This is a genomic window from Herbaspirillum robiniae (assembly GCF_002213415.1).
In the GTDB taxonomy this organism is placed as follows: domain Bacteria; phylum Pseudomonadota; class Gammaproteobacteria; order Burkholderiales; family Burkholderiaceae_D; genus Herbaspirillum; species Herbaspirillum robiniae.
Window position 1 is genome coordinate 1 of sequence record NZ_NJGU01000004.1, and the last position, 112,456, is coordinate 112,456.

Annotated in this window: 102 protein-coding genes, 1 tRNA gene and 1 pseudogene (1 of these 104 cut by a window edge); 70 read left to right on the forward strand and 34 right to left on the reverse strand. The window is 64.3% G+C overall.

Annotation, left to right across the window (positions count from 1 at the left end):
• The 7 genes and pseudogenes from CEJ42_RS24430 to CEJ42_RS06785 form a co-directional block, all read left to right on the forward strand.
• Positions 1-115: pseudogene (locus CEJ42_RS24430) on the forward strand (ketol-acid reductoisomerase); the annotation flags it as partial.
• 463 nt (positions 116-578) lie between these two features.
• Positions 579-1,349 carry an SIMPL domain-containing protein gene (locus tag CEJ42_RS06760; RefSeq protein WP_088750446.1) on the forward strand — a complete coding sequence of 257 codons (771 nt, stop codon included), beginning with the start codon at positions 579-581 and terminating at the stop codon, positions 1,347-1,349.
• A gap of 108 nt (positions 1,350-1,457) precedes the next feature.
• On the forward strand, positions 1,458-1,961 hold the full coding sequence (locus CEJ42_RS06765) for a vesicle formation protein (RefSeq protein WP_237772459.1): 504 nt from the start codon (positions 1,458-1,460) through the stop codon (positions 1,959-1,961).
• Positions 1,962-2,230: 269 nt separating this feature from the next.
• Positions 2,231-2,875, forward strand: coding sequence for a phosphatidylserine decarboxylase (locus tag CEJ42_RS06770; protein ID WP_088750447.1), 645 nt, complete (start codon positions 2,231-2,233; stop codon positions 2,873-2,875).
• A gap of 69 nt (positions 2,876-2,944) precedes the next feature.
• Positions 2,945-3,808 carry a CDP-diacylglycerol--serine O-phosphatidyltransferase gene (gene pssA / locus CEJ42_RS06775; protein ID WP_079214371.1) on the forward strand — a complete coding sequence of 288 codons (864 nt, stop codon included), beginning with the start codon at positions 2,945-2,947 and terminating at the stop codon, positions 3,806-3,808.
• Positions 3,809-4,016: 208 nt separating this feature from the next.
• Complete coding sequence (locus CEJ42_RS06780; protein WP_207760396.1) at positions 4,017-4,562, forward strand: hypothetical protein; 546 nt, start codon at positions 4,017-4,019, stop codon at positions 4,560-4,562.
• A 212-nt stretch (positions 4,563-4,774) separates the two neighbouring features.
• Positions 4,775-5,596 (forward strand): hypothetical protein, encoded by an 822-nt coding sequence (locus tag CEJ42_RS06785; RefSeq protein ID WP_088750449.1) that lies wholly within the window; start codon positions 4,775-4,777, stop codon positions 5,594-5,596.
• Between the two features lie 172 nt (positions 5,597-5,768).
• Here the strand turns inward: CEJ42_RS06785 and CEJ42_RS06790 are convergent, their stop codons facing one another.
• The 3 genes from CEJ42_RS06790 to CEJ42_RS06800 all read right to left on the reverse strand — a co-directional run bounded on the left by CEJ42_RS06790 (position 5,769) and on the right by CEJ42_RS06800 (position 8,551).
• Positions 5,769-6,476: an alpha/beta fold hydrolase gene (locus tag CEJ42_RS06790; RefSeq protein WP_088750450.1), complete on the reverse strand. Its 708-nt coding sequence runs from the start codon at positions 6,474-6,476 to the stop codon at positions 5,769-5,771.
• A 5-nt stretch (positions 6,477-6,481) separates the two neighbouring features.
• Positions 6,482-7,987: a sensor domain-containing diguanylate cyclase gene (locus CEJ42_RS06795; protein WP_079214375.1), complete on the reverse strand. Its 1,506-nt coding sequence runs from the start codon at positions 7,985-7,987 to the stop codon at positions 6,482-6,484.
• A 183-nt stretch (positions 7,988-8,170) separates the two neighbouring features.
• Positions 8,171-8,551 (reverse strand): hypothetical protein, encoded by a 381-nt coding sequence (locus tag CEJ42_RS06800; RefSeq protein ID WP_088750451.1) that lies wholly within the window; start codon positions 8,549-8,551, stop codon positions 8,171-8,173.
• A 174-nt stretch (positions 8,552-8,725) separates the two neighbouring features.
• On the opposite strand from CEJ42_RS06800, the gene CEJ42_RS06805 reads away from it, so the two are divergent.
• Entirely contained in the window at positions 8,726-10,255 is a 1,530-nt protein-coding gene (locus CEJ42_RS06805; protein ID WP_079214377.1) for an aminotransferase-like domain-containing protein, read from the forward strand.
• 290 nt (positions 10,256-10,545) lie between these two features.
• Positions 10,546-11,904 (forward strand): tetratricopeptide repeat protein, encoded by a 1,359-nt coding sequence (locus CEJ42_RS06810; RefSeq protein ID WP_079214378.1) that lies wholly within the window; start codon positions 10,546-10,548, stop codon positions 11,902-11,904.
• 46 nt (positions 11,905-11,950) lie between these two features.
• Here the strand turns inward: CEJ42_RS06810 and CEJ42_RS06815 are convergent, their stop codons facing one another.
• Both CEJ42_RS06815 and CEJ42_RS06820 read right to left on the reverse strand, forming a co-directional pair.
• Positions 11,951-12,871 (reverse strand): sugar kinase, encoded by a 921-nt coding sequence (locus CEJ42_RS06815; RefSeq protein WP_088750453.1) that lies wholly within the window; start codon positions 12,869-12,871, stop codon positions 11,951-11,953.
• 96 nt (positions 12,872-12,967) lie between these two features.
• Positions 12,968-14,260, reverse strand: a complete 1,293-nt coding sequence (locus tag CEJ42_RS06820; RefSeq protein ID WP_079214380.1) for an amino acid deaminase — start codon at positions 14,258-14,260, stop codon at positions 12,968-12,970.
• A gap of 251 nt (positions 14,261-14,511) precedes the next feature.
• On the opposite strand from CEJ42_RS06820, the gene CEJ42_RS06825 reads away from it, so the two are divergent.
• The 4 genes from CEJ42_RS06825 to CEJ42_RS06840 all read left to right on the forward strand — a co-directional run bounded on the left by CEJ42_RS06825 (position 14,512) and on the right by CEJ42_RS06840 (position 18,868).
• A complete protein-coding gene (locus CEJ42_RS06825) occupies positions 14,512-15,396 on the forward strand; it encodes a MurR/RpiR family transcriptional regulator (protein ID WP_079214381.1) in 885 nt (294 codons plus the stop codon).
• A gap of 1 nt (position 15,397) precedes the next feature.
• Complete coding sequence (locus tag CEJ42_RS06830) at positions 15,398-16,918, forward strand: N-acyl-D-amino-acid deacylase family protein (protein WP_088750454.1); 1,521 nt, start codon at positions 15,398-15,400, stop codon at positions 16,916-16,918.
• A gap of 93 nt (positions 16,919-17,011) precedes the next feature.
• Positions 17,012-17,395, forward strand: coding sequence for a RidA family protein (locus tag CEJ42_RS06835; protein WP_079214383.1), 384 nt, complete (start codon positions 17,012-17,014; stop codon positions 17,393-17,395).
• Positions 17,396-17,515: 120 nt separating this feature from the next.
• Positions 17,516-18,868 (forward strand): GntP family permease, encoded by a 1,353-nt coding sequence (locus CEJ42_RS06840; protein WP_079214384.1) that lies wholly within the window; start codon positions 17,516-17,518, stop codon positions 18,866-18,868.
• 78 nt (positions 18,869-18,946) lie between these two features.
• On the opposite strand, the gene CEJ42_RS06845 is transcribed toward CEJ42_RS06840, so the two are convergent.
• The gene (locus CEJ42_RS06845) at positions 18,947-19,471 is read right to left on the reverse strand and encodes a hypothetical protein (RefSeq protein ID WP_079214385.1); all 525 of its coding nucleotides are present in this window, start codon (positions 19,469-19,471) and stop codon (positions 18,947-18,949) included.
• Positions 19,472-19,702: 231 nt separating this feature from the next.
• Here CEJ42_RS06845 and rpsO point away from each other — a divergent pair, with 231 nt between their 5' ends.
• From rpsO to CEJ42_RS06860, 3 genes are all read left to right on the forward strand, one after another.
• On the forward strand, positions 19,703-19,972 hold the full coding sequence (gene rpsO / locus CEJ42_RS06850; RefSeq protein ID WP_079214386.1) for a 30S ribosomal protein S15: 270 nt from the start codon (positions 19,703-19,705) through the stop codon (positions 19,970-19,972).
• A 324-nt stretch (positions 19,973-20,296) separates the two neighbouring features.
• Positions 20,297-22,432 carry a polyribonucleotide nucleotidyltransferase gene (pnp, locus tag CEJ42_RS06855; RefSeq protein WP_088750455.1) on the forward strand — a complete coding sequence of 712 codons (2,136 nt, stop codon included), beginning with the start codon at positions 20,297-20,299 and terminating at the stop codon, positions 22,430-22,432.
• 384 nt (positions 22,433-22,816) lie between these two features.
• A complete protein-coding gene (locus tag CEJ42_RS06860) occupies positions 22,817-24,103 on the forward strand; it encodes an NAD(P)/FAD-dependent oxidoreductase (protein ID WP_079214388.1) in 1,287 nt (428 codons plus the stop codon).
• A gap of 96 nt (positions 24,104-24,199) precedes the next feature.
• On the opposite strand, the gene CEJ42_RS06865 is transcribed toward CEJ42_RS06860, so the two are convergent.
• The 6 genes from CEJ42_RS06865 to pxpB all read right to left on the reverse strand — a co-directional run bounded on the left by CEJ42_RS06865 (position 24,200) and on the right by pxpB (position 29,753).
• Positions 24,200-25,204 carry a DUF2891 domain-containing protein gene (locus tag CEJ42_RS06865; RefSeq protein WP_088750456.1) on the reverse strand — a complete coding sequence of 335 codons (1,005 nt, stop codon included), beginning with the start codon at positions 25,202-25,204 and terminating at the stop codon, positions 24,200-24,202.
• A gap of 81 nt (positions 25,205-25,285) precedes the next feature.
• Complete coding sequence (locus tag CEJ42_RS06870) at positions 25,286-26,272, reverse strand: DUF979 domain-containing protein (RefSeq protein ID WP_079214390.1); 987 nt, start codon at positions 26,270-26,272, stop codon at positions 25,286-25,288.
• Positions 26,269-26,997 carry a DUF969 domain-containing protein gene (locus CEJ42_RS06875; RefSeq protein ID WP_079214391.1) on the reverse strand — a complete coding sequence of 243 codons (729 nt, stop codon included), beginning with the start codon at positions 26,995-26,997 and terminating at the stop codon, positions 26,269-26,271. The genes CEJ42_RS06870 and CEJ42_RS06875 overlap by 4 nt, the downstream gene beginning before the upstream one ends.
• A gap of 312 nt (positions 26,998-27,309) precedes the next feature.
• The gene (gene pxpA, locus CEJ42_RS06880; RefSeq protein WP_079214392.1) at positions 27,310-28,050 is read right to left on the reverse strand and encodes a 5-oxoprolinase subunit PxpA; all 741 of its coding nucleotides are present in this window, start codon (positions 28,048-28,050) and stop codon (positions 27,310-27,312) included.
• Between the two features lie 9 nt (positions 28,051-28,059).
• The gene (locus CEJ42_RS06885) at positions 28,060-29,094 is read right to left on the reverse strand and encodes a 5-oxoprolinase subunit C family protein (protein WP_079214393.1); all 1,035 of its coding nucleotides are present in this window, start codon (positions 29,092-29,094) and stop codon (positions 28,060-28,062) included.
• Positions 29,091-29,753, reverse strand: a complete 663-nt coding sequence (gene pxpB, locus CEJ42_RS06890; protein ID WP_088750457.1) for a 5-oxoprolinase subunit PxpB — start codon at positions 29,751-29,753, stop codon at positions 29,091-29,093. Before pxpB ends, CEJ42_RS06885 begins: the two co-directional genes overlap by 4 nt.
• Positions 29,754-29,949: 196 nt before the next feature.
• Here pxpB and CEJ42_RS06895 point away from each other — a divergent pair, with 196 nt between their 5' ends.
• The 21 genes from CEJ42_RS06895 to CEJ42_RS06995 all read left to right on the forward strand — a co-directional run bounded on the left by CEJ42_RS06895 (position 29,950) and on the right by CEJ42_RS06995 (position 49,267).
• Entirely contained in the window at positions 29,950-30,501 is a 552-nt protein-coding gene (locus CEJ42_RS06895) for a winged helix DNA-binding protein (protein ID WP_088750458.1), read from the forward strand.
• A 21-nt stretch (positions 30,502-30,522) separates the two neighbouring features.
• Positions 30,523-31,500 carry an NAD(P)H-quinone oxidoreductase gene (locus CEJ42_RS06900; RefSeq protein ID WP_088750459.1) on the forward strand — a complete coding sequence of 326 codons (978 nt, stop codon included), beginning with the start codon at positions 30,523-30,525 and terminating at the stop codon, positions 31,498-31,500.
• A 118-nt stretch (positions 31,501-31,618) separates the two neighbouring features.
• The gene (gene tpiA, locus CEJ42_RS06905) at positions 31,619-32,368 is read left to right on the forward strand and encodes a triose-phosphate isomerase (protein ID WP_088750460.1); all 750 of its coding nucleotides are present in this window, start codon (positions 31,619-31,621) and stop codon (positions 32,366-32,368) included.
• A 77-nt stretch (positions 32,369-32,445) separates the two neighbouring features.
• On the forward strand, positions 32,446-32,823 hold the full coding sequence (gene secG / locus CEJ42_RS06910; protein ID WP_079214398.1) for a preprotein translocase subunit SecG: 378 nt from the start codon (positions 32,446-32,448) through the stop codon (positions 32,821-32,823).
• A 109-nt stretch (positions 32,824-32,932) separates the two neighbouring features.
• Positions 32,933-33,017 (forward strand) — tRNA-Leu (locus tag CEJ42_RS06915).
• A gap of 121 nt (positions 33,018-33,138) precedes the next feature.
• A complete protein-coding gene (locus tag CEJ42_RS06920) occupies positions 33,139-33,498 on the forward strand; it encodes an NADH-quinone oxidoreductase subunit A (RefSeq protein WP_079214399.1) in 360 nt (119 codons plus the stop codon).
• Positions 33,499-33,501: 3 nt separating this feature from the next.
• A complete protein-coding gene (locus CEJ42_RS06925; RefSeq protein WP_006712940.1) occupies positions 33,502-33,978 on the forward strand; it encodes a NuoB/complex I 20 kDa subunit family protein in 477 nt (158 codons plus the stop codon).
• A gap of 9 nt (positions 33,979-33,987) precedes the next feature.
• A complete protein-coding gene (locus tag CEJ42_RS06930; RefSeq protein WP_079214400.1) occupies positions 33,988-34,584 on the forward strand; it encodes an NADH-quinone oxidoreductase subunit C in 597 nt (198 codons plus the stop codon).
• Entirely contained in the window at positions 34,584-35,837 is a 1,254-nt protein-coding gene (locus CEJ42_RS06935) for an NADH-quinone oxidoreductase subunit D (protein ID WP_079214401.1), read from the forward strand. The genes CEJ42_RS06930 and CEJ42_RS06935 overlap by 1 nt, the downstream gene beginning before the upstream one ends.
• A 90-nt stretch (positions 35,838-35,927) precedes the next feature.
• Complete coding sequence (gene nuoE, locus CEJ42_RS06940) at positions 35,928-36,419, forward strand: NADH-quinone oxidoreductase subunit NuoE (RefSeq protein WP_079214402.1); 492 nt, start codon at positions 35,928-35,930, stop codon at positions 36,417-36,419.
• Positions 36,416-37,711 (forward strand): NADH-quinone oxidoreductase subunit NuoF, encoded by a 1,296-nt coding sequence (nuoF, locus tag CEJ42_RS06945; RefSeq protein ID WP_079214403.1) that lies wholly within the window; start codon positions 36,416-36,418, stop codon positions 37,709-37,711. The genes nuoE and nuoF overlap by 4 nt, the downstream gene beginning before the upstream one ends.
• A gap of 87 nt (positions 37,712-37,798) precedes the next feature.
• Positions 37,799-40,126: an NADH-quinone oxidoreductase subunit NuoG gene (nuoG, locus tag CEJ42_RS06950; protein ID WP_088750461.1), complete on the forward strand. Its 2,328-nt coding sequence runs from the start codon at positions 37,799-37,801 to the stop codon at positions 40,124-40,126.
• Positions 40,126-41,196, forward strand: coding sequence for an NADH-quinone oxidoreductase subunit NuoH (gene nuoH / locus CEJ42_RS06955; protein ID WP_079214405.1), 1,071 nt, complete (start codon positions 40,126-40,128; stop codon positions 41,194-41,196). Before nuoG ends, nuoH begins: the two co-directional genes overlap by 1 nt.
• Positions 41,197-41,217: 21 nt before the next feature.
• The gene (nuoI, locus tag CEJ42_RS06960; protein ID WP_079214406.1) at positions 41,218-41,706 is read left to right on the forward strand and encodes an NADH-quinone oxidoreductase subunit NuoI; all 489 of its coding nucleotides are present in this window, start codon (positions 41,218-41,220) and stop codon (positions 41,704-41,706) included.
• A gap of 138 nt (positions 41,707-41,844) precedes the next feature.
• Entirely contained in the window at positions 41,845-42,501 is a 657-nt protein-coding gene (locus CEJ42_RS06965) for an NADH-quinone oxidoreductase subunit J (RefSeq protein ID WP_079214407.1), read from the forward strand.
• Positions 42,502-42,519: 18 nt separating this feature from the next.
• Positions 42,520-42,828, forward strand: a complete 309-nt coding sequence (nuoK, locus tag CEJ42_RS06970; protein WP_006712949.1) for an NADH-quinone oxidoreductase subunit NuoK — start codon at positions 42,520-42,522, stop codon at positions 42,826-42,828.
• Between the two features lie 94 nt (positions 42,829-42,922).
• The gene (gene nuoL, locus CEJ42_RS06975) at positions 42,923-45,031 is read left to right on the forward strand and encodes an NADH-quinone oxidoreductase subunit L (RefSeq protein ID WP_088750462.1); all 2,109 of its coding nucleotides are present in this window, start codon (positions 42,923-42,925) and stop codon (positions 45,029-45,031) included.
• Between the two features lie 27 nt (positions 45,032-45,058).
• Complete coding sequence (locus CEJ42_RS06980) at positions 45,059-46,549, forward strand: NADH-quinone oxidoreductase subunit M (RefSeq protein WP_079214409.1); 1,491 nt, start codon at positions 45,059-45,061, stop codon at positions 46,547-46,549.
• 156 nt (positions 46,550-46,705) lie between these two features.
• Entirely contained in the window at positions 46,706-48,214 is a 1,509-nt protein-coding gene (nuoN, locus tag CEJ42_RS06985; protein ID WP_079214410.1) for an NADH-quinone oxidoreductase subunit NuoN, read from the forward strand.
• Positions 48,215-48,226: 12 nt separating this feature from the next.
• The gene (locus CEJ42_RS06990; RefSeq protein ID WP_079214411.1) at positions 48,227-48,541 is read left to right on the forward strand and encodes a DUF2818 family protein; all 315 of its coding nucleotides are present in this window, start codon (positions 48,227-48,229) and stop codon (positions 48,539-48,541) included.
• 159 nt (positions 48,542-48,700) lie between these two features.
• Positions 48,701-49,267 carry an NUDIX domain-containing protein gene (locus CEJ42_RS06995; protein ID WP_079214412.1) on the forward strand — a complete coding sequence of 189 codons (567 nt, stop codon included), beginning with the start codon at positions 48,701-48,703 and terminating at the stop codon, positions 49,265-49,267.
• Positions 49,268-49,336: 69 nt separating this feature from the next.
• On the opposite strand, the gene CEJ42_RS07000 is transcribed toward CEJ42_RS06995, so the two are convergent.
• Positions 49,337-51,013: an electron transfer flavoprotein-ubiquinone oxidoreductase gene (locus tag CEJ42_RS07000; RefSeq protein ID WP_088750463.1), complete on the reverse strand. Its 1,677-nt coding sequence runs from the start codon at positions 51,011-51,013 to the stop codon at positions 49,337-49,339.
• Between the two features lie 420 nt (positions 51,014-51,433).
• Between CEJ42_RS07000 and CEJ42_RS07005 the strand changes: the two genes are divergently transcribed.
• From CEJ42_RS07005 to CEJ42_RS07035, 7 genes are all read left to right on the forward strand, one after another.
• On the forward strand, positions 51,434-51,877 hold the full coding sequence (locus tag CEJ42_RS07005) for an acyl-CoA thioesterase (RefSeq protein ID WP_088750464.1): 444 nt from the start codon (positions 51,434-51,436) through the stop codon (positions 51,875-51,877).
• Between the two features lie 160 nt (positions 51,878-52,037).
• A complete protein-coding gene (locus tag CEJ42_RS07010) occupies positions 52,038-53,189 on the forward strand; it encodes an ABC transporter substrate-binding protein (RefSeq protein ID WP_079214415.1) in 1,152 nt (383 codons plus the stop codon).
• Positions 53,190-53,372: 183 nt separating this feature from the next.
• A complete protein-coding gene (locus CEJ42_RS07015; RefSeq protein WP_079214416.1) occupies positions 53,373-54,263 on the forward strand; it encodes a branched-chain amino acid ABC transporter permease in 891 nt (296 codons plus the stop codon).
• A gap of 4 nt (positions 54,264-54,267) precedes the next feature.
• Positions 54,268-56,235 (forward strand): branched-chain amino acid ABC transporter ATP-binding protein/permease, encoded by a 1,968-nt coding sequence (locus CEJ42_RS07020; RefSeq protein WP_079214417.1) that lies wholly within the window; start codon positions 54,268-54,270, stop codon positions 56,233-56,235.
• A gap of 2 nt (positions 56,236-56,237) precedes the next feature.
• Entirely contained in the window at positions 56,238-56,966 is a 729-nt protein-coding gene (locus tag CEJ42_RS07025) for an ABC transporter ATP-binding protein (RefSeq protein ID WP_079214418.1), read from the forward strand.
• Between the two features lie 412 nt (positions 56,967-57,378).
• A complete protein-coding gene (locus CEJ42_RS07030) occupies positions 57,379-59,061 on the forward strand; it encodes an AIPR family protein (protein WP_207760397.1) in 1,683 nt (560 codons plus the stop codon).
• 32 nt (positions 59,062-59,093) lie between these two features.
• Positions 59,094-59,909: an alpha/beta fold hydrolase gene (locus tag CEJ42_RS07035; protein WP_088750727.1), complete on the forward strand. Its 816-nt coding sequence runs from the start codon at positions 59,094-59,096 to the stop codon at positions 59,907-59,909.
• 66 nt (positions 59,910-59,975) lie between these two features.
• Here the strand turns inward: CEJ42_RS07035 and CEJ42_RS07040 are convergent, their stop codons facing one another.
• The 3 genes from CEJ42_RS07040 to CEJ42_RS07050 all read right to left on the reverse strand — a co-directional run bounded on the left by CEJ42_RS07040 (position 59,976) and on the right by CEJ42_RS07050 (position 64,541).
• Entirely contained in the window at positions 59,976-61,250 is a 1,275-nt protein-coding gene (locus CEJ42_RS07040; protein WP_088750465.1) for an MFS transporter, read from the reverse strand.
• Between the two features lie 693 nt (positions 61,251-61,943).
• Positions 61,944-63,131 (reverse strand): ABC transporter substrate-binding protein, encoded by a 1,188-nt coding sequence (locus CEJ42_RS07045; protein ID WP_088750729.1) that lies wholly within the window; start codon positions 63,129-63,131, stop codon positions 61,944-61,946.
• A 117-nt stretch (positions 63,132-63,248) separates the two neighbouring features.
• Positions 63,249-64,541 carry a hydroxymethylglutaryl-CoA reductase, degradative gene (locus tag CEJ42_RS07050; RefSeq protein WP_088750466.1) on the reverse strand — a complete coding sequence of 431 codons (1,293 nt, stop codon included), beginning with the start codon at positions 64,539-64,541 and terminating at the stop codon, positions 63,249-63,251.
• Between the two features lie 167 nt (positions 64,542-64,708).
• Here CEJ42_RS07050 and CEJ42_RS07055 point away from each other — a divergent pair, with 167 nt between their 5' ends.
• From CEJ42_RS07055 to CEJ42_RS07065, 3 genes are all read left to right on the forward strand, one after another.
• Complete coding sequence (locus CEJ42_RS07055; RefSeq protein WP_088750467.1) at positions 64,709-66,127, forward strand: aminotransferase-like domain-containing protein; 1,419 nt, start codon at positions 64,709-64,711, stop codon at positions 66,125-66,127.
• 206 nt (positions 66,128-66,333) lie between these two features.
• Complete coding sequence (locus tag CEJ42_RS07060) at positions 66,334-67,950, forward strand: methyl-accepting chemotaxis protein (RefSeq protein ID WP_079214426.1); 1,617 nt, start codon at positions 66,334-66,336, stop codon at positions 67,948-67,950.
• Positions 67,951-68,083: 133 nt separating this feature from the next.
• Entirely contained in the window at positions 68,084-69,337 is a 1,254-nt protein-coding gene (locus CEJ42_RS07065; protein ID WP_243397810.1) for a serine hydrolase domain-containing protein, read from the forward strand.
• 10 nt (positions 69,338-69,347) lie between these two features.
• Here CEJ42_RS07065 and CEJ42_RS07070 read toward each other — a convergent pair whose 3' ends face one another.
• From CEJ42_RS07070 to CEJ42_RS07095, 6 genes are all read right to left on the reverse strand, one after another.
• Positions 69,348-70,841, reverse strand: coding sequence for a sensor histidine kinase (locus CEJ42_RS07070; RefSeq protein ID WP_088750469.1), 1,494 nt, complete (start codon positions 70,839-70,841; stop codon positions 69,348-69,350).
• A complete protein-coding gene (locus CEJ42_RS07075; protein ID WP_079219028.1) occupies positions 70,828-71,514 on the reverse strand; it encodes a response regulator transcription factor in 687 nt (228 codons plus the stop codon). The genes CEJ42_RS07070 and CEJ42_RS07075 overlap by 14 nt, the downstream gene beginning before the upstream one ends.
• Before the next feature lie 19 nt (positions 71,515-71,533).
• Positions 71,534-72,313, reverse strand: a complete 780-nt coding sequence (locus CEJ42_RS07080; RefSeq protein WP_088750470.1) for a MipA/OmpV family protein — start codon at positions 72,311-72,313, stop codon at positions 71,534-71,536.
• 99 nt (positions 72,314-72,412) lie between these two features.
• The gene (locus CEJ42_RS07085; RefSeq protein WP_088750471.1) at positions 72,413-72,805 is read right to left on the reverse strand and encodes a DUF1398 domain-containing protein; all 393 of its coding nucleotides are present in this window, start codon (positions 72,803-72,805) and stop codon (positions 72,413-72,415) included.
• Between the two features lie 19 nt (positions 72,806-72,824).
• Positions 72,825-73,298 carry a MarR family winged helix-turn-helix transcriptional regulator gene (locus tag CEJ42_RS07090; RefSeq protein WP_088750472.1) on the reverse strand — a complete coding sequence of 158 codons (474 nt, stop codon included), beginning with the start codon at positions 73,296-73,298 and terminating at the stop codon, positions 72,825-72,827.
• Between the two features lie 176 nt (positions 73,299-73,474).
• Positions 73,475-74,383 carry a LysR family transcriptional regulator gene (locus CEJ42_RS07095; RefSeq protein WP_079214432.1) on the reverse strand — a complete coding sequence of 303 codons (909 nt, stop codon included), beginning with the start codon at positions 74,381-74,383 and terminating at the stop codon, positions 73,475-73,477.
• A 208-nt stretch (positions 74,384-74,591) separates the two neighbouring features.
• Between CEJ42_RS07095 and aceB the strand changes: the two genes are divergently transcribed.
• The gene (gene aceB / locus CEJ42_RS07100; protein WP_088750473.1) at positions 74,592-76,178 is read left to right on the forward strand and encodes a malate synthase A; all 1,587 of its coding nucleotides are present in this window, start codon (positions 74,592-74,594) and stop codon (positions 76,176-76,178) included.
• A 278-nt stretch (positions 76,179-76,456) separates the two neighbouring features.
• Positions 76,457-76,600: a hypothetical protein gene (locus CEJ42_RS24975; RefSeq protein ID WP_165774402.1), complete on the forward strand. Its 144-nt coding sequence runs from the start codon at positions 76,457-76,459 to the stop codon at positions 76,598-76,600.
• Between the two features lie 167 nt (positions 76,601-76,767).
• Here the strand turns inward: CEJ42_RS24975 and CEJ42_RS07105 are convergent, their stop codons facing one another.
• The 3 genes from CEJ42_RS07105 to ispD form a co-directional block, all read right to left on the reverse strand.
• Positions 76,768-76,974 carry a cold-shock protein gene (locus CEJ42_RS07105; RefSeq protein ID WP_050468323.1) on the reverse strand — a complete coding sequence of 69 codons (207 nt, stop codon included), beginning with the start codon at positions 76,972-76,974 and terminating at the stop codon, positions 76,768-76,770.
• 320 nt (positions 76,975-77,294) lie between these two features.
• A complete protein-coding gene (gene ispF / locus CEJ42_RS07110) occupies positions 77,295-77,789 on the reverse strand; it encodes a 2-C-methyl-D-erythritol 2,4-cyclodiphosphate synthase (RefSeq protein ID WP_088750474.1) in 495 nt (164 codons plus the stop codon).
• Positions 77,790-77,794: 5 nt separating this feature from the next.
• The gene (ispD, locus tag CEJ42_RS07115; RefSeq protein ID WP_088750731.1) at positions 77,795-78,529 is read right to left on the reverse strand and encodes a 2-C-methyl-D-erythritol 4-phosphate cytidylyltransferase; all 735 of its coding nucleotides are present in this window, start codon (positions 78,527-78,529) and stop codon (positions 77,795-77,797) included.
• A 153-nt stretch (positions 78,530-78,682) separates the two neighbouring features.
• Here ispD and mfd point away from each other — a divergent pair, with 153 nt between their 5' ends.
• The 12 genes from mfd (at position 78,683) to CEJ42_RS07175 (ending at position 94,786) form a co-directional block, all read left to right on the forward strand.
• Entirely contained in the window at positions 78,683-82,147 is a 3,465-nt protein-coding gene (gene mfd, locus CEJ42_RS07120) for a transcription-repair coupling factor (protein ID WP_088750475.1), read from the forward strand.
• Positions 82,148-82,200: 53 nt separating this feature from the next.
• Positions 82,201-83,067, forward strand: a complete 867-nt coding sequence (serB, locus tag CEJ42_RS07125) for a phosphoserine phosphatase SerB (RefSeq protein WP_079214437.1) — start codon at positions 82,201-82,203, stop codon at positions 83,065-83,067.
• Positions 83,068-83,092: 25 nt separating this feature from the next.
• Positions 83,093-83,455, forward strand: a complete 363-nt coding sequence (locus tag CEJ42_RS07130; RefSeq protein ID WP_088750476.1) for a DUF4870 family protein — start codon at positions 83,093-83,095, stop codon at positions 83,453-83,455.
• A 309-nt stretch (positions 83,456-83,764) separates the two neighbouring features.
• Entirely contained in the window at positions 83,765-85,390 is a 1,626-nt protein-coding gene (locus CEJ42_RS07135) for a methyl-accepting chemotaxis protein (RefSeq protein ID WP_088750477.1), read from the forward strand.
• Between the two features lie 49 nt (positions 85,391-85,439).
• Complete coding sequence (locus tag CEJ42_RS07140) at positions 85,440-85,937, forward strand: chemotaxis protein CheW (RefSeq protein WP_088750478.1); 498 nt, start codon at positions 85,440-85,442, stop codon at positions 85,935-85,937.
• Positions 85,934-87,220, forward strand: coding sequence for a CheR family methyltransferase (locus tag CEJ42_RS07145; RefSeq protein WP_088750479.1), 1,287 nt, complete (start codon positions 85,934-85,936; stop codon positions 87,218-87,220). The genes CEJ42_RS07140 and CEJ42_RS07145 overlap by 4 nt, the downstream gene beginning before the upstream one ends.
• On the forward strand, positions 87,213-87,794 hold the full coding sequence (locus CEJ42_RS07150; protein WP_243397811.1) for a chemotaxis protein CheW: 582 nt from the start codon (positions 87,213-87,215) through the stop codon (positions 87,792-87,794). Before CEJ42_RS07145 ends, CEJ42_RS07150 begins: the two co-directional genes overlap by 8 nt.
• Entirely contained in the window at positions 87,791-90,118 is a 2,328-nt protein-coding gene (locus CEJ42_RS07155; RefSeq protein WP_088750480.1) for a hybrid sensor histidine kinase/response regulator, read from the forward strand. Before CEJ42_RS07150 ends, CEJ42_RS07155 begins: the two co-directional genes overlap by 4 nt.
• Positions 90,115-91,137: a chemotaxis response regulator protein-glutamate methylesterase gene (gene cheB / locus CEJ42_RS07160; protein WP_088750481.1), complete on the forward strand. Its 1,023-nt coding sequence runs from the start codon at positions 90,115-90,117 to the stop codon at positions 91,135-91,137. The genes CEJ42_RS07155 and cheB overlap by 4 nt, the downstream gene beginning before the upstream one ends.
• A 21-nt stretch (positions 91,138-91,158) precedes the next feature.
• The gene (locus CEJ42_RS07165) at positions 91,159-92,184 is read left to right on the forward strand and encodes a diguanylate cyclase (RefSeq protein WP_088750482.1); all 1,026 of its coding nucleotides are present in this window, start codon (positions 91,159-91,161) and stop codon (positions 92,182-92,184) included.
• A 38-nt stretch (positions 92,185-92,222) separates the two neighbouring features.
• Positions 92,223-92,678 carry a MaoC family dehydratase gene (locus tag CEJ42_RS07170; RefSeq protein WP_088750483.1) on the forward strand — a complete coding sequence of 152 codons (456 nt, stop codon included), beginning with the start codon at positions 92,223-92,225 and terminating at the stop codon, positions 92,676-92,678.
• Positions 92,679-93,025: 347 nt separating this feature from the next.
• A complete protein-coding gene (locus tag CEJ42_RS07175) occupies positions 93,026-94,786 on the forward strand; it encodes a sensor domain-containing diguanylate cyclase (RefSeq protein ID WP_243397812.1) in 1,761 nt (586 codons plus the stop codon).
• 84 nt (positions 94,787-94,870) lie between these two features.
• Here the strand turns inward: CEJ42_RS07175 and CEJ42_RS07180 are convergent, their stop codons facing one another.
• From CEJ42_RS07180 to CEJ42_RS07205, 6 genes are all read right to left on the reverse strand, one after another.
• On the reverse strand, positions 94,871-95,563 hold the full coding sequence (locus CEJ42_RS07180) for a glutathione binding-like protein (RefSeq protein WP_088750485.1): 693 nt from the start codon (positions 95,561-95,563) through the stop codon (positions 94,871-94,873).
• Positions 95,564-95,741: 178 nt separating this feature from the next.
• The gene (locus CEJ42_RS07185) at positions 95,742-96,449 is read right to left on the reverse strand and encodes an enoyl-CoA hydratase-related protein (protein ID WP_088750486.1); all 708 of its coding nucleotides are present in this window, start codon (positions 96,447-96,449) and stop codon (positions 95,742-95,744) included.
• Positions 96,450-96,590: 141 nt separating this feature from the next.
• Positions 96,591-97,748, reverse strand: a complete 1,158-nt coding sequence (locus CEJ42_RS07190) for a pyridoxal phosphate-dependent aminotransferase (protein WP_088750487.1) — start codon at positions 97,746-97,748, stop codon at positions 96,591-96,593.
• A gap of 92 nt (positions 97,749-97,840) precedes the next feature.
• Positions 97,841-98,356, reverse strand: coding sequence for a putative toxin-antitoxin system toxin component, PIN family (locus tag CEJ42_RS07195; RefSeq protein ID WP_088750488.1), 516 nt, complete (start codon positions 98,354-98,356; stop codon positions 97,841-97,843).
• A gap of 20 nt (positions 98,357-98,376) precedes the next feature.
• Positions 98,377-98,658 (reverse strand): hypothetical protein, encoded by a 282-nt coding sequence (locus CEJ42_RS07200; RefSeq protein ID WP_079219031.1) that lies wholly within the window; start codon positions 98,656-98,658, stop codon positions 98,377-98,379.
• A gap of 240 nt (positions 98,659-98,898) precedes the next feature.
• On the reverse strand, positions 98,899-100,656 hold the full coding sequence (locus CEJ42_RS07205) for a methyl-accepting chemotaxis protein (protein ID WP_088750489.1): 1,758 nt from the start codon (positions 100,654-100,656) through the stop codon (positions 98,899-98,901).
• 229 nt (positions 100,657-100,885) lie between these two features.
• Between CEJ42_RS07205 and yaaA the strand changes: the two genes are divergently transcribed.
• Entirely contained in the window at positions 100,886-101,662 is a 777-nt protein-coding gene (gene yaaA, locus CEJ42_RS07210; RefSeq protein WP_088750490.1) for a peroxide stress protein YaaA, read from the forward strand.
• A gap of 95 nt (positions 101,663-101,757) precedes the next feature.
• On the opposite strand, the gene CEJ42_RS07215 is transcribed toward yaaA, so the two are convergent.
• On the reverse strand, positions 101,758-102,558 hold the full coding sequence (locus CEJ42_RS07215; RefSeq protein ID WP_079214453.1) for an outer membrane protein assembly factor BamD: 801 nt from the start codon (positions 102,556-102,558) through the stop codon (positions 101,758-101,760).
• A 117-nt stretch (positions 102,559-102,675) separates the two neighbouring features.
• Here CEJ42_RS07215 and CEJ42_RS07220 point away from each other — a divergent pair, with 117 nt between their 5' ends.
• Both CEJ42_RS07220 and pgeF read left to right on the forward strand, forming a co-directional pair.
• Positions 102,676-103,794 carry an RluA family pseudouridine synthase gene (locus CEJ42_RS07220; RefSeq protein WP_088750491.1) on the forward strand — a complete coding sequence of 373 codons (1,119 nt, stop codon included), beginning with the start codon at positions 102,676-102,678 and terminating at the stop codon, positions 103,792-103,794.
• Between the two features lie 10 nt (positions 103,795-103,804).
• Positions 103,805-104,554, forward strand: coding sequence for a peptidoglycan editing factor PgeF (pgeF, locus tag CEJ42_RS07225; RefSeq protein WP_088750492.1), 750 nt, complete (start codon positions 103,805-103,807; stop codon positions 104,552-104,554).
• A 106-nt stretch (positions 104,555-104,660) separates the two neighbouring features.
• Here pgeF and CEJ42_RS07230 read toward each other — a convergent pair whose 3' ends face one another.
• Positions 104,661-105,566 (reverse strand): LysR substrate-binding domain-containing protein, encoded by a 906-nt coding sequence (locus CEJ42_RS07230; RefSeq protein WP_079214456.1) that lies wholly within the window; start codon positions 105,564-105,566, stop codon positions 104,661-104,663.
• Positions 105,567-105,697: 131 nt separating this feature from the next.
• Here CEJ42_RS07230 and CEJ42_RS07235 point away from each other — a divergent pair, with 131 nt between their 5' ends.
• The gene (locus CEJ42_RS07235) at positions 105,698-106,465 is read left to right on the forward strand and encodes a sulfite exporter TauE/SafE family protein (RefSeq protein WP_088750493.1); all 768 of its coding nucleotides are present in this window, start codon (positions 105,698-105,700) and stop codon (positions 106,463-106,465) included.
• Between the two features lie 3 nt (positions 106,466-106,468).
• Positions 106,469-106,729 carry a GNAT family protein gene (locus CEJ42_RS07240; RefSeq protein WP_079214458.1) on the forward strand — a complete coding sequence of 87 codons (261 nt, stop codon included), beginning with the start codon at positions 106,469-106,471 and terminating at the stop codon, positions 106,727-106,729.
• 129 nt (positions 106,730-106,858) lie between these two features.
• Here the strand turns inward: CEJ42_RS07240 and CEJ42_RS07245 are convergent, their stop codons facing one another.
• Complete coding sequence (locus CEJ42_RS07245; RefSeq protein WP_079214459.1) at positions 106,859-107,128, reverse strand: hypothetical protein; 270 nt, start codon at positions 107,126-107,128, stop codon at positions 106,859-106,861.
• A 57-nt stretch (positions 107,129-107,185) separates the two neighbouring features.
• Between CEJ42_RS07245 and phaC the strand changes: the two genes are divergently transcribed.
• The 4 genes from phaC to rimO all read left to right on the forward strand — a co-directional run.
• Complete coding sequence (phaC, locus tag CEJ42_RS07250; protein ID WP_088750494.1) at positions 107,186-108,991, forward strand: class I poly(R)-hydroxyalkanoic acid synthase; 1,806 nt, start codon at positions 107,186-107,188, stop codon at positions 108,989-108,991.
• A gap of 254 nt (positions 108,992-109,245) precedes the next feature.
• Complete coding sequence (locus tag CEJ42_RS07255; protein WP_079214461.1) at positions 109,246-109,986, forward strand: 3-ketoacyl-ACP reductase; 741 nt, start codon at positions 109,246-109,248, stop codon at positions 109,984-109,986.
• Between the two features lie 356 nt (positions 109,987-110,342).
• On the forward strand, positions 110,343-110,900 hold the full coding sequence (phaR, locus tag CEJ42_RS07260) for a polyhydroxyalkanoate synthesis repressor PhaR (RefSeq protein WP_079214462.1): 558 nt from the start codon (positions 110,343-110,345) through the stop codon (positions 110,898-110,900).
• 287 nt (positions 110,901-111,187) lie between these two features.
• Positions 111,188-112,456, forward strand: the 5' portion of a protein-coding gene (rimO, locus tag CEJ42_RS07265; RefSeq protein WP_079214463.1) for a 30S ribosomal protein S12 methylthiotransferase RimO. 108 nt of this gene lie beyond the right edge of the window; the window shows 1,269 of its 1,377 coding nt (coding positions 1-1,269); its start codon is at positions 111,188-111,190; the stop codon falls past the right edge of the window.

Here is a 112,456-nt window from a genome sequence, read left to right on the forward strand (position 1 = left end):
GCTGTCGCGTCGTCGCATCAACGCCGAGCACCAGATCGAAGTCGTGGGCGAGAAGCTGCGCGCCATGATGCCGTGGATCAAGGCAAACAAGCTGGTTGACCAGACCAAGAACTAAGATTGTTCTTGTTGCATCGCTGGTACGGAAAAGGACGCTTCGGCGTCCTTTTTCTTTTGCACCGGAACGGCTGAAAGGCGTGGGGAAAAACACCGGATTCCGACCTGCACTGCAACGACACTCGATGGGTGATCTCGAGCAGCCGGGGATGCAAGTTCTCTCCTGTGCGTCACCATGGCGCAGGCCGGGATTCAGCGGCTTTCTCCGCATCTCCCAGGCCGCGGATCAATCGTCACGATGCCACGTTTCCCTCGGGATGCCGGACAATGAGAAGCTGCCTGATCTGCCGCGCATAGCACGTGGCAGCATCCGTCGCGAACAGACCCGGGATTTGTATCCACCGTAACCGCTTGTTGCACTTGGGGAAGAACCAAACGCCCCGGCTTCCCGTCGAAGTGCCGGGATCCGAGATTCCGCAGCGCCTCACCGGCGCCTCTCTACGACACCAGAAAAAGAGGACAACATGACACCTTCCCGCAAACTGATGCTCGGCGCAGCCCTCGCTGCCGCCTGTATTGCCGCCCAGGCCCAGTCCGTGCAAACCACCGGCACCACCGTGGTGGTGCCCGCCACCGGCGAGCTGAGCGTGCCCAATGACCAGGCGCGCGTGACGCTGCAGGTCGAGGAGCAGGACAAGGACAAGACCGCCGCCGCCTCGCGCGTGAACCTGAAGATGAAGCAGGGTATCGATGCCCTGAAGCGCCAGGATCCGCAGGCCACGCTGAAAAGCTATGGCTATTACACCTATGCCATCTACGCCGAGCCCCAGCCGGTGACGGCGCAGCAGCCGCGCCAACCGGCCAAGGCGCGCCCGATCGTGGGCTGGCGCGTCGGCCAATACCTCGACATGACCACCCAGAACCTGGCGCAGTTGCCCAAGACGGTGTCGTCGGCGCAGAGCCTGCTGAGCCTGAACGGCCTGCAATTCGGCTTGAGCCCGGCCGCCACCAAGAAGCTCGACGCCGCCCTGTTCGACGCCACCTACAAGAATCTTGAGGAGCGCGTGGGCTTCATCTCTGCCTCGATGCATCGCTCGCCGGCGGACGCCGTGCTTGAGACCGTCGATTTCGAAGGCTCCGGCAACTATGCCGCCCCCGCCGCGGCGCCCATGGCCAAGATGGCAATGATGCGCTCGGACATGGCGCAGGAAGCCGCTTCGGTGGCCGAGCCGAGCTTCGAGCCGGGCGAGTCGACCGTGAGCATGCGCCTGGTCGGCAAGGTTCGCTTCAAGTAGGTCTTGGCGACCCTGACAACTGTCAGGAAATGAAAGCGCCCTGAGGGCGAGAGGGAAGGGAGGCTATAATCGGCCTCCTTTTTCGTTTTCGGGGCCGTCATGCGGGCAATGAAGAACATCATCGTATCCCTGGCCGCCGGCCTGCTGTCGATCAACCTGGCGCACGCCGACATCTGCGCCGACATGCGCGCCATCAACACGCAGGCGCAGACCCATTTCGACGGCTGGAAGAAGGACCGCAACGACAAGGTCTACGGTTCCAACTTCATGCTGGACGGCGCCGAAAGCTGCACGATCAGCGGCAACTCCGACGGCTACGCTTGCGTCTGGAAGTTCGCCACGCCGGCCGACCTCGGCCGCGCCTATCAGAAGATGGTCGGCGAGATCAAGGCTTGCGCCCCGCTGGAGAAGGAAGCCCCCGGCATCGTCAACGACAAGCCCGAGGACAAGAGCCAGGGCAACCTGCGCCGCGAACTCGAGGTGACCGGGTTCGACTACGCCGATGCGCAGGCGCTGGTGATGATCGGCAGCATGCAGCTGACCGGCGCCAAGGCCGGGCTCTCGCGCAATGAGCTGAAGTTCTCGTTCATCAAGTCGTTCGGCCGCAACTGAGCGGGGCCGGCGCTGCCATCGGCGGCGGCTTTCGCCAGGCGGCCGGGCGCGCCGCAAACCGCCTGAAATACCCCGGAAAAGGTGGCAAAGGCGTCGCAATGACGGCTTGCCGCATGCTTATCGGGGCGATTCGGCCCGCACAATCGTAAATTCCCCTGCAAAAGCCCTTCGCAGCGCAGTACAGCGCCGCATTTCATTGCATTTGGCGGGCGCTGGACTAGAATAGGCACGCTTTTACTTTCGAATATTCCGCGATCATTGGAGCAACATTGAACAATAACCACTATCCCCATCCCATTATCGCCCGTGAAGGCTGGCCGTTCCTGACGATCGCCGTGGTCGTCGCGCTGCTGGTCACCATGCTGTTTGGCAGCTGGTCCATTCCCTTCTGGATCATCGCGCTGTTCGTGCTGCAGTTCTTCCGCGATCCGCCGCGCGTGATCCCGCAGCAGGCCAACGCAGTGCTGTCGCCGGCGGATGGCCGCATCGTGGTGGTGGCGCGCGCGCATGATCCCTATACCGATCGCGAGGCGCTGAAGATCAGCGTGTTCATGAACGTGTTCAACGTGCACTCCAACCGCGCGCCGGTGGATGGCAAGATCGAAACCGTGCAGTACTTCCCCGGCAAGTTCGTCAACGCCGACCTGGACAAGGCTTCGCTGGAAAACGAGCGCAACGCGCTGGCCATCACCACCACTTCCGGCCAGAGCGTCACCTGCGTGCAGGTGGCCGGCCTGATCGCCCGCCGCATCCTGTGCTACGTCAAGGCCGGCGATACGCTGGCGCGCGGTCAGCGCTACGGTTTCATCCGTTTCGGTTCGCGTGTGGACGTGTACCTGCCGCTGACGGCGACCCCCAAGGTCACCGTGGGCGAAAAGGTCTCGGCGACGGAAACCATTCTGGCCGAACTCTGATCACACCGGAAGCGGGCGTCGCGGCGCGACGCCCATCGGATCTACCGCAATATCAAACAATAAACATCGATGGCAACTTTCCGACGACGCAAAGCCAAAGGCGGCATTCCCTTCCCGAAATCCCTGCGCGGGCCCAAGGCCTATTCTGCGCAGCTGGATGAGTCCGGGCAGGGCGTGGCGCGCCGCCGGTCGCGCGGCATCTACCTGTTGCCCAACGCGTTCACCACCGCCGCGCTGTTCTGCGGTTTCTACGCCATCGTGATGGCGATGAACCTGAAGTTCGACTACGCCTCCATCGCCATCTTCGTGGCCATGGTGCTGGACAGCCTGGACGGCCGCGTGGCGCGCATGACCAATACCCAGAGCGAGTTCGGGGCGCAGTACGACAGCCTGTCCGACATGGTGTCCTTCGGCGCCGCGCCGGCGCTGGTGGTGTACGAGTGGTCGCTGCGCGGCATGGGCAAGCTGGGCTGGCTGGCGGCCTTCGTCTACTGCGTCGGCGGCGCGCTGCGCCTGGCGCGCTTCAACACCAATATCGCCGTGGTCGACAAGCGCTACTTCCAGGGCCTGCCCAGCCCGGCGGCGGCGGCGCTGGTGGCGGGCTTCGTCTGGCTGATGGACGACCTGCGCTTCGCCGGCACCGACCTCAGCTGGGCCGCCTGGGTGATTACGCTGTACGCGGGCGTGACCATGGTGACCAATGTGCCGTTCTACAGTTTCAAGGACGTCAATTTCCGCAAGCCGGTGCCGTTCATCGCGGCGCTGCTGGTGGTGGTCCTGCTGGTGGTGATCTCCAGCGATCCGTCCAAGGTGCTGTTCGGCCTGTTCGTGCTGTATGGACTGTCGGGTTACGCGGTGTATGCCTGGCGCCGCGTCAAGGGCAAGCCGGTGAGCATTGTGCAGACCGAGGATGAGCACGGCGACGGCCATTGATCCGAGACCGGACGGGGCTCAAAGAACTGACAAAATCCTGACCCTACGCTGACAATACGCCCGCCTTGCGGGCGTTTTTGTTTGCAGGCAACGGCGTAGGCCGGCAAAGGGGAAAACAAGCGCAAAACGCCTTGTTGAGCCGGGAATTTTTTCCTAGACTTTCGACTGGAAGCTCTTCATTTTCCGGGCCGACCCTCCGGCGATTCACATGGCTATCGACACCTCGCTCAACTCGTCCAATTCGCTCGGCAATACGGCGGCCTACGGCAGCGGCTACGATGCCTCGTCGGGTCTTGCAGCCCAACCCGCGGCCTCGCAGCAGGTCAGCGGTTCGGGCGGCGTGGTGGCCTCGGCCGACAATCCCGTGGCCGTCGAAGAGGCGGTGCAGCTGGCGTCGAACGAGTCGGTCATCGTCAGTCTCGGCAACACCATCGGCACGGCCGGCGGCCTGACCTACAACGCCGTGGGCGTTTTCGATTCCATCGTCGACGCCGGCACGGCCAGCACTACCTCCACCGACATCACCCAGGACCAGGCTACGCAGTCGCTCTACCAGGGCATCCTGGTCAGCATCACTTCCGACCCGACCACGGCCGGCATCTACAACGGCGCCGGCGAATTCACCGGGCTCGACAGCGGCCTTAGCGCACAGCTTTCTTCCCTGCTCAAGTCCGATCCCGGCCTGACCGACACCATCGTCGGCGACGTCGCCACGCAAGGCATCGTCGGCGCGCTGTTCTCCACCACCGCCTGAGTCTGCCGTAGTCATACGGGCCGGCGGCCTGTCAGACAATCTCTCTTTTTGCACGTTTGTAGCATTTGCTTACGCAAACCGCGTCCGGCTCAGCTTGTTGCGGTGCGCGATCTTTTCTAGGCTTTGATCAAGAGTGTGCGAAAGGCCGGCGATGAGCTTCATGCCGCCGCCCGCAGCGCCGCCGACATCCACGAACTGTTGAGGTCCTGATCATGGCTATCGATACAAGCAACAACCTGAACGCGCTGACGTCCGCCTATCTCACCGCGACCGCAGTGAACTCTGCCGTCGCGGCTACCAGCACGGCGAACAATCCTTCTTCCACCTCAGTCAACCAGGCCGCGCTGCAGAACGCCGTCAATTTGGCCGCCGACGCCTCGGTCGTGGTGTCGCTGTCCAACGCCAACCTGCTGGCGCAGCAACCGCTGACCTACAACGCATCAGGACTGTTGAATCCGGCCGGCCTGCTCAATACGGCCGTGGCGCTCAATACCGCCAACACCGTGGCCCAGACCATCGCCACCAGCCAGGCGCAGGCCGCACAGGCGGCGGCTCAGCAGGCGGCCGAAGACCAGGCGGCGCAAGAGGCCTCCGATGCGCAGGCCGCACAGGAAGCCGCGGATGCACAAGCCGCCCAGGACGCCGCAGATGCGCAAGCCGCCCAGGACGCCGCAGATGCGCAAGCCGCCCAGGATACGGCCGACGCCCAGGCAGCACAGGACGCCGCCGATGCTCAGGCTGCCACCGAGGCGGCGCAGTCCGGCAACACCACCGCTACCACGGCCGCCAACGCGGGCCTGAACGCCAATGAGGCTTCCGGCGTGTTCTACGCCGGCGTGCTGTCGGGCCTGGCGGCGGCGCCATCGTCCACGGCCAGCCTGTATGACGTCAGCGGCGGCTATGCCGGCATCGATACCACTTACGCCTTGCAACTGGCGCAGGTGCTGCAGGCCAACCCCGACCTGGCCGATACCATCAGCCGCGACATCTCTGCCCAGGGCGTGACGGGGGCGTTGCTGTCGGTGACGGCCTGATCGATAGCGTGATATGGATTGGGTGAGTTCGCGGGAGCGCGTTCTGCGCTTTTGGTGGTACACCACCGCATGATGAAGGCAGCGAGATTCCGGCTTGCCTGGGACAAGAGTCGCTGAAGCCAAAGAGGAGCGCCGCGCGGAAGAGCTCCGTGCGGCCGCGTGGCGGAGGACTTCAGCCCGCGATCAATTCCGCCAGGCTGCGCCGCAGGTGTTCATCCTGCGCGCTGCGTTCGCTGACCCGATGGTCGATCCCGGGCAGGTCGACGATGCGGCATGCCGATGCCGCATGCGCGTTTTCCCTGATCAGGTCGGCGACTTCCGCCGGAATCACCTTGTCTTCCAGCGCGCGCACGAGCGTGATGCGGCCGGGATATTGCCGGATCATCCGCAACGATTCGGCGTCGCGCCAGCTGCCAGGCCTGCGCAGCGCCGCGCTGAAGTCCGGGCCGAAGGGCAGTGCGAAGGCCGCGCCGTCGTAGACGGCACCGACGATGGTCACCACATGTCCGATCCGGTTGCCTGGGCGGCAGGCCAGCCGCATCGCGATTTCCCCGCTCATGCTCACGCCCACCACGGTGCGCGCGGCGCCATCGTCGCAGAGACGATCGAGTGCCGCCTGCGCTTCGTCCAGGCGTTTGGCGAGGGAGTTGGGCAACAGCGCGCTGCTGTCGCCATGGCCGGAGAAGTCGATCGCGGCGCTGGCATGGCCGTGCTGCGCCAGCGTCTCGCGCAGCGGCCACTGGCGCTGGCGCGTGCTCTGGCCGGCGCCGTGCAGGAACAGCGTGGAGACGGCGCCGCAACCGGGCGCGGTGATGAGGTCGCAGGCCAGCGTTTCCGCGCCGGCCTGCAGCGCCGAGTCAGTGCGCGTCGGGGCGGGCATGCGCGTCAGTCGATCGGCTGGCGGCGTTCCAGCCCGGGCGTGTTGGCGTAGTACTGGCGCTTGGCTTCGTACATCAGCGCATCGGCGCGCTGCACCACGTGTTCCAGGCGCTCGCCCGGTTCGGCGGTGGCCGCGCCCATCGACAGGCTCAGCGTGACGCCCGAGTAGTACTGGTTGTTGACGTCGATGAGTTTCTGGATCTGCTCGATCAGCAGCAGGCAGCCGCGCTCGTCGGTGGCCGGCAGCAGGATGGCGAATTCGTCGCCGCCGGTGCGCGCCACGCTGCACGGCCGCTCGACCGCCTTGGCCAGCACTTCGCCGACGCGGCGCAGCAGGGCGTCGCCGGCGGCATGGCCGAGCTCGTCGTTGACTTCCTTCAGGCCGTTCAGGTCGGCCACGATCACGCTGATCGGGAACGGACCCTTGCGCTCCAGGCGGTTGAGTTCGTCCACCATGTAAGCGCGGTTGTGCAGCTTGGTCAGCTCGTCGTGCTTGCCGAGGAACTCGAGGTAGGCCTCGGCCTTCTTGCGCGCGGTGATGTCGGTCAGCGCCACCAGCACCAGGCCCCAGCTGTCTTCGTAGCCGGGGAAGACCGAGAACTGCAGGTGTACGTGCAACTGCTCGCCGTTGAGCGAGTAGTTCACCACCTCGCGCTGGTGGAACAGGTTGCCGTTCCACAGCTCGATCAGCTGTTCGTTGAAGTGATGGCGCATGTCGTCGCGGAACACGTCCGACAGGCGCGACAGCAGCGTCGCCTTGTCCGGCGCGCCGAACATCGACAGCGTCTGCAGGTTGACGTCGATCACGCGGATCTCCTGCATGCAGCGCTCGACGAACTCGGGATGCACGTCGGTGAAGGTGCGGAAGTCGGTGATGCCGATGCGGTGCAGGTCGTCGAACAGGCGCTTGACCTGGCTGAAGTCTTCCACCCACAGCGAGATCGGCGAATATTCGAACAGGCCGCGCGCGTAGTTTTCGCTGCGCGAGAGCTTCTTGCGCGCGGTCTCGCGTTCGGTGACGTTCTCGATGGCCAGCAGGATGTAGTCCCAGCTTTCTTCGCTGCCGGGCATGATGCGGCCGGAGAGCTGGATGTCCAGGCGCTTGCCGCCCAGCGTGTAGTTGACCGTGTAGCTGGAGAAGTTCAGGCGGCCTTCCCACAGCTGCACCATCTCATCGATGAAGGTCTCGATCATGTCGTCGCGGAAGACCTTGTCGAGATTGGCGACCAGGTGCTCCAGGTCGCGCGCCTCATACCATTCCAGCGTGCGCCGGTTGACGTCCACCACCCGGATCTGGCGCGCGCAGGCATGCGCGCGGGCATGATCTTCCAATAGCCAGCCGCGCAGGTCGCTGACGCCCTGGGCGCGCCATTGGCTGAACAGTTGCTTGAGGCCGCTGTAGTCTTCTTTCCAGAGGGAGACCGGCGTGAGGTCGAAGGTTTCCTTTTCCGACAAGGCGAGGATCTTGGCGGGCGAGGCGGGCATGCTGCCGGAGGGATGGTCGTTCTGCATAACACTTCATCGTGGAGGGATGAGGAAGTGTAATGGTTTTACGGAAACATCTGCACATCTTCCAATATTGTTTCGAAGAATTTGTGCGGTTTTGTTGACGGGAAGCAGGAATTTACCGAACTTGACGACCGCAAAGCCCGGGCCGCCGGTTCGGTTTTTCATCTGCCCCCCGTTTCCGGTGACTCAGTGGCGCGCCGCCGACACCCGCCATCCCCGCCATCCCCGCCATCCCCGCATCAGCAGCCGCGCCAGCGAGCCGAGCGAGCGCTGCCAGCCCGGCGGCACCGGCTTCATGCACAGGACTTCGCCGCCCTGCGGGGCATGGATTTCCACCCAGCCGCCGTGTTCCAGCGCGATCGCCTGCCCGTCGCCGAGCTCGTTGCGGCGGCTGACCAGTTGCGACAGCAGCCATTGTGGGGCTTCCGTGACGCGCACCGCGGCGCCGTTGCAGACCAGTTGGCTGCCGCCGGCCAGCCAGACCTGCATGGTCTGGCCGCGCGCCAGGCGGATCGTCTGCGCGGCGGGCTGGAGTTCGGGAAGGGGCGCTTGCCATGGGCTTTGCATGAGGTTTCTCCGTCTGTTGGGTACGCTTGCAGTCTAGGGATGGCGGCAAAAGTGCAACAGGCACAGGAAAAATCGGGCTGCATCGTAACAGCCGGCAGTTTTTGAATCTGTTATCGTTTCTTTTCGAATACTCTGTATCTGTTCTGGTTTTTGCCCCCAGAACATGATGCTGTTATGGATACCAGCCTGCTCATTTCCGACGCCCCCGATGTCACCCGAGCCCGTCCTGCGCCGACGGCCGTTCCTCCCGTCGCGCCCGAACAGGAGCGCATGCCCTTGTATCGCCGCCTGGCCGAGCACTACCAGGGCGCGATCCAGGCCGGCACCCTGGTGGCCGGCGACCGCATGCCGTCGGTGCGCGACCTGATGCGCCAGCACCAGGTCAGCCTCTCGACCGCCTTGCAGACGCTGCGCCATATGGAGGAGGGCGGCTGGCTGGAGGCGCGGCCGCGGTCCGGCTATTTCGTGCGCCAGCCGCGCCGCTCGGCGATCCGGCCGGTGCAGGAGCCCAAGAGCCTGATCGCGATCGACCCCGCGCAATATGTCGGCATCCATGAAAAGGTCTCCAAGTACATCGCCCAGCGCCAGGCCAGCGCGCCGGCCATCGACCTGTCGGGCATGACCTGCGCGCCCGAGTTGTACGCGGTCGATACGCTCAAGCAGGCCGCCATGCGCGCCCTGCGCGACCGGCCCGAGCTGCTCACCAGCGCCATGCCGCACAACGGCAACCACACCTTCCGGCAGGCGGTCGCACGCCGCGCGCTCAATGCCGGCATGCGCATCGACGCCGACGAGGTGGTCGTCACGCACGGCTGCATCGAGGCGCTGAACCTGGCGCTGCGCGCGGTGGCAGGCCCCGGCGACACCATCGCGGTGGAGTCGCCGACCTATTTCGGCCTGCTGCAGGCGCTGGAAAACCTGGGCATGAAGGCGCTGGAGATCCCCACCAGCCCGCACACCGGCATCTCGTCGGAGGCGCTGGAGCTGGCGGTGCGCACCTACGGCAACATCAAGGCCGTGGTGGTGGTGCCCAACCTGCAGAATCCGCTGGGCTGCATCATGCCCGACGCCAGCAAGGACAAGCTGGTGCGCCTGTGCGAGGAACTGCGCCTGCCGCTGATCGAGGATGATGCCTATACCGAGCTGGCCGACGGCAACGCGCCGCCATCCTCGCTCAAGAGCCGCGACCGCAGCGGCAACGTGATCTATTGCGCGTCGCTCAACAAGGTGCTGGCGCCCGGCATGCGCCTGGGCTGGATGAACGGCGGCCGCTGGCACGAGCGCGTGAAGATGCTCAAGTTCACCCATACCCGCGCCAACGAGGAGTGGACCCAGGTCACCGCCGCCGATTTCATCGCCAGTCCCGGCTACGACCGCCACCTGCGCCGCCTGCGCCAGTTGCTCAAGGAGCAGCGCGAGCGGATGGCCGAATCGATCGCCGCCTACTTCCCCGAGGGCACGCGCCTGAACGTGCCCAACGGCGGCGTCGGCATGTGGGTGGAACTGCCGGCGCAGATCTGCTCCCAGCAACTGTTCGAGCTGGCGCTGGCCGAGGGCGTGGGGGTGTCGCCCGGCGCCATCTTCTCCAACTCCAACCGTTACGGCCATTTCCTGCGCATCTGCTGCGGCCACCCGTTCACGCGCGAGCTGGACCAGGCGCTGCGCCAGCTGGGGCGCATCGGCCATATGCTGGCGGCGGGCTGAGCTGCCGCCGTCTCCCTGCCGTCCAGGCCGCCCGCGGGCGGCCTTTTTCATGTGCGGCGCCCGGGGGCAACACGCCTTGATGCGGGATTGCCTTGGCTTACCTGCGATGACGCCCGTTTGACGCAACTTTGGGCATGGATTCGAAAGAATCAGGCATTGTCCCGATGCCAAATCTCGCTAACACTGGTAAAGACAATGTAAAGAAGCTGTACACTAGCAGCGCTGTTGCGGGCCCATGCGCCGGCAAGGCATGCGGCATCGGACACGCTTCTTCGGATCGGGACTACGCTATGCAATCGCCTCAACCCCTTCAATCGCCCACGGACGACAACACGACGCAGCTTGCGCAATTGCAGCAGGCCATCGACGCCCACATGGCAGGCCGGCTGGATGAAGCCGCCGCCATCTATGAGGCGGTGCTGGAAGACGACCCGATCCAGCCGGTCGCGCTTCATTACTACGGCATCTGGCTGCACCAGGCCGGGCACCACGACGAGGCGGTGGAGAAGCTGATGCTCTCCTGCGCCCTGGAGTCCGACAATGCCGGCTGGCAGAACGACCTGGGCAACGTGCTGTTCGCGCTGGGCCGGATGGAAGACGCCGAACAGGCTTACGCCGACGCGCTGGCCATCACGCCGCAAGACCACACGATCTGGAACAACCTCGGCGCGACGCAACTGCAATTGCAGAAGACGGCCGAGGCCACCGACGCCTTCAGGCGCGCGCTGGACATCGACGCCGACTTCGTCCCGGCCCTGCTGCACCTGGGCAGCATCTTCGACGCCGCCGGCGACAAGATGCAGGCATCCCATTACCAGTGCCGCGCCTACGTGCTGCCGCCGCTGGAGGGCAAATCCAAGGAGATGCTGGGCATCTCCTTCTACTTCCTGGGGCGCCTGCCGGAGGCGGCCGAGGCTTACCGCGCCTGGCTGGCCGAGGAGCCCGACAATCCGGTCGCGGCCCACATGCTGGCCGCCTGCTCGCAGGCCGACGTGCCTGAGCGCGCGTCCGACCGCTATATCGAATTCCACTTCGACCGCTACGCCGACACCTTCGAATCCAACCTGCTGGAGAGCCTGGGCTACCGCGGCCCGCGCCTGATCGGCGAAGGGCTGGGCCTGGTGGCGCAGCCGGCGCGCCAGTTCGAGGCGATCGACATCGGCTGCGGCACCGGCCTGTGCGGCCATTACATGGCGCCGTTCTCGCACCGAATCACCGGCGTCGACCTGGCCGCCAAGATGCTGGCCAAGGCGGCCGCCACCGGTCACTACGGACAGCTGGAAAAAGCCGAGATCGGCGACTATCTGTCGCGCAATCCCTCGTCCTGCGACCTGGTCACGGCGGCCGACACGATGATCTATTTCGGCGACCTGGCCGGCGTGTTTCGCAACGTCGCCGGCGCCTTGCGCCGGGACGGCTATTTCATCTTCACGGTAGAGGCGGTGACGCCGCAGGATGCTGCGCCTTCAGGCTTTTGCCTGCACGCCAGCGGCCGCTACCGGCACAGCCGCGACTATGTGCATCTGCACCTGAAGAACAATGGAATGGAAGTGGTGCACGACAGCGAGCAGGTGCTGCGCGAGGAGATCCGCCAGTCGGTGGCGGGGATGCTGTTCGTGGCCAGGCGGACGGAGCAGGCCGCCGCCTAGTGCGGCGCGGGCCTGTCCGTTGTCAGTGCAGTGAAATTGCAGTGAATCAGGCCGCCTTCAGGGCGGCTTCGACTTTCTGGCGGGTGGGAATAGGTTCGACCGCGCCGTAGCCGGTGGTCGACAGCGCCGCCGCCACATTGGCGTAGCGCGCGGCGGCAAAGGGATCGCGTCCCGCCACCAGTTCGGCCACGAAGGCGCCGCCGAAGCAGTCGCCGGCGCCGGTGGCGTCCAGCGCCTCGACCGGGTAGGGCGCCACCATGCGGCGCTCTTCAGGCGTGGCGACGTAGCAGCCTTCGCGGCCCAGCTTGAAGGCCACCAGCTTGACGCCGTAGGACAGCAGCAGGTCGACGATGGCGTCGCGGTCTTCCAGGCCGGTCAGCATCGACACGTCTTCCCAGCTGGGCAGGCAGATGTCGCACAGCTTGAAAGCCTCGGTCATCTTCTCGCGGGCCCGCTCCAGCGGCCACAGGCGCAGCCGCAGGTTGGTGTCCAGCGAGGTCAGCACGCCATGCTTGCGGGCATGCGCCATGGCCGCCAGGCCGGCATCGCATGCGCTTTCGCTGATGGCCAGGCTGATGCCCGACAGGTGCAGCACGCGGGCCTGTTCGATGGCGGCCAGCGGCAGCTGCTGCGGCGTATAGCGGCTGGCCGCGGAGCCGGCGCGCAGATAGTGGAAATGATGGCCGGCGTCGTCGTGGGTGACGAAATAGATGCCGGTCGGTGCGCCCGCGGCCACGCCGATGTGTTCGGTGCCAACCTTCTCGGCTTGCCACAGGTCCAGCAGGCTCTTGCCGAAATGGTCGTCGCCCACGGCGCTGATATAGGCGCAATCGGCGCCCTGGCGGGCGGCGGCGATGGCGAAGTTGGAGGTGTCGCCGCCGAAACCTTCGAGGTAATTGCGCGGCGCCGGGATGCTCTGGTTGAATTCCACCATCGCTTCGCCGTAGGCGAGGATCTTGTTGCTCATGTTCGTTGCTGTGCGTTCAGGAGGATTGCCGCGCGCGGCCGCCTGGCCGCATGAAGGAGCAGGGCGGCGGCGCGGCGCGAAAGCTTAACAGGAATGTCAGAAGAAGGTCTGGACCACGTCGGTCACGTCGAACTTGCCGTCCACCACCACCAGATGGCGCCATTTGTCGAAGGTCAGGCAGGGATGCGAGATATCGAAGGCGATCATGTCGCCGACCTTGATATCGTCGCCGGCGGCGATCTTCAGGTAGGCGTGCTGGTCCATCATGCCGGTCACTTCCCAATGCGCGGGCACGGCCTGCGGCGCGTCGTCGCTGCCCGGGCGGAAGCGCGAGACCGGCAACGGCAGGCCGGCGTCGAAGGCGGCGTCGCGCTTGCCCAGCGCGATGATGGCCTTGTCGGTTTCCGGGATCGATTGCACGTAGGCCCACAGCTGCAAGGCCGGCTGCAGCTGGCTGCGCATGCTGTGCGCCACCGGGTTGCGCACCTGGATCTGCGCTTGCGCGGCGCGGTAGATGCCGACGTCGTGGGTCAGGTAGCAGCCTGGGCGCAGCACCACGTCCAGCGGCTGGCCGATGTCGGCCTGGGCGAACTCCTCGGCCACCACGTCGTACCAGGCCGAGCCGGCGCCGGTCAGCACCGCCGGGCCGCGTGCCAGGCGTTTTGCCAGCAGGCCCTGCTGCGCCAGTCCCTTGACGCAGGCGACCGCGCGCTGCAGGAACCTGCGGATGTCGACCTCTTCCTTGAGCACGCCTTCATACACTTCCACGCCGGCCAGGGCGATGCTGTCCCAGCGTTTGACGGCATCCAGCACGGCCGCCTGCTGCGCGTCGTCGCGCACGCCGGTGCGACCGCCCGCCGGACCCAGTTCCAGCAGCACGTTCAGGGTTTGCTTGCGCTCCGAGAAGAAACGGCCGAGCTGGTCGACCAGGTCCGCCGAGTCGACCAAGCAGAAGAATTCGAACGAAGGGTCGGCCAGCAGCTCCGAGATGATGGCCATGTTGCGCTTGCCCACCAGCTGGTTGGCCATGATCACGCGGCGCACGCCATGCTGGTAGCCGGCCAGGGTCTGGTGCGCGGTGGCCAGGGTGATGCCCCAGGCGCCGGTGTCGAGCTGGCGCTTGAACAGCTTGGGCGCCATGGTGGTCTTGCCATGCGGGGCCAGCTTGACCTTGTACTGGCCGACGAAGCTCTGCATCCATTCGAGATTGTGAGCGAGTTTCTCTTCGTAGAGAACCGCGGCCGGGAGGCTGATGTCTTCGTTGAGCAGATTCCACTTCACCGCGCCCGCCTGTTGCGGCGCCAGGGGCTGCTCCAGCGGGCCCAGGCCCTTGTTTACAGGGTCGATGATGCCGGTCTGATAAGCAATTTGGTAGTTTGTATCATTCATCGCAATTATTCCTGTAAAAATTGGATTGACGTAATAATACCCTTGAATTTACTATGTTTGCGCTGTGTTAGTAAATAACATAAATTATTTAGGGGAAACCCCGGCGAGCCTCGCGGGGCGTCCCCGGCAGCAGTAAAACGGCGGGCCGGGTGAGCGCGAGCAGCTTTGATCGCCCGGCCCCGCGAAAGCTCCGGCGCATGCGCCGCAGTCCGATCAATTCGTATTTTTACGCTAAGTCACGATCCGACCTCATGGCGCAGACCCTGGACATCGTTTCCCGCATCACCGAGCGCAGCAGCACGCTGCGGCTGGCGGAACAGAAGGTCGCCGAGGCCATCCTGGGCGACCTGTCGACGGCCGCCAGCGCCAGCATCGGCGAGCTGGCCGCCAAGGCCGGCGTGTCGGTGGCCAGCGTGACGCGCTTTGCCAAGGCCATGGGCTGCCGCGACGTGCGCGAATTCAAGTTCCTGCTGGCGCAGGCGGTGGCGGTGGGGCAGCGTTTCTTCGACGGCGCCAAGACCGTGCCCTCGGAGCAGCCGCCCGTGCTGGCCGACCTGGTCTACAACGACATCCATGCAGTGCTCGAGCTCAACCGCGCCATGTTGAACCCCGACATGCTGATGAACGCGGCCGCCTTGCTGCGCGACGCGCGCATGATCTACTGCTTCGGCATGGGCGGCGGCTCGACCATGATGTCGGACGAGGCGCGCTACCGGCTGGTGCGGCTGGGCCGCCCGGTGGCGACCTACCACGATGCCATCCTGCAGAAGATGGTGGCCGCCACGCTGGACAAGAACGACGTGCTGCTGGTGTTCTCCGCCACCGGCAGCGTGCCCGAGCTGCTGGCCAACTGCGAGGTGGCGCGCGAATACGGCGTCAAGGTGATCGCCATCACCGCGCTCGGCTCGCCGCTGGCGAAGATGGCCGACGTGCTGCTGCCGATCAAGACGCTGGAGACCGACCTGATTTTCAAACCGTCATCATCCCGCTACGCGATGATGGTGACGCTCGACATGCTGGTGCTGGAGCTGGCCTTGCTGCAGAAGGAAAGCAGCCAGGAACGCCTGCGCCGGCTGAAATACGTGCTCGACACGCATCGCGGCGGAGGCGATCGCCACCAGCCGCTGGGAGACTGACATGAGCCAATCCAATTCCGCATCCGCCAGCGGCGCCCGCTGCGACATCCTGATCTGCAACGCGCTGGTCATCGACGGTTCCGGCACTGATCCGGTGGCCGCCGACGTCGCCGTGCGCGACGGCCGCATCGTTGCCGTGGCGGCGCCCGGCCAGCTTTCGGGCTGGCAGGCCGGCGAGGTGATCGACGCCACCGGCCGCGTGCTGGCGCCCGGTTTCATCGACGTCCACACGCACGACGACACCAACGTCATCCGCACCCCCGAGATGTTCCCCAAGCTGTCGCAGGGCGTGACCACCGTGGTGGTCGGCAACTGCGGCATCAGCGCCGCGCCGGTGTCGCTCAAGGGCGAGCCGCCGGATCCGATGAACCTGCTGGGCAAGTCCGAGGCCTTCCACTATCCGACCTTCGCCAGCTATGTCGCCGCAGTCAACGCCGCGCAGCCGTCGATCAACGTGGCGGCGCTGGTGGGCCATACCGCCTTGCGCAGCAACCAGATGGACCGCCTCGACCGCGCCGCCAGCGCCGACGAGATCGCCGCCATGCGCGGCCAGCTGCGCGAGGCGCTGGAGCACGGCGCACTGGGCCTGTCCACCGGCCTGGCCTATGGCAACGCGATCAACGCGCCGACCGAAGAAGTGCTGGCGTTGGCCGAGCCGCTGGCCGAATTCGGCGCGATGTACGCGACCCACCTGCGCAGCGAGTTCGCCGACATCCTCAATGCCATGGACGAGGCCTTCCGCATCGGCAAGCATTCGCGCGTGCCGGTGGTGATCTCGCACCTGAAGTGCGCCGGCGTCGAGAACTGGGGCCGCAGCAGCGAGGTGCTCAAGGCCCTGGAGATGGCCGGCAAGCACCAGCACGTGGGCTGCGACTGCTATCCCTACACCGCCAGTTCGTCGACGCTCGATCTCAAGCAGGTCACTTCCGACTACGACATCCAGGTCACCTGGTCCGAACCGCATCCGGAGCAGGGCGGCAAGATGCTCAAGCAGATCGCCGCCGAGTGGCAGGTCGACCTGCATACCGCGGCCGGGCGCCTGATGCCGGCCGGCGCGGTCTACCACTGCATGTCCGACGACGACGTCAACCGCATCCTGTCGCACCCGGCCACCGTGGTCGGCTCCGACGGCCTGCCCAACGACCCGCTGCCGCACCCGCGCCTGTGGGGCGCGTTCCCGCGCGTGCTGGGCTATTACAGCCGCGAGCAGAAGCTGTTCTCGCTGGCGGTGGCGGTGCGCAAGATGACCGGCCTGTCGGCGTTGCGCTTCGGGCTGCATGAGCGCGGCTTCGTGCGCGAAGGCTACTGGGCCGACCTGGTGCTGTTCGACGCCGACACCATTCGCGACGCCGCCAGCTTCACCGATCCGATGCAGCCGGCGCACGGCATCGACGCGGTCTGGGTCAACGGCAAGCTGGCCTACAACGGTCGCGACAAGAAAGCCACCGGCCAGCGCGCCGGCCGCTTCCTGGCGCGCCAGGCGCGCGAGGCCGAAGCGGTGCGGGCCTTCGCCGAGGCCTGAGCCGGCGCACGGCATGCGAACAACGACAACCCCATCAATCGAAAACGGAATGCGCCCGGCGCGGGTGCATTCATTTTTAGCAAAGGAGCAGTAATGAGCATTCAACGATTCGGAGTGGAAGGCGGCAGCGGCACCGGCGGCCAGCACCTGCCGTTCGCGCGCGCAGTGGCGGCCGACGGCTGGCTGTACGTGTCGGGCCAGGTGGCCATGGTCAACGGCGAGGTGATCGACGGCGGCATCGTCGCCCAGTCGCACCAGGCCATCCAGAACGTGCTGGCGATCCTGAAGGAAGCCGGCTACGGTCCGGAACACGTGGTCCGCTGCGGCGTCTGGCTGGACGACGCGCGCGACTTCCAGTCCTTCAACAAGGTCTTCAAGGAATACTTCGGCGCCAATCCGCCGGCGCGTGCCTGCGTGGTGTCGAGCATGGTCGTGGATTGCAAGGTCGAAGTCGACTGCGTGGCGTTCAAACGCTGATCGGCAATGTATCGATGGAAGGCGCTGCGGCGCCTTCCGCGCAAATGAAATTGAATTTTTAGGCGCCGACAGGGGAGCAGTACGTCGGCCGGTGTTTTACCTTCCGAAGAGGAGATTCAGATGGAAGCTGTACAGGGAAGTGCGCTGCTGGTGTATGCGCTGGTGGCGGTGATCGCACTGATCGTGCTGATCGCCAAATTCAAGATGAACCCGTTCATCGTGCTGATCGTGGTGTCGCTGGTGCTGGGCCTGGCCGTCGGCATGCCGATGGGCAATATCGTCAAGGCGTTCGAGACGGGCGTGGGCGGCGCGCTGGGACACATCGCGCTGGTGGTCGGCCTGGGCACCATGCTGGGCAAGATGATGGCCGAGTCGGGCGGCGCCGAGCGCATCGCCAATACGATGATCAAGGCCTTCGGCGAAAAGAACGTGCACTGGGCGATGATGGTCGTGGCCTTCATCGTCGGCCTGCCGGTGTTCTTCGAAGTCGGCTTCGTGCTGCTGGTGCCGATCGCCTTCAACGTGGCCAAGCGCACCGGTACCAACATGGTGCTGGTGGGCATCCCGATGGTGGCCGGCCTGTCGGTCGTGCACGGCCTGATTCCTCCGCACCCGGCGGCGCTGCTGGCGGTGACCGCCTATAGCGCCGACATCGGCCGCACCATCCTGTACGCGCTGATCGTGGGTATCCCGACGGCCATCATCGCCGGCCCGATCTTCGGCAAGCTGATCTCCAAGGTGGTGATTCCCAATCCGGACAATCCGCTGATCTCCCAGTTCGTCGACGACAGCAAGAAGGGCCGTGAACTGCCGGGCTTCGGCATCACGCTGTTCACCATCCTGTTGCCGGTGGCGCTGATGCTCATCGGCAGCTGGGCCGACCTGTTCTTCGCACCCAAGACCTTCGCCAACGACTTCCTGCGCCTGATCGGCAACTCGGTGATCGCGCTGCTGATCGCCACCCTGGTCAGCTTCTGGACCTTCGGCAAAGCGCGCGGTTTCGGCGCCGACCAGATCCTGAAGTTCACCAACGAATGCCTGGCGCCGATCGCCAGCATCACCCTGGTGGTGGGCGCGGGCGCCGGCTTCGGTCGTATCCTGATGGACGGCGGCGTGTCCAAGGCCATCGTCGGCATCGCCACCGATGCGCACCTGTCGCCGCTGCTGCTGGGCTGGTTCGTGGCCGCGCTGATCCGTGTGGCCACCGGTTCGGCGACGGTCGCCATGACCACCGCCTGCGGCATCGTGGCGCCCATCGTGTCCTCGGTCGGCGGCACCCGCCCCGAGCTGATGGTGCTGGCCACCGGCGCCGGTTCGCTGATCCTGTCGCACGTCAACGACGGCGGTTTCTGGCTGGTCAAGGAATACTTCAACATGACCGTGCCGCAAACCTTCAAGACCTGGACCGTGATGGAAACCCTGGTGTCGGTGGTGGCGTTGCTGTTCACGCTGGCGCTGGCGACGGTGGTCTGACCTGCCTGCATCTTGTTGGTATTTCCGCATTGAAAAAGGCCGCATCAGCGGCCTTTTTCTTTTTCCGGCGCGGCGCGCTCAGAACGGGAAGCGCGAATCGTCGAAGCGCGGATCGGGCCCGTTCTCGACTTTCTGCACGATGCCGCTGTCGTCGAAGTAGACCGTCATCTGCGAGTTCCATACGCCGCTTTCCTTGAAGCCATAGTTCCAGGCGTCGAACGGGATCCGCGCGTAGCGGGTGATCTCGGTGGGGCGGCCGACGCGACGCAGCACGTCCTCCTTGGTGTCCTGCTTGACCTTGATGGCGTGGAAGTTTTCGATGGTCCAGACTTGCTGGTAGGAAATCAGGCGACGGTCGGGGCCGACGCGGGCCATGTACTGGTATTGGCCGAAGGCGCCCGCGGCATATTCGAACAGGCGCGTGTTGCCATCCTGATAAACATTGGTCGGCGGGCCGAGTCGCGCCAGCACCTGTTCTTCCGGCTCGCCCGCCGCCACCGGCGGCTGGAACAGCGAGGCGCAGCCGCCGAGGAAGGTCGTGGCGAGCAGGGCGGCCGCCAGCGTCATGCGCGAGCGGGGCGGAAGGGAAAAGCGGAAGGTCATGTATGGGCGTCCTTGTATGTTGGCATCCTGGCATCGGGCGCTTCCCGGCACGGGGCGGATATCGCCGGCTCAGCAGGCGGGAAGGCGGCGCTGCAGTCTCTAAGTATTTGAATAATCTGGTTTTTGCTATATACTTCCGCGTCTGGCCATTTTGGCCGGATTTCAATTTTAGTTCACGGTATGCAGGGCAAGTCAAAACGCTCCGTACACCGCTTGTGAAAGGTAAATAGCATGTCCATCGAAAAAGCAGCCAAGGCTGCCATTATCTCCGATAACGCCCGCGGCACGAACGACACCGGTTCTCCGGAAGTGCAAGTCGCGCTGCTGACCGCGCGTATCAACGACCTGAACGGTCACTTCAAAGAACACAGCAAGGATCACCACTCCCGTCGTGGCCTGATCAAGATGGTTAACCGTCGCAAGAGCCTGCTGTCCTACCTGAAGGGCAAGGATCTGGACCGTTACCGTTCGCTGATCGAAAAACTCGGTCTGCGTAAGTAATTTGACTCCGCGTCTCCATCCGGTTTCCGGGTCATAGCAAAAATGCCTGCGTCACTTGCTGACGCGGGCATTTTGTTTTTTGCGATTCCGTGATTGCAGGCGGAATCGTTTCCACCAACAGCACCGGTGGGGGCTTTTGCAGCAGGAAAGCCCGGTTTCATCGTTTTTGTCTCATCGTGGCGCAGTCCGGCCACGTTCGTCGTAAGCCGCGTCGCCCAGGCGCGGCTGTGGTGAGGTGAACGACAGCGCCTGAAAATCTGTCGGCAAAAAGAGGTTCCGTACCGTGACACAGTCGGGCGGGCCTCAATAAAGAAAGGAAATACCGTGTTCAATAAAGTGACCAAGACCTTCCAGTACGGCCAGCACCAGGTGACCCTGGAAACCGGCGAAATCGCTCGCCAGGCCTCCGGCGCCGTGGTGGTGTCGGTTGAAGACACCGTGATCCTGGCAACCGTGGTGGCCCGCAAGGAAGCCAAGCCCGGCCAGGACTTCTTCCCGCTGACCGTCGACTACATTGAAAAGACCTACGCGGCCGGCCGCATCCCCGGCGGCTTCTTCAAGCGCGAAGGCAAGCCCTCCGAAAAGGAAACCCTGACCTCGCGCCTGATCGATCGTCCGATCCGCCCGCTGTTCCCGGAAGGCTACCTCAACGAAGTGCAGGTGATCGTGCACGTGCTGTCGGTCAACCCTGAAATCGATCCTGACATCCCCGCGATGATCGGCGCCTCGGCCGCACTGTCGATCGCCGGCATCCCGTTCGCCGGCCCTGTGGGCGCCGCGCGCGTGGCCTACATCGATGGCCAGTACGTCCTGAACCCGACCCAGACCCAACTGAAGTCCTCGCAACTGGACCTGGTCGTGGCCGGCACCGAAAGCGCCGTGCTGATGGTCGAATCCGAAGCCGAGCAGCTGTCCGAAGAAGTGATGCTGGGCGCGGTCGTGTTCGGCCACGAGCAATCGAAGGCCGTGATCGACGCCATCCATGAACTGGTGCGCGAAGGCGGCAAGCCGGAAGTCCAGTGGACCGCCCCGGCCAAGAACGAAGCCCTGATCTCGCGCGTCTCGCAACTGGCCGAAGGCCCGCTGCGCGAAGCCTACCAGACCAAGGACAAGCAAGCCCGTACCGAAAAGCTGAAGACCGTGTCGGCGCAAGTCAACGAAGCGCTGGTCGCCGAAGCCGCATCCAACGGCACCATCGCCGCCGATGCAGCCGAAGTCGGCTCGATCCTGTTCGACCTGGAAGCCAAGATCGTGCGCTCGCAGATCCTGGAAGGCGAACCGCGTATCGACGGCCGCGACACCCGCACCGTGCGCCCGATCTCGATCCGTACCGGCGTGCTGCCGCGTACCCACGGCTCGGCCCTGTTCACCCGCGGCGAAACCCAGGCGCTGGTCGTGGCCACGCTGGGCACCGCGCGCGACGAGCAGAAGATCGACGGCCTGCTGGGCGAGTACACCGACCGCTTCATGCTCCACTACAACATGCCTCCGTTCGCCACCGGCGAAACCGGCCGCGTCGGTACCCCGAAGCGTCGTGAAATCGGTCACGGCCGCCTGGCCAAGCGCGCGCTGCTGGCCGCGCTGCCCGCCGCTGACGAGTTCAGCTACTCGGTGCGCCTGGTCTCCGAAATCACCGAATCCAACGGCTCCTCGTCGATGGCGTCGGTGTGCGGCGGCTGCCTGGCGCTGATGGACGCCGGCGTGCCGATGAAGGCGCACGTGGCCGGCATCGCCATGGGCCTGATCAAGGACGGCAACAAGTTCGCCGTCCTGACCGACATCCTGGGCGACGAAGATCACCTGGGCGACATGGACTTCAAGGTGGCCGGTACTGCCGATGGCATCACCGCGCTGCAGATGGACATCAAGATCCAGGGCATCACCAAGGAAATCATGCAGGTCGCGCTGGAGCAAGCCAAGGAAGGCCGCCAGCACATCCTGGGCAAGATGCAGGAAGCCGTGCCCGCCGGCCGTGGCGAGCTGTCCGACTTCGCACCGCGCCTGATCACCATCAAGATCAACCCCGAGAAGATCCGTGACGTGATCGGCAAGGGCGGCGCCGTGATCCGCGCGCTGACCGAAGAAACCGGCACCCAGATCGACATCAGCGACGAAGGCGTGGTCACCATCGCCTCCGTGGACGCTGCTGCCGGCCAGGAAGCCAAGCGCCGCATCGAAGAACTGACCGCTTCCGTGGAGGTGGGCAAGGTCTACGAAGGCACCGTCCTGAAGCTGCTGGACTTCGGCGCCATCGTCCAGGTCCTGCCGGGCAAGGACGGCCTGCTGCACATCAGCCAGATCGCCAACGAGCGCGTCAACGCCGTTGCCGACTACCTGAAGGAAGGCCAGCAGGTTCGCGTCAAGGTCCTGGAGACCGACGACCGCGGCCGCCTGAAGCTGTCGATGAAGGCCGCGCAGGCTGAAGAGTCGGCTGACGCCGCTCCGCAGGAAGCGCACTAATCAGTCTGGTATCCGGTCCCTGCGACCGGATGTCCGCTGACCGGAAAATCCCCCGCGACCGCAAGGTCCGGGGGATTTTTCTTTGGCGCCGCGACAGGCCGCGGGCAGGGTATGACAAAGTGGCCAAGTGCTTTTGCCGCGAATTTATGCGATTCTGTATGCCTGCATTGAGGGAGATCAATCTTTGCTCCCGATCGCGGTCTCAGGGGAACCGCGATCAGGCGATGCAGGCTCATCCGAATAGAGAGTAGGGGACAGCGCCGCCGCCGGCATCAGCGGGGCGGGCATAAAAACTATTCAGGGCCGTCAACAAAGCGCCGGTGGCATCAGCGCAGTTTGACCAGCGGCGTTTTGCTGGCGGCTCTTACTTTTGAAAGGAAGGCAATGCCCCACGTAGTCATCATCGGTTGTGGTTTTGGCGGCCTGGCCGCCGCCAGGGAACTGGCCGGCGCCGATGTGCGCATCACCATGATCGATCGCAGCAACCACCACCTGTTCCAGCCGCTGCTGTACCAGGTCGCCACCGCAGGCCTGTCGGCGCCGGCCATCAGCGCGCCGATCCGCGCCATCCTCTCCGAGCAGCGCAACCTGACGACCCTGATGGCCGCCGTCACCGCCATCGATGTCGTCGCCAGGACCGTCACGCTGGAAGACGGCGCATCGATCGCCTACGACCACCTGATCGTGGCCGCCGGCTCCACCCACAGCTATTTCGGCCGCGACGAATGGGCGCAGCTCGCGCCGGGCCTGAAGACCTTGGAAGACGCCTTCGAGATCCGCAAGCGCATCCTGATGGCCTTCGAGTACGCCGAGCGCGAGACCGATGCGCGCCGTCGCCAGGAATGGCTGACCTTCACCGTCATCGGCGGCGGCGCCACCGGTGTGGAAATGGCCGGTACGCTGGTCGAGATCGCCCGCCACACGCTCTCCGGCGAATTCCGCAACATCGACCCGCATTCGGCGCGCGTGGTGCTGATCGAGGGTTCGGACCGCATCCTCGGCGCCTATCCGCCCGACCTGTCGGAGAAGGCGCGCGACCAGCTGCAAAAGCTGGGCGTGGATGTGCGCACCGGCAGCCGCGTGGTGCACATCGACGAGAAGTGCGTGCGCTACGCCAATTTCGACGGCGAGCAGACGCTGGCTTCGCGCACCGTGATCTGGTCGGCCGGGGTGGCGGCGTCGCCGCTGGGCAAGTCGCTGGGCGTGGAGCTGGATCGTGCCGGGCGGGTGCCGGTGTCGGCCGAGCTCAACATCGCCGGCCGCGACGACGTCTACGTGATCGGCGACCTCGCCGCCGCGCAGTCGGACGGCAAGCCGGTGCCCGGCGTGTCGCCGGCAGCCAAGCAGATGGGACGCGTGGCCGCGCGCAACATCAAGCACCGCATCGCGGGCAAGCCGACCGAAGCCTTTGCCTACCAGGACTACGGTTCGCTGGCCACCATCGGTCGCAAGGCCGCCATCGCGATGGTGGGCAAGCTGAAGTTCTCGGGCTATCCGGCCTGGCTGTTCTGGCTGTTCGTGCACGTCTACTTCCTGATCGGGTTCCGCAACCGCATCATGGTGATGAGCGACTGGGCCTGGGCGTATCTGACCTTCAAGCGCAGCGCGCGGGTGATTTCCTCCACCATGCGCGAGCGGGCAGAAGAAGGGCACAAGCTGCCGCTGGAATGATGTCGCCCTGAAGAACGGAAAAGGCCTCCATGCGTGAATGCATGGAGGCCTTTTTCATTGGCGACGCCGGTTTTTGCAGAGCCCGGAAGCTGCGCCTCAGCCCTCCAGCGCCAGCAGCGCGAAACTGGCCAGCCAGTGGCCGCCGCTGTAATGGCTGCCGACTACCTGGTCGATCGAGGCCTTGATGTGGCGTTCCACCGAATCGTCGATGGCCTTGCGCGCCGGATGGTCGGCGTGCAGGTGGCGCAGGATGTTCTTCATGCACCAGGCGCGCGACAGGTTCAGGCCGTCGAGGTGGGCGATCTTGGGATCGGTGGGGTCGGACACATGCGCCGGCTGCATGATCTGCGTGACTTCCGTGATGCGCGGCAGGTACTTGTCGAACCACGGCTGGAAAGCGCCGGCCGGCAGCGCCTTGGTCATCAGCAGCGCCTCGGTCAGGCCGCCGGAGATGTATTCGTCGCCGCCCGGTTCGTAGTGCGCCGGATAGTCGACGTCGTGGCCGTAGTAGTTGCGCGCGGCGTTGACGATCACGCTTTCCAGTTCGCCGTCCTGCACATGGCGCGCATAGTCCAGCGACAGCGCCAGCGCGAACGCGGTGTTGTAGTGGGTGCCGACCCGGATCGGATAGCTCAGCTTGGACAGGTAAGCCAGCAGGCGGCTGCGGATTTCGGCGGTCAGCGGCTGCATGGCCTGGCGCCAGGCTGCGGCGTTCGGCAGGGCCGACTGCGCCAGTTCCTGGTCCAGCGCCAGGATCCAGCCGAAGCCGTAAGGACGCTCGAAAGGCGCACGGCCGTCCACTTGGAAGTAGTCCGTTTCGCGCCGCATCAGCTCGGGCGTGAAGTGCTCGTCGAAGATGGCGTTGATGTCGGCTTTGGCCGGCAGTTCGGGATAGAGGTGGACGCAGCGCAGCAGCAGCCAGAAGCCGTGCACCGCCGAGTGCCAGTCGTAGCAGCCGTAGAACACCGGGTGCAGCGCGCGCGGCGACAGCGCGTCCTGGTCGCCGTGCAGTACGTGCATGATGTGGTTGGGATATTCCTGACGCAGGTAGGTCAGCGGCATGCGGGCGAAAGCCTCGGCCTGTTGGATGCTCAGTTGCATGGGGGACTCCTTGAAGCAGGTTGATGCGGTGTGATGCGGCTGCGGTGCCGCGACCGCGGTGCGCGGTCGCGGCGGCCGGGATCAGCGGAAAGCCAGGAAGTACATCAGGAACACGTTGACCGTCAGCAGCGTCAGCGCCGTCGGGATCTGCACCTTGATGACCTGGTACTTGTTCTTCAGTTCCAGCAGTGCCGCCGGCACGATGTTGTAGTTCGCCGCCATCGGCGTCATCAGCGTGCCGCAGTAGCCGGAGTACATGCCGATGGCCACCAGCGGCGCCGGGTCGGCATGATGGCCCAGGATCAGGAAGGGCAGGGCGATGCCGGCGCTCATCACCGGGAAGGCGGCGAAGGCATTGCCCATCACCATGGTGAACAGCGCCATGCCGACGCAGTAGATCACCACCACCAGGAAGCGGTTGTCCGGGTTGACGAACAGGCTCACCACCTGCTGCACCGAGTTGCCGGTCTTGGCGGCGACGAACACGCCGCCCAGCATGGCCAGCATCAGCGGCAGGATCGCGGCCCAGCCGATCGAGTCGACCAGGCGGCGCGACTGGCGCACCGCTTGCAGCGGCGTGCCGCGGGTCAGCACCCAGCCGGCGATCAGCGCGCACACGCAGGCCACGCACAGCGCCGCCAGCGTCAGCTGCTTCTGGTCGAGCAGGAACATGCCGCCCACCGAGACGCCCTTCAACAGCACGGTACAGGCCACGGTCACCACCGGGATCAGCACGGCCGGGAAGAACAGCCAGTTGCCCAGCCGCTTGGACGACGCCACCCGTTCCTCATGCGAGGAGGTGGCATAGGTGCCCATGGACAGCAGGCCGGTGCCGGCGATCAGCGAGATGATGATCACGGTGGCGCCGATGATGCGATACGCCATGGACTTGCCCAGGCTGTCGACCAGCAGGTCGCCGAACAGGAACACGGCGCCGAACAGGAACCAGAACAGCGCCGTGGTCAGGCGCTTGGGATTGCCTTTGTCGCGCAGGGTCATCGCGACCAGCACCATGACGATGATGCCGATCAGGTAGTAGATGCGGTTGATGGTGATCAGTGTGCTCATGCGTGCACCTTCGAGGAGTCGGATTGGGTGGCTTTCCAGGCTTCGACGTCGCGGCGGATGGAGGCGTCGAGGCGGGTCAGGCGGAACATGTGGATGACCAGCGCGGAGATCGCGGTGGGGATGGCCCACAGGCCGATGTGCAGCGGCTCGATGTTGGTGATGCCGTTTTCCTTCAGGAAGGCATCCATCAGCAGCACCGCGCCGAAGGCGATGAAGATGTCTTCGCCGAAGAACACCGCGATGTTGTCGCAGGCCGCCGAGTGCGCCTTGATCTTGTCGCGGATGTGCTGCGGCAGGTCTTCGCCGTACAGGTTGACGGCGGCGCCTTCAGCCATCGGCGCCAGCAGCGGGCGCACTGTCTGCGCCTGGCCGCCGAGGTAGATCAGGCCCAGGGCGGCGGTGGCTTCGCGCACGATGAAGTACAGCATCAGGATGCGCGCCGAGGTGGCGCTGGCGATACTGGAGATCCATGCTTGGGCACGCTCTTTCAGGCCGTAGTGTTCGAGCAGGCCGATGATCGGCAGGATCAGCAGGAAGGTCGCCAGCGTGCGGCTGTTGACGAACTTCTCGCCGAAGGTTTCCAGCAAGGTGCCGAAGTCCATGCCCACGGCCAGCCCGGTGGACAGACCGGCGACGGTCACGACCAGCAGGGGGTTGAAACGTAACGCAAAGCCGGCCACGACGATCGGTATCCCGATCAGCGGCAGCAGAGTCGTGCTCTCCATGAAAAACTCCCTAGTGTTGAAAGACGAAATACGTGATGGCGATTGCAAGGCCCGTGCCAATGACGCGTGTGCGACGGCCACGTTCCCGCGCGATGAAACGCGTGGGCGCGCGACGACGCCTGCGGCATCTTCCGGGCCTCATTCTTTGCTGCTGCTATTGCTGGGACTGCTTGGGAACTGCTGTGCTGCGACTGACCGGATGATGCCGAGGTCAGGCCTGCGACGTTGCCGACTGCTCGAAACGGGACAACAAAAACGTAATCAAAAAAACGTAGTCAACAAAAACGTAATTCTTCCGGTGCGCGCCTTCGCTTAGGCGACGGCGCGCACCGCGATGCGTTCTTCGTGCAGGCGCGCACGGATCTGGCGCGCGAAATCCAGCGCGTGCGCGCCATCGCCGTGCAGGCAGACGGTTTGCGCATTGACGCTGACGATGCTGCCGTCGATGGCCTTGACCTGCTTGTCCTTCACCAGCGACAGGGTCTGGGCGATCGCGTCCTCGTCGTTCTCGATCATGGCGCCGGGTTTGGTGCGCGAGACCAGGCTGCCGTCGGCTTCATAGGCGCGGTCGGCGAACACTTCTTCCACCGCGTTGAGGTCGGCGTGGCGCGCGGCGGCAATGAGCTCACTGCCGGCCAGGCCGTACAGGCTGAGTTCGGGATTGAAGGTGCGGATGGCGGCGCAGATGGCGTTGGCCAGCACGGCATCCTTGGCGGCCTGGTTGTACAGCGCGCCATGCGGCTTGACGTGCGTCATGCGGCCGCCTTCGGCGCGCACGATGGCGTCCAGCGCGCCCAGCTGGTACAGCATGCCGCTGAAGATGTCTTCGGGCGGCAGCTGCATGGCGCTGCGGCCGAAATTCTCGCGGTCGGGAAAGCTCGGATGGGCGCCGATGGCGACGTGGTTCTGGATTGCCCAGCGCACGCTGCGGCGCATCGTGGCGGCGTCGCCGGCATGCCAGCCGCAGGCGATGTTGGCGGAGCTGACCAGGGTCAGCAATTGCTCGTCGGTGTCGCAGCCTTCGCCGAGGTCGGCATTGAGGTCGATATGCATGGCGTGTCCTTATTTTCGGTAAAGCGTCGCGCGCGACCAGTCCAGTGCGGCAACCGTGTCGCGGATGGAGTCCAGATAGCGTTGCTGTTCTTCGGCGGCGTCCAGCGCGGCCTGCATGTCGCAGGGCTCAAGCCGCAGGGTGGCGTTGAGCGGCGCCTGCGCCAGCTTCCAGAGATCGGCGCCGATCACCACGCCGATCTTGGGGTAGCCGCCGGTGGTCTGGGCGTCGCCCATCAGGATGATGGGCTGGCCCGACGGCGGCACCTGGATCACGCCCGGCACCACGCCGTGCGAGAGCATGTCGCGGCCATGCTTGCGCTTGAGCTCGCCGCCCTCCAGGCGGTAGCCCATGCGGTTGCTGTTGGGCGTGACGCGCCAAGCATGCGACCACAGCACATCCTTCGAGGCATTGGTGAACTGGTCGAACTCGGGGCCGGGAAGCACGCGCAGGGTGACATGCCCGCTGTTCTCGTCCTCGCGCATGGCCAGTGCGCTCCAGCGCGGCGAACGCACGCCGAAGGCGGGGCCGTGCGCGACCGCGGCGGCGTGTGCCGCGTCGCCGATCGGCAGCTTGTCGCCGCGCTTGAGCGCGCGCCCCTGGTGGCCGCCGAAGCCGGCCTTGAGATCGGTGCTGCGCGAGCCCAGCACCGGCGGCACGTCGATGCCGCCGGCCACGGCCAGATAGGTGCGCATGCTGTGGCGCAGCGGCTGGCCCGGATGGTCGGGCGTGGCCGGCGCGAGTTTCAATGTGCTGCCGGCGCGCACCGGGATGCTCCAGCAGGCCGCGACCGGTTTGCCGTCCAGCGTGGCGCCGATGTCGTCGCCGCCCAGCGCGATGCGGGTGGCGGACTTGAAGCGGATCTCGCAGACGCCCATGGTGATTTCGATGCCGGCCGCGCCGACCGGGTTGCCCACCAGCAGGTTGGCCATCGACAGCGCCAGCGTGTTGAGCGCGCCGCCGGGGTGGATGCCCAGGCTGCGGTGGCCGTGGCGGCCGAGGTCTTGCACCGAGGCCAGCATGCCGGGTTGGATGATTTCTATCATTGTTCCACTCGCTCCACGCGTTCTACGACGAAGCGCACACGGTCGCCGGGGCGCAGCAGCGTCGGCGGTTCCTGCGCAGGATCGAACAGGGGAAGGGCGGTCCTTCCCAGCAATTGCCAGCCGCCGGGGGAGGCCATCGGATAGATGCCGGTCTGCTCGCCGCCGATGCCCACCGAACCGGCAGGGATCGCCATGCGCGGCGTGGTGTGGCGCGGCGTGGCCAGCTCCGGGGCCAGGCCGCCCATGTAGGCGAAGCCGGGCATGAAGCCGATGAAATAGACCACATATTCGCCGGCGCTGTGGCGGCGGATGACTTCGTCGGTGGAGAGTTTGGTGTGGCGCGCGACGGCGTCGAGGTCGGGGCCGCCGGCGCCGCCGTAGACCACCGGGATCTCGACCGTGCGGCCTTCCGATGCGGCGCCGCTGAGCTTGGGCCAGACCTGGTCGATGCGCCTGGCCAGCGCGTCGAGGTCGACTACGGGACGCCGGGTGATCAGCGTCAGGTTGTTCATGCCCGGCACGACTTCGCCGACTTCATCCCAGCCGCCGGCCAGTTCGGCCAGGGCCCAGATGCGTTGCTGTTGCGGCAGCGTGGCCGGTGCGGGCAGGCTGCATAGCAGCGCGCTGTCGCCCAGCGGGTGGATCTGAGGTCCCTGCATGTGTCTCGCCTCGCCTGTGCTTGTTTAAGAGCCTGTCTGCGGATGGTCCGGACAGGGTCAAGGTGCGTCTTTGTGATGCCCTACATTTTTTGCGGATATTACAGTCCAAATAAAATATAAACAATATGTCGATAAATTATTTATTTGCCTTTGCGATATAGTGTTGTCATTTCGACGCTATACGCCGGGACATTCCATGAACAACGAGACGCAAACGCCCGTCCAGCTTGCCGCCGGGCAAAACAAAGCCACCAAGATCGTGTCTTCCCAGCACCTGGTCTCCGAGCGCAGCGCCGAACTCTCCGAACTCGAATACGCCCTGATCATGGCCAGCAATGCCTTCAACCGCTGGATGGTGCGCTGCATGGCGGCCGCCGGCGCCAAGGACATGACCGCCATCGAGGTGTCCTTGCTGCATCACGTCAACCATCGCGAGCGCAAGAAGAAGCTCGCCGATATCTGTTTCGTGCTGAACGTCGAAGACACCCATGTGGTCACCTATGCATTGAAAAAGCTGGTGAAGGCCGGTTACGTCAAGAGCGAGAAGGCCGGCAAGGAGCTGCTGTTCTCGACCACCGCCTCGGGCCAGGAGTTGTGCATGAAGTATCGCGAAGTGCGCGAGCGCTGCCTGATCGAGGTGCAGGTCGAGAGCGGCATCCCCAACCAGGCGATCGGCGAGGCGGCGCAACTGCTGCGCAACGCCTCCGGTTTGTATGACACCGCCGCGCGCGCGGCGGCGTCGCTGTAAGCGGTTTTAAAAGGATAGGACATGCAAGCGATAGAAATTAAGGAATATGGCGGCCCCGAGGTATTGCAGCTGTGCCAGCGGCCGCTGCCGGAGCTCAAGCAGGGCGAGGTGCTGATCAAGGTGCATGCGGCCGGGGTCAACCGCCCCGACGTGTTCCAGCGCACCGGCAACTATCCGGTGCCGCCGGGCGCTTCCGATCTGCCCGGGCTGGAAGTGGCCGGCGAGATCGTCGACGGCGACCTGGCCGGCAGCGGATTACGCAAGGGCGACCTGGTGTGCGCGCTGGTGCAGGGCGGCGGTTACGCCGAATACTGTGCGGCGCCCCTGGCGCAGTGCCTGCCGGTGCCCAAGGGGCTGAGCGCGCTGCAGGCGGCAGCCTTGCCGGAAAACTACTTCACCGTCTGGAGCAACGTGTTCGACCGCGGCGCCCTGTCCGAGGGCGAGACGCTGCTGGTGCAGGGCGGTTCCTCCGGCATCGGCGTGACGGCGATCCAGATCGCCCGGGCGCTGGGCCATCGCGTGTTCGCCACGGCCGGCAGCGCCGACAAGTGCCGCGCCTGCGAAGAGCTGGGCGCCGAGCGCGCGATCAACTACAAGACCGAGGATTTCGAGGCTGTGGTCAAGGAGCTCACTGGCGGCCGCGGCGTTGATGTGATTCTGGACATGGTCGGCGGCGACTACCTCCCGCGAGAGATCAAGACCCTGGCCGACGACGGCCGGCTGGTCTTCATCGCCCAGCTGGGCGGCAGCAAGGGGCAACTGGACATGGGGCAGGTGATGCGCCGCCGCCTGACCATTACCGGTTCGACCCTGCGCCCGCGCCCGGTCGCGTTCAAGGCGGCGATCGCCGCCAGCCTGCGCGAGCGCGTCTGGCCGCTGCTCGAGGTCGGCAAGATCCGCCCGGTCATCCACCATACCTTCCCGCTGGCGCAGGCCGCCCAGGCGCACGCGATGATGGAGAGCAGCGCCCATATCGGCAAGATCATGCTCGAGCTGTAAGCCCGCGGCGCCGTTGGTGCGTCGCAATGCCGTGCTTGTCCGGTTTGCCGTCTTTACGGCAACCGGCTACAATGCGAGGTTAATCAAATTTTGTACCAACCTCGTCTGAACAAAGCCTATGCGTCGCAAACTTGTAGCGGGTAACTGGAAAATGAACGGCAGCCTGGCTGCCAACACGGCCCTGGTTGCCGGCATCAAGGATGGCCTGCCCGCGCAGGCTTGCGACGTCGCGGTATGCGTTCCGGCGCCGTACCTGGCGCAAGTGCAGGGCGCGGTGGCCGGTTCGGCCGTGGCGCTGGGCGCGCAGGATATCTCGGCGCACGCCTCGGGCGCCTACACCGGCGAGGTGTCGGCCGCCATGCTGCAGGAATTCGGCGTGCAATACGTGATCATCGGCCACTCGGAGCGTCGCGCCTATCACGGCGAATCCGATGCGGCGGTCGCCGCCAAGACCGTGGCCGCGCTCAAGACCGGCCTGGTTCCGGTGGTGTGCGTGGGCGAGACGCTGGAGCAGCGCGAGGCGGGCAAGACCAATGAAGTGGTGGGCGGCCAGCTGGATGTGGTGCTGGAAGCGCTGGCTGCGGACGAGGCTGCGCGCATCGTCGTGGCCTACGAGCCGGTCTGGGCCATCGGCACCGGCAAGACCGCCACGCCGGAAATGGCGCAGGAAGTGCACGCGATGCTGCGCGCACGCCTGGCGGCCAAGAGTGCGGAAGCGGCCGCCAAGGTCCGCATCCTGTACGGCGGCAGCATGAAGCCGGACAATGCCGTGCAATTGCTGGTCATGGCCGACATCGACGGCGGCCTGATCGGCGGCGCGGCGCTCAAGGCGGCCGATTTCCTGGCGATCATCCAGGCCGCGGCCTGAGCTGTAAAGGGTTTGTCAGCCGAGGGATGGATACTTCGGCGACGGGCAGTTGAAACATCAAGAGTGGACTCGTTTAAATGAATACTTTGTTTTTGGTAGTGGTAGTGGTTCAGGTGCTGGCTGCGCTGGCGATCATCGGCCTGGTGCTGTTGCAGCACGGTAAAGGCGCCGACATGGGCGCGGCCTTCGGTTCGGGCGCATCGGGCAGCCTGTTCGGCGCCACCGGTTCGTCGAACTTCCTGTCGAAGTCGACCGCGGTCGCCGCTGGCATCTTTTTTGTCGCCACCCTGGGCCTGACCTTCATCGGCAATCACCACGTCTCGCAAAGCGGCGGCGTGATGGACAGCCTGCCCGCCGCAGCACCCGCTCCGGCCCAGCAGGCGGCGCCTGCAGCACCGGCAGCTCCTGCCGATGCCGCCAAGCCGGCCGACCAATCCAATCAGATTCCGAAATAAGCTTTTGCGGAATCTGAAACAATGCACGAATAAGCATAGAAGAATCTCTGTTTTCGACTGATTGTGCATTGAACAAGAGTAACAAAAGAAGGTACAATTGCAGTCTCAAGCCGACGTGGTGAAATTGGTAGACACGCTATCTTGAGGGGGTAGTGGCGAAAGCTGTACGAGTTCGAGTCTCGTCGTCGGCACCATAGAAATGAAATGAAAAGCCAGCAAAGGTCTCTGTGCCTGAGCTGGCTTTTTGTCGAGGAAGTTTCTGATTGATATTGAGAATCATTCCCATCGATTAAAACCAACGAATAACGGCCAATCGTGAACCTCGAAAATTACTTCCCAGTTCTTCTGTTTATCCTCATTGGCATCGGTGTCGGTGTCGCTCCCCAGCTCCTGGGGCGTCTGCTTGGTCCCCATAAGCCGGACGCGCAAAAAACATCCCCTTATGAGTGCGGTTTCGAAGCCTTCGAAGACGCGCGCATGAAGTTCGACGTCCGCTACTACCTGATCGCGATTCTGTTCATCCTGTTCGATCTGGAAACCGCGTTCTTCTTCCCGTGGGGCGTTTCGATGCGCGAGCTGGGCTGGCAGGGTTTCATCACGATGATGGTGTTCATCGCTGAATTTGTTGTCGGGTTTTGGTACATCTGGAAAAAGGGTGCCCTGGATTGGGAGTAAGCCATGTCTATTGAAGGCGTATTGAATGAGGGGTTTGTTACCACCTCGCTGGATAAGGTAATCAACTGGACCCGTACCGGATCCCTGTGGCCCATGACCTTCGGTCTGGCCTGCTGCGCGGTTGAGATGATGCACGTGGGCGCTTCGCGCTACGACCTGGACCGTTTCGGCGCGGTGTTCCGTCCGTCGCCGCGCCAGTCCGACCTGATGATCGTGGCCGGCACGCTGTGCAACAAGATGGCGCCGGCGCTGCGCAAGGTCTACGACCAGATGCCGGAACCCCGCTGGGTCATTTCCATGGGTTCGTGCGCCAACGGCGGCGGCTACTACCACTATTCGTACTCGGTGGTGCGCGGCTGCGACCGCATCGTTCCGGTCGACGTCTACGTCCCGGGATGCCCGCCGACTGCTGAAGCGCTGCTGTACGGCGTGATCCAGCTGCAGAACAAGATCAAGCGCACCAATACCATCGCGCGCTAAGAGGGCAGTATGACAACAAAATTGGAAACTCTCGAAGCAGCCCTGCGTAATTCGCTTGGAGGGTATCTTCAGAATCTGACCGTGGCCCTCGGTGAAGTTACCGTCGTGGTCAAGGCCGCCGACTATCTCTCCGCCATGCGCGTCCTGCGCGACCACGCGGATACCAAGTTCGAACAATTGCTGGATCTGTGCGGCGTCGACTATTCGACGTACGGCGACGGCGCCTGGGAAGGCCCGCGCTTCGCCGTGGTGTCGCACCTGATGTCGCTGGCCCACAACTGGCGCGTGCGCGTGCGCGTGTTCGCGCCGGACGACGACCTGCCGCTGGTGGCGTCGGTGGACGGCATCTGGAACTCGGCCGGCTGGTACGAGCGCGAGGCCTTCGACTTCTACGGCATCCTGTTCGACGGTCACCCGGACCTGCGCCGCATCCTGACCGACTACGGCTTCATCGGCCACCCGTTCCGCAAGGACTTCCCGGTGTCGGGCTATGTGGAAATGCGTTACGACGCCGAGCAGAAGCGCGTCATCTATCAACCCGTAACGATTGAGCCGCGCGAAATCACGCCGCGCATCATTCGTGAAGAAAACTACGGGATCAAATAATGGCAGAGATCAAAAACTACACGCTGAACTTCGGTCCTCAGCACCCGGCCGCGCACGGCGTGCTGCGTCTGGTGCTGGAGCTGGATGGCGAAGTCATTCAGCGTGCCGACCCGCACATCGGCCTGCTGCATCGCGGCACCGAAAAGCTGGCCGAACAGAAGACCTTCCTGCAGTCCGTGCCTTACATGGACCGCCTGGACTACGTGTCGATGATGAGCAACGAGCACGGTTACGTGCTGGCCATCGAGCGTCTGCTGGGGCTGGAAGTGCCGCTGCGCGCGCAGTACATCCGCGTGATGTTCGACGAAATCACCCGCCTGCTGAACCACCTGATGTGGATCGGCGCGCACGCGCTGGACGTGGGCGCGATGGGCGTGCTGCTGTATGCCTTCCGTGAGCGCGAAGACCTGTTCGACTGCTACGAAGCCGTCTCCGGCGCCCGCATGCACGCGGCCTACTATCGTCCGGGCGGCGTCTATCGTGACCTGCCGGACAGCATGCCGCAGTACAAGGCCTCGATCGTGCGCAACGACAAGGCCATCCGCCAGCTCAACGAAAACCGCCAGGGCTCGCTGCTGGACTTCATCGAAGACTTCACCAACCGTTTCCCGACCTACGTCGACGAATACGAAACCCTGCTGACCGACAACCGCATCTGGAAGCAGCGTCTGGTCGGCGTGGGCGTGGTGTCGCCGGAACGTGCCCTGCAGATGGGCTTCTCCGGTCCGATGCTGCGAGGCTCGGGCATCGCCTGGGACTTGCGCAAGAAGCAGCCGTATGAAGTGTACGACCTGATGGACTTCGATATCCCGGTCGGCAAGAACGGCGACTGCTACGACCGCTATCTGGTGCGCGTGGCCGAAATGCGCCAGTCCAACCGCATCATCAAGCAGTGCGTGGAATGGCTGCGCAACAACCCGGGCCCGGTCATCACCGACAACCACAAGATTGCTCCTCCGAAGCGGACTGAAATGAAGTCCAACATGGAAGACCTGATCCACCACTTCAAGCTGTTCACCGAAGGCTTCCGCGTGCCCCCGGGCGAAGCGTACGCCGCCGTCGAACACCCGAAGGGCGAGTTCGGCATCTACCTGGTGTCGGACGGCGCCAACAAGCCTTACCGCCTGAAGATCCGCGCCCCGGGCTTTGCCCACTTGCAGGCGCTGAACGAAATGGCCAAGGGCCACATGATTGCCGATGCGGTCACCATCATCGGTACGCAAGACATCGTGTTCGGTGAGATCGACCGTTAAGGTCGGTGTGAAAGTAAAAGGCGGGCTTCCAGAAGAGGCTCGCCAGGTTTGGGGAATATCCAATAAAACCGCGCGTCAGTCTGCGCATGGATGGCCAACGATATGCTGTTAAGTCAAGAAGCCCTTAAGAAAATCGATCGCGAACTCGCGAAGTATCCGGCGGATCAGCGCCAGTCCGCGGTCATGTCCGCGCTGCGCATCGCCCAGGTGGATCACGGCTGGCTGCCCGCCGAGCTGCAACAGGAAATCGCCGATTACATCGGCATGCCTGCGGTCGCGGTGCAGGAAGTCGCCACCTTCTACAACATGTTCAACACCAGCCCGGTGGGCAAGCACAAGATCACCGTGTGCACCAACCTGCCGTGCCTGCTGTCCGGCGGCGAGCGCGCCGCCCATCACCTGAAGCACAAGCTGGGTGTCGACTACAAGGAAACCACCGCTGACGGCCAGTTCACCGTGATGGAAGGTGAATGCATGGGCGCTTGCGGCGATGCTCCGGTCATGCTGGTGAACAACCACCGCATGTGCAGCTGGATGTCCAACGACAAGATCGACGCGCTGCTGGAGGAACTGAAGAAATGACCTGCCTGCACGACCGCCACATCAAGCCGCTGATCCTTGCCGACCTGAACGGCGAGAACTGGCACCTCGAAGACTACGTCAAGCGCGGCGGCTACGAGTCGCTCAAGCGCATCCTGGCCGAGAAGATCACGCCCGAGCAAGTCATCGCCGACCTCAAGGCCTCCGGCCTGCGCGGCCGCGGCGGCGCGGGTTTCCCGACCGGCCTGAAGTGGAGCTTCATGCCGCGCCAGTTCCCGGGCCAGAAGTACCTCGTCTGCAATACAGATGAAGGCGAGCCGGGCACTTTCAAGGACCGCGACATCATTCGTTACAATCCGCACGCGCTGATCGAAGGCATGATCATCGGCGGCTACGCGATGGGCATCACCGTCGGCTACAACTACATCCACGGCGAGATTTTCTCCGCCTACGAAGTGTTTGAAGAAGCGCTGGAAGAGGCGCGCGCCGCCGGCTTCCTGGGCGACAAGATCCTGGGCACCGACTTCAGCTTCCAGCTGCATGCGCACCACGGTTACGGCGCCTACATCTGCGGCGAGGAAACCGCGCTGCTGGAGTCGCTGGAAGGCAAGAAGGGCCAGCCGCGCTTCAAGCCGCCGTTCCCGGCCAGCTTCGGCCTGTACGGCAAGCCGACCACGATCAACAACACCGAGACCTTCGCGGCGGTGCCGTTCATCTTCAAGGTGGGCCCGCAGGCCTACGCCGAGATGGGCAAGCCGAACAACGGCGGCACCAAGATCTTCTCGATCTCGGGTGACGTCGAGCGTCCGGGCAACTACGAGATTCCGCTGGGCACCCCGTTCTCCACGCTGCTGGAACTGGCGGGCGGCATGCGCGGCGGCAAGAAGATCAAGGCGGTCATTCCCGGCGGTTCGTCCGCCCCGGTGATCCGCGGCGACGTGATGATGGAAACCACGATGGACTACGACGCCATCGCCAAGGCCGGCTCGATGCTGGGTTCGGGCGCCGTCATCGTGATGGACGAGACGCGCTGCATGGTCAAGTCGCTGCTGCGCCTGGCGTATTTCTACTACGAAGAATCCTGCGGCCAGTGCACGCCGTGCCGTGAAGGCACCGGCTGGATGTACCGCATGGTGGAGCGTATCGAAAACGGTCACGGCAAGCTGGAAGACCTGGACGTGCTGAACTCGGTCGCCGACAACATCCAGGGCCGCACCATCTGTGCGCTGGGTGATGCGGCGGCGATGCCGGTGCGTGCATTCATCAAGAATTTCCGCGAAGAGTTCGAGTACCACATCGAACACAAGCACTGCCTGGTTCCGGCTTACATCTGAACAGGGCAGGGGATGCCCGGTTGCGTGAGGCCAAATCATCGCAGCCGGACGTCATTAGCAAAGAATATTTAGCTTGGGCAAACAGCCATGGTTGAAATCGAAATAGACGGCAAGAAGGTTGAAGTGCAGGAAGGCAGCATGGTCATGGATGCTGCCAACAAAGTCGGCACTTACATCCCTCACTTCTGCTATCACAAGAAACTGTCCATCGCGGCCAACTGCCGCATGTGCCTGGTCGACGTCGAAAAGGCGCCGAAGCCTCTGCCTGCGTGCGCCACTCCGGTGACCGCCGGGATGATCGTGCGCACCGCCAGCGACAAAGCCGTCAAGGCCCAGAAGGGCGTGATGGAATTCCTCCTGATCAACCACCCGCTGGATTGCCCCATCTGCGACCAGGGCGGCGAATGCCAGCTGCAGGATCTGGCCGTGGGCTACGGCGGCTCGACCTCGCGCTACAAGGAAGAAAAGCGCGTGGTGGAACCGAAAAGCGTCGGTCCGCTGATCTCGATGAAGGAAATGAACCGCTGCATCCACTGCACCCGCTGCGTGCGCTTCGGCCAGGAAGTGGCCGGCGTGATGGAGCTGGGCATGCTGGGTCGCGGCGAACACTCCGAGATCACCACCTTCGTCGGCAAGACCGTGGACTCCGAGCTGTCGGGCAACATGATCGACCTGTGCCCGGTGGGCGCGCTGACCTCCAAGCCGTTCCGCTACAGCGCCCGCACCTGGGAACTGTCGCGCCGCAAGTCGGTGAGCCCGCACGACAGCGTTGGCGCCAACCTGGTCGTCCAGGTCAAGGGCGGCAAGGTGATGCGCGTGCTGCCGTTCGAGAACGAAGAAGTCAACGAATGCTGGATCTCCGACAAGGACCGCTTCTCGTATGAAGCGCTGGACAGCGAAGAGCGCCTGACCAAGCCGATGTTGAAGCAAGACGGCAAGTGGCAGGAAGTGGACTGGCAGACCGCGCTGGAATACGTCGCGCACGGCCTGCGCAACATCCGCCACGAACACGGCGCCGAATCCATCGCCGCGCTGGGCACCCCGTATTCCACGCTGGAAGAACTGAGCCTGCTGCAGAAGATCGTGCGCGGCGTCGGTTCCGACAACATCGATTTCCGCCTGCGCCAGTCCGACTTCGCGCTGGACGGCCAGACCAAGCCCTGGCTGGGCATGTCCATCGTCGAATTCTCGGAATTGAACCGCGTCTTCGTGATCGGCTCCTTCCTGCGCAAGGATCATCCGCTGCTGTCGGCGCGCCTGCGCCTGTCGGCCAAGAGCGGCGCCAAGATCAGCGTGCTGCACGCCACCGACGACGACCTGCTGATGCCGGTCGCCAACAAGATCGTGGCCGCACCGTCCGCATGGCTGGGCGCATTGGCCGAAGTGGCCGTCGCCGTGGCCGAGGCCAAGGGTGTCGCCGCTCCCGCCGCTTACGCCGGCGTGAGCGCCTCCGACGCCGCCCGTGCCACCGCCGCCAGCCTGCTGTCGGGCGAGTCCAAGGCCGTGTTCCTGGGCAACGCCGCCGTGCAGCATCCGCAAGCGTCGCAGCTGCACGCCGCCGCGCAGTGGATCGCCGAACAGACCGGCGCCAAGCTGGGCTACCTGACCGAAGGCGGCAACGCCGTCGGCGGCTACCTGGCCAATGCCGTGCCGACCCCGGGCAAGGGCGCCAACGCGCTGTCCGTGTTCGCACAGCCGCGCAAGGCCTACCTGCTGTGGAACGCCGAGCCGGAGCTGGACAGCTACGACCCGCAAGCCGCGCGCGCCGCACTGAACGCCGCCGAGATGGTTGTCGTGATGTCGGCCTACAAGCACGGCGCCGATTACGCCGACGTGCTGCTGCCGATCGCGCCGTTCACCGAAACCTCGGGCACCTTCGTCAACGCCGAAGGCCGCGCGCAAAGCTTCAACGGTACCGTCAAGCCGGCCGGCGACGCGCGTCCGGGCTGGAAGGTCCTGCGCGTGCTGGGCAACCTGCTGGAACTGGAAAACTTCGAGTACGAAACCTCGGAAGCCATCCGCGACGAACTGCTGGGCAAGGAAACCGACCTGTCGGCGCGCCTGAACAACGTCGCCTCGCTGCAGCCGCAAGCCGCGGCCGCCGCCAACGGCGCCATCGAGCGTGTGGCCGATGTGCCCATCTACTTCGCCGACGCCGTCGCGCGCCGTTCGCAGCCGCTGCTGGAAACCACCGACGGCCAGGCGCCGAAGGCATGGCTGTCGGCTGCACTGGCCGCCAAGCTGGGCATCGCCGCCGGCGACCGCGTGAACGTCAAGCAAGGCCAGGGCAGCGCCGCGCTGACCGCGGCCATCGATAAGAAACTGCCGGAAAACGTCGTCCGCGTCGCAGCGGCGCACGCCTCGACCTCTGCCCTGGGCGGCATGTTTGGCGCAATCGTCGTGGAGAAAGCGTAATGGATCAGCTGATCGCCCAAATCAATACTGCAGGCCCGGCTCTGCTGGGTCCCAGCCTGTTCACGCTGGTGTGGACCATCGTCAAGATCCTGGTGGTGATGGTGCCCATCCTGATCAGCGTCGCTTACATGACCTACTGGGAACGCAAGCTGATCGGCTGGATGCACGTGCGTCTGGGCCCGAACCGCGTGGGTCCTGCCGGTCTGCTGCAGCCGATCGCCGACGCCGTCAAGCTGATCTTCAAGGAAATCAGCACGCCGTCGAAGGCCAACAAGAACTTGTTCTATCTGGCCCCCGTGATGACCATCATGCCGGTGCTGGCAGCCTGGTCGGTGGTGCCTTTCGGTCCCGAAGCCGTGCTGGCCAACGTCAACGCCGGCCTGCTGTTCCTGATGGCGATCACCTCGCTGGAAGTGTACGGCGTGATCATCGCCGGCTGGGCGTCCAACTCGAAGTATGCGTTCCTGGGCGCCATGCGCGCCTCGGCGCAGATGGTGTCCTACGAAATCGCCATGGGCTTCTGCTTCGTGGTGGTCCTGATGGTCACCGGCAGCCTGAATATCGGCGACATCGTGATGGCGCAGCAAAAGGGCCATTTCCATGAACTGGGCCTGAACTTCCTGTCCTGGAACTGGCTGCCGCTGCTGCCGGTCTGCGTGATCTACTTCGTCTCCGGCGTGGCCGAAACCAACCGTCACCCGTTCGACGTGGTCGAAGGCGAATCGGAAATCGTGGCCGGCCACATGATCGAATACTCGGGCATGTCGTTTGCGATGTTCTTCCTGGCCGAATACGCCGCGATGATCCTGATTTCGGCACTGACGTCGCTGATGTTCTTCGGTGGTTGGTCGTCCCCGATCGCAGCGCTCGATTTCATCCCCGGGTTCGTCTGGCTGCTGTTGAAGACATTCTTCTTCCTGTCGCTGTATGTCTGGATCCGCGCTTCGTTCCCGCGCTACCGCTATGACCAGATCATGCGCCTGGGCTGGAAAGTGTTCATCCCGCTGACCCTGGTGTGGCTGGTGGTCGTGGCGATCTGGATCCAGTCGCCCTGGAATATCTGGAAATAAGTTTTAAGGCTGAGGCTAAAAATGGAAGCTATTAAGGATTTTTTCGGCAGCCTGATGCTCCGCGAGCTGTTCAAGGGCCTGGCCCTGACCGGTCGCTACCTGTTCAAGCGCAAGATCACGGTGCAGTTCCCCGAGGAAAAGACGCCGATGTCGCCGCGTTTCCGCGGCCTGCACGCCCTGCGTCGCTATCCGAATGGTGAAGAGCGCTGCATCGCCTGCAAGCTGTGCGAAGCGGTGTGCCCGGCGATGGCCATCACCATCGAGTCCGAACAGCGTGACGACGGTTCGCGCCGCACCACGCGCTACGACATCGACCTGACCAAGTGCATCTTCTGCGGCTTCTGCGAAGAATCCTGCCCGGTGGACTCGATCGTCGAAACGCACATCCTGGAATACCACGGTGAAAAGCGGGGCGACCTGTACTACACCAAGGAAATGCTGCTGGCAGTGGGCGACCGCTACGAAAACGAAATCGCCGCGGCCCGTGCCGCCGACGCAGCCTACCGCTGATGTGTTTCCGCGGCCGGCCGGCGGTATCGGCCGGCAGGGCGGGGCAGGCATTGAAGTACCTGGAATAGATGTATTGCGATGGATCCGCGGCGACACCGCTGCGTTTCCGGTGCTGACTGAACCAACTTCTGGTTGATTATGGAATTTAAAACTGTCTTGTTCTACGTGTTCGCGGTGATCCTGGTGATCGCCGCCGTACGCGTCATCACGGCCCGCAACCCCGTGCATGCGGCCCTGTTCCTGGTGCTGTCCTTCTTCTCGGCGGCCGGCATCTGGATGCTGCTCAAGGCCGAGTTCCTGGCCATCGTGCTGGTGCTGGTCTACGTCGGGGCGGTCATGGTGCTGTTCCTGTTCGTGGTGATGATGCTCGATATCAACATGGACAAGATGCGCGAGGGCTTCTGGGGCTACTTCCCGCTGGCCGCCACGATCGGCGTGATCATCGTGCTGGAAATGGCCGCCGTCCTGCTGCGCAGCTTCTGGACGCCGGAGTCGCAGGTGCCGGCCGCGGCCGACACCATCGGCCAGACCAAGCCGCTGGGCAAGCTGATCTACACCGAATACGTGTACGCCTTTGAAATCGCCGCCGTGATCCTGCTGGTGGCCATCGTCGCCGCCGTCGCACTGACCCTGCGCAAGCGCAAGGACAGCAAGTACTTCGACCCGGCCCAGGCGGTCAAGGTCAAGGCTTCGGACCGCGTGCGTCTGGTCAGCATGAAGGCGGAGTCGACACGCAACAACGGCACCGAAGGCGGCACGGGTGACGGTACCCCGGCCTCCGGTCAACAATCTTAAGAAGGGCGAGAAGACAACATGGCAATTACGCTCTCTCACTACCTGATCATCGGCGCGATCCTGTTCGCGATCTCGATCGTCGGTATTTTCCTGAACCGCAAGAACATCATCGTGCTGCTGATGGCCATCGAACTGATGCTGCTTGCGGTCAACATGAACTTCATTGCTTTCTCGCATTACCTCGGCGACGCCGGCGGACAAATTTTCGTGTTCTTCATCCTGACTGTGGCCGCGGCTGAATCCGCGATCGGTCTGGCGATTCTGGTGGTGCTGTTCCGTAACCTGGATACCATCAACGTCGAAGATCTCGACAGCCTCAAGGGCTGATCCGCCGTCTGTGCGTTCTGGTTTGAATTTCATTTAAAGATGGGAGGCCCCGCGGCGATCGAAGCGGGGCAGCCAATAAGCGATAAGGTTCATCATGGCTGGGCAACTTAACCCACATCTGCTTCTTGCTGTACCCCTGGCGCCGCTGGCGGGATCGGCTATTGCCGGTCTCCTGGGTACCAAATTCTTCGGCAACGTGGTCGGCCGCAAGGTGTCGCATACCGCGACCATCCTGGGCGTGCTGGTCGCCGCGATCATCTCGCTGATGACGCTGCTGCAGGTACTCGACGGCGCCACCTACAACGGTACGCTGTACAACTGGATGACGGTGGCCGGCCTGAAGCTGGAAATCGGCTTCATGGTCGACAGCCTGACGGCCATGATGATGTGCGTGGTGACCTTCGTGTCGCTGATGGTCCACATCTACACCATCGGCTACATGGCTGAGGACGAAGGCTACAACCGCTTCTTCTCGTACATCTCCCTGTTCACCTTCTCGATGCTCATGCTGGTCATGAGCAACAACTTCCTGCAGCTGTTCTTCGGCTGGGAAGCGGTGGGCCTGGTGTCTTACTTGCTGATCGGTTTCTGGTACACCCGCCCGACCGCGATCAAGGCCAACATGAAGGCCTTCCTGGTCAACCGCGTCGGCGACTTCGGCTTCATCCTGGGTATCGGCCTGCTGCTGGCCTACGCCGGTTCGATGAACTACACCGAAGTCTTCGCCAAGCGCGGCGAGCTGGCCCAGCTGACCCTGCCGGGCACCGACTGGATGCTGCTGACCGTCGCTTGTATCTGCCTGTTCGTCGGCGCCATGGGCAAGTCGGCCCAGTTCCCGCTGCACGTCTGGCTGCCTGACTCGATGGAAGGCCCGACCCCGATTTCCGCGCTGATCCACGCCGCCACCATGGTGACCGCCGGCATCTTCATGGTGACCCGCATGTCGCCGCTGTTCGAGCTGTCCGACACCGCGCTGTCCTTCATCCTGGTGATCGGCGCCATCACCGCGCTGTTCATGGGCTTCCTGGGCACCATGCAGAACGACATCAAGCGCGTGGTCGCGTACTCCACGCTGTCGCAGCTGGGCTACATGACCGTCGCGCTGGGCGCATCGGCCTACTCGGTCGCCGTGTTCCACCTGATGACCCACGCCTTCTTCAAGGCGCTGCTGTTCCTGGGCGCCGGTTCGGTCATCATCGGCATGCACCACGACCAGGACATGCGCAACATGGGCGGCCTGCGCAAGTACATGCCCATCACCTGGATCACTTCGCTGCTGGGTTCGCTGGCGCTGATCGGCACGCCGTTCTTCTCGGGCTTCTACTCCAAGGATTCGATCATCGAAGCCGCGGCCGAGTCGCACCTGGCGGGTTCGGGCTTCGCCTACTTCGCGGTGCTGGCGTCGGTGTTCGTGACGGCCTTCTACTCGTTCCGCATGTACTTCATGGTCTTCCATGGCAAGGAGCGTTTCGGCCAGGCCCACGGCCATGACGATCACCACGCCCCGGCCGCCGCGCATGCGCACGACGACCATGGCCACGATGCCCACGCACATGACGATCACGGTCACGACGACCACGGCCATGACGAGCACCATCACGGCCTGGCCCCGGGCCAGAAGCCGCACGAGTCGCCGCTGGTGGTGACCCTGCCGCTGATCCTGCTGGCCATTCCTTCGGTCATCGTCGGCTTCTTCGCGATCTCGCCGATGCTGTATGGCGACTTCTTCAAGGGCGTGATCTTCTTCGGGGAAAACCACAAGGTCATGGAAGAACTGGCGCACGAATACCACGGCCCGGTCGCCATGGTGGCCCATGCCTTCACCAGCGCGCCGCTGTGGCTGGCGATCGCCGGCGTGGTCGTGGCTTACTACTGCTACATGATCAACCCGCGCGTGCCGGCCTGGTTCAAGGAAAGGTTCAGCCTGATCTACACGATCCTGGACAACAAGTACTACATGGACAAGTTCAACGAAGTCGTCTTCGCCGGTGGTGCGCGCCTCTTGGGCAGCGGCCTGTCGACCGTGGGCGACCGCGGCATCATCGACGGCCTGTTCGTCAACGGCAGCGCCAAGGTGGTCGGCTGGTTCTCGAAATTCACGCGTCTCTGGCAGTCCGGTTACATCTATCACTATGCGTTCGTGATGATCATCGGGGTGCTCGGTTTCCTGGTGTGGTTCCTGCCGTTCCCCTTCGCCAAGTAAGTTGTCAGAGTTAAGTAAAGAACAACCATGATGCAGTCAACATTTCCCATCCTGAGCGTCGCGATCTGGGTACCGATCGTCTTCGGTATCCTCGTGCTGGCACTCGGCCGAGACAGCAATCCGGGCCTGGCCCGCTGGCTGGCGCTGTTCGGCTCGCTGGTCGGCCTGGTCGCAACCTTCCCGCTGGTCCAGCATTTCGATCCGCTGGCGCATGGCTACCAGTTCGTCGAGAAGACGCCCTGGATCGATCGCTTCAACATCGCCTACTTCCTGGGCCTGGACGGCATCTCGCTGTGGTTCGTGCCGCTGACCGCCTTCATCACGGTGATCGTGGTGCTGGCCGGCTGGGTAGTGATCCAGAAGCGCGTGGCCCAGTACATGGGCGCCTTCCTGATCCTGTCGGGCATCATGATCGGCGTGTTCTCCTCGCTGGATGCGATGCTGTTCTACGCCTTCTTCGAAGCGACCCTGATCCCGATGTTCATCATCGTGGGCGTGTGGGGCGGCGACAACCGCGTGTACGCAGCCTTCAAGCTGTTCCTGTACACGCTGCTCGGTTCGCTGCTGATGCTCATCGCGCTGATCTACCTGTACTTCGTCTCCGGCGGCAGCTTCGACATCCCGACCTGGCACCAGCTGCCGCTGTCGATGATGGAACAGAAGATCCTGTTCTTCGCCTTCCTGGCCGCCTTCGCGGTGAAGGTGCCGATGTGGCCGGTGCACACCTGGCTGCCCGACGCCCACGTGCAGGCGCCGACCGGCGGCTCCATCGTGCTGGCCGCGATCATGCTGAAGCTGGGCGCCTACGGTTTCCTGCGCTTCTCGCTGCCGATCCTGCCTGACGCCAGCCATGCGCTGTCCGGCTTCATGATCTTCCTGTCGCTGGTCGCCGTGATCTACATCGGCCTGGTGGCCCTGGTGCAGCAGGACATGAAGAAGCTGGTCGCGTACTCGTCGATCGCCCACATGGGCTTCGTCACCCTGGGCTTCTTCATGTTCAACGACATGGCGGTGCAGGGCGGCATCGTGCAGATGATCTCGCACGGCTTCGTGTCCGGCGCGATGTTCATGTGTATCGGCGTGCTGTACGACCAGATGCATACCCGCGACATCGCCCAGTACGGCGGCGTGGTGAACAAGATGCCGCGTTTCGCCTTCTTCTTCATCCTGTTCTCGCTGGCCAACTGCGGCCTGCCGGCCACCTCCGGTTTCGTCGGCGAATTCATGGTGATCCTGGGCGCAGTCAAGTTCAACTTCTGGATCGGCCTGCTGGCGGCCACCGCCCTGATCCTGGGCGCGGCCTACTCGCTGTGGCTGGCCAAGCGCGTGATCTTCGGCGCGGTGACCAACCATCACGTCGCCGAGCTGGTCGACCTGAACGGACGCGAGTTCTTCATCCTTGGCCTGCTGGCGATCGCCACCCTGGTCATGGGCGTGTATCCGGGCATCATCACCGACAGCATCCAGACCTCGGTGACCGATCTGCTGCAGCACGTTGCGGTATCCAAGATCAACTGATCTTGAAGCGGTAAAGATTGAAAGGGCGGGGCCTGAAGGACAACCGAAGGCCCCGCCGGTAAGCAAGTAACGAGACGAGCCGGCGTGGCATGGCCGGTCAAGCGGCGCGACGGGAAGTCGCGACACAAGCGGGCGAACACAAGCGGTAGTAACTAAATGAACAACATGAATCTGATCCCTGTCTATCCGGAAATATTTCTGCTGATCGCGACTTCCGCGATCCTGCTGATCGATATGTTCCTGCCGGAAAGCAAGCGCGTCGTCACCTATCTGCTGTCGCTGCTGGCACTGGTGGTGTGTGCGGTGCTGACCTTCGGCGACCTCAACAGCGGCGCCACGGTCTACACCTTCAACAACATGTTCGTGTCGGATCCGCTGTCGGCCCTGCTGAAGCTCTTCACCTACCTGGGCGTGGGCGTGACGCTGGTCTACTCGCGCCAGTACAACACCGTGCGCGGCATCACCGGCGGTCAGCTGGGCGGCGAATACTACGCCCTGGCGCTGTTCGCGCTGCTGGGCCAGATGGTGATGATCTCCGGTAACAGCTTCCTGTCCATCTACCTGGGCCTGGAACTGATGTCGCTGTCGCTGTATGCGCTGGTCGCCCTGCGCCGCGACAACGCAGCCGCCACCGAAGCCGGCATGAAGTACTTCATCCTCGGCGCGCTGGCTTCCGGTTTCCTGCTGTACGGCATCTCGATGCTCTACGGCGCCACCGGCGGCGCGCTGGAACTCAACGAAGTGTTCCGCGCCATCGTCTCGGGCACCGTCGACCGCACCGTGCTGGTGTTCGGCATCGTCTTCGTGGTGGCCGGCCTGGCCTTCAAGCTGGGCACCGTGCCCTTCCACATGTGGGTGCCCGACGTCTACCAGGGCTCGCCGACTCCGGTCACGCTGCTGCTGGGTGCCGCACCCAAGCTGGCCACCTTCGCCATCACGTTCCGCCTGCTGGTGGAAGGCATGCTGCCGCTGGCCGTGGACTGGCAGCAGATGCTGATGGTGCTGGCCGTGCTGTCGATCATCCTGGGCAACGTCACCGCCATCGCGCAGAGCAACATCAAGCGCATGCTGGCCTACTCGACCATCTCGCACATGGGCTTCATGCTGCTGGGCATGATGTCGGGCGTGGTCGACGGCAACCTGTTCTCGGCCGTCAACGCCTACAGCTCCTCGCTGTTCTACGCGGTGACCTACGTGATCACCACGCTGGGTTCCTTCGGCGTGATCATCCTGCTGTCGCGCGCCGGCTTCGAAGCCGACACCATCGACGACTTCAAGGGCCTGAACCAGCGCAGCCCTTGGTTCGCCGCCGTGATGATGATCCTGATGTTCTCGCTGGCAGGCATTCCGCCGCTGGTCGGCTTCTACGCCAAGCTGTCGGTGCTGCAGGCCGTGCTGGGCACCGGCCAGATCTGGCTGGCCGTGCTGGCCGTGATCTTCTCGCTGATCGGCGCGTTCTACTACATCCGCGTGGTCAAGGTCATGTACTTCGACGATCCGGTCGACAACACCAAGATCGTCGCCACGCCCGACATGCGCGTCGTGCTGAGCCTCAACGGTATCGCCGCCCTGGCCGTCGGCCTGTGGCCCGGCCACCTGATGGACGCCTGCACCAACGCCATCGTCACCACGCTGGCCACGTTCCTCAGCAAGGTCGTGGCGTAAGGGGAGGGGGACTTGAACGTTTCCCTCTTCAGCTGGGTAGTAATCATCTTGGCCGCCTTCGCGGCCAATTTGCCTTTCTTCAACCAGCAGCTGTTCGCGCTGGTGCCGCTCAACAAGCAAGCGGCCTGGATCAAGCCGATCTGGGTACGCCTGATCGAGCTGCTGGTGCTGTACTTCGCCGTCGGCATCGTGGCCCATTTCCTCGAAGCCGGCATCGGCAACGTCTTTTCCCAGACCTGGGAATTTTATGCAATCACCGGCTGTCTGTTCCTGGTGCTTGCCTATCCCGGCTATGTGCTGCGCTACCTGCGCAAGAAGCACGCGTAGAGCACGGCAGAAGCACGCCAGAAGCACGCCAGAAGCACGCAAGCGGCGGCCAGTGATTTCCTGCGGCCGCCGGTTTCACCCCACCCGATTTCTCGTCCCGTCCACGCGGGCGGAAGTCGCGCCTGATCTCCTCCAACCTTTCCAGAGCCCGAGCCCATCATGGACGCACACCTGAAAGAGACTCAGAAAGACAGCCGCCAGGTCTACGACGGCCACTTCCTCAAAGTGCAGCAGGACACCATCGTCCTGCCCGACGGCAAGGAAGCCATCCGCGAATACATCAGGCACCCCGGCGCCGTCGCCGTGCTGCCGTTGTTCGACGACGGCAGCGTGCTGATGGAGCGCCAGTTCCGCTATCCGCTGGACCGCGTCTTCATCGAGTTCCCCGCCGGCAAGATCGACCCGGGCGAAGACACGCTGGCATGCGCCAAGCGCGAGCTGCGAGAAGAAACCGGCTACACCGCCACCGACTGGCAATACGTCTGCACCATCCACAACGCCATCGCCTACTCGGACGAACGCCTGCTGCTGTACGTGGCGCGCGGCCTGAAGGAAGGCGAGCGCAAGCTGGACGACGGCGAGTTCCTCGACATCTACAAGGCGCCGCTGGCGGAACTGCTGGAGCAGGTGCGCAACGGCCAGATCACCGACGTCAAGACGGTGATCGGCGTGTTCTGGCTGGAGAAGATCGTCAACGGCGACTGGACGCCGCCGCCGCAACCCTGAATCGCCAATTGGCGCGACCAAAGAAAAAGCCGCATCCTGGGATGCGGCTTTTTTCGTTGGTGCGTCCGGTCACATGCCGGAGTAGTTCGGCCCGCCGCCGCCCTCGGGCGTCACCCACACGATATTCTGCGTCGGGTCCTTGATGTCGCAGGTCTTGCAGTGCACGCAGTTCTGCGCGTTGATCTGCAGGCGTTCGGAGTTGTCCTCGTTCTTCACGAACTCGTACACGCCGGCCGGGCAGTAGCGCGACTCCGGGCCCGCATATTTGGCCAGGTTCACGTTCACCGGCACCGACTTGTCCTTCAGCGTCAGGTGCGCCGGTTGGTCTTCGCCGTGGTTGGTGTTGGAGATGAACACCGACGACAGGCGGTCGAAGGTCAGCTTGCCGTCCGGCTTCGGATAGGCGATCGGCGCATAGTTGGCCGCCGGCTTCAGGCACTCGTGGTCGGCGTGCGTGTGACGCAGGGTCCACGGCGCTTTGCCGCCGAAGATCACCTGGTCGATGCCCACCAGCAGCGTGCCGGTGACCAGTCCCTTGCTCATCGACGGCTTGAAGTTGCGCGCCTTGTGCAATTCGTCCTTCAGCCACGACGCCTCGAAGGCGGCGATGTATTCCACCAGCTCGTCGTTCTTGCGCTCCTCGCCCAGCGCGTGGAAGGCCGACTCGGCCGCCATCATGCCGCTCTTGATCGCCGCGTGGCTGCCCTTGATGCGCGAGGCGTTCAGGAAGCCGGCGTCGCAACCCAGGAGCGCGCCGCCCGGGAACACCAGCTTGGGCAGCGACTGCACGCCGCCCGCGGTGATCGCGCGCGCGCCGTAGGAGATGCGCTTGCCGCCTTCGAAGAACTTGCGGATCTCCGGGTGGGTCTTGTAGCGCTGGAATTCCTCGAACGGGGAGAGGTAGGGATTCTCGTAAGCGAGACCCACCACGTAACCGACCGCGACCTGGTTGTTCTCCAGGTGATACAGGAAGGAGCCGCCGTAAGTGTCGTTGGCCAGCGGCCAGCCGGCGGTGTGCACCACCAGGCCGGGTTGATGCACTTCCGGCTTCACTTCCCACAGTTCCTTGATGCCGATGGCGTAGGTCTGCGGATCGCGGCCGGCGTCCAGCTTGTACTTGGCGATCAGCTGCTTGCCCAGGTGGCCGCGCGCGCCTTCGGCGAAGAAGGTGTACTTCGCGTGCAGCTCCATGCCCAGCTGGAACTCAGGGCCGGGTTCGCCTTCCTTGGTGATGCCCATGTTGCCGGTGGCCACGCCCTTGACCGAGCCGTCCTCGTTGTAGAGGATCTCGGCGGCGGGGAAGCCCGGGAAGATCTCCACGCCCAGCGCCTCGGCCTGCTGGCCCAGCCAGCGGGTGACGTTGGACAGCGAGATCACATAGTTGCCGTGATTCTGGAAACAGGCTGGCAGCAGCCAAGACGGAGTCTTGTAGGCTTTGCTGGCGGAGAGGAAAAGGAAGCGGTCTTCGGTCACCGGCACGTTCAGCGGTGCGCCTTGTTCCTTCCAGTCGGGGATCAGTTCGGTCAGCGCGCGCGGATCCATCACCGCGCCGGAGAGGATGTGGGCGCCGACCTCGCTGCCTTTTTCCAGGACGCACACGCCGATTTCCTTGCCCGACTGCGCGGCCAGCTGTTTCAGGCGGATCGCCGCCGACAGGCCGGCCGGACCGCCGCCGACGATCACCACGTCGTATTCCATGGATTCGCGTGGGCCGTATTGTTCAAGCAGGTCTTGAGATGAGGTCATGGGTGTCCCGTAGTTATATGAATCGCATATTTTCGAACGATCGTGCTATTGTTCAGTATTTTTCGACGAAACGCTAGTAGGCAGTAGGGTTTTTATGCGTTCGCGAATGAAATTTTTAGCATCGACGGCAGCTCCAGAAGCTGCGCCGGATGTGTTTTCCGGCAATGCCGCGTATTTTATTGGATTTTGTCCGCATCACTCATACCGTCTTGGCTTGAGTAGATAACAGAATGTTATGCAAAACCGGGCGCGCGAGGAATGCCGCGGGCGCGAGCGATCCGCAGGATGAGCCGCAACGCGCCATTATTTGCTGCCGCATGGAAACACCGGCGATGCAATAGCGTCAACGGCCCGCGCGCCCGCATGAAAAAAATTGCATCCACCGATGAATCAAATACAGAAAGAGAGAAGGGACCAACGATGAGCAGCCACGCCAACGCCACCGACGCAGGCCAGCCCGAACAGAAATTGCTGCATGCTTCCAGGCAAGTGATCCGCTGGGGCGACATGGACGCCCTGGGCCACGTCAACAACACCGTCTACTTCCGCTTCATGGAGCAGTGCCGCATCGAATGGCTGGAAGTCGCCTTCGGCCCCACCGTGGCCGCGGACGAGGGGCCGGTCATCGTCAATGCGCACTGCAACTTCCGGCGCCAGATGAAGTACCCGGCCAGCATCTCGGTCGAGATGTTCGCCGGCCAGATGGGACGCACGAGTGTGGAAACTACGTATGTCATCCGCGACGCCGATGACGAACAGATCATTTATGCTGATGGCGGTGCAAAAATCGTCTGGGTCGATTTCAAGAAAGAAAAATCAACGGCATTGCCCGACTCGCTGCGACAGCTCCTGACAGGGTTGTAAGCTTAGCGAAAGGAAACTGCGACAGAATCGGCCCGACACTCCCGAGACAACCGCCACAAGAGCGGAGGGAGCAGGAGCCCGCCCGATGGCGGGAGGGTTCCAAAAAGAGCTTAGCCCGCCAATAGATGTGCTAGCCGACAATTAAATCCTGGAGGAAGACATGACTTACAAGACCCAAGCCTTGGTAGCTGCCGCATTGATGACTTTTGCAATGTCGTCGCAGGCAGCCGACCCCATCAAGATCGGCGTGTCCGGTCCCTACACCGGCGGTTCCGCCCCCATGGGCGTGTCCATGCGCGACGGCGTGAAGCTGGCCGTGGCCGAGATCAACGCCTCCGGCGGCCTGCTGGGTCGCCAGGTGCAGATCGTCGAGCGCGACGACGAAGCCAAGAACGAACGCGGCGTGCAGATCGCCCAGGAACTGATCAACAAGGAAAAAGTGGTGGCCACCGTCGGCTACGCCAACACCGGCGTGGCACTGGCGTCGCAGCGCTTCTACCAGGAAGCCAAGATCCCCGTCATCACCAACGTCGCCACCGGCACCGTGATCACCAAGCAGTTCGAGAAGGACAAGGACAACTACATCTTCCGCACCTCGGCCAGCGACGCGATCCAGGCCAAGATGCTGGCTGACGAAGCGATCGACAAGCAGAAGTACACCAAGGTCGCGATCCTGGCCGACTCCACCAACTACGGCCAGCTCGGCCGCGAAGACCTGGAAAAGGCCCTGGCTGCCAAGAAGATCACTCCGGTGGCCGTCGAAAAGTACAACCTGAAGGACGTCGACATGACGGCCCAGCTGCTCAAGTCCAAGCAGGGCGGCGCGCAGGTGGTGCTGACCTACGGCATCGGTCCTGAGCTGGCGCAGATCGCCAACGGCATGGAAAAGCTGAACTGGCACGTGCCCATCATCGGCAGCTGGCCGCTGTCGATGGGCAACTTCATCGACAACTCCGGCAAGAACGGCAACGGCGCCCGCATGCCGCAAACCTTCATCCAGGACGGCAACACACCCAAGCGCAAGGCCTTCATCGAAGCCTATCAAAAAGCCTACAAGATCGATCGTATGCCGTCGGCCGTTTCCGCCGCCCAGGGCTATGACTCCATCCTGCTGCTGGCCGCCGCCATCAAGCAAGCCGGCAGCACCGACGGCGACAAGGTCCGCGCTGCGCTGGAAGGCCTGAACACCAAGGTCGAAGGCGTCGTCACCACCTACGACAAGCCGTTCACCAAGGACGACCACGAAGCCATCAAGCCGACCACCGTCGTGATGGGCGAGGTCAAGAACGGCCGCGTCGTCCTCGGCAAATAAACCGCAACTGCTTCTGCACGAACAGTAGTCGATAGTCGAATAGGCCAGTCCTTGCGATCCGGGGACTGGCCTTTTTCACACGACCTGTTGACGAATTGGTAATGCCCGGCCGTGCGCCGCGTCGTTGCCGATCGGCGCAGGTCAACTCCGCCACCCGGCGGCAGCCGCTTCTTGGGAAACACAATGGATATCCTGCTACAGCTGGTCTTCTCCGGCATTGCGCTCGGCATGATCTATGCCGTGATCGCCTTCGGTTACCAACTTACCTTCGCCACTTCCGGCACGCTTAACTTCGGCCAGGGCGAAGCCCTGATGCTGGGCGCGCTGGTCGGCCTCTCCGTGGTCGGCAACATCCACGGCGGGCCCTACCTCAACTACTGGCTGATGATCCCCATCGTCCTCGTCTTCGGCGCGCTGCAAGGCATGTTCGTCGAATGGATCGGCGTGCGTCCGGCCATCAAGATCAAGTCCGAGTTCGGCTGGATCATGTCCACCATCGCGCTGGCCATCATCTTCAAGAACGTCGCCGAGAACATCTGGGGCAAGGACGACCTGCCGTTCCCGATGCCGATCTCCGGCACGCCGTTCCAGATCTTCGGCGCCAACGTGCAGCCGATGCAGGTGCTGGTGGTCATCGGCGCCTTGCTGATCATGGCCGCGGTCGAACTGTTCAACCGCAAGTCCATCTACGGCAAGGCCGTGGTCGCCACCTCCAACGACCGCGACGCCGCCGGCCTGATGGGCATCAACACCAGCATGGTGATCACCTTCTCGTACGCGCTCTCGTCGGCCACCGCCGCGTTCGCCGGCGTACTGGTGGCGCCGCTGACGCTGACCGGCGCCACCATGGGCGCGGCGCTGGGCCTGAAGGCCTTCGCCGTGGCCATCATCGGCGGCCTGACCTCGGGCATGGGCGCCATCGTCGGCGGCCTGATCCTGGGCATCGCCGAGACCGTCACCGGCTTCTATATCTCCACCGGCTACAAGGAAGTCCCGGGGCTGCTGCTCCTGCTGCTTGTGCTGGCTGTCAAACCTGCAGGCCTGTTCGGCAAAACTGCGATCAAGAAGGTCTGATGCGATGAACAAGAAAATCCTGCTGCTCTCGTTGCTGGGCATCGCCGCGCTCGCCGGCATTCCCCTGGTGGTGCATAACCCGTATTACCTGCACCTGGTCGAAACCATCCTCATCTACGCCATCCTGCTGTTCGGGCTGGACATCGTGGTCGGCTACACCGGCCAGGTCTCGCTGGGCCACGCCGGCCTGTTCGGCATCGGCTCGTACGCGGCCGGCGTGCTGTTCTTCAAGCTCGGCATGCCCATTGCGGTGACCATTCCGGCGGCCATCGCGGTGACCGCCGTGTTCGGTGCCATCCTCGCGCTGCCCGCGCTGCGCGTGACCGGCCCGTATCTCGCGATGGTCACGCTGGCCTTCGGCACCATCATCCAGATCCTGATCAACGAGATGACCTTCCTCACCGAAGGCCCGCTCGGCATCAAGGTCGCCAAGCCGATGATCGGCGGCGAGAAGATGAGCGAGGTCCAGTTCTTCTACCTGGTCGCCATCCTCACCGTGATCGCCATGGGCGTGGTCCACCGCATCCTGAAGTCCAACCTCGGCCGCGCCTTCCAGGCGCTGCGCGACAGCCCGATCGCGTCCGACTGCATGGGCGTGTCGGTGTATCGCTACAAGGTCTACGCCTTCATCATCAGCGCCGCGCTGGCCGGCCTCTCCGGCGCCCTGTATGCGTATTCGGAAGAGTACATCTCGCCCAACACCTACAACTTCGAACTGACCATCCTGTTCCTGCTGGCGGTGATCATGGGCGGGCGCAAGTCGCGCATCGGCTCGCTGATCGGCGCGCTGATCGTGGTCATGCTGCCCAGCCTGCTGTCGGACATCGAACTGTTCCGCCAGATCGCCACCGTGCTGGCCGTGATCGTGGTGGTGGGCTCGGTGTCGATGGTCGTCAAGAAGACCAAGACCGCGCGCAGCATCGCCGTGCCGGTGGTGGCCACCGTCGCCATGGCGGCGTTCTCCTACCAGCTGGAGAACATCACCGACTGGCGCCTGACCATCTTCGGCCTGATGACGCTGTTCGTCGTCTACTACCTGCAGGACGGCATCGTCGGCTTCTGCCGCCAGCTGTTCGGTCGCCTGCTGACCAAGCATGTGCCGATGGCCCAGCAGATCGAAGGCGACAAGAACCGCGCCGTCATCACCACCGACTCCGTCAAGGACGAAGGCGCGACGCTCCTGAAGGTCAATCAGATCCTGATGCAGTTCGGCGGCCTGAAGGCGCTCAACCGCGTCGACCTGGACGTGAAGAAAGGCACCGTGCACGGCCTGATCGGCCCCAACGGCTCCGGCAAGAGCACCATGATGAACGTGCTGACCGGCATCTATCGTCCCACCGACGGCAGCGTCGAGTACGACGGTCGCGGCATCTCCGGCAGCACGCCCTCGACCATCGCCCTGGGCGGCGTGGCGCGCACCTTCCAGAACGTGCAGCTGTTCGGCGAAATGAGCGCCACCGAGAACGTGCTGGTCGGCCTGCACCACACCTTCGCCAGCAACGTGGTCGACGTCATGGTCAACACGCCGCGCTATGCGCGCGAGGAGCGCGAGGCGCGCGAACGCGCCGCCGCCATCCTCGAGTTCGTGGGCCTGGCCAACCTCGCCAACGAGGAAGCGCGCAACCTGCCGTACGGCAAGCAGCGCCTGCTGGAAATCGGCCGCGCGCTGGGCCTGAACCCCAGCCTGCTGCTGCTGGACGAACCGGCCGCAGGCCTGACCGCGCCGGACATCAAGGAGCTCGTCGCCATCATCCGCAAGATCCGCGAAGCGGGCATCACCATCATCCTGATCGAACACCACATGGACGTGGTCATGTCGATCTGCGACACCGTCACCGTGCTCGATTTCGGCCAGAAGATCGCCGAAGGCAAGCCGGCCCAGGTGCAGGCCGACCCCAAGGTCATCGAGGCCTACCTGGGAGGCGGAGCGGGCGATGCCCATGACAACAAACCAACTGCCGCGGGAGCCTGAACATGCTGACCATCTCCAACCTGCACGCCGCCTACGGCAAGGTCGAAGTGCTGCACGGCATTTCGATGGACGTCCCCAAGGGCAAGGTCGTGACCCTGATCGGCTCCAACGGCGCCGGCAAGACCACCACCATGCGCGCCATCTCCGGCATGATCAAGCCGAAGGGCGGCGAAGTCACGCTCGACGGCAAGAACATCACCGGCCTGGACTCGCACAGGATCGCCCGCTTTGGTCTTGCGCACTCGCCCGAAGGCCGCCGCGTCTTCGCCACCATGAGCGTGACCGACAACCTGCTGCTGGGCGCCTTCCCGCGCTTCACCCGCGCGCGTCCCAAGGGCGACATCGCCCATGACCTGGAGCGCGCGCTGGAACTGTTCCCGCGCTTGAAGGAACGCCAGACGCAACTGGCCGGCACGCTCTCCGGCGGTGAACAGCAGATGCTCGCCATGGCCCGCGCCGTGATGTTGAACCCTGAAGTGATCCTGCTCGACGAACCGTCGATGGGACTTGCGCCCATCCTGGTGGAAGAAGTCTTCCGCATCATCTCGCGCCTGAAGGAGCAGGGCGTGACGATGTTGCTTGTTGAGCAATTCGCCGCCGCTGCACTGAATGTTGCAGATTACGGCTATGTATTGGAGAATGGCAAGATCTCCGTACATGGCCCCGCCGACAAGTTGCAAAACGACCCGGCGGTGCAAGCCGCCTACCTCGGTGGCGGCGCGCATCACTGATGGCGAAGCAGTCTGCATCAGCGTATGCGCTCTTCAAGATACTGCGGCTCGCACGTCGCTCACGCTGACAGCGTGTCGGGTATATTAAGGGGGAGACATACCTCTTGAATGCAATTAAGGCGCGCCTTTGGGCGCGCCTTTTCTTTTGGGTGGAGGCCTCAAACATCAAATCTAGTAGACGGTGTTTCTAGTTAAAATAAGTAACGTATAAAAGTAATAAATGATTAATTTCTAATTGAAGCAGTAGGGCTGTTGCTGCACAAAGTTAATAGGGGAAACTGCAATACCATGACTGAGAAGATTATAAAAAACAGAATTGTTCTTGGCCTGTTAGATGAGTTTGTAGAGAACTTCGCGATGAAGAATCAGGACGAATCAAAACGTTTTGAAAATTTTGCGAATTACATGATTTTTGTCCAAGATTGACCCGGAAGCATTTTCCGATGTTTCTGTATTTCAATCAGTGGATGTAGATTCCGGAGGGACTTTTGGCATAGATGCGTTCGGTCTCTTCGTGAACGACACATTGATAACAAATTCTGACGATTTGGAATATCAGCGGAAGTCTAAGAGACTGAATGTCCGATTTGTTTTTATTCAAACAAAACGATCATCTTCGATAGATAGCGGGGACGTTCTTAAATTTAGTACGGCTGTTAAAGACGTTTTCAACGAAGAATTGCAGCTGCCAGAGTCAGACGATTTGGCGCGCGTAAGAGAGCTAATCAGAGAGGTATTCTTGCCAGAGAATTCTCGTCTGTTCGGTGGAGTAAAACCGCGGTGTGAATTGTATTTTGTGACAACCGCATCAAAATCTGAGGACGCTTTCTTACCAAGTCTCTTAAGAGAACAAGAGAAGTCTTTGTCAGATTCTGTTGATGAAATTGGAGATACTAGTGTCACCTTGATCGGGGCAGATTACCTTATCGACACTTATTCTGAAATTGAAAATCGATACGATGTCGATATTGTTTTTGATAAAAACGTCCCGTGTGAACGGATCGAAGGGGTTGAGCAGGCGTTCATTGGCTATCTAACCGCTGGTGAATTCCTGAAGCTTATTACGAGTAAGGATGGCGAACTCCGACGTAATATCTTTTATGAAAATGTGCGTGATTTCCAAGGGGAGGAAAACTCTGTCAATACGGAAATTTCAGAGACACTGAGTGTTCCGGAAATGCTGGATAAATTCATTTTGCTGAACAATGGTGTGACGATAGTTGCCAAGAAATTTTTGAATTTGCGCGCCAATGAATACCAGATTAGTGACTACCATATTGTGAATGGCTGTCAAACAAGCAATATGATCTTCAAACATAAGGCTAATTTTGATCAGGAAATAAGTATCAGAGTGCCAGTGAAGATTATTCACACGAATAGCAATGATCTGATTTCAAAGATTGTTCGCTCTACCAATCGGCAAACACCCGTTCCGGATGAAGCATTTGCCTCGCTTGAAAAGTTCCACAAGCGACTTCAGGATTACTACAAGACCTTCTCATCGACGGCATCTGAGGCTCTATTTTATGAGCGTCGGTCGAAAGAATTTGCTAATACCGAAAGCAGAGTTGAGCGAACAAGGATCATTAACCTTCATCAACAAATTCGGTCATTTGCTTCCGTAATTTTGGGTGAGCCGCATTTGATTCAAACACGAAATCCCGTCACTATTCTTCGCAATCAAAAGGAGTCTATGTTCCAAGACGGGCATCACTATTCAACCTACTATCTATCGTCGCTTTTATTGTTCTTATTCTTCAGATTAGAGGAGAAGGGCGATTTGGATGGCAGATATGAGATATCGCGATATTGGATTTGTTGGATAGCTCGGATGCTTGCTTTCAATCGGATTGATATTGGGCCTCTCAATTCGAAGCGACTTGATCAGGAGTGCGAGCGGATCATTCAGGAAGTTTCCAATGAGGACTATCTTAAAAAACTCTTTGAAAAGGCTTGCCATATTTATGAAGCCGCGAAGGATTCGTACATAAAAGAAAATGGCCGGAAGCGAAATGGGGAGTTGGTAAAGACGCGTGAATTTAGGGATGAAGTGAAAGCTCTTATGATGAAGAGGGCTTACATAAATAAGAAATGAAATTGATGGCCCTCGATTCTTGTAGGAGTGTGATGGATTCGATTTCACGAAGTAGCATTGATGCGCAGGCGGGGCAAATACACGTATGTATTTGGAGGACAGCTGTTCAGGAAGATGCGGAAGTATCTATTGTCCTGCTGCATGATTCGCTTGGTACTGTAGAACTTTGGCGCGACTTTCCTGCACAGCTGTGTGAGCGATTCAAGCTGGCAGTGATGGCCTATGATCGGATCGGCTTTGGTCGGTCCGATCTAAATGCAGTCCGGTTGGGACGCAACTTTATTCGCGACGAGGCACACACTTCTTTGCTATCTTTGCTTGATTGTATCAATGTAGAGAAGGTCATCCTCTTTGGCCACAGCGTCGGCGGCGGCATGGCCATCTCCGCCGCCGCGCAATTCCCCGACCGCATCGCCGCAGTGATCACAGAATCCGCGCAAGCCTTCGTCGAAGACCGCACGCTGGAAGGCATCCGCGCCGCCAAGAAGAACTTTGAAGATCCGGTGCAGCTGGCGCGACTCGCCAAGTATCACGGCAACAACCTGAAGAAAGCGCAGTGGGTGCTCGATGCCTGGACCGAGACCTGGTTGTCGCCGGAGTTTGCGGACTGGTCGCTGAAGGAGGATCTGCGCAAGCTGCAATGCCCGGTACTGGCAATGCATGGCGATCAGGACGAGTTCGGTTCCGAACTGCATCCGAAGATGATCGCCGGCTTGCCGTCAGCTTTTGAAGGGCAAGGGGAGTACGTGATGTTCGAGGGCTGCGGGCATGTGCCGCATCGCGAGAAACCGGAGCTGGTGCTGGAGACGGTGGCCAGGTTTCTTGACAAGCACTTTCCGAAGCGCTGATCCGACAATCGCAGGCGATAAAAAAGGCGGGCATCATGCCCGCCTTTTTTATTTGCTACCGGATGCTTATGCTGCCTTAGCGGCAGCAGCTTGCGCCGCGCGCGCCTGCACGTCGCGATTGAGTCGCCACACCAGCAGCGAGGCCGCCAGCGTGGTGCCGACGATCACGAAGCCCACCACGTCGAAGTTGGCCAGGCGGCCGTCCGGGCCCAGCGTGACGATGTGGCCGGCGATCACCGAGGCGATGCCGCCGGAGAGCTGCTGGATCGACGCGCTGATGGCGTTGAAGGAGCCGCGCTGGGTCTGCGCGGGCACCGTCGACATCAGCGCCTGGAAGGGGATCATGCGCGAGAAGATCCCCAGGAACAGCACCGCGTTGACCAGGATGATCATCGGCACCGTCACCGGGCCCAGGTGGGTGTAGATCAGCACCATGATGATGGACAGGATGGCGCCGAACATGAACACGCGGAACTTGCCGACCTTGTCGGCCGCGCGGCCGATCATCGGGCCGAAGCCGATGGTGCAGATGCCGGTGACCATGTAGACCGTCGGCAGGTGGTGCAGGTCGATGCCCAGGTTGCCCACCAGGTAGGCGCTGGAGAAGGGCATCAGCATGAAGCCGCCGGTCATCAGCAGCGCCGTGGTCGCGAAGGCGACCAGGTAGCGCGGCTCGGTCACGGTGTGCAGCAGGTGGGCGAAGGCGCTGTGCTCCTGCTTCAGTTTCAGGTGCTCGGCCACCGGCTGCATCTTCCACAGCACGGCGATGCCGCCCAGCAGGCCCAGCGCCGCCATGGCGATGAAGGGCACATGCCAGTTCCAGCTGTTGGAGAGATACAGGCCGATCGGGATGCCCAGCACCTGGCTGGCCGCAAACGCGGTCTGGATGATGCCCATCACCCGGCCGCGCAGTTGCAGCGGGAACAGGTCGGTGGCGATCGCCAGCACGATGGAGCCGATCACGCCGCCGAACAGGCCCGTGACGATGCGGGCGATCAGCAGGCTTTCAAAGCTCTGCGCCAGACCGCACCACAGCGTGCCCAGCACGAAGCCGGTGTAGAAGAACAGCAGCAGGCGCTTGCGGTCGAAGCGGTCGGCAAAGCCGGCCGTCAACAGGCCGGAGATGCCGGCGCTGAAGGCGTAGGCCGACACCACCAGGCCGAACTGCTGGGTGCTGATCTTCATGTCGGGCATGATCATCGCGCCCAGCGGCGACATCAGCATGAAGTCGAGGATGACGGCGAACTGCAAAAAGGCCAGCAGGCCGACGACGGTTTTTTGATAGGGCGAGAACTTGGTTGCGGCGGGCGCAACGGCGGTCGGGTTTTCTTTCTGGTTCAAATGAGCTCCTTGGCATTTTTATATCGAGTCTGCGCGTGCGCGCCGGCGTGGAAGCGGCGGGCAGTGGAAGGTCGCGCATCCGCGAGCCGGGATGGCTGCGGTAATGACGGTTGAGAGCCGGGAATATTGTGCCGGAGACCGTTTGTATGGAAAACGGATCGGCGCCAGTGCGGCGGACTGCAAGAATATGCCTGCGCGGCGGCTTGTGCAAGCATCGAATGCTGACGCTTGCCTGACTGGAGGAGATTTGCGGCAGATCAGCTACAGCCTCTGCGGAGATGGCTTGCGCCTGCCCAACATGCTAGCCTCGCAACCGGCATGATGTCTGGTGCCTGCTTGCAGTGATGGGGCTGCTGGTACAAACAGAATGAATAAAAATGGAGGAGGGGAATGAAGACAAGTCTTCGGGTGCTGGTATTGCTGGTCATGTTCATCTTTACATGCGACGCCATGGCCAAGGGCGGATCAAGAGGTGGCCGCAAGAGCGGTGGATCACATAAATCCTATTCGAAGTCTTACGCAAAATCGCCAGCCAAGTCGCACGCGGCGGGTGGTTCAGGCGGATGTGGTTCGCGTGGTGGTCCGGGCTATCGCAAGTCGAACGGGAAGTGCGCTAGCTGGAGATGAGCGGAGCGCTTCCTTTAAAAAAAGCGGCCGCAATGCGGCCGCTTTTTTATGGGGTGGAATCTAAGCTTACTGCTTCAGCAGGCTGCACTTGGATTCGGCCACCGTCGTGAACGCCTGTTCACCCGGGATGGTCTCCAGCAGCTTCAGGTAGTCCCAGGGCTTCTTCGATTCCGCCGGCGACTTGACCTGGTACAGGTACATGTCGTGGATGTTGCGGCCGTCGGCGCGGATGTAGCCCTTGTTGTAGAAGTCGTCGATCTTCATCTTCTTCAGCTGCGCCATGACCTTGGTCGAATCGTCGGTGCCGGCCGCTTCCACCGCCTTCAGGTAGGTGGTGGTGGCCGACCAGGCGGCGGCCTGGTGGGTGCTGGGCATCTTCTTCATCTTCAGGAAGAAGCGGTTGGCGAACTTGCGCGAGGCCTCGTCCTTGTCCCAGTACCAGCTGTCGGTCATCATCAGGCCTTCGGCGTTGGCCAGGCCCAGCGCGTGGATGTCGTTGATCACCATCAGCAGGCCCACCAGCTTCATGGTCTTGGTGATGCCGAACTCCTTGGCCGCCTTGATGGCGTTGACGGTGTCGTCGCCGGCATTGGCCAGGCCCAGGATCTGCGCCTTGGACGCCTGCGCCTGCAGCAGGAAGGACGACATGTCGGAGGCGAACAGCGGATGCTTCACCGAGCCCACCACGGTGCCGCCGTTGGCCTTGACCACGGCGGCGGTGTCGGTGGCCAGCGCGCGGCCGAAGGCGTAGTCGGCTTCCAGGAAGAACCACGACTTGCCGCCCTGTTTGATCACGGCCTGGCCGGTGCCCTTGGCCAGGGCTACGGTGTCGTATTCATAGTGCACGGTGTAGGGCGTGCATTCCTCGTTGGTCAGGCGCGCGCTGCCGGCGCCGATGTTGATGTAGACGCGCTTCTTCTCGGCCATCACCTTGTTCATCGCCAGCGCGGTGGCGGAGTTGACGCCGCCCACCAGCATGTCCAGGCCGCGCTCGTCGGCCCACTCGCGGGCGCGGGTGGCGGCGATGTCGGCCTTGTTCTGGTGGTCGGCCGACATCACTTCGATCGGCTTGCCCAGCACCTTGCCGCCGTAGTCGGCCACCGCCATGCGGATCGCCTCCAGGCCGCCGGCGCCGTCGGTGTCGGCGTAGGGGCCGGACATGTCGGTGATGAAGCCGATGCGCACGACATCGTTCGATACCTGGGCCTGTGCGCCGCCGGCGGCCAGCGTACAGGCCGCGGCCAGCGCGGTCATGGCGAGGCGCAGCGGCGCGCCGCTGCGATGGGGCTTGTTCATGGTGCTGTCTCCTTTTGGTTTTTATCGGCCGCTTTGCGGCGGCTCGCGGGTGATTCCGTCTCTGCCTTGGCCGGCTTATTGTGCGCGCTTTTGCGCCAGCAGTTGCTCGGCGTAGTCCACGCGCACGTCATGCTTGGCCACCATCTGCTGCACCAGCCAGTCCATCTCTTCCGGTTTCGCGCCGGCGGCCAGCGCAATGTTGCGCGCGTGCAGGGCCATGTGGCCGCGCTGTATGCCTTCGGTGGCCAGCGCGCGCAGCGCCGCCATGTTCTGCGCCAGGCCCACGGCCACGGCGATCTCGGCCAGCTCCTGGGCGCTTTGCACCTTGAGGATCTTCAGCGCCGCGCGCGCCGCCGGATGGGTCTTGGTGGCGCCGCCGACCAGGCCGACCGGCATCGGGATCTCCAGCGTGCCCACCAGGTCGCCGTCGGCGGCGATCTCCCAGTGCGTCAGCGAAGTGTAGTGGCCGCCGCGGCTGGCGTAGGCGTGGGCGCCGGCTTCCACCGCGCGCCAGTCGTTGCCGGTGGCGACGATCACCGGGTCGATGCCGTTCATGATGCCCTTGTTGTGGGTGGCGGCGCGGTAGGGGTCGACGGCGGCGAATTCATAAGCGTCGACGATGCCGTTGATGACTTCCTCGCCGCTGTACTGCTCGGTGCCCAGCACCTTGGCCGAGACCTTCACGCGCGCCCGCGCCAGGCGCAGGTCGGCCAGGTTGGAGAGGATGCGCAGGCGAACCTTGCCGCCGGTGACTTTCTCGATATGCGGCGCCACCGCCTCGGCCATGGTGTTGACGGTGTTGGCGCCCATGGCGTCGCGCACGTCGACGATCAGGTGCGTCACCACCATCGCGCCGCGGCGGGTGTTGGGGAAGACGTGTACTTCGATGTCGCGGCAGCCGCCGCCCAGCTTGTTGAGCAACTGGTCGCGGCTGTTGGCGATGTCGAGGATGGCCTGCTTCTCCTTCAGGATCGCCAGGCGCGCGCCGTGCGGGTCGGTGATGCCGATCAGCTGGATCTGCGCGCGCATCAGCGGCGCGCTGCTGGAGGTCTGGAAGCCGCCGCATTCGCGGATCAGCTTGGCCATGAAGGAGGCGGCGGCCACCACCGAGGGTTCTTCCACCGCCATCGGCACCAGCACGTCGCGCCCGTTCAGCTGGAAGTAGCCGGCCACGCCCAGCGGCAGCTCGAAGGTGCCGACCACGTTCTCGATCATGCCGTTGGCGGTGGCCAGCGGCAGCGCGCCGGGCTGGCCGATCAGGGCTTGTTCGGCGGCGTCGAGTCCGGCCAGGCGGGCCACTTCGGCCAGGCGCTGTTCGGGCGTGAAGGAACGGAATCCGGGCAGGCGGGAGTCGGGGGCATTGCTCATGGTGGCTTGTCTCTCTTTATCGTTTTGGGGATGGCCAGCGAGGCCGGAATGAGAGCAGAATACCAAGCGTGTACCAATTCAATTGGGTACAGTTTTCGCCAACAGTGCTGCAACTGTACCCAGGACAATCGCTTTGCGATGCAACAAGAAAAACACAGGAAGAGACCATGGCAACCGAACCCCGCAGCCAGCGCACGCTGACCGGCAAGCTGGTGCAGTTGATCCGCCGCCAGATCGAAGAGGGCGTCTACGCGCCCGGCAGCCGCCTGCCGTCGATCCGCGACATGGCGGCCCAGCACGACTGCGCCAAGAACACCATCGTCAATGTCTTCGACGAACTGACCGCGCTGGGCGTGCTGGAGCCGCGCCGCGGGTCGGGCTTTTTCGTCTGCGCCGCGCCGCCGCAGATCAAGGACGACGATGAAGGCACGCTGAGCCGCGCGATGGACGTGGTGTGGCTCATGCGCGAGCAGTTGAAGAGCGACCCCGGCCACCTGCGCCTGGGTGACGGCTTTCCGCCGCTGGAGTGGTTGAACGACGTGCGCCTGGACAAATTCCACCAGAAGGTGGTGCGCACCGGCATCGGCGCGCTGTTCGGCTACGGCAGCCGCTTCGGCTACCAGCCGCTGCGCCAGCACCTGGCGCACAAACTGGCCCAGCATGGCATCGAGGCGGCCACCGGGCAGATCGTGCTGACCCATGGCGCCAACCAGGCGCTGGACATCGTGATCCGCAACTTCGTGCGCCCCGGCGAGCGCGTGCTGGTCGACGAGCCCGGCTACTACATGCTGTACGGGAAGCTGAAGCTTTCGGGCGCGCGCATCGTCGGCATCCCGCGCCTGCCGGACGGCCCGGACGTCGAGGCGCTGGAGCGCGAGCTCAGGCAGCCGGGCAAGCCGCCGCTGTTCTTCACGCAATCGCTGGCGCACAACCCGACCGCCTCCGACACTTCGCCGCACAAGGCGCACAAGATCCTGCAGCTGGCCGACCGCTACAACGCCGTCATCGTCGAGAACGACGCCTTCGCCGACTTCAAGCCGGCCACCGCCGCGCGCATCGCCACGCTGGACCAGCTGCGCCGCACCATCTACATCGGCAGCTTTTCCAAGTCGGTGTCGGCGGCGCTGCGCGTGGGCTTCATCGCCTGCCATCGCGACCTCGCCAGCGACCTGGCCGACATCAAGATGCTGGTGCACGTCTCCAGCTCCGAGTACTGCGAACGCACGCTGGACGTGATCCTCTCCGACGGCCACTTCAGCCGCCACACGGCGCGCCTGCGCGACCGCCTGACGCAGGCCACCGACCATGCGCGCCATCTGCTGGAGCAGTTGGGCGGCGAGCTGTTCAGCACGCCGCAGCAGTCGATGTACCTGTGGGCGCGCTTCCCGCAGTTCGACGACGCCAAGGAGCTGGCGCAGGGCCTGATGGCGCGCAACATCGTGCTGGCGCCGGGCAGCATCTTCCGGCTCGACACCGAGGAGACGGTGCCCTGGTCACGCTTCAACGTCGGCCTGCTGGCCGACCCGCGCTTTCGCCATGCGATGTCAGAATTGCTAGGCAAAATTTCAACAAGTCCCGCCGCGTGAGCGCATTGTTGCAGCGCGTTTGACGCGATTGCGAAGTAGGGCCGCAATCGCCGTTTGTTCCTCGCTTAGCTTTCTTGTCCGTGCCAGGGCGGCATGCCATAGTGCAATGCTGCGGAGCGCTGCTTGCGACCGTGGAAAAAAGAACAACGACAAGACGTAAAAAATAAACGCGAGGCCACCGGCTCGCGCTATCCGGGACACACGAAATGAACATCATCGGCAACATGAAAATCGGCAAACGCCTGACCCTTGGCTTTGCCCTCATCCTCACCTTTTCCATCGTCATCGCCGGCATCGGCCTGTGGCGCCTCGAGAGCGTCTCGGCCGCCACGCGCGAGATGATGGACGAGCCGCTCAAGACCGAGCGGCTGATGGCCGACTGGTATTCCAACCTGGCTGCCGGCATTCGCCGCACCATCGCCATTGCCAAAAGCAACGACCCGGCGCTGGGCCCGTACTTCGCCGAAGAAGCGGCGGCCTCCTCCAAGAGCTCCGGCGAATACCAGAAGAAGGTGGAGGCGCTGCTGAGTTCGCCTGAAGAGAAGGCGCTGTTCCAGAAGATCAGCGACCAGCGCAAGGTCTATCTCTCCTCGCGTGACGAGATCAACAAGGCCAAGGCCGCCGGCAACGCCGAGGAAGCCACGCGCATCCTCGACAAGGTCTTCGTGCCGGCCTCCAACGCCTACCAGGAAGCGATGCGCCAGCTGGTCGAGCTGCAGCGCAAGGAAATCGACGCCACCGCCAAGGAGATCGATGAGATCGCCGCCAAGAGCCGCACGTTGATCATGGTGCTGGAGGCGCTGATCCTGCTGCTGGGCGTGGTCTGTGCCCGTTACCTGACGCTGGGCATCACCCGTCCGCTGGGCACCGCCGTCGACATCTCGCGCCGCGTGGCCGAGGGCGACCTCTCCAGCGACGTGCAGGTCAAGTCCAGGGACGAAACCGGCCAGCTGCTGCAGTCGCTCAAAGACATGAACGTCAGCCTGCGCGGCATCGTCAGCAACGTGCGCAACGGCACCGACACCATCACCACCGCCTCGGCCGAGATCGCCGCCGGCAACCTCGACCTGTCCTCGCGCACCGAGGAGCAGGCCAGCTCGCTGGAAGAGACCGCCTCGGCGATGGAAGAACTGATCTCCACCGTGCGCCAGAACGCCGACAACGCGCGCCAGGCCAGCCAGTTGGCGGTGTCCGCCTCGGAAGTGGCGGAGCAGGGCGGCGGCGTGGTGAGCCAGGTGGTCGACACCATGGGCGCGATCAACGAGTCCTCCCGGAAGATCGTGGACATCATCAGCGTCATCGACGGCATCGCTTTCCAGACCAACATCCTTGCGCTCAACGCGGCGGTGGAGGCAGCGCGCGCCGGCGAGCAGGGTCGCGGCTTCGCGGTGGTGGCCTCCGAGGTGCGCTCGCTGGCGCAGCGCTCGGCCTCGGCCGCCAAGGAGATCAAGGAACTGATCAACGACTCGGTGGAGAAGGTCGGCAACGGCAGCCGCCTGGTCGAGCAGGCCGGGGCGACCATGAGCGAGGTGGTCAACAGCGTGCGCCGCGTGACCGACATCGTCTCCGAGATCAGCGCCGCCAGCGCCGAGCAGACGACCGGCATCGAACAGGTCAACCACGCCATCACGCAGATGGACCAGGTGACGCAACAGAACGCCGCGCTGGTGGAAGAGGCCGCCGCCGCGGCCGCGTCGATGCAGAACCAGGCCGACACGCTGGCGCGCCTGGTGAGCGTGTTCACGCTGCACGCGGGCGATGCCCCGGCGCGGCGCGAGATCGACATCACGCCGGTGAGTTCCACCCAGCTGCGCGCAAGCTGAAGCGCGGCCGGCAACGCATGACGAATGGCGCCTTCCGGGCGCCATTTTCTTGTGGGCGGCGTCAGTGCTTTGTCAGAGCGGGCAGGCAAGATCTTGAACGCACATTCATGAAGCCGGACATCGGGGAGAGAACATGAAGAAACGGATGAAGGGTTGGCCGGCCTTGCTGCTGGCCGCAGGATTTGCGTCAGGCGCCATGGCCGCGCCCGACGAGGAGATGCTGGGGCGCGACGCCGGCTATCCGGTCGGGAGCAACCTGGCGCAGGCCTACCAGCAGCATTACCTGGTGGGCTCGTTCAGCGCGATGGACAGCATCGCGCCCGCATGCACGCAGGCGCCGTCCGGGCATCCCTTGCCGCTGGAGAAAGCAGCTTCGGAAACCACCATCCGCTATCGCTTTCGCACCGGCTTCTACACGCTGGACGACTACATGCAGCACCAGCGCGCCACCGCGGTGGTGGTGATCAAGGACGGCCGCATCGTCGCCGAGCGCTACAACTATGGCCGCACGGCCGAGATGCGCATGCTCTCCAACTCGATGGCCAAGACCATCGTCGCGCTGGGCATCATGAAGGCGCTGGAGGAGGGCAAGATACGCTCGCTCGACGACCGCGCGCAGGACTACCTGCCGGCGCTGGAAGGCTCGCTCTACGGCGGCACCCGCATCATCAACCTGATGCGCATGGCGTCCGGCGCGCGCTATGTCGAGGACTACACGCCCAACGACGACCGCGCCCGCTTCGGCGGCATCATGCGCAAGCAAGGCGCCTTGCAGGCGGCCAGGAGCATTACCGAGCGGGCCTATCCCGAGGGCGAGCGCTTCAATTACTCGGGCGCCCAGACTACCGTGCTGGGCCTGGTGCTGGAAGCGGCGACCGGGCAGAACCTGTGCGGCTGGATAGGCGAGAAGATCTGGCAGCCGATCGGCGCGGCGGCGGCTGCTTCCTGGCTGCTCAGCCCGGCCGACAAGGAGCCGATCGCCCAGGGTGGCTTCAACGCCACGGTGTACGACTACGCCCGGCTGGGCATGATGCTGGCCAACGACGGCGTCGCCGGCGGGCAGCAGGTGGTGAGCCGCGAGCACCTGCTGGACATGAGCGACCCCGCGCGCCAGCCGCCGGCCTTCCGCCCCGGCACGATGGTGGACAGCCATGGCAGCACCTATTTCGGCTACGGCCTGCAGACCTGGATCATGCCGGGCGATAAGCGCCGCTTCGCCTTGCTGGGCATCTACGGCCAGGCGATCTTCGTCGATCCTGAACAGAAACTGGTGATGGTGCACACCGGTGTCGGCCGCGATGCCGCCGGCGACGCCAGCGGCAATCACTTCGGCCAGGAGCGCGACGCGCTGTGGCGCGGCGTGGTGGCGACCTACGGCAAGTGGTGAGCGCGCGGGCTCAGGAGGCGGCCGCCGGGCGCGCGGCCGGCGGCAATGCCGCGCCGTGTTCCGATGCGGCCTGCGGCGCGCCCTGAGCGGCCGGCGCCGGCCTGAAGAGCACCTCGAACAAGGCGCCGCCCGGCACGTTGGCGGCGCGCAGCTGCCAGCCGTGCGCCTTGGCGATTTCGGCGCAGATCGACAGCCCCAGCCCCGCGCCCTCGTCGCGCCGGTGCGGGCCGCGCCAGAAGCGCTCATACAGGTGCGGCATGGCCTCGGGAGGAATGCCCGGGCCTTCGTCGCGCACCGACAATCCCGACTCATCCGCATGCACCGTCACGGCGCCGCCCTCGGGGCTGTGGTGGATGGCGTTTTCCAGCAGGTTCTTCGACAACACCGACAGCGCGCCCGGATCGGCGTGGATGCGCGCGCGACCGTGGCCGCCGCCGTGCATGTCGGCGGCGATGAAGACCAGGCGCACCCGGCGCCGCTGCGCCAGCCGTTCGAGCTGGGCGCCGGCCTGGGCCAGGATGTCGTAGGGATCGATGTCCTGCATCGCATAGTTCTGGCGCTCGCTGGCCTCGGCCAGGTGCAGCAGCTGGTGGACCTGGCGCGCCATCTGGTCGATGTCCTGCAGCAGCATGGCGTGGTCGCCCGATTCGCTGATGCGGCCGAGCTCGACCTGGCCGCGCATCAGCGCCAGCGGCGTCTTCAGCTCATGGGCGGCGGTGGCGAGGAATTCGCGCTGCTGGCGATAACCTTGTTCGAGCCGGTCCAGCGCCAGGTTGACCGAATGGAACAGCGGCGCCAGCTCGCGCGGCACTTCCTGCAGCGACAGCCGGGTGGAGAGGTTGTCGGTGTCGATCGCGGCGGCGGCGGCCGCTGCACGGCGCAGCGGTTTGAGCAGGCGGTGCAGGGTCAGCACCACCACCACCGAGAACAGCAGCATGGCGGCGATCGAGGCGCCGACGATGATCGAGCGCACGCGCTGGCTGTCGTCGTCCAGCGCGATGCGCTGCAGCCGCTCGCTGCGCATGACCTGCACGTACATGCGGCGCCCCTCATGTTCGAAGCCCTCGGTGATCACCTGCAGCTTTTCGCCGTCCTGGGTCAGCGCGAAGCGCCGCAGCGCCGGATCGAAGTCCGCGCCGGGAAGCGCGTAGGCGGATCGGGCGCGGTCGGAGGACATCAGCACCGTGCCGTCGGTATCGAGCACGCGGTAGACGCAATCCCTGGTCAGCACCTCGTAGGCGGCCAGCATCTTGCGTTTGAGCTGCACTTCGTAGGGGCGGCCGGCGGCGTTGAAGCGCAGGCCGTCGACGACGCGCTCGGCGTTGTTCTCCAGCATGTGCTCCCAGACCAGCTCCGGTCCCCAGCGCAGCACCGCGGCCACCGTGCCGACCACCGCCGCGCCGGCCAGCGCCAGCACGATGGCGGTGACGCCCAGCAAGTGCAGCGACAGGCTGCGCGAACGCGGCATGCAGCTGGCGCGGGCGCTTGCTTCAGGCGGCTGCATCGTGTTCTTTCAGGGCGTAGCCGAGGCCGCGCTGGTTGGCGATCTGCAGGCGCGAGTCGATGCCGCCGAGCTTGCGCCGCAGCCGGTGCAGGGCGACGTCCAGCGCATTGGGCGTGACCGGTTCGGCGATGCCCCAGGCGGCGGCCTCCAGCGCGGTGCGCCGCACCGTGGCGCCGGCCGCGCGCACCAGCACCAGCATCAGCTGCAGTTCGGCGGGAGACAGCGAGATCGACTCCGCGCCACTGATCATGCGGCCCTCGACCGGGTCGATGCGCAGGTCGCCGTGCTGCGGCGCCAGGCTTTGCTGCTGCGGCGCGCGGCGCATCAGGGCGCGCACGCGCGCCACCAGTTCCTCCATCGAGAAGGGTTTGGGCAGGTAGTCGTCGGCGCCCGCTTCGAGGCCGCTGATGCGGTCGTGCAGGGCGTCGCGCGCGGTCAGCATCAGGCAGGGCGTGTCGATGCGCCGCGCACGCAGCTTGCGCACCAGCTCCAGGCCGTCGCCGTCGGGCAGGTTGCGGTCCACCACCAGAGCCGGGTAGCGGATCTGCTCGAGCCCCACGGTGGCCTGCGAGATCGAGTGGTAGACGTCGGTCTCGATGCCGGCGGCCGCGAGCGCGCGGCTGACCAGCGCGGCCATGCGTTCGTGGTCTTCCAGCAGGGCGATGCGGTTCATCATGCGGTCGGCGGCGGGATCAGAAGCGGTAGAGATAGCCGGCGCGCACCGACGGCGAGGTGGAGCGGTCCACCAGCGGGCTGTCGGTGATGCCGGAGCCGTAGCGCGTCATGCGCAGGTCGAGGAAGATCGATTGCGACGGCGTCATGCGGTAGTCGGTGCGCAGGCCGCCGACCAGGTTGGCGGTGGAGCTGCCCTGGTAGAAGGCGCGTTGCGCGGTGACCTCGTTCTGGCGCACGCCGAAGTAGTAGTCCACGTAGTCACTGCTCATCCAGTTCACTCCCAGGTAGGGCGCCAGCGTGAAGTTGCCGGCCTTGAAACGATGCTCGGCCTGCAGCTTCAGGGTTTGTCCATGGCTGTTGCCGGAGGCGTCGGCCAGCCATTCCAGCGACAGGTCGGCCAGCGGATTGCGCCACAGCGCGCTGGCGCCGAGCCAGAAGCCGCCCTTGCGCTTTTCCATGCCGTTCAGGATGGGGGCGTCGCTGCCGTCATAGCCGTCGTCGGCATACTTGGCGCGCAGCGTGAATGCGACCGGCCCGGCCGCGCCCAGCTTGAAGTCGGCGGTGGTGCCCACGAAGCGGAAATACTGGCCATTGTACATAAGCAGCGGCAGCGCCCGGGTCTTGTTGCCGTAGCCGGCATAGGGGCTGCGCTCGGTGCCGACGGCGGCGCCCAGGCCCCAGCGGCTCTCCTGCGCGCCGGCTTCGGCGGCGTCCGTTTGTTGGGCGTGGGCGGCCTGGGAGGCCAGCATCAGGGCCGCGCAGGCCAGCGGGGAAAGGCGGAAAAGCGTGTTGCGCATGGAGACTCCGTATCTAGGGGGGAGGGGAAGACAGCGGATCATCCCCCGGGGAGTCTTACCGGATACTTACCGCGCCGCAGCATGGCGCCGCGCGGGCCATCAGGACGGGAAGCGCTCGATATGCGTCTGGCCGTCGCGGCCCATATAGACCACGTGCCGGCCGCCGATCCAGACCATGTAGCCGACGCAGCCGGCGGCCATCGAGCGGGCCATGAATTCCGGGTACAGCACCTCGCCGCGCTGGGCGCCGCGAATGGCATCCACCAGCGCGCCGGCGTCGAAGCGGGCCGGGATATCCACGGCGGGGGCCGGCAACGTCAGCGTGCGCTGCGCCGGTCCGGCGTAGTAGGTGGTGCGGCGGGCGCGGTAGTCGGCGAAGTAGGATTCGACACCGGCCGCGGCCAGCTCGGCCACGATCTGGCCGAAATGCCTGGCGCCGGACAGGGAGGCTTGCAGGCAGTCGTCGATGATGTCGGCGGTGTGCGGGTTCATGTGGCTCCTCGATGGGGTGTCAGTCGACCGGAACGGTGCGCAGCAGGTGGCGGCGCGCGATGTCGCGCAGGGTGGCGATCAGTTCCTCGCGTTGCGCGGCGGGGAGGTGGCCGAAGAAGTAGGCGTCGTTGTCGTCGGCCAGCCTGGCCAGTCGCGGCACCAGCGCGCGTCCCTGGCGGGTCAGCGTCAGCACTTGGCCGCGCCGGTCGTCGTCGTCGGGCCGGCGCGCCACCAGCTGCCGCTCTTCGAGCCGCGTCACCAGTTTGGATACCGCGCCCTTGGTCATGCCCAGCGCATCGATCAGTTCGCCGGCGCTGGCGCCGTCGCCGTCGAACAGATAGCGCAGCGCCACCCATTCCGATACGGCCACGCCCTCGCGTTCCAGCGCCGCGGCGAAACCGGCCGAGACATGGTTGGAGACGAAGCGCAGCCAGAAGCCGAGATGGCTGTCGAGGCGGCTGGCTTCGGTGTTGGCGCGGCGGGCTGGGCTCATGGCGGGTGTTTCTTCGATTTGGTTTCTTGGGAAACTTTATGTGCGTATTTTAGTTTCTTTGGAAACCAATCTGCAAGCGTTTTCCGCTCGGCCCGATGGCGTTGGAAAAAAGGAGGGCGGGGGAGTGCGAGCCGAGGCTCGCAAGGTCGGGGAGCGTTAAGCGTGAGCGGGCCAGATCAGCCGTGCTGCTTCCAGTACTCCGGCTGCGCATAGGCATGCCGCAGGAAGTCGACGAAGGCGCGGATGCGCAGCGGCAGGTGGCGGCGCTGGGCGAACACCGCGTAGATGGAGGGCGCGGGGGCGGCGAACTTGTCGAGCACGGTGACCAGCTCGCCGGCCTCGATGGCGGCGCCGACTTCCCACATCGAGCGCCACGCCAGGCCGCGCCCGGCCAGCGCCCAGTTGTGCAGCACCTCGCCGTCGTTGCAGACCATGTTGCCGCCGACCTTGAAGACGCTGACCTTGCCGGATTGCTTCAGCGTCCAGCCGCGCTGGCTGCCTTCGCTGCTCATGGCCAGGCAGTTGTGGCGCACCAGGTCGTCCGGCGCCTGCGGCGTGCCGTGGCGGCGCAGGTAGGACGGGGCGGCGACGATCACGCGGTCGTTGTCGGCCAGCTTCACGCTGACCAGGTTGGAGTCGGTCAGCGTGGCGATGCGGATGGCCACGTCGATGCCCTCGCCGATGACGTCGGCGATACGGTCGTTCAGGTTCAGTGTCAGCGTGACGTCGCGGTGCTCGGCCAGGAAGGAGGGCACCAGCGGCGCCACGTGCTGGCGGCCGAAGCCGGCCGGGGCCGAGATCAGCAGGTTGCCGCTGGCGCGCGCGCTGCGCTCGGAGACGGCGGACTCGGCGTCTTCCAGGTCGGCCAGGATGCGCTGGCAGTCTTCCAGGAAGGCCGCGCCTTCGTTGGTCAGCACGATCTTGCGCGTGGTGCGCTGGAGCAACTTCACGCCCAGTCTTTCCTCCAGCGCATCGAGCCGGCGGCCGATCATGGCCGGGGCGATGCCTTCGGCGCGCGCCGCGGCCGACAGGCTGCCGCGGGCGACAACTTCGGCGAAGGTGGAAATCTGCTTGAACTGGTCCATGATGAAGAGGTGGAACGTCCCGGAAATGGCGTGTTTTGATTATCTCTTTACTTGTGACTAAAACGCAAAGATAAATTGATAAAACGTTCCACTCATATTGATTTAGTTTAAATATACTGCGTATATAAAATTGCTGGTGCAATGCGGTAAATGGCCGCGCATCAGGCACAATCCACGAGCCATTTCATTTCTTTTTGAGGAGTCCAGCATGACGCAATTGAAGCTGCCCGCCGGCATGGAAATTTCCGGTGAAATCAAGCCGGGTTACGAGAACATCCTGACCTTCGACGCCCTGTCGCTGGTCGCCAAGCTGTCGCGCGCCTTCGAAGGCCGTCGCCAGGAACTGCTGGCCGCCCGCGTGGAGCGCGTCAAGCGCCTGGACGCCGGCGAACGCCCGGACTTCCTGAAGGAAACCGAATCGGTGCGCACCGGCGACTGGAAGATCGCCCCGATCCCCGAGGCGCTGAAGTGCCGCCGCGTGGAAATCACCGGCCCGGTCGAGCGCAAGATGGTCATCAACGCCTTCAACTCGGGCGCCGACAGCTACATGACCGACTTCGAAGATTCGAACTCGCCGGTGTGGGACAACCAGATCAGCGGCCAGATCAACCTGTTCGACGCGATCCGTCGCACCATCTCGCTGGAATCCAACGGCAAGAGCTACAAGCTCAACGACAAGATCGCCACCCTGGTGGTGCGTCCGCGCGGCTGGCACCTGGACGAGAAGCACGTCACCATCGACGGCAAGCGCATCTCCGGCGGCGTCTTCGACTTCGCGCTGTTCCTGTTCCATAACGCCAAGGAACAGCTGGCGCGCGGCGCCGGTCCGTACTTCTACCTGCCGAAGATGGAGTCGCACCTGGAAGCGCGCCTGTGGAACGACATCTTCGTGATGGCGCAAAACGAGATCGGCCTGCCGCAGGGCACCATCAAGGCCACCGTGCTGATCGAAACCATCACCGCCGCCTTCGAGATGGAAGAAATCCTGTACGAGCTGCGCGAGCACAGCTCGGGCCTGAACGCCGGCCGCTGGGACTACATCTTCTCCTGTATCAAGAAGTTCAAGAACGACAAGGACTTCTGCCTGGCCGACCGCGCCAAGGTCACCATGACCTCGCCGTTCATGCGCGCCTACGCGCTGCTGCTGCTGAAGACCTGTCACAAGCGCGGCGCGCCGGCCATCGGCGGCATGAGCGCGCTGATCCCGATCAAGAACGATCCGGAAAAGAACGCCGTCGCCATGCAGGGCATCATCAACGACAAGCGCCGCGACGCCACCGACGGCTACGACGGCGGCTGGGTTGCGCACCCGGGCCTGGTCGAGGCATCGATGAAGGAATTCGTCGACGTGCTGGGCGACAAGCCCAACCAGTTCGAGAAGCAGCGTCCGGACGTGGACGTGAAGGCGGTCGACCTGCTGAACTTCCAGCCGGAAACCCCGATCACCGAAGCCGGCCTGCGCTACAACATCAACGTCGGCATCCACTACCTGGGCGCCTGGCTGGCCGGCAACGGCTGCGTGCCCATCCACAACCTGATGGAAGATGCGGCCACCGCCGAAATCAGCCGTGCGCAGGTGTGGCAATGGATCCGCAGCGCCAAGGGCAACCTGGAAGACGGCCGCAAGGTCACCGCCGACATGGTGCGCGCGATGATCCCGGAAGAGCTGGCCAAGGTGAAGGAAGTGGCCGGCAACGGCGCCACCTACGACCGCGCCGCCAAGATCTTCGAAGAGATGTCGACGTCCGAGCAGTTCGCTGAATTCCTGACGCTGCCGCTGTACGAAGAGATCTGATCGGTTGATGCGATTGCGCCGGCTGCGGCCGGCTGCAAGACATACCGGGACAATCCCCGCCTCTCGCAAGAGGGCGGGGATTTTTCTTGGGCGGCGAAAAGTGCCGCACGTCAGTCTGCCGGAGGAAGGGCGGTTTTGCTTTCAGCGCGCATCCCGCAGGGATAGCGATGCAATACGTCTATGGTGCGCATCCTCAGCAATGCCAGGCAATGCAGGGCCACTGCGGTCCATATGACGTCGGTGTCGTCGTACCGGGTGTCCGATGCCATGGCCCCTATGTGCTGGCGCTGAAGGCAGCCCTGCAGCTGAACCTGTACAACCTGGCCGACCGCAAGTACGTCGCTTCGCTCAACAACAGCGGTGCGCGCTACATTCCGGGAGCGCCGCGTTCGGCGGTGCTGGCCTTGAACCTGAAGTATTGAAGGGGAGGGGAGTAGAAGACGCAGGCGAGTGAAATCGCACTGGTGTGATGACCTGCCTGCGGTTTGGGTTTGCCCGACAAATTTCGCCTATGCATAGGCGGAAACTGTCGGCGGCAGGCAAAAAAAAATCCCCGACGAATCGGGGATTTTTTTATATCAGCTGATGCTTAGGCAACAGGCTGGATGTTCGAAGCTTGCTTGCCCTTCGGGCCAGTGGTCACTTCGAAGGAAACGCGTTGGTTTTCCTTCAGCGACTTGAAGCCGTTCGACTGAATAGCCGAGAAGTGAGCGAACAGATCTTCGCCGCCTTCATCGGGGGTGATAAAACCAAAACCTTTTGCATCATTGAACCACTTGACGGTACCAGTTGCCATTACGGACTCCTAAATTTAATTGATTGGGGCTTGTCTGCCCGGCTCTTTATCGTTACTCGGGAGGAATGACAGCGATGACCGCACTACCAGCTCGAATCCTAACGACGCGCTGATTATACTCATTAAATTGAGAATGCAAGCTATTTTCAGATGCAAACTTCAATTTAAATATTTAATTATTTTTGCGTGCCCTTTAGATTTCGATTTATGTCGAAAAGTGGTGCATCAATCTGCCTTGAATCCCTTGTCTGGTGCGGCTTTTCAATGTAGGGCATTGTCCTACGAGGCCCTATCGGAAAGTCTCCTACATCAGCGCATCGTCAATTTTTGTGATGGATCAGCACAACGGCTTCCGCCGCGATCCCTTCTTCACGGCCCAGATAACCCAGCTTTTCGTTGGTTTTGGCCTTGATGTTTACTTGCTGGTCGGAAATCCCCAGGTCGGCCGCGACGTTGGCCACCATGGTCGGGATGTGGGGCGCCATCTTGGGCGCTTGCGCGATGATGGTGGCGTCGACGTTGCCCACCGTGTAGCCGGCGGCGGCCAGCCGCTTGCCGGCTTCGCGCAGCAGCGCGCGCGAGTCGGCGCCCTTGAACTGCGGGTCGGTGTCGGGGAAGTGGCGGCCGATGTCGCCCAGCGCGGCAGCGCCGAACAGCGCATCGGTAATGGCGTGCAGCAGGGCGTCGGCGTCGGAGTGGCCGAGCAGGCCTTTCTTGTGCGGGATGTCCACGCCGCCCAGGATCAGCGGGCGGCCTTCGACCAGCGCGTGGCAGTCGTAACCCTGGCCGATACGGAAGGGGAATGCGGTGCTCATGTAGATCAGCCTTTCAGGAAGAATTCGGCCAGCGCGGCGTCCTGCGCCAGCGTGACCTTGAGGTTGCGGGGGCTGCCTTCGACCAGCTTGGGCAGCAGGCCCAGCATTTCGACGGCGCTGGCGTCGTCGGTGATGGCGCCGATGCGGCCCTGTTCGGCCGCCTCGTGCAAGGCCCGGCGCAGCAGCGCGTAGCGGAACATCTGCGGCGTTTGCGCGGCCCACAGCCCGGCGCGGGGAACGGTCTGCTCCGAGCGGCCTTCGGCGCTGGCGCGCTTGAGCGTGTCCACCACCGGCAGCGCCAGCAGTCCGCCGACCTCGTCGTCGGCCAGCGCATCGAGCAACCGGTCGATCAGTTCCGCGTCCAGGCCGGGGCGGGCGGCGTCGTGCACCAGCACCCAGTCGGCGTCGCCGGCGGCGGCGCGCATTTCCACCAGTCCGTTGAAGACGCTTTCCTGGCGGGTGGCGCCGCCTACGCGCAGCACGGTCGCGCGTTGCGCCAGTTCGGGCGTGAGCAGTTCATCGATCCAGCCGTCGCCGGCGCTGACCACGACGAAGGTGTGCGCGATGCGGGGGTGGGCGGCGAAGGTCTCCAGCGCATGGTGCAGCATCGGCTTGCCGGCCACGGCCATGTATTGCTTGGGGATCCTGGCGCCCATGCGGGCGCCGACGCCGGCCGCCGGGATCAGCGCGAAACGCCGCGGCTCGGCGCCAGCGGAAGAAGGGGAGGCCGTTTGGTTCATGCAGTGCGGTTTGGCGAGGCCGGCGCCCCGCAGGGCGGCGGCCTGCAGCGGGGCCATCGTTTATAATGAGAGGCTGAATTTTAATGCCAATCCTGCGCAAGCGGCCGTCATTTTGCAGCCTTGAGCCTGCACTGGGCCGCGTCCCGATACCCGATGTCCTTCGACCTGAAAAAATCCCTTCCCAAGCCCGGCGTGCGTTTCGTGCCTCCCGCAGTGCACGGTTCGGCCGACGCCTGCCTGCTGGCGCAAGCCGCGCTGGCGCTCAAAGCGGAGGGGCGCATGCTGGCGGTGGTGGTGGCCGGCGCCACCGAAGCCCAGCGCCTGCTGTCCGAAATCCCGTGGTTCCAGCCCGACGGCGCCAGGGATGACGAGCAGCTGCGGTTGCGCTGCCACCTGCTGCCCGACTGGGAAACCCTGCCTTACGACGCCTTCTCGCCGCACCAGGACCTGGTGTCGGAGCGCCTGGCCACGCTCTATGAAGTGCAGAACGGCCAGTGCGACCTGCTGATCGTGCCGGCCACCACCGCCTTGCTGCGCATGGCGCCGCCGGAGTTCCTGGCGGCCTATACCTTCTTCTTCAAGAAGGGCGAGAAGCTGGACGAGGGGCGCCTGAAATCGCAGCTGACTCTGGCCGGCTACAGCCATGTCGGCCAGGTGATGTCGCCGGGCGAATACTCGGTGCGCGGCGGCCTGATCGATATCTTCCCGATGGGGTCGGTGGTGCCGTATCGCCTCGACCTGTTCGGCGACACCATCGAGACCATCCGCACCTTTGACGCCGACACCCAGCGTTCGCTCTATCCGGTGCCGGAAGTGCGCCTGCTGCCGGGGCGTGAGTTCCCGATGGACGAGGCCGCGCGCCTGGCCTTCCGCAACCGCTGGCGCGAGGTGTTCGAGGGCGATCCGTCGCGCTCGGCGATCTACAAGGACATCGGCAACGGCATCGCCTCGGCCGGCATCGAGTACTACCTGCCGCTGTTCTTCGAGCAGACCGCGACGCTGTTCCAGTACCTTCCCGAGAGCGCGATGTTTGCGACCGTGGGCGACATTGAACATGCCATCAAGCGCTTCTGGAGCGATACCCGCTCGCGCTGGCAGTTCCTCAACGCCGACCGCGAACGGCCGGTGCTGGAGCCGCATGCGATCTATCTCGACGACGAGGATTTCTTCACGCTGTTGAAGCCGCACGCGCGCTGGGTGCTGAAGACCGACGACGCGCCTTCCGAATTCTCGGCGCCGCTGCCCAACATCGCCGTCAACCGCCGTATCGAAGACCCGCTGGCCAACCTGCGCTCCTTCCTGCTGCAGACAGACCGGCGCGTACTGATCTGCGCCGAGAGCAACGGCCGCCGCGAGACGCTGCAGCAGTACTTCGCCGAGTACGACCTGCATCCGGTGCTGTGCGACGACTGGCAGGGGTTCCTCGCCAGCGGCGAAGCGCTGATGCTGGGCGTGGCGCCGCTGCAGGCCGGCTTCGCGCTGCAGCAGGGTGGGGCCGCGGGGCTGGCCTTCATCACCGAGACCGAGCTCTATGCCGGCACCGGCCGCCGCGTCGGCAGCCGCAAGCAGCAGGCCGCCACCGACGTCGAGTTCATGGTGCGCGACCTGTCGGAGCTGAAGATCGGCGATCCGGTGGTGCACTCCAGCCACGGCATCGGCCGTTACATGGGTTTGATCAGCATGGACCTGGGCGAGGGCGAGACCGAGTTCCTGCACCTGGAATACGCCAAGGAGACCAAGCTCTACGTGCCGGTCTCGCAGCTGCATGTGATCTCGCGCTACTCCGGCGCCTCGCCGGAAGACGCGCCGTTGCACGCGCTCGGTTCCGGCCAGTGGGAAAAGGCCAAGCGCAAAGCTGCCCAGCAGGTACGCGACACCGCCGCCGAACTGCTGAACCTGTACGCGCGCCGGGCGCTGCGCCAGGGCCATGCCTTCCAGTATTCGGCGCACGATTACGAAGCCTTCGCCGACAGCTTCGGCTTTGAAGAAACCGCCGACCAGGCCGCCGCCATCAACGCCGTCATCAAGGACATGACCGGCGGCAAGCCGATGGACCGCCTGATCTGCGGCGACGTCGGCTTCGGCAAGACCGAGGTGGCGCTGCGCGCGGCCTTCGTCGCCGTCATGGGCGGCAAGCAGGTAGCGATCCTGGCGCCCACCACGCTGCTGGCCGAGCAGCACGCGCAGACCTTCGCCGACCGCTTCGCCAACTGGCCGGTGAAGATCGCCGAGCTGTCGCGCTTTCGTACCGGCAAGGAAGTCACGCAAGCCATCAAGGGCCTGGGCGACGGCACCATCGACATCGTCATCGGCACCCACAAGCTGCTCTCCGACGAGGTCAAGTTCTCGCGCCTGGGCCTGGTCATCATCGACGAGGAACACCGCTTCGGCGTGCGCCAGAAGGAGGCCCTGAAGTCGCTGCGCGCCGAGGTCGACGTGCTCACGCTGACCGCCACGCCGATCCCGCGCACGCTGGGCATGGCGCTGGAAGGCCTGCGCGATTTCTCGGTCATCGCCACCGCGCCGCAAAAGCGTCTGGCGATCAAGACCTTCGTGCGCGCCGAGGGCGAGTCCACCATCCGCGAGGCCTGCCTGCGCGAGCTCAAGCGCGGCGGCCAGGTCTACTTCCTGCATAACGAGGTGGAAACCATCGCCAACCGCAAGGCCGCGCTGGAAGCGCTGCTGCCGGAGGCGCGCATCGCCGTCGCGCACGGCCAGATGCACGAGCGCGACCTGGAGAAGGTGATGCGCGATTTCGTCGCGCAACGCTTCAACATTTTGCTGTGCACCACCATCATCGAGACCGGCATCGACGTGCCGACCGCCAACACCATCATCATGCACCGCGCCGACAAGTTCGGCCTGGCGCAGCTGCACCAGCTGCGCGGCCGCGTCGGCCGCTCGCACCACCAGGCCTACGCCTATCTGCTGGTGCAGGACGTGCAGGGCCTGTCCAAGCAGGCGCAGCGCCGGCTGGAGGCGATCCAGCAGATGGAGGAACTGGGCAGCGGCTTCTACCTCGCCATGCACGACCTGGAGATCCGCGGCGCCGGCGAGGTGCTGGGCGACCACCAGTCGGGCGAGATCCATGAGATCGGTTTCCAGATGTATTCCGACATGTTGAACGAAGCGGTCCGCGCGCTGAAGAACGGCAAGGAGCCGGACCTGGCCGCGCCGCTGGCGTCGACTACCGAAATCAACCTGCACGTGCCGGCGCTGTTGCCCAACGACTTCTGCGGCGACGTCCACGAGCGCCTCTCGCTGTACAAGCGTTTCGCCAACTGCGAGAAGCAGGAGGCCATCGACGACCTGCAGGAGGAGCTGATCGACCGCTTCGGCAAGCTGCCCGAGCCGGCGCGCTCGCTGATCGAGACGCATCGCCTGCGCATCTCCGCCAAGCCCCTGGGCATCAGCAAGATCGACGCCCACTCCGAGGCCGCGCTGATGCAGTTCGTGCCCAATCCGCCGATCGACGCCATGCGCATCATCGAGCTGGTGCAGAAGAACCGCCAGGTCAAGCTCAACGGCCAGGACAAGCTGCGCATCACCGCCAACATGCCCGACCTCAACGCCCGCGTGCAGCAGGTCAAGGCGATCATGAAGGCGCTGGGGGCCTGAGCGGGTCCGCATCCATTACCGAATCCATCAATACGTAGAGACAAGAAAAGCACATGAACCTGATCCTGCAAGCGCAGAAAAGCGCCAACGTTTCGTCGTCCGACATCGATGCCGTCGCCGCGCTGGCCGGCGGCCGCGCCGAGCAGCTGGCCGACGCCCGCGTGCCCGACGCCGACGCCTGGCGCGTGGCCGGCGTGACCTTCAGCGACGACCTCAAGACCCGCATCGACGCCGCCTGCCTGGCCGCGCAGCTGGACTACGCCTTCGTCGACCCGGCGCGCAAGCTGGCCGACTTCAGGCTGGTGGCGATGGACATGGACTCGACCCTGATCACCATCGAATGCATCGACGAGATCGCCGACATGCAAGGCCTGAAGCCGCAAGTGGCGGAGATCACCGAAGCCGCCATGCGCGGCGAGATCGAGTTCAACGAGAGTCTCCTGCGCCGCGTCGCGCTGTTGAAGGGGCTGGACGCGTCGGCGCTGCAGCGCGTCTACGACGAGCGCCTGAAGCTGTCGCCGGGCGCCGAGAACATGCTCAGGACCATCCAGGCGGCCGGCCTGAAGACGCTGCTGGTGTCGGGCGGTTTCACCTTCTTCACCGACCGCATGAAGGAGCGCCTGGGCCTGGACTACACGCACTCCAACACGCTGGAAATCGTCGACGGCAAGCTGACCGGCCGCGTGGTCGGCGGCATCGTCAACGCCGACGAGAAGCGCCTGACGGTGGAGCGCGTCTGCCAGGAGATCGGCGCCCGGCCGTCGCAGGCCATCGTCATGGGCGACGGCGCCAACGACCTGAAGATGATGGGCATCTCCGGCCTGTCGGTGGCCTTCCGCGCCAAGCCGGTGGTGCGCGCCCAGGCATCCGTGGGCTTGAATTTTGTGGGGTTGGACGGCATCTTGAACCTGTTGGGCTGAACGCCCATTGACGACAGGAGACGCGATGGAGCAGGAACTGGTGTTCGACGGCAATACCCAATCGGCCAAGGAGCTGGCGCGGTGGCTGTACATCTTCCACGGCATCAGCCTCGCGTTTTCGCTGGGCATGCTGTCCTGGCTGCCGCTGATCGTCAATTACCTCAAGCGCGCCGACGCGGCCGATACCTTCGTCTACAGCCATCACCGCTGGCAGATCCGTTCGTTCTGGTGGTATCTGTTCTGGATGTTCGCCGGCGGCGTGGTCTCGGCCACCGTGGTCGGCATTCCGCTGGCGATCCTGATCTGGACGCTGGCCTGGATCTGGAAGGCCTACCGGCTCATCAAGGGCTTCCTCGATCTCAACGACAACCAGCCGATGCCGCTCTGAGGCCCGCGCACCGGCCACCGGCGGCATCACGGCAAGCCTTGTCGGCAGGCCGGCCGGCAGACTCATCAGGCGGCGTCCCAAAAGGGACGCCGTTTTCGTTTGTGGCGGCCGTCCCTGGCGGGGTCGCGGTCGCCAGTTGTCGAAAAGCAAACTCCAGTCTGGAAGCGGGGAAGATGGTCATATCGCAACCTTTCGAGCATAATCTCAAAGATTGTCTGGCCGGATCCGATATCCGGCGATGTGCGGAATCGCGATCCGCATGTCCGACATCCTCGATCCGATGCATACCAATACCAAGAAAGCCTGCGCATGAAGAACTGGACGATCAAGCAACGCATACTCGGAAGCTTTGGGCTCATCCTCGTCCTGATGGCGCTGATGGCCGGCATCTCCGCCTACAATCTTTCCCGGATCGAGACCAGCGCTACCAGCCTGCGCAAGGATTCGACTCCCGGTCTCTACTACAGCACCATGATCAACGCGGCATGGTACGAGAACCTGCTGATGGGCCAGCAGATCGCCCAGATCGACAAGACCGATGCCGAGCGCCAGGGCAACATCGCGCTGCTGCGTCGCAACGGCGAGCGTCTGGACCGTCTGCAGGAAGACTACGACAAGACCGTCTTCAGCGAAGATGACCGCAAGCTGTTCAGCGACTTCAAGGAGGCGCGGCAAAAATACCGCGCCATGGTGACCGAAGTGCTGAAGATGGACTTCAGCCAGGAGGGCGCCGTCGACAAGATCTTCAACGAACAGATCCGCCCGCAATGGCGCCTGGCCTATCAGTTGACCCAACGCATGGTGGAGAAGAACAAGGCGATCGCCGATGATGCCGCCTCCAACATCAGCGAGTCGGTCACTTCGGCGCAGTTCGCCATGCTGGTGTCGCTGATGGCCGCGCTGCTGGCCGCGCTGGTGTGCGGCTTCCTGCTGATGCGCGCCATCAACGAGCCGCTGCAAAAGCTCATGGGCATCCTCGACATCATGCGCTCCGGCGACTTTTCGCGCCGCCTGCAGCTGGACAGCCAGGATGAGTTCGGCCACCTGGCCACCGGCTTCAACCGCATGACCGACGACCTCACCTCGCTGGTGGGGCAGGCGCAAAAGTCCTCGGCCCAGGTCGCCACCTCGATGACGGAAATCGCGGCCACCTCCAAGCAGCAGCAAGCCACCGCGGCGGAAACCGCCGCCACCACCACCGAGATCGGCGCGACCTCGCGCGAGATCTTCGCCACCTCGCGCGACCTGGTGCGCACCATGAATGAAGTGTCGGTGGTCTCCGACCAGACCTCGACCCTGGCCGGCAGCGGCCAGGCCGGGCTGACGCGCATGGAAGACACCATGCAAAGCGTGATGGACGCGGCCGGCTCGGTCAGCGCCAAGCTGGCCATCCTCAACGAGAAGGCCGGCAACATCAACCAGGTCGTCACCACCATCACCAAGGTGGCCGACCAGACCAACCTGCTGTCGCTGAACGCCGCGATCGAAGCCGAGAAGGCCGGCGAGCACGGCCGCGGTTTCTCCGTGGTCGCCACCGAGATCCGCCGCCTGGCCGACCAGACCGCCGTGGCCACCTACGACATCGAAGTGATGGTCAAGGAAATCCAGTCGGCCGTGGCGGCCGGCGTGATGGGCATGGACAAGTTCTCCGACCAGGTGCGGCGCGGCATGCAGGAAGTGCAGAACGCCGGCAGCCAGCTGTCGCAGATCATCGCCCAGGTGCAGGCGCTGTCGCCGCGCTTCCAGATGGTCAACGAAGGCATGCAGGCGCAGGCCAACAGCGCCGAACAGATCAATCAGGCGCTGGTGCAGCTCTCGGAAGCCGCGCAGCAGACCGTGGAGTCGCTGCAGCAGTCCAGCCAGGCCATCGAGGAATTGAACGTGGTGTCCAACGAGCTGCGCAACGGCGTGTCGCGCTTCAAGGTGGCGGGCTGATTGCCGCCGCGCTTTCGCTGAAGCCGTCGCGCCAGTCTGCGTTTTCGCCATGAGCCAGAAACTGTTCCTGCTGTTTAGCATCGGTCGCGACCGTTACGCCCTGCAGGCGTCGGATGTGTCCGTGGTGCTGCCCATGGCGCTGTGCAAGCAGGTGCCGGGCACGCCGCCCTGGGTGCGCGGGCTGTTCAGCTACGGGGCGCGCAATGTGCCGGTGATCGACCTGCCGATGCTGGCCAGCGGCCAACCTGCCGCCATTCGCGTGAGCACGCGCCTGGTGCTGGCGCATTACGCGCCGGCCGGCCGCGCGCCGGAGCTGCTGGGCCTGCTGCTGGAGCAGGCCACCGACACCTTGCGCTGCAATCCCGACGATTTCCTCGCCTCGGGCATCGCCAACGAAGAAGCGCGCTACCTCGGCCCGGTGATGCGTCACCAGGGCGCCCTGCTGCAATGGGTCAAGGTGGATGAACTGCTGGACGAAGCCACCCGCGCGCTGCTCTATCCCGAGTCCGATGTCGCCGGAACTGCGGCGCAAGAGGCGGGCGCATGAAGGCGCTGGAACGGATTGCCGACACCCTCAAGGGCGCGATGGGGCTGGACATGGCCACCGTCGGCCAGAGCCTGATCGAGCGCGTGGTGCGCGAACGCATGGCGGCGCTGCAGATCGAGGACGACGAGCTTTACCTCGCCGAACTGATCAATTCGGCGGCCGAATTGCAGTGCCTGATCGAGCTGGCCGTGGTGCCGGAGACCTGGTTCTTCCGCGACCGCGAAGCGATGCTTGCGGTGGCGCGGCTGGCGCGCGAGAAGCTGGCGGCGATGCCGGCCGGGCGCATCCGCATCTTGAGCCTGCCTTGCTCCACCGGCGAAGAGCCGTATTCGCTGGCCATGGCGCTGTTCGACGCCGGCGTGCCGGCCTCGATGTTCCAGATCGACGCCGTCGACATACGCACGCGCTCGCTGGAGATCGCCGCCGACGGCGTGTATGGACGCAACTCCTTCCGCGGCCGCGAACTGGATTTCCGCGATGCCTATTTCACGCCGCAGGACGGCGACTGGCGCATCGACGAACGGGTCAAGGAGCGCGTGCGGTTCTCGGCCGGCAACATTCTCACGCCGGACTTCATGCGCCATAGCGAGCCTTACGATTTCATCCTGTGCCGCAACGTGCTGATCTACTTCGAGCGCGAGGTGCAGTTGCAGGTAGTCGCGCTGCTGGAGCGGCTGATGAAGGATGACGCCTTCATCTTCGTCGGCCCGGCAGAAGGCGGCATCATGCTCAGCCCGCGCATGGTCTCGGCCGGCATCGCGCTGGCCTTCGGTTTTCGCAAGCGCTTGCCGGAGGAGCGGCAGGCGGCCGCGACGGCGCCGCTGCCTCCGCTCAAGCTCACGCCGCTGCCCGCAGCGAAGCTGGCGCCGATGCCGCGCGCGGTGTCGGCCGGCGCCGCGCGCCCGGCGATCGCGCCCGCCGTCAATCATCCGGCGCCGGGCGTGCATGTGCCGCAGTTGCTGCTGGAGCGCGCGCGCCAGCTGGCCGACCAGGGTGAGTTTTCGCGCGCCGCCGAGTTGTGCGAGCAGGCCGTGCGCGAACAGGGGCCGAGCGCCGATGCGTTCTATCTGATGGGGCTGATTCACGACGCCGGCGGCGACACCGGCGCGGCGCAGCGCTGCTACCGCAAGGCGGTCTACCTGCAGCCGGCCCATCACGAGGCCTTGCTGCATCTGGCGGCGCTGCTGCAGGCGCAGGGCGATGCGGCCGGCGCCCAGACCATGCGCCAGCGCGCCGAACGCATCGAGAAATCGGCTAATCCGGGGGAGAGTGCGCATGGCTGAGATCAAAAGCGCCGGCCCCGAGGCGGGTGCCTACGTGCTGGACAAGGTCAGCGCATCGGAAGATCTGGCGCGCCAGTGGTCGCAGTCGCCGTCGACGGCGGTGCACGAGACCCAGGCCAGGGATGCCGGCGACAGCGAGTCGGCGCTGGTGTTTCGCATCGGCGAGGAATGGCTGGCGCTGGGCACCGGGGTCATCAATGAGGTGGCCGATGCGCGGCCGGCGCACAGCCTGCCGCACCAGCGCAACCGCGCCGTGCTCGGCGTGCTCAATATCCGCGGCGCGCTGCGCATCTGCGTGTCGCTGGCGCGGCTGTTCCAGCTCGGCGCGGAGAACGCCAAGCCCACCGGCCATCACTTGCTGGTGGCCATGCACGAGGGGCAGACGCTGGTGTTTCCGGTCGACGAGGTGGCGGGCGTGCACCGCTACGACCCGTCCACCGTGGGCGCAGCACCCACCACGCTGGCGCATGCCGCCACCCAGTACACGCTGGGGCTGCTGGACTGGCGCGGCCGCAAGGTCGGCCTGCTGGATCACGGCCTGCTGTTCTACGCGCTCAATCGGAGCATGACATGAGTACGCCCGACCTGAGCCAGATGTCCATGCTGGACCTGTTCCGCTTCGAGGCGGAGAGCCAGATCCAGCTGCTCAACACCAGCCTGCTGGAACTGGAGAACAACCCGACGCAGGCCGAGCACCTGGAAGCCTGCATGCGCGCCGGCCACTCGCTCAAGGGCGCGGCGCGCATCGTCGGCCTGGACAGCGCGGTCAAGATCGCCCACGTGCTGGAGGACTGCTTCGTGCTGGCCCAGCAGGGCAAGCTGGCGCTGGAGAAAAAACACATCGACGTGCTGCTGCGCGGCGCCGACCTGCTGGGCCGCATCGCCAGCCCGCCCGACGGCGATGAAGCCTGGGCCGAGCATGCTGGCCGCGAGGAAGTGGCGGCCTTCATGTCGGGCCTGGCGGCCGTGATGAGCGGCGGCGAAGCGCCGCCCTGGCCGCCCTCGGCAACTTCTGCGGCGCCGGTCGCTCCTGCCGTTGTGCCGGCGGCCCCCGCTGCGCCGCCCGAGCCGGCCGCTGCAGCGTCGCAGGCCGAGCCGGAACCGGCCCCGGCGGCGGCGCCGGCAGCGCCAGGCCATCCGCAGTCGTCCTCGCGCGCGGTGCGCGTGAGCGCCGAAAACCTGGACCGCCTGCTCAGCCTGTCCGGCGAATCGCTGGTCGAGTCGCGGCGCCTGAAACCGTTCACCGCCGGCATGCTGCGCATGAAGCGGGTACAGCGCGAATCCATGCAGGCGCTGGACCTGCTGCAACAAAAGCTCTCCGCCGGCGGCGCCGACGAACTGGCGCAGGCGGCGCTGGCCGAGCTGCGCACGCTGATGCAGCAGAACCAGCATCTGCTGGGCGACCAGCTCAATGAACTGGAAGCGTTCGACCGCCGTTCGGTCAATCTCTCGCAACGCCTGTACGACGAAGCGCTGGCCTGCCGCATGCGCCCCTTCGCCGACGGCACCGGCGGCTTCGCGCGCATGGTGCGCGACGTCGGCAATGCGCTGGGCAAGCCGGTGCGCCTGGAGATCACCGGCAACGCCACCCAGATCGACCGCGACATCCTTGAAAAGCTCGACGCGCCCATCGGCCACCTGCTGCGCAACGCCGTCGACCACGGTATCGAAAGTCCGGCTGCGCGCGCGGCCGCCGGCAAGCCCGAGCTGGGGCTGGTGCGGCTGGAAGCGCGCCACAGCGCCGGCATGCTGCTGATCGAGGTGTCCGACGACGGCGGCGGCATCGATCTCGAGCGGGTGCGCGAGGCGGTGGTGCAGCGCAAGCTGTCCAACGAAGAAACGGCGGCCCGCCTGTCCGAGGCCGAGTTGCTGGAATTCCTGCTGCTGCCCAGTTTCAGCCTGCGCGACACGGTGACCGAGATCTCCGGACGCGGCGTCGGCCTGGACGTGGTGGCCGACATGTTGAAGCAGGTGCGCGGCACCATCCGCATCACGACCAGGCCCGGGCAGGGCACGCGTTTCCTGATGCAGCTGCCGCTGACGCTGTCGGTGATCCGCAGCCTGCTGGTGGATATCGACGGGGAACCTTACGCCTTCCCGCTGGCCTATGTGAACCGTACGCTGCGCCTGCAGGCCGAAGAGCTGCAGACGCTCGAGGGTTACCAGCACTTCACGCACGACGGCCGCCAGGTCGGCCTGGTTAGCGCGCACCAGATCCTGCAGAAGGGCGAATGGCGCTCGCGCGACGGCGGCGTGTGCGTGGTGGTGATCGGCGACCATGAACATACCTACGGGCTGGCGGTGGACGCTTTCCTCGGCGAGCGCATGCTGGTGGTCCAGCCGCTGGACGCGCGCCTGGGCAAGATCCCCGACGTGCTGGCCGGCGCGCTGATGGAAGACGGCGAGCCGCTCTTGATCCTGGATGTGGCCGACATGGTGCGCTCGGTGGAGAAGCTGACCTCCTCGGGCCGCCTGGAGACGGTGCATCACGGCGGCGGCGCACAGGCCGCCAGCGAGGTGCGCAAGAAAGTGCTGGTGGTGGACGACTCGCTCACCGTGCGCGAACTGGAGCGCAAGCTGCTGACCAACCGAGGTTATCAGGTCACCGTGGCGGTGGACGGCATGGACGGCTGGAACGCCGTGCGCACCGAGCGCTTCGACCTGGTCATCACCGACATCGACATGCCGCGCATGGACGGCATCGAACTGGTCACGCTCATTCGCGGCGCGCCCAGCCTGCAGTCGCTGCCGGTGATGATCGTGTCTTACAAGGACAGGGAAGAAGACCGGCAGCGCGGCCTGGAGGCCGGCGCCGACCACTATTTCACCAAGAGCAGTTTCCACGACGAGAGCCTGCTGCAGGCCGTCGCGGATTTGATCGGAGACGCTTCATCGTGAAAATTGGCATCGTCAACGACACCCCGATGATGGTGGAAGTATTGCGGCGGGTCATCGCCGAAACCGGCCGGCACGAGCTGATCTGGATCGCGCGCGACGGCCAGGAAGCGGTGCAGATGTGCGCCTGGCAGTTGCCCGACGTGGTGCTGATGGACCTGCTGATGCCCAAGATGGACGGCGTGGAAGCGACCCGCCGCATCATGCAGGACACCCCGTGTCCGATCCTGGTGGTGACCTCCGACATGGGCACCAGCGCCGGCAAGATCTACGAGGCCATGGGCCATGGCGCGCTCGACGCCACGCAGACGCCGGCGCTGATCGGCGCGGCCGGCAAGCGCGACGCCGCCGCCCTGATCGAGAAGATCGACAATCTCGGCCTGCTTCCGCCCGAGGCGGTGGCGCCGCCGGCCAAGCCCAGGCTGCCGCCGCTTGTCACGCCGGTGTCGCACGACGGCGGCGATGTGCCGCTGGTGGCCGTGGGCGCCTCGGCCGGCGGTCCGGCGGCGCTCTCGGTGATCCTGAAATCCATCCCGCGCGGTTTCCCCGCGGCGATGGTGATCGTCCAGCATATCGACGCCGCGTTCGCGCCCGGCATGGCCGAATGGCTGCAGCAGCAGTGCGCGCTGCAGGTGCGCCTGGCCGAGGAGGGCGACCGGCCGCGCCGCGGCGAGGTGCTGCTGGCCGGCAGCAACAAGCACCTGGTGTTCAAGGGCGAGGGCATGCTTGGCTACACCAGCGGCTCTCCGGGTGACGTCTACCGCCCCTCGGTGGACATGTTTTTTCACAGCATCGTCAAGCACTGGCAAGGCGAAGCCACGGGCGTACTGTTGACCGGCATGGGGCGCGACGGCGCCGCCGGCCTGAAGGCGCTGCGCGACAACGGGTATCACACCATCGCCCAGGACCAGAAGAGCTGCGCGGTCTATGGCATGCCCAAGGCCGCGGTGGCCCTCAACGCCGCCGTCGAGGTGTTGCCCGTGACAGGGATTGCAGCCCGGCTGCAGGGAATTTTGATCTGAACAATCTGAAGGATAAGAACAATGATTTCGGTGCACACCGACATCCCCAACGGCGGCCCCGCGCTGTCGGCGGACGAATATAAGATCATGGTGCTGCTGGTCGACGACCAGGCCATGGTGGGCGAGGCTATCCGCCGCGCCCTGATGAACGAGCCCAACATCGACTTCCACTTCTGCACGCGCGCCGAAGAGGCGCTGATGGTGGCCGAGAAGACGCGGCCGACCGTGATCCTGCAAGACCTGGTGATGCCGGGCGTGGACGGCATGACGCTGGTGCGGCAGTACCGCGCCACGCCGACGCTGGCCGACGTGCCCATCATCGTGCTGTCGTCCAAGGAAGACGCCACCGTCAAGCGCGACGCCTTCGCCGGCGGCGCCAACGACTACATGGTCAAGCTGCCCGATGTGATCGAGCTGGTGGCGCGCATCCGCTATCACTCGCGCTCCTACATCAACCTGCTGCAGCGCGACGCCGCTTACCGCGCGCTGCGCGAGAGCCAGCAGCAGCTGCAGCAGTCCAACTTCGAACTGCAGCGCCTGACCAATACCGACGGCCTGACCGGCATCGCCAACCGCCGCTATTTCGACGACTACCTGGCCGCCGAGTGGAAGCGCGCGCGGCGCGAAAAGCTGGAGCTGGCGCTGCTCTTGATCGATGTCGATTACTTCAAGCTCTACAACGACAACTACGGCCACGTCGCCGGCGACGCCGTGCTGCGCCAGGTGGCGCAGGCGCTGGAGGGCAGCATCATGCGCCCGGCCGACCTCTCGGCGCGTTTCGGCGGCGAGGAGTTCGCCATGATCCTGCCGCGCACCGCGCTGGACGGCGCCCACGCCATCGGCGAGAAGATCTGCAAGCTGGTCGAGGCGCAGCAGGTGCCGCACGAGCGCTCGGCCGCCAGCCAGTGGCTCACGGTCAGCATCGGCGCGGGTTGCGTGGTGCCGGGCGAGGAGCAGCCCATCAGCGAGCTGATCGAGATGGCCGACCGCCGCCTCTACATGGCCAAGCAGCAGGGCCGCAACCGGGTGGTCTGGCAAGACGCCTGAGCCATCCGGACCGAACGCAACGACAAGGAACACGCAGGATGCGCGAAATCGCCACGCTGGAAGAACTGAAATCGCTGGCCGGCCAGGAAGTGGCCGTCAGCGACTGGATCGAAGTCTCGCAGGAACAGGTCAACCGCTTCGCCGACGCCACCGGCGACCATCAATGGATACACGTCGACGTCGAGCGCGCCGCGCGCGAGCTGCCCTTCGGCGGCACCGTGGCCCACGGTTTCCTGACGCTGGCGCTGCTGCCGCGCCTCCTGGGCAGCGCGATCAGCCTGGGCGCGGACGTCAAGATGTTGCTGAACTACGGCCTGAACCGCGTGCGCTTCCCGGCGCCGCTGCCGGTGGGGCGCAGCGTGCGCGGCGTCATCGTGCTGCAGTCGGTGGAGGATATTCCCGGCGGCGCGCAGCTGGCCTGGGAAATCACGGTGGAATGCGAAGGCTCGGAAAAGCCGGTGTGCGTGGCCGAATTCCTGGTGCGCCGCTACTGAACAGGACTTCCGCGCGCAGATCCTCGCGAAACATCACGATATTTGTTGTCATACAACATCGCATTCAACGGCCGGCGAAATTTGCCTTCGTCGGCTGTTGAGAAGATGCTAAGGTGGGCGAATTCGGTACTGCACCAAGACAGTGCCGGCATGCGGCGGGCATTGTCCGGCGCCGCGTGCAGGGACGTTCGCCCGCGGCGGCCATGGGGTGGCGCCACGATGGCGGACGATGGCGCGGCAGGCAGCAACCGCCGCCGCGCGTTTGCCGATGATTGCCCATGACGTTTGAACGACCAGCAAGCCAAGCAGAAACCGCTTTTCACCAGAAGGCGCTCGCATTCAATAATGTGACCCTTTCCTACATCGCCCGCGGAGCGCCGCTCGACCATTTGCTCGACCGCATCGCAGGCGGATTTTCAGAGGCCTATCCGGCCCGTTCCCTGGCCATTTTCCTGTTCGATGCGCAGCAGCGACGCATGCGCGTCGGCTCCGCCCGTTGCATGGCGCCGCCGCATGTGCAGCAGGTCGAGGCGCTCGAAGTCGCCGAGCCCGATACGCCGCAATTCTGGGCGCTGTTCCAGCAGACCGCCGCCGCCCATGGCGCCGAAGTGATCGAGATGCTGCCGCTGCGCTCCTTCGCCGGCGATGTGGCGGGCATCCTGGTGGTATGCGGCGCCGCCGGCGCGCTCGCCGAGACCGCATATGAAGACGCCGCCTACCGGCAGACGGTGGGCGCGGCGGTGTCGATGGCCATGCTGTCGATCGAGCGCTCGCTGGCGCCCAGCCATGTGCGGCCGCCCATCGAAGCGGCCAGTCCGTCGGACGAGCGCATGGCGCTGGCCATCGAGGGCAGCGGCACCGGCATCTGGGACCGCAACGCCGTGACCGGCGAGATCTACTATTCGCGCGGCTGGAAGGCCATTCTCGGCTACGAGGACTGGGAGCTGTCCAATCACATCGAGGATGCCTACAAGCGCGTGCATCCGGACGACCTGCCCTACGTGCAGGAAACCATCCGCAAGCACTTCGAGGCGAAGTCCGACACCTACATGGTCGAGCACCGCATCCTGTGCCGCGACGGCAGCTACAAGTGGATCTGCAGCCGCGGCAAGGTGGTGGCGCGCGACGACCAGGGCAATGCGCTGCGCATGATCGGCACCACCACCGACATCACCGAGGTCAAGCTGCTGACCGGCAAGCTGCGCAAGAGCAGCCAGCTGTTGGCCGACCTGACCAGCGAGATTCCCGGCATGGCGTTCCAGTACCGCGTGCCGCCCGGGGCGGACGGTTATTTCACCTACGTCAGCGAAGGCTCGCGCGAGACTTACGGGCTGGCGCCCGAGCAGTTGCTGGAAGAGGCGGCGGCGATCGAGAGCATCATGCATCCCGATGATCTGCCGCTCTACAAGGCCTCGCTGGAGGCGATCGCCGGCGGCGCCGCGCACTGGCGCCTGGAATATCGCGTCATGCCGCCCGGCCTTGGCATGCGCTGGCTGCGCGGCCATGCGCGTCCGCGCCGCCTGGATGACGGCAGCGTGCTGTGGCATGGCTTCATCAGCGACGTGAGCGAGAGCAAGGCGATCGAGCTGGAGTTGCAGGAGTTCGCGCTGACCGACTTCCTCACGCAGCTGCCCAACCGCCGCTATTTCATGCGGCGGCTGGAAGAAGAGCACGGCCGCCTGCAGCGCAGCCCGGAGGGGCGCGCGGCCATCCTGATGTGCGACCTCGATCATTTCAAGGTGGTCAACGATACCTACGGCCACGCCGTGGGCGACCTGGTGCTGAAGAACTTCGCCGCAGTGCTCAAGGCGCAGCTGCGCAAGAGCGATACCGTGGGGCGTTACGGGGGAGAGGAGTTCGCCGTGATCCTGGCCGACGCCGATGCCGTGGTGGCGTCAGGGTTCGCCGAGCGGCTGCAGCGCGGCTTCGCGGCCCAGCCTTTGCAGCTGGAGGGCAAGGCCGTCGCGGTCACGCTGTCGATCGGCATCGCCATCATGCACGCCGGCTCGGCGTGCCAGGAGACGGTGCTGCGCGAGAGCGACGACGCGCTCTATCGCGCCAAGGCGAACGGGCGCAACCGTTTCGAGATTGCGCCCGCTGCTGTCTGACGTTGTCCGGCATTGTCCGGATTGTCCGGTTTTGCCCGGCTTCACCTGACCGCCGCGCGGCCGTCCTTCACTGTTTCATGCCGCTCAGCGTTTCTGGTACTGGCTCTTGCCGAACAGCAGGTCCTTGGCCTTGTCGTCGGTGAGCGGCTTGCGCTTGTCGGCCAGCACGGTCACGCCGCGCTGCACTGCCGGACGCGCGCTGATGGCGTCGAACCAGCGCTGCACGTTCGGGTAATCGGCCAGGTCGATGCCCTGGTTCTTGTGCGAGCGGGTCCAGGGGAAGCTGGCGATGTCGGCGATGGTGTATTCGTCGCCGGCCAGGTAGGCGTGCTTGGCCAGCTGCTTGTCCATCACCTGGTAGAGGCGCTTGGCTTCGTTGCTGTAGCGGTTCACCGCATACTCGATCTGCTCCGGCGCGTACAGGCGGAAATGGTGCGCCTGGCCCAGCATCGGCCCCAGGCCGCCCATCTGGAACATCACCCATTGCAGCACTTCATATTTTTCGCGGTCGGTATTGCCGAGCAGGCGGCCGGTCTTGCCCGCCAGGTAGATCAGGATGGCGCCCGACTCGAACAGCGAGATCGGCTGGCCGTCCGGACCGTCGGGATCGACGATGGCGGGGATCTTGTTGTTCGGGGAGATCTTCAGGAATTCCGGCGTGAACTGGTCGCCCGCGCCGATATCGATGGCGTGCGCGGTGTAGGGCAGGCCGCATTCTTCCAGCATGATGTGAACCTTGTGGCCGTTGGGCGTGGCCCAGCTGTAGACGTCGATCATGTGTGTCCTTGTTTGCGTTGATCCGGTGGTATGGGGCACCTGCGAGGGCTGCCGTCAGGGGAGCGGTGCAATTTTTTCGCCCGGCTAGTGTAGCGGAAGGGCGCGCGGGCTGCAGGCGCGGCGGCGGCGCGGGCGCAGCAGATTGGCGCCGCCGTGGAGCGGTTGAGCGGAGCCGGGATCAGGCGCGGCGGGCGGCCAGGCGGCGCTTTTCGCCGTTGAAGTGCTGTTCCAGGCTTTGGCCGCGCGCATCGCGCAGCATCTCCTTCAACAGCTCGGTGGCCTGGGGCGAAGCGCTGCCTTGCGCCGCGAGGTGCTCGGCCCAGGCCAGCGCTTCCTGCAGGGCCCGGCCGTCGGCGGCGAGGCGATTGACGATGCCGGCCGCGTGCAGCCGCTGCGCGCCCAGCGGCGCGGGATCCAGGTGCAGTTCGGCCAGCAGCGCCGGCGGCAAGGCCTGCGCCAGCAGCCAGGTGGCGCCGCCGGTGGCCCATGTGCCCTGCTGGGCAGGCGTCAGGGCAAACTGCGCCTGGCGGGTGGCGACCACCAGGTCGCAGGCCAATGCCAGCGCCAGGCCGGCGTCTGCGGCCAGGCCGTCCACCGCGGCGATCACCGGCTTGCGATAACTGCGCAGCATGTCGACCAGGCTGTGCAGGCTTTCCAGCGCCTGCAGGCGGCCGGGCGCATCCTGCGGCAGTTCCATGCCCTGGCTGAACTGGCTGCCTTCGCCGGCCAGCACCACCGCGCGCACCGAGTCGTCGCGGTCGACGGCCGACAGCGTTTCGATGGCGGCCGTCAGCATGGAGGGATCCAGCGCGTTGCCGCGACCGGGGTTGGACAGGGTGATGCTCAGGATGGCGTCGTGGCGCGCGGCCTTGAGTTCTGCGGTCATGGTCGGGTGTTCTGTTCTTGTTGCGCCCCGGGTTCTTCGGGCCGGGTGATGATAGCAAAGCGTGGTTCCGGCGTCGTCCGCCTTGCCCCGCCCGCAATAAAAAAGGCGTCCTCGGACGCCTTTTTTACGCATGCCGCCAGATCAGAGCTTGGCCAGGCGATCCAGCGCCAGGCGCAGCGTCTCGTCCTTCTTGGCGTAGCAGAAGCGCACGATGCCGGATTCCTTGGGCGTGTTGTAGAAGGCCGAGACCGGGATCGCCGCCACGCCGATTTCGGTGGTCAGCCATTTGCAGAACTCGGCTTCGGACAGCTCCGAGATCGCGCCGTACTTCACGCACTGGAAGTAGGTGCCTTCCGAGGGCAGCAGCTCGAAGCGGGTGTTCTTGAGGCCGTCGCGGAACAGGTCGCGCTTCTTCTGGTAGAAGGCCGGCAGGTCCAGATAGGGGGCCGGATCCTTCATGTAGGCGGCCAGGCCGTATTGCACCGGGGTGTTGACGGTGAACACGTTGAACTGGTGCACCTTGCGGAATTCCGCCGTCATCGCCGCCGGGGCCGCCACGAAGCCGACCTTCCAGCCGGTGACGTGGTAGGTCTTGCCGAAGCTGGAGTTGATGAAGGTGCGCTGCGCCAGTTCCGGGTGACGCGCCAGCGATTCATGCGGGGCGCCGTCGTAGACCATGTGCTCGTAGACCTCGTCGGACAGGATCAGGATGTCGGTGCCGCGCACGATGTCGGCCAGCGCGGCCACGTCGGCGGCCTTCATCACGGTGCCGGTCGGATTGTGCGGGGTGTTGACCATGATCATGCGGGTCTTGGGCGTGACGGCCGCTTTGACCTTGTCCCAGGGGATGCTGTAGCCGCGCTGGTCGACGGTCATCTGCACGAACACGGGAATGCCGCCGGCCAGTTCGATGGCCGGCACGTAGCAGTCGTACACCGGTTCGATGACGATCACCTCGTCGCCCGCATGCACCGCGCACAGCACCGAGGTCAGGATGCCCTGGGTGGCGCCGGCGGTGACGGTGATCTCGGTGAGGGGATCGTAGCGGTGGCCGTAGAGTTTCTCGACCTTGTCGGCGATGGCCTCGCGCAGGACCTGCACGCCGGCCATCGGCGGATACTGGTTCAGGCCGTCCTGCATGGCGTTGGTGACGGCCTGGACCAGCGACGGGTCGCAGTTGAAATCGGGGAAGCCCTGGCCGAGGTTGACCGCGCCCTTTTCGCTGGCGAGCGCGGACATGACGGTGAAGATGGTGGTGCCGACGTTGGGCAGTTTGGTGACGATGTTAGCGGTGCTCATTGCTGCGGCCTGATCCTGATGGTGTTTCGCAAGGCCGATATTTTAGCCGGATTCGCCGCCGGCGATTTTTGCGCTGCGTCAGGAACCGCGCTTCAGGCTTTCGCCATGAAGGCATCGGCGCGCCAGTGCTGCGGGGCGACGATGGAAAACATGCCCTGGCGCAGGGTGCGCTTGCCCAGCTTCAGCACCGCCTTGTCCTTGCTCACCAGCACGTGGGCGCGGCATTGCAGGGCGAGTTCCAGGAACTTCTGGTCGTCGCGGTCGGTGCACAGCGGCAGGCCGAAGGTGTTGACCTCGGCCAGCGGCAGGCATTGCAGCAGGCGGTCGAATTCGCCGCACAGGGCGGCCTTGTCCGGCACGCGCGGCGACAGGTGCGGGTAGTCCAGCACGGCCATCCATTCGGCCCGGCAGTCTTCGCGGGTGTAGGCGTCCACGCTGCGGTCCTGCAGCGCCTGCATCAGCGCGTTCCAGCGCGGATCGCGGAACACGAACAGGTCGAGGCAGACATTGGTGTCGAGCACCAGCCGCTGGCGCTCGCCGTCGGCGGGCGCGGGCTGGGTCGAAGAGGTCAGGGAGGCGTCGGTGAAGGGTGTTGCCGAAATGCTCATTGAATCGGAATCAGGAAAATCTAGTTGTCGATGCCGCGGTTGTCGGCCGGCGGCATGCCTTGCGGCGCGAAGATATTGCCGCTTTCCAGCGCATCATACCCCTGGTCGGTGACGCGCCAGAAATTATGCATGTCCACCGCCGCCAGGCCGCGGTCGTGCAGCAGGCGCAGGTGATGCAGGATCAGCTCCGGCGCCATCTGGCCGGGCAGGGCGGACTGGATCTTTTCCACGTCGCCGTAGATGGTGCCGAACGACGCCAGCTGTTTCAGGATTTCGCCCATCAGGGCCTTGTCTCGTTTCATGGTCTTCTCCTTGCCGGGGCGGCATGGCTGCTGCAATCGGGATATTGTGGTTTTGGCAATCCCGACAATATCAATGTAGTCCTTCAAGGCGTTGACCGCAAAGCGCGCCGCAAGTGCCTGTGGCGTTGGCCGCGTCTTTGTATTGATTAACGGCAAGCGCCGCCGCCCACTTGAGCGTTTTCGCGCCCGGCCGAAAAAACAGCCCCGCGGGCGGGGCTGGCGATGCGGTTTGCCGGCTGCTCAGAACTGTTCCCAGGAGCCGCCGTCGTCGTCGGGCATGGACTTGGGTTCGGACTTCTTCGGCGGCAGCGCCGGCGCCTTGGCGGGCGCCTGCCTGATGGCAGGGGCGGCCGGCGCAGCAGTTGCGGCAGCAGCTTTGGGGGCCGGTTTCGGCGCCGGCCTGGCTGCGGCCGACGGGCGGGGCGCTTGCGTCGCGCCGGCGGCGTGGCTGCGGTCCAGCTTGAATACGCTGACCAGCTCGGCCAGCTTTTCGGCCTGGTCCTGCAGCGAACCTGCCGCGGCGGCGGCTTGCTCCACCAGCGCGGCGTTCTGCTGTGTCACTTCGTCCATCTGCGTGATGGCGATATTGACCTGCTCGATGCCGTCGCTCTGCTCCGAGCTGGCAGCGGTGATCTCGCCGACGATGTCGGTCACCCGGCGCACGCTGGCGACCACTTCGGTCATGGTGGTGCCGGCTTGCTCGACCAGCTTGCTGCCGGTGTCGACCTTGGCGACCGAGTCGTCGATCAGGGCCTTGATTTCCTTGGCGGCGGCGGCCGAACGCTGGGCCAGCGAGCGCACCTCCGACGCCACCACGGCAAAGCCGCGGCCCTGTTCGCCGGCGCGCGCGGCTTCCACCGCCGCGTTCAAGGCCAGGATGTTGGTCTGGAACGCAATGCCGTCGATCACCGCGATGATGTCGACGATCTTGCGCGAGGATTCATTGATGGCGCCCATGGTGTCGACCACCTGGCCGACCACGCTGCCGCCCTGCACCGCGACGTCGGACGCGGAATTGGCCAACTGGTTGGCCTGGCGCGCGTTGTCGGCGTTCTGCTTGACGGTGGAGGTCAGTTCTTCCATGGCCGAGGCGGTTTCTTCCAGCGAGCTGGCCTGCTGCTCGGTGCGTGAGGAGAGGTCGAGGTTGCCGCTGGCGATTTCGCGCGAGGCGGTGCTGATGGTGTCGGTGCCCTGGCGCACCTGGCTGACGATGCGCAGCAGGCTGTCGTTCATGGCCTTGAGCGACTGCATCAGGCGGCCGGTTTCATCGCGTCCGGCGGGTTTGATGTCGACCGTCAGGTCGCCGTCGGCCACGCGCTGGGCAACGTGCATGGCGTCCTGCAGCGGGCGCGAGACGATGCGCGCGACCCAGGTCGCCAGCAGCAGGCCCAGGCCGATGCAGCAGGCCAGGATGATGATGATCATGGTGCGCGAATTCTCGTAGCGGACCTGGGCCTCCTTGTCGGTGGCGTCGGCGGCGTCGACGTTGAGCTTGACCACCTTGTCCATGGTGTCGAACAGGCGCAGGTAGACCGGCGTCACTTCCTTGATCAGCACTTCGCGCGCCTCATCAATCTTTTGCTCGCGCACGCGCGCGGCGACCGTCTGGTGCATCTTGACGAAGGTCGCCAGGTCGGCCTTGATCGCGTTGAAGTAGCCCTTTTCCACTTCGGTGTCGGTGAGTGGGGCGTATTTGTCCAGCGCGGCATTGAGCACGCCCAGTTGATCGGAGATGATCTTCTCGTTGTTGTCGACGTTGCCTTCGTTGCCCGGCAGCAAATGCTGGAGCTGGACCGTGCGTATGCGCGCCAGCGCCACCTTGGCTTCCAGCGGGTAGCGCACGCTGGGCAGGGAGTCGGTGGCGATGTCGGTCGACGCCTGGTTGACCTTGGCCAGCTGCACGATGGAGAACACGCCCTGGACGGCGGTCAGCAGCAGGATGGCGGTGAAGGTAATGAGCAGTTTGCGGGCGATGCGCAGGTCGTAGAACCAGTTCATGGTTATTTCCCTTCGGTCGATGGAGTTGGGGCACCTCGTTCATGCGGGCAGGGGACGGCCTGCATGGATTGCCGGCTCAGTGTAGAAGTCTGCGGCGCACGGCAAAGGGCGCAATAGCGCGGTCTTTGCGCGGCAAATTGGCGTATCGCGGCCACTCGCGCCGCCCGGCCGCGCGCAATGGACGAGCTTTCGGTATCATTGCGCGAACCTGTTGATTGGATGAAATCCCATGCTGATTGTTTTGTCTCCCGCCAAGTCGCTCGACTACGATACGCCGCCCACCACCGATGTCCACACCACGCCCGCCTTCATCCCCCGTTCGGCCGAGCTGATCGAGGTGCTCAAGACATTGTCGCCGGCCGATATCGGCAGCCTGATGGGCATTTCCGACCAGTTGTCGGTGCTGAACGTGAACCGCTATGCCAGCTGGTCGCGCAAGTTCACGGCAAAGAATTCCAAGCAGGCCGTGCTGGCCTTCAACGGCGACGTCTACGAAGGGCTGGACGCGTCTTCCTTGAGCGCCAAGCAGCTGGACTACGTGCAGGCTCACGTGCGCATTCTCTCCGGCCTGTACGGCATGCTGCGCCCGCTGGACCTGATGCAGCCCTACCGCCTGGAAATGGGCACCAAGCTGGCCAATCCGCACGGCAAGGACCTGTATGCCTTCTGGGGCGGCGAGGTGACCGAGGCGATCAACGGCGAGCTGGCCGCGCAAAAGGCGCCGGTGCTGGTGAACCTGGCCTCGGAAGAGTATTTCAAGGTGGTCAAGCCCAAGCTTCTGAAGGCCAAGGTGATCTCGCCGGTGTTCGAAGACTGGAAGGGCGGCAAGTACAAGATCATCTCGTTCTACGCCAAGCGCGCACGCGGCCTGATGGCGCGCTACGCGGCGCTGAAGAACATCAGCCAGCCGGAAAAGCTCAAGGGCTTCGACCTGGAGGGCTATGCGTTCGCCGAAGAGGCGTCCACCGAGAGCAGCTGGGTGTTCCGCCGCAAGCTGGCCGCCTGAGGCCGGCTCAGGCAAGGCCGCGCGCGATGTTGCAGCGGCAATGAAAAAGCCCCGCATCGCGGGGCTTTTTCATGTCTTGCGGCAAGATCCTCGGATTACCAGATCTTCCACCAGGGTTTTTCCTTCTGCTTCGGGCCGCCTGCGTACCAGGGGCTGTTCGGGTAGTTGGCCTTGATGACGCGCTCGGTGTCGTCACGCAGCTTGGTCTGGCCCAGCGCGTCGTAGGAACGCATCAGGATGAACAGCGCCTCTTCGTTGGCCGGCGCGTCCGGGTATTGCTTGATGGCGGCCTGGGCGCGGTTGGCGGCCGAGACGTAGGCGCCGCGGCGGTAGTAGTAGTTGGCCACGTGCACGTCGTACTGCGACATCGCGTTGACCAGGTACTTCATGCGCGCGACGGCGTCGGGCGTGTACTTGCTCTCAGGAAAACGTTCGGCCAGCAGCTTGAAGGAGTCGAACGCGTCGCGCATCGCCTTGGGGTCGCGCTCGGTGTTGTCCTGGTCGGTAAAGGTGTCGAAGATGCTGGTGCGGTCGTTGAAGTTGATCAGCCCGCGCAGGTAGTACATGTAGTCGACGTTGGGGTGGTTCGGGTGCAGCTTGATGAAGCGGTCCACCGCGGCCAGGCCTTGCGCCTGGTCATTCTGGCGGTAGTAGGCGTAGGCGACGTCCATCTGCGCCTGCTGGGCATAAGTGCCGAACGGATAGCGCGATTCCAGCTTTTCGAAATACTTGATTGCCTTGTCGTAGCCGCCGGCGTTCAGTTCGTCCTTGGCTTCCGAGTATAATTTCGAGGCAGACCAGCCAACCGTCTCGTCCTTTTGTTCCGGCAACAGACCGCAAGCCGTGAGCGACAGGGCAAAGCCGACGGTGATGAACTTCAATAAGATTTTGTGCATGACTCTAATGTACTTGTCTGAATGCTTACCGTTTTTGCTTGTCAGGCGCGCGCGCCTTTCCGGGCTGGCTGCACGGTTATCCGAATTTCAATCCGCCCGATCCGGCGATTATAGCTGATGTCACGTAAGAAACCCCCTCAGATTACAAATGCCGAGCAGGCTGTAAAGACAGACCTGCCGGAGTCCGAAGAATTCGCCGAAGGCGAGGACGCGTCCGAAGAATCAGGCACCGGCCTGGAGCCCATTTCCCTGCGCCTGGGCGATGAAGTCATCGGCCAGCGCCTGGACAAGGTGCTCTCCGGCCTGATCCCCGAATTTTCCCGCAGCCGCATCCAGCAATGGATCGAAGAAGGCCACGTGACCGTCGACGGCGCGCCCGCCAAAGCCAAGATGACCATGCTGGGCGACGAGCGGGTGGAAGTGGCGCCGCAGTCGTCCCCGCAGGACCACGCCTACGGCCCCGAGCCGATGGCGCTGGACATCCTGCATGACGACAAATCCATCATCGTCCTCAACAAGCCGGCCGGCCTGGTGGTGCACCCCGCCGCCGGCAACTGGAGCGGCACGCTGCTCAACGGGCTGCTGCATCATTGCCCGCAGTTGGCCAATGTGCCGCGCGCGGGCATCGTGCACCGCCTGGACAAGGAGACCAGCGGCCTGATGGTGGTGGGCAAGACCCTGGCCGCCCAGACCGACCTGGTGCGCCAGTTGCAAAAGCGCAGCATGAAGCGCCAGTACCTGGCGCTGGTGTGGGGCCTGCCGCAGCTGTCGGGCACCGTCAACGCGCCGATGGCGCGCCATCCGCGCGACCGCATCAAGATGGCGGTATCCCAGAGCATGATCGCCAAGCCGGCGGTGACGCACTATCGCCGCCTGGCGACCGGCGAGATCGACCGCAAGCCGGTCAGCCTGGTGCATTGCCGCCTGGAGACCGGGCGTACCCACCAGATCCGCGTGCACCTGCAGTCGCTGGGCTTCTCGCTGGTGGGCGACGCGCTGTACGGCAAGCCGCACCTGATGCCGGTGTTCCCGCGCCAGGCCCTGCTGGCCGCGCGCCTGGGACTGGTGCATCCGACCTCGGGCAAGTTCCGCCAATGGGCGGCGCCGCTGCCGGAAGACATCGTCGAGCTGCTCCGGCGCGCCGGCATCGATCCGGCGCTGGCGGTGGTGCCGGAAATGTCCGAAGAGCCGGATCCCGTGACCGGAGAGGCGGACGACGAGGACGACGAATATTGAAAGCGAGCCCATGGAGCTGCTGATTCCGCAATGGAACGCGCCCGACAACGTCGGCGCCCTGACCACGCTGCGCGCCGGCGGCCACAGCCCGCATCCCTATGATGACGGGCAGGGCGGGCCGGGCCTGAACCTGGGCGTGCATGTGGACGACGATCCGGCGCTGGTGGCGCAGAACCGGGCGCTCCTGCGTCGCCTGCTGCCGCAGGAGCCCGCGTGGCTGTCGCAGGTGCATGGCGTGACCGTGCTGGATGCGGCCGCGCTGCCGCCGGGCGCACAGGCCGACGGTTGCGTGAGCGACACCCCGGGCGCGGTGTGCGTGATGATGACGGCGGACTGCCTGCCGGTCCTGTTCTGCGACCGCGCCGGCAAGGTGGTGGGCGCGGCGCATGCCGGCTGGCGCGGGTTGGCCGCGGGCGTGCTGGAGAACACCGTGGCGGCGATGCGCGCGCGCGGCGCCCAGGACATCATGGCCTGGCTGGGGCCGGCGATCGGCCCTGACCGTTTTGAAGTCGGCGCCGAGGTGCGCGACGAGTTCCTGCGGCACGACGCCGCTGCCGCCGGGGCTTTTCGTCCTTATGAGGGCAGGCCGGGCAAATTCCTCGCCGACATCTACCTGCTGGCCCGCATGCGCCTGGCGGCGGTCGATGTGAACGAGGTGACCGGCGGCGGCTTGTGCACCGTCGGCGATACGCGCTTCTATTCGTATCGGCGCGACAAGACGACCGGGCGCATGGCGTCCCTGGTGTGGCTCAAGTCATGACGCGGTCTGAACGCTGATTGCTGATTGCAGATCCGCGCTGCGGATGCACGATGGAAATGGCGGCCCTTGCACGGGCCGCCGTTTTTTTTGTCTCGTCGCCCCGCGCTTACGCGCGTCGTTGCGGGTGCGCCTGCAAGGCCTGGATCAGTTCGCGCGTGTGGCCGGGCAAGCCGTCCAGGCCGCGCACGCAGATCAGCAGCTGGCGCCGGCTCCAGGCGTCCGACAGCGGGATGGCGCGGATCTCCATGTGCGGCGCGCAGGCGTGGGCCGCGGTCTCGGGAATGATGGCCACGCCGACCTGCTGCTCGACCATGCGGCAGATGCCGTCGAAGCTGCGCAGGCGCACGCGGTATTGCAGCCGGCGACCCACGCGCGTGGCATGGCCGGACAAATGCTGCTGCAGGGCGCTGTCGCCGGACAGGCCGACGAAGTCTTCGTCCAGCAGCTCGCTGAAACCCACGCTCTTGCGCTTGGCCAGCGGATGTTTCTTCGCCAGCACCGCCACCAGATGATCCTGGCGGAAAGGGAAGGTCTGCAACGGGCCGGCGTCGGTGGAGTCGGCGATGATGCCGACGTCGGCGATGCCGTCGACGACCGCCTGGACCACTTCGTAACTGAGCTTTTCTTCCAGTTCGATGTCGGTGTGCGGATGGCGCGCCAGGAAGGCCGCCAGCACTTCGGGCAGGAACTCGGTCATGGCCGAGGTATTGCACAGCAGGCGGATGTGGCCTTTCAGGCCTTGCGCGTACTGGCCCAGCTCGTCGCGCAGCTGCTCCATCTGCTGGCCCATCATGCGCGCGTGGTGCGCCAGGGCGCGGCCGGCGTCGGTAGTCTGCACGCCGCGCCGGCCGCGTTCCAGGAGCGCCGCTCCCAGCGCGTCTTCCATATTGCGGATGCGGGCGCTGGCCGAGGCCAGCGCCATGTGGGCGCGCGCGGCGCCGGCGGTGATGCTGCCGGTCTCCACGATGTGCAGGAAGAGCCGCAGGTCGGAAAGGTCGAATCGGTTGCTCATGGCGGTCAGAGTGGTCAGCCTTCGTTCATGCCGAAGGCTGGCTAAGTGTATTCCACATTTTCAGGCCGCGCGAGGACTGGCAGACTGTGCGCATTCCAATTCGGCAGCACGCTGCCTTTTCCGGTTTCGCCATGCAATCCGTCCTTACTTTCATGAACATGAATGCCGCCGTGCTGGCGGCGTGCCTCGGCGTCTTCCTGCTCGCCGGCTTCGTCAAGGGCGTCATCGGCCTGGGCCTGCCGACGGTGGCGGTGGGGCTCCTGAGCCTGGTGATGCCGCCGGTGCAGGCGGCCGCGTTGCTGATTGTGCCTTCGATGGTGACGAATGTATGGCAGTTGCTGGCCGGCGGCGCCTTCCTGGCGCTGGCGCGCCGGCTGTGGGCCATGCTGGCCGGCATCGTGGTGGGCACCCTGGCCGGCAGTGGTTTCATGGGCGCCGACGGCGGCCGCCGCGCGATCATCGCGCTGGGCGTGGCGCTGGTGTTGTATGCGGCCGCGGGCCTGGCGTCGTTCAAGTTTTCGGTGCCGGCGCAACGCCAGAAATGGTGGTCGCCCGTCGTCGGCGTGGCGACCGGACTGGTCACCGCCGCCACCGGCGTGTTCGTGATTCCGGCCGTGCCTTACCTGCAGGCCCTCGACCTGGACCGGGATGAACTGATCCAGGCGTTGGGTTTGTCCTTCACCGTGTCGACCGCCGCGCTGGCCGTCAACCTGGGGCAGGGCGGCGCCTTCGGCGGCGGCGTTGCGGGCGCCTCCGCGGTGGTGCTGCTGCCGGCCTTGCTGGGCATGTTCATCGGCACCTGGGTGCGCGGCAAGGTCAAGGCGCAGACGTTCCGTCGCTGCTTCTTCGTCGGACTGCTGCTGTTGGGGCTGCACCTGGCTTCGCACATCGTGGAGTAGGCGATGATGGGTGTCTATGGCGTTCCCCGCGGATGGAACATCGAAGGGCCGCGCCTGCTGCAGCAGGACGAGGTGCATGTCTACGCTTACGTGAACGGCCAGATGATAGGCATGCTTGACTGCGAGTTACGTAGCGGCGGCGTGCAGTTACGTATGGCCTATGTGTCGCCGCCGTGGCGCGGGACCAAGGTCTTGCGCGACATGCTGGCGGCGCTGAAAGGGCGCTACAGCGAGATCGCGGTGGTGCGCGCGGGCAGGCGCTGAGTCGCCGTCGGCGGCCTCATGATGCATTGCGCAAGCCGCGCCGCGACAGGCCCGGCGCGATCACCGGCATGGTGCGCAGGATCCCCCCTGATGGCGACTGCGCGATGTCCCGGCGCGCATGCGCAGCCCTTAGCCGGCGGGCTTGTCGGCGGCCGGATCGCTTTGCTTGTGCTCGCATTTCTCCTGCTCGTCAATTGCCGACTCTTCCTTGCGGGAGGCTTTCGTTTTCTCCATTTTTTGTCGATTCCGCTTGCGTTGCGGCGTACCCATCAGGTATAAAACGATGGTCAAGGGAAATACGCCGTACAGCAGGAAGGTGGTCACTCCGGCGACCGCAGACTGTTCGGTGATCGACATCATGAAGACGACGTAAAGCCATGCGATAGCGATGATGTACATGGTGGTGCGCGGCGTCGAGACAAACCGTAAAGATACGCGAAAATTGCAGATCCGAGCATGAACAAGCAGAATCCGCAGCACACCTCCCCCGATGTATCCGCATGGCTGGCGCAGATGTCCGACCCGAAGTTCTGGACCTCATTGCAGTCACAATTCCAATCCCAGTTCGAGCAGATTCAGCCGCAGCTGAAATCGTTTTCCGCCATGGCCATGCCGCCGGCTGCCGGGCAGTTCGATCCGGGCTCGCTGGTCAAGCAGTTGGGCGATCTGGGCGCAACCCTGGATCCGGCCGATATGGTCCGGCTGCAGCAGGACTATGCGCAGCAGTTCTCCGAGCTCTGGCAATCGACGATCTCCTCGAAGACGCCCGCCATTACCGATCGCCGCCTGTCGGCGCCGGCCTGGCAGGAGAATCCCTACTTCGCGTTTCAGGCTGCGGCCTACCAGCTGAACTCCCGTTTCCTGTTGTCCCTGGCCGATGCGGTGAAGGGCACCGACAAGGTGCGCCACAAATTGCGTTTTGCGGTGCAGCAAATGATCGACGCGATGTCGCCCGCCAACTTCCTGGCGACCAACCCGGTCGCCCAGCAGAAGATCATCGAAACCCGCGGCGAGAGCCTGACCAAGGGCATCGCCCAGTTGCTGGCCGACCTGCAGAAGGGCCATGTCTCGCAGACCGATGAAACCGCCTTCGAAGTCGGCCGCGATGTCGGCGCCAGCGAAGGCGCGGTGATCTACGAGAACGAGCTGTTCCAGCTGATCCAGTACAAGCCGCTGACCAAGACCGTGCACGCGGTGCCGCTGCTGATCGTGCCGCCGTGCATCAACAAGTTCTACATCCTCGACCTGCAGCCGCAGAACTCCCTGGTGCGCTACACGGTGGAGCAGGGACATACCGTATTCCTGATTTCCTGGCGCAACGCCGACGCCTCCCTGGAGGGCGCGACCTGGGACCAGTACGTGGACGACGCCGTGGTCAAGGCCATCCACATCGCCCAGGAAGTCAGCAAGCAGCCGCAGATCAATGCGCTGGGCTTCTGCGTCGGCGGCACCATCCTGTCGTGCGCCCTGGCCCTCTTGGCCGCGCGCGGCGAGGATCCGGTGTCCAGCCTGACGCTGCTGACCACCTTCCTGGATTTCGTCGACACGGGCGCCATCGACGTCTATATCGATGAAGTGCAACTGGCCATGCGCGAACAGATGATCGGCAAGCGCGGCCTGATGGCGGGGCGCGATTTCTCCAGCGCCTTCTCCAGCCTGCGTCCCAACGACCTGCTGTGGAACTACGTCGAATCCAACTACCTCAAGGGCGAGGCGCCGACCGCGTTCGACCTGCTGTACTGGAATGCGGACAGCACCAATCTGCCGGGCCCGATGTTCTGCTACTACCTGCGCCACATGTACCTGGAGAACGCGCTCAAGGATCCGGGCCGCCTGACCGTCGCCGGGGAGAAGATCGACTTGCGCAAGATCACCGCGCCGGCCTTCATCTATGCCTCGCGCGAAGACCACATCGTGCCGTGGAAGTCGGCCTATGCCTCGGTGGCGCTGATCAACGCGTCCAAGCGTTCCAACAACCGTTTCGTGCTGGGCGCCTCGGGCCACATCGCCGGCGTCATCAACCCGGCTTCCAAGAACAAGCGCAATTACTGGATCAACGACAAGCTGGAAGCCGATCCCGATGCATGGTTCGCCAGGGCCAAGGAGCATCCGGGCAGCTGGTGGACCGAGTGGGCGGCTTTCCTGGCCAAGCATGGCGGGCGCAAGGTGGCCGCGCCCAAGCAGGCCGGAGCGGCCAAATACAAGGCGATCGAGCCCGCGCCGGGACGCTACGTCAAGGTGAAGGCCGACCAGGTCGCCTGAGGCCGGCGGCGCGAACTGAAATAGTGCAGCCGGACGCAGAAGCCGGCGTTGAAGAAGCAGTATGGCAATGCGGCACGGCTGCGGCGGCGAAAGGTCGCGGGCCTGGCGCAGGGCTCAAAGGCCGCGACCGGCCTGCCGGGAATCCGGCAAATGCGGGCGCAGACCAGACGCGAGAGAGGGGAGACAGTGCAGTACCCCAAGTACCCTATAGAGCGTCAAACGCTCAACTACCATCCACACTAGGAGGCATGACAATGAGCAAGCGTATCGCATATGTGACAGGCGGCATGGGTGGTATCGGAACCGCCATCTGCACGCGTCTGTGCAAGGACGGCTACACCGTGGTGGCCGGGTGCGGCCCGAATTCGGCGCGCAAGGACAAATGGCTGGCGACCATGCGCGAGCAGGGTTTCGACATCCACGCGTCCGAAGGCAACGTCTCCGACTGGGAGTCCACCAAGGCTGCTTTCGAGAAGGTGCGCGCGGAAATCGGTGAAGTCGACATCCTAGTCAACAACGCCGGCATCACCCGCGACGGCCAGTTCCGCAAGATGAGCAAGGCCGACTGGGATGCGGTGATCGACACCAACCTGAACTCGCTGTTCAACGTGACCAAGCAGGTCATCGACGGCATGGTCGAGCGCGGTTTCGGGCGCGTCATCAACATCTCGTCGGTGAACGGCCAGAAGGGCCAGTTCGGCCAGACCAACTACTCCACCGCCAAGGCCGGCATCCACGGCTTTACGATGGCGCTGGCGCAGGAAGTGGCGACCAAGGGCGTCACCGTCAACACCGTCTCGCCGGGCTACGTCGGTACCGACATGGTGCGCTCGATTCGTCCGGAAGTGCTGGAGAAGATCGTCTCCGGGATCCCCGTCAAGCGCCTGGGCGAGCCGGAGGAAATCGCCTCCATCGTCGCCTGGATCGCCTCCAGCGAAGGCGGTTACGCGACCGGCTCCGACTTCTCGCTCAACGGCGGCCTGTACATGGGCTGATGAAGTCGCTGCGGCCGGGCCGGATGGCCGGGCCGCAGCAAAAAATGCTGCAGCGGGAAACCAGGGTTCGTGCTGCAGCATTTTTTGCGAGGGTTCATTCCCCGCATTGCAATAATGGCTTGCCCGCTACCACTCTTTCCCCCCTATAATGTCCGGCATGCTGCCCTGCAAAAGCGGAGCGGCATCGCGCCGGAACGACGGGCGTGCAAGCAGCAAAAAGCATGAGCAAAAGAAGTGAGGAAGAGGACAATCCAATGTCCCGGACGCCTGCGGGCTGGGAGCGGTAACTGAAGCGGCCCGCAATCGCTGCAAACAATAGCCGGCACAACGGCTGAAAAAGAGAGACTGGACTTCAGATGACCAATGCAAAAAATTCGGCCGATCGCCTGATCAAGAAATACCCCAATCGCCGTCTTTACGATACCCAGACCAGTTCCTACATCACCTTGACCGACGTCAAGCAGCTGGTGCTGGATAACGAGGAATTCACCGTGGTCGACGCCAAGAGCGGCGACGACCTGACCCGCAGCATCCTGCTGCAGATCATCCTGGAAGAAGAGTCGCACGGCGTGCCGATGTTCTCCAGCGGCGCGCTGTCGCAGATCATCCGCTACTACGGCCATGCGATGCAGGGCATGATGGGCAACTACCTCGAGAAGAACATCCAGACCTTCATCGACATCCAGAACAAGCTGGCCGAAAACTCCAAGGGCTTCTACGAAGGCAAGCCCTTCAGCCCGGAGATGTGGACCCAGTTCATGAACGTCCAGGGCCCGATGATGCAGGGCATGATGAGCAACTACATCGAGCAGAGCAAGAACCTGTTCATCCAGATGCAGGAGCAGATGCAAAGCCAGACCAAGAACATGTTCGGCACCTTCCCGTTCGGCAATCCGCCCGACCAGAAGAAGTAATCTTCCGATACGGTGGATGAAAAATGCCATCCGGTATTTGCCGGATGGCATTTTTTTTGACGCGATTTTTGACGCGCTTCCGGCATCTCCCGCCGGCGCGCAGGCCGCAGCCTGATCGGGACCCATTCGCGAAAAACCGGCCACCGACCGGATGCGCTTGTCGCGCGGCAGCACAATGAGGGCGGAAGATGGCATCAATTGGCGGCTGCTGGCCGGTACGATGTACAATAGCGCCCTGATTTTTAAAGCTTTTTTCGATTCCAGCCAGTTTCTTCAGCCAGTCCGCCATGTCCAACGCCTCCTCTCCCAATACCCCGGCCCTGCCCAAGGTCGGTTTCGTTTCCCTCGGCTGCCCCAAGGCGCTGGTCGATTCCGAGCAGATCCTGACCCAGCTGCGCGCCGAAGGTTACGACACCGCCAAGTCCTATGACGGCGCCGACCTGGTGATCGTCAATACCTGCGGCTTCATCGACGCCGCGGTTCAGGAGTCGCTGGACGCCATCGGCGAAGCCTTGAACGAGAACGGCAAGGTCATCGTGACCGGCTGCCTGGGCGCCAAGAAGGACGCCGACGGCGACGACATCATCCAGAAGATCCATCCCAAGGTGCTGGAAGTGACCGGCCCGCACGCGGTGGGCGAGGTGATGCAGGCCGTGCACAAGCACTTGCCCAAGCCGCACGAGCCGTTCATCGACCTGGTGCCGCCCCAGGGCGTGAAGCTCACGCCCAAGCATTTCGCCTATCTGAAGATCTCCGAAGGCTGCAACCATCGCTGCAGCTTCTGCATCATCCCGTCCATGCGCGGCGACCTGGTGTCGCGCCCGATCGCCGACGTCATGCTGGAAGCCGAAAACCTGTTCAAGGCCGGCGTCAAGGAGCTGCTGGTGATCTCGCAGGACACCAGCGCCTACGGCGTGGACGTCAAGTTCCGCACCGGCTTCTGGAACGGCAAGCCGGTCAAGACCCACATGACCCAACTGGTGGGCGCGCTGGGCGAACTGGCCAAGCAGTACGGCGCATGGGTGCGCCTGCATTACGTCTATCCGTACCCGCACGTCGACCAGATCATCCCGATGATGGCCGAAGGCCTGGTGCTGCCGTACCTGGACGTGCCGCTGCAGCACGCCCATCCCGATGTGCTGAAGCGCATGAAGCGCCCGGCCAGCGGCGAGAAGAACATCGAGCGCATCCAGGCCTGGCGCGCGATGTGCCCGGACCTGACCATCCGCTCCACCTTCATCGCCGGTTTCCCGGGCGAGACCGAAGCGGAGTTCGAATACCTGCTGGACTTCCTGAAGGAAGCCGAGATCGACCGCCTGGGTTGCTTCGCCTATTCGCCGGTCGAGGGCGCCACCGCCAACAGCATCGACAACCCGGTGCCGGAAGAAGTGCGCGAAGAGCGCCGCGCGCGCGTGATGCAGCTGCAGGAAGAGATTTCCAAGAAGCGCCTGCAGGCCAAGGTCGGAAAGACGCTGCGCGTGCTGATCGATGACGTCGACCGTAACGGCGGCGTCGGCCGCACCTACTCGGACGCGCCCGAAATCGACGGCGTGGTC

What these genes read in the sequence shown, in the direction of transcription:
- CEJ42_RS06760 (WP_088750446.1), top strand. Translation starts at nt 579, where the DNA reads ATGACACCTTCCCGCAAACTGATGCTCGGCGCAGCCCTCGCTGCCGCC.
- CEJ42_RS06765 (WP_237772459.1), top strand. Translation starts at nt 1,458, where the DNA reads ATGAAGAACATCATCGTATCCCTGGCCGCCGGCCTGCTGTCGATCAAC.
- pssA (WP_079214371.1), top strand. Translation starts at nt 2,945, where the DNA reads ATGGCAACTTTCCGACGACGCAAAGCCAAAGGCGGCATTCCCTTCCCG.
- CEJ42_RS06780 (WP_207760396.1), top strand. Translation starts at nt 4,017, where the DNA reads ATGGCTATCGACACCTCGCTCAACTCGTCCAATTCGCTCGGCAATACG.
- CEJ42_RS06785 (WP_088750449.1), top strand. Translation starts at nt 4,775, where the DNA reads ATGGCTATCGATACAAGCAACAACCTGAACGCGCTGACGTCCGCCTAT.
- CEJ42_RS06790 (WP_088750450.1), bottom strand. Translation starts at nt 6,476, where the DNA reads ATGCCCGCCCCGACGCGCACTGACTCGGCGCTGCAGGCCGGCGCGGAA.
- CEJ42_RS06795 (WP_079214375.1), bottom strand. Translation starts at nt 7,987, where the DNA reads ATGCAGAACGACCATCCCTCCGGCAGCATGCCCGCCTCGCCCGCCAAG.
- CEJ42_RS06800 (WP_088750451.1), bottom strand. Translation starts at nt 8,551, where the DNA reads ATGCAAAGCCCATGGCAAGCGCCCCTTCCCGAACTCCAGCCCGCCGCG.
- CEJ42_RS06805 (WP_079214377.1), top strand. Translation starts at nt 8,726, where the DNA reads ATGGATACCAGCCTGCTCATTTCCGACGCCCCCGATGTCACCCGAGCC.
- CEJ42_RS06810 (WP_079214378.1), top strand. Translation starts at nt 10,546, where the DNA reads ATGCAATCGCCTCAACCCCTTCAATCGCCCACGGACGACAACACGACG.
- CEJ42_RS06815 (WP_088750453.1), bottom strand. Translation starts at nt 12,871, where the DNA reads ATGAGCAACAAGATCCTCGCCTACGGCGAAGCGATGGTGGAATTCAAC.
- CEJ42_RS06820 (WP_079214380.1), bottom strand. Translation starts at nt 14,260, where the DNA reads ATGAATGATACAAACTACCAAATTGCTTATCAGACCGGCATCATCGAC.
- CEJ42_RS06825 (WP_079214381.1), top strand. Translation starts at nt 14,512, where the DNA reads ATGGCGCAGACCCTGGACATCGTTTCCCGCATCACCGAGCGCAGCAGC.
- CEJ42_RS06830 (WP_088750454.1), top strand. Translation starts at nt 15,398, where the DNA reads ATGAGCCAATCCAATTCCGCATCCGCCAGCGGCGCCCGCTGCGACATC.
- CEJ42_RS06835 (WP_079214383.1), top strand. Translation starts at nt 17,012, where the DNA reads ATGAGCATTCAACGATTCGGAGTGGAAGGCGGCAGCGGCACCGGCGGC.
- CEJ42_RS06840 (WP_079214384.1), top strand. Translation starts at nt 17,516, where the DNA reads ATGGAAGCTGTACAGGGAAGTGCGCTGCTGGTGTATGCGCTGGTGGCG.
- CEJ42_RS06845 (WP_079214385.1), bottom strand. Translation starts at nt 19,471, where the DNA reads ATGACCTTCCGCTTTTCCCTTCCGCCCCGCTCGCGCATGACGCTGGCG.
- rpsO (WP_079214386.1), top strand. Translation starts at nt 19,703, where the DNA reads ATGTCCATCGAAAAAGCAGCCAAGGCTGCCATTATCTCCGATAACGCC.
- CEJ42_RS06860 (WP_079214388.1), top strand. Translation starts at nt 22,817, where the DNA reads ATGCCCCACGTAGTCATCATCGGTTGTGGTTTTGGCGGCCTGGCCGCC.
- CEJ42_RS06865 (WP_088750456.1), bottom strand. Translation starts at nt 25,204, where the DNA reads ATGCAACTGAGCATCCAACAGGCCGAGGCTTTCGCCCGCATGCCGCTG.
- CEJ42_RS06870 (WP_079214390.1), bottom strand. Translation starts at nt 26,272, where the DNA reads ATGAGCACACTGATCACCATCAACCGCATCTACTACCTGATCGGCATC.
- CEJ42_RS06875 (WP_079214391.1), bottom strand. Translation starts at nt 26,997, where the DNA reads ATGGAGAGCACGACTCTGCTGCCGCTGATCGGGATACCGATCGTCGTG.
- pxpA (WP_079214392.1), bottom strand. Translation starts at nt 28,050, where the DNA reads ATGCATATCGACCTCAATGCCGACCTCGGCGAAGGCTGCGACACCGAC.
- CEJ42_RS06885 (WP_079214393.1), bottom strand. Translation starts at nt 29,094, where the DNA reads ATGATAGAAATCATCCAACCCGGCATGCTGGCCTCGGTGCAAGACCTC.
- pxpB (WP_088750457.1), bottom strand. Translation starts at nt 29,753, where the DNA reads ATGCAGGGACCTCAGATCCACCCGCTGGGCGACAGCGCGCTGCTATGC.
- CEJ42_RS06895 (WP_088750458.1), top strand. Translation starts at nt 29,950, where the DNA reads ATGAACAACGAGACGCAAACGCCCGTCCAGCTTGCCGCCGGGCAAAAC.
- CEJ42_RS06900 (WP_088750459.1), top strand. Translation starts at nt 30,523, where the DNA reads ATGCAAGCGATAGAAATTAAGGAATATGGCGGCCCCGAGGTATTGCAG.
- tpiA (WP_088750460.1), top strand. Translation starts at nt 31,619, where the DNA reads ATGCGTCGCAAACTTGTAGCGGGTAACTGGAAAATGAACGGCAGCCTG.
- secG (WP_079214398.1), top strand. Translation starts at nt 32,446, where the DNA reads ATGAATACTTTGTTTTTGGTAGTGGTAGTGGTTCAGGTGCTGGCTGCG.
- CEJ42_RS06925 (WP_006712940.1), top strand. Translation starts at nt 33,502, where the DNA reads ATGTCTATTGAAGGCGTATTGAATGAGGGGTTTGTTACCACCTCGCTG.
- CEJ42_RS06930 (WP_079214400.1), top strand. Translation starts at nt 33,988, where the DNA reads ATGACAACAAAATTGGAAACTCTCGAAGCAGCCCTGCGTAATTCGCTT.
- CEJ42_RS06935 (WP_079214401.1), top strand. Translation starts at nt 34,584, where the DNA reads ATGGCAGAGATCAAAAACTACACGCTGAACTTCGGTCCTCAGCACCCG.
- nuoE (WP_079214402.1), top strand. Translation starts at nt 35,928, where the DNA reads ATGGCCAACGATATGCTGTTAAGTCAAGAAGCCCTTAAGAAAATCGAT.
- nuoF (WP_079214403.1), top strand. Translation starts at nt 36,416, where the DNA reads ATGACCTGCCTGCACGACCGCCACATCAAGCCGCTGATCCTTGCCGAC.
- nuoG (WP_088750461.1), top strand. Translation starts at nt 37,799, where the DNA reads ATGGTTGAAATCGAAATAGACGGCAAGAAGGTTGAAGTGCAGGAAGGC.
- nuoH (WP_079214405.1), top strand. Translation starts at nt 40,126, where the DNA reads ATGGATCAGCTGATCGCCCAAATCAATACTGCAGGCCCGGCTCTGCTG.
- nuoI (WP_079214406.1), top strand. Translation starts at nt 41,218, where the DNA reads ATGGAAGCTATTAAGGATTTTTTCGGCAGCCTGATGCTCCGCGAGCTG.
- CEJ42_RS06965 (WP_079214407.1), top strand. Translation starts at nt 41,845, where the DNA reads ATGGAATTTAAAACTGTCTTGTTCTACGTGTTCGCGGTGATCCTGGTG.
- nuoK (WP_006712949.1), top strand. Translation starts at nt 42,520, where the DNA reads ATGGCAATTACGCTCTCTCACTACCTGATCATCGGCGCGATCCTGTTC.
- nuoL (WP_088750462.1), top strand. Translation starts at nt 42,923, where the DNA reads ATGGCTGGGCAACTTAACCCACATCTGCTTCTTGCTGTACCCCTGGCG.
- CEJ42_RS06980 (WP_079214409.1), top strand. Translation starts at nt 45,059, where the DNA reads ATGATGCAGTCAACATTTCCCATCCTGAGCGTCGCGATCTGGGTACCG.
- nuoN (WP_079214410.1), top strand. Translation starts at nt 46,706, where the DNA reads ATGAACAACATGAATCTGATCCCTGTCTATCCGGAAATATTTCTGCTG.
- CEJ42_RS06995 (WP_079214412.1), top strand. Translation starts at nt 48,701, where the DNA reads ATGGACGCACACCTGAAAGAGACTCAGAAAGACAGCCGCCAGGTCTAC.
- CEJ42_RS07000 (WP_088750463.1), bottom strand. Translation starts at nt 51,013, where the DNA reads ATGACCTCATCTCAAGACCTGCTTGAACAATACGGCCCACGCGAATCC.
- CEJ42_RS07005 (WP_088750464.1), top strand. Translation starts at nt 51,434, where the DNA reads ATGAGCAGCCACGCCAACGCCACCGACGCAGGCCAGCCCGAACAGAAA.
- CEJ42_RS07010 (WP_079214415.1), top strand. Translation starts at nt 52,038, where the DNA reads ATGACTTACAAGACCCAAGCCTTGGTAGCTGCCGCATTGATGACTTTT.
- CEJ42_RS07015 (WP_079214416.1), top strand. Translation starts at nt 53,373, where the DNA reads ATGGATATCCTGCTACAGCTGGTCTTCTCCGGCATTGCGCTCGGCATG.
- CEJ42_RS07020 (WP_079214417.1), top strand. Translation starts at nt 54,268, where the DNA reads ATGAACAAGAAAATCCTGCTGCTCTCGTTGCTGGGCATCGCCGCGCTC.
- CEJ42_RS07025 (WP_079214418.1), top strand. Translation starts at nt 56,238, where the DNA reads ATGCTGACCATCTCCAACCTGCACGCCGCCTACGGCAAGGTCGAAGTG.
- CEJ42_RS07035 (WP_088750727.1), top strand. Translation starts at nt 59,094, where the DNA reads ATGGATTCGATTTCACGAAGTAGCATTGATGCGCAGGCGGGGCAAATA.
- CEJ42_RS07045 (WP_088750729.1), bottom strand. Translation starts at nt 63,131, where the DNA reads ATGACCGCGCTGGCCGCGGCCTGTACGCTGGCCGCCGGCGGCGCACAG.
- CEJ42_RS07050 (WP_088750466.1), bottom strand. Translation starts at nt 64,541, where the DNA reads ATGAGCAATGCCCCCGACTCCCGCCTGCCCGGATTCCGTTCCTTCACG.
- CEJ42_RS07055 (WP_088750467.1), top strand. Translation starts at nt 64,709, where the DNA reads ATGGCAACCGAACCCCGCAGCCAGCGCACGCTGACCGGCAAGCTGGTG.
- CEJ42_RS07060 (WP_079214426.1), top strand. Translation starts at nt 66,334, where the DNA reads ATGAACATCATCGGCAACATGAAAATCGGCAAACGCCTGACCCTTGGC.
- CEJ42_RS07065 (WP_243397810.1), top strand. Translation starts at nt 68,084, where the DNA reads ATGAAGAAACGGATGAAGGGTTGGCCGGCCTTGCTGCTGGCCGCAGGA.
- CEJ42_RS07070 (WP_088750469.1), bottom strand. Translation starts at nt 70,841, where the DNA reads ATGCAGCCGCCTGAAGCAAGCGCCCGCGCCAGCTGCATGCCGCGTTCG.
- CEJ42_RS07075 (WP_079219028.1), bottom strand. Translation starts at nt 71,514, where the DNA reads ATGAACCGCATCGCCCTGCTGGAAGACCACGAACGCATGGCCGCGCTG.
- CEJ42_RS07080 (WP_088750470.1), bottom strand. Translation starts at nt 72,313, where the DNA reads ATGCGCAACACGCTTTTCCGCCTTTCCCCGCTGGCCTGCGCGGCCCTG.
- CEJ42_RS07085 (WP_088750471.1), bottom strand. Translation starts at nt 72,805, where the DNA reads ATGAACCCGCACACCGCCGACATCATCGACGACTGCCTGCAAGCCTCC.
- CEJ42_RS07090 (WP_088750472.1), bottom strand. Translation starts at nt 73,298, where the DNA reads ATGAGCCCAGCCCGCCGCGCCAACACCGAAGCCAGCCGCCTCGACAGC.
- CEJ42_RS07095 (WP_079214432.1), bottom strand. Translation starts at nt 74,383, where the DNA reads ATGGACCAGTTCAAGCAGATTTCCACCTTCGCCGAAGTTGTCGCCCGC.
- aceB (WP_088750473.1), top strand. Translation starts at nt 74,592, where the DNA reads ATGACGCAATTGAAGCTGCCCGCCGGCATGGAAATTTCCGGTGAAATC.
- CEJ42_RS07105 (WP_050468323.1), bottom strand. Translation starts at nt 76,974, where the DNA reads ATGGCAACTGGTACCGTCAAGTGGTTCAATGATGCAAAAGGTTTTGGT.
- ispF (WP_088750474.1), bottom strand. Translation starts at nt 77,789, where the DNA reads ATGAGCACCGCATTCCCCTTCCGTATCGGCCAGGGTTACGACTGCCAC.
- ispD (WP_088750731.1), bottom strand. Translation starts at nt 78,529, where the DNA reads ATGAACCAAACGGCCTCCCCTTCTTCCGCTGGCGCCGAGCCGCGGCGT.
- mfd (WP_088750475.1), top strand. Translation starts at nt 78,683, where the DNA reads ATGTCCTTCGACCTGAAAAAATCCCTTCCCAAGCCCGGCGTGCGTTTC.
- serB (WP_079214437.1), top strand. Translation starts at nt 82,201, where the DNA reads ATGAACCTGATCCTGCAAGCGCAGAAAAGCGCCAACGTTTCGTCGTCC.
- CEJ42_RS07130 (WP_088750476.1), top strand. Translation starts at nt 83,093, where the DNA reads ATGGAGCAGGAACTGGTGTTCGACGGCAATACCCAATCGGCCAAGGAG.
- CEJ42_RS07135 (WP_088750477.1), top strand. Translation starts at nt 83,765, where the DNA reads ATGAAGAACTGGACGATCAAGCAACGCATACTCGGAAGCTTTGGGCTC.
- CEJ42_RS07140 (WP_088750478.1), top strand. Translation starts at nt 85,440, where the DNA reads ATGAGCCAGAAACTGTTCCTGCTGTTTAGCATCGGTCGCGACCGTTAC.
- CEJ42_RS07145 (WP_088750479.1), top strand. Translation starts at nt 85,934, where the DNA reads ATGAAGGCGCTGGAACGGATTGCCGACACCCTCAAGGGCGCGATGGGG.
- CEJ42_RS07150 (WP_243397811.1), top strand. Translation starts at nt 87,213, where the DNA reads ATGGCTGAGATCAAAAGCGCCGGCCCCGAGGCGGGTGCCTACGTGCTG.
- CEJ42_RS07155 (WP_088750480.1), top strand. Translation starts at nt 87,791, where the DNA reads ATGAGTACGCCCGACCTGAGCCAGATGTCCATGCTGGACCTGTTCCGC.
- CEJ42_RS07165 (WP_088750482.1), top strand. Translation starts at nt 91,159, where the DNA reads ATGATTTCGGTGCACACCGACATCCCCAACGGCGGCCCCGCGCTGTCG.
- CEJ42_RS07170 (WP_088750483.1), top strand. Translation starts at nt 92,223, where the DNA reads ATGCGCGAAATCGCCACGCTGGAAGAACTGAAATCGCTGGCCGGCCAG.
- CEJ42_RS07180 (WP_088750485.1), bottom strand. Translation starts at nt 95,563, where the DNA reads ATGATCGACGTCTACAGCTGGGCCACGCCCAACGGCCACAAGGTTCAC.
- CEJ42_RS07185 (WP_088750486.1), bottom strand. Translation starts at nt 96,449, where the DNA reads ATGACCGCAGAACTCAAGGCCGCGCGCCACGACGCCATCCTGAGCATC.
- CEJ42_RS07190 (WP_088750487.1), bottom strand. Translation starts at nt 97,748, where the DNA reads ATGAGCACCGCTAACATCGTCACCAAACTGCCCAACGTCGGCACCACC.
- CEJ42_RS07195 (WP_088750488.1), bottom strand. Translation starts at nt 98,356, where the DNA reads ATGAGCATTTCGGCAACACCCTTCACCGACGCCTCCCTGACCTCTTCG.
- CEJ42_RS07200 (WP_079219031.1), bottom strand. Translation starts at nt 98,658, where the DNA reads ATGAAACGAGACAAGGCCCTGATGGGCGAAATCCTGAAACAGCTGGCG.
- CEJ42_RS07205 (WP_088750489.1), bottom strand. Translation starts at nt 100,656, where the DNA reads ATGAACTGGTTCTACGACCTGCGCATCGCCCGCAAACTGCTCATTACC.
- yaaA (WP_088750490.1), top strand. Translation starts at nt 100,886, where the DNA reads ATGCTGATTGTTTTGTCTCCCGCCAAGTCGCTCGACTACGATACGCCG.
- CEJ42_RS07215 (WP_079214453.1), bottom strand. Translation starts at nt 102,558, where the DNA reads ATGCACAAAATCTTATTGAAGTTCATCACCGTCGGCTTTGCCCTGTCG.
- CEJ42_RS07220 (WP_088750491.1), top strand. Translation starts at nt 102,676, where the DNA reads ATGTCACGTAAGAAACCCCCTCAGATTACAAATGCCGAGCAGGCTGTA.
- pgeF (WP_088750492.1), top strand. Translation starts at nt 103,805, where the DNA reads ATGGAGCTGCTGATTCCGCAATGGAACGCGCCCGACAACGTCGGCGCC.
- CEJ42_RS07230 (WP_079214456.1), bottom strand. Translation starts at nt 105,566, where the DNA reads ATGAGCAACCGATTCGACCTTTCCGACCTGCGGCTCTTCCTGCACATC.
- CEJ42_RS07235 (WP_088750493.1), top strand. Translation starts at nt 105,698, where the DNA reads ATGCAATCCGTCCTTACTTTCATGAACATGAATGCCGCCGTGCTGGCG.
- CEJ42_RS07240 (WP_079214458.1), top strand. Translation starts at nt 106,469, where the DNA reads ATGATGGGTGTCTATGGCGTTCCCCGCGGATGGAACATCGAAGGGCCG.
- CEJ42_RS07245 (WP_079214459.1), bottom strand. Translation starts at nt 107,128, where the DNA reads ATGTACATCATCGCTATCGCATGGCTTTACGTCGTCTTCATGATGTCG.
- phaC (WP_088750494.1), top strand. Translation starts at nt 107,186, where the DNA reads ATGAACAAGCAGAATCCGCAGCACACCTCCCCCGATGTATCCGCATGG.
- CEJ42_RS07255 (WP_079214461.1), top strand. Translation starts at nt 109,246, where the DNA reads ATGAGCAAGCGTATCGCATATGTGACAGGCGGCATGGGTGGTATCGGA.
- phaR (WP_079214462.1), top strand. Translation starts at nt 110,343, where the DNA reads ATGACCAATGCAAAAAATTCGGCCGATCGCCTGATCAAGAAATACCCC.